The organism is Pseudomonas sp. QS1027 (genome assembly GCF_002814235.1).
Taxonomy (GTDB): Bacteria; Pseudomonadota; Gammaproteobacteria; order Pseudomonadales; family Pseudomonadaceae; genus Aquipseudomonas.
Genome location: NZ_PHSU01000007.1, coordinates 173,015 through 285,971 on the forward strand (window position 1 = coordinate 173,015; position 112,957 = coordinate 285,971).

The 112,957-nt window shown below is 61.9% G+C and carries 104 protein-coding genes and 4 pseudogenes (1 of these 108 only partly in view); 69 read left to right on the forward strand and 39 right to left on the reverse strand.

Translation table 11 applies throughout. The features are described from left to right. The first annotated feature begins 559 nt into the window (after positions 1-559). From dnaA to CWE01_RS07750, 20 genes and pseudogenes are all read left to right on the forward strand, one after another. Positions 560-2,077, forward strand: a complete 1,518-nt coding sequence (dnaA, locus tag CWE01_RS07660) for a chromosomal replication initiator protein DnaA (protein WP_100939922.1) — start codon at positions 560-562, stop codon at positions 2,075-2,077. 38 nt (positions 2,078-2,115) lie between these two features. Beyond that, entirely contained in the window at positions 2,116-3,219 is a 1,104-nt protein-coding gene (dnaN, locus tag CWE01_RS07665; protein ID WP_100939923.1) for a DNA polymerase III subunit beta, read from the forward strand. Positions 3,220-3,254: 35 nt separating this feature from the next. Further along, positions 3,255-4,358, forward strand: a complete 1,104-nt coding sequence (recF, locus tag CWE01_RS07670; protein ID WP_100939924.1) for a DNA replication/repair protein RecF — start codon at positions 3,255-3,257, stop codon at positions 4,356-4,358. 4 nt (positions 4,359-4,362) lie between these two features. After that, positions 4,363-6,780 carry a DNA topoisomerase (ATP-hydrolyzing) subunit B gene (gene gyrB, locus CWE01_RS07675; RefSeq protein WP_100939925.1) on the forward strand — a complete coding sequence of 806 codons (2,418 nt, stop codon included), beginning with the start codon at positions 4,363-4,365 and terminating at the stop codon, positions 6,778-6,780. Positions 6,781-7,229: 449 nt separating this feature from the next. Continuing rightward, a pseudogene (locus CWE01_RS07680) lies at positions 7,230-8,050 on the forward strand (Abi family protein); the annotation flags it as partial. Positions 8,051-8,874: 824 nt separating this feature from the next. Continuing rightward, on the forward strand, positions 8,875-9,546 hold the full coding sequence (locus CWE01_RS34205) for a methyl-accepting chemotaxis protein (protein WP_371917131.1): 672 nt from the start codon (positions 8,875-8,877) through the stop codon (positions 9,544-9,546). A 9-nt stretch (positions 9,547-9,555) separates the two neighbouring features. After that, positions 9,556-9,924 (forward strand): response regulator, encoded by a 369-nt coding sequence (locus CWE01_RS07690; RefSeq protein WP_040071872.1) that lies wholly within the window; start codon positions 9,556-9,558, stop codon positions 9,922-9,924. Between the two features lie 42 nt (positions 9,925-9,966). After that, a complete protein-coding gene (locus CWE01_RS07695; protein WP_100939927.1) occupies positions 9,967-10,266 on the forward strand; it encodes a lipid asymmetry maintenance protein MlaB in 300 nt (99 codons plus the stop codon). 58 nt (positions 10,267-10,324) lie between these two features. Continuing rightward, positions 10,325-11,048: pseudogene (locus tag CWE01_RS34210) on the forward strand (Hpt domain-containing protein); the annotation flags it as partial. A 299-nt stretch (positions 11,049-11,347) separates the two neighbouring features. After that, a pseudogene (locus CWE01_RS34215) lies at positions 11,348-12,577 on the forward strand (chemotaxis protein CheA); the annotation flags it as partial. Beyond that, positions 12,574-14,235: a methyl-accepting chemotaxis protein gene (locus CWE01_RS07705; protein ID WP_100939929.1), complete on the forward strand. Its 1,662-nt coding sequence runs from the start codon at positions 12,574-12,576 to the stop codon at positions 14,233-14,235. The pseudogene CWE01_RS34215 and the gene CWE01_RS07705, both read left to right, overlap by 4 nt. A gap of 41 nt (positions 14,236-14,276) precedes the next feature. Next, complete coding sequence (locus CWE01_RS07710; protein WP_100939930.1) at positions 14,277-14,810, forward strand: chemotaxis protein CheW; 534 nt, start codon at positions 14,277-14,279, stop codon at positions 14,808-14,810. A gap of 22 nt (positions 14,811-14,832) precedes the next feature. After that, the gene (locus tag CWE01_RS07715; RefSeq protein WP_256579329.1) at positions 14,833-15,639 is read left to right on the forward strand and encodes a protein-glutamate O-methyltransferase CheR; all 807 of its coding nucleotides are present in this window, start codon (positions 14,833-14,835) and stop codon (positions 15,637-15,639) included. A gap of 14 nt (positions 15,640-15,653) precedes the next feature. After that, the gene (locus CWE01_RS07720) at positions 15,654-16,172 is read left to right on the forward strand and encodes a chemotaxis protein CheD (protein ID WP_256346985.1); all 519 of its coding nucleotides are present in this window, start codon (positions 15,654-15,656) and stop codon (positions 16,170-16,172) included. After that, on the forward strand, positions 16,141-17,208 hold the full coding sequence (locus CWE01_RS07725; RefSeq protein ID WP_100939933.1) for a chemotaxis response regulator protein-glutamate methylesterase: 1,068 nt from the start codon (positions 16,141-16,143) through the stop codon (positions 17,206-17,208). Before CWE01_RS07720 ends, CWE01_RS07725 begins: the two co-directional genes overlap by 32 nt. Positions 17,209-17,393: 185 nt before the next feature. Beyond that, a complete protein-coding gene (gene hflK / locus CWE01_RS07730; protein ID WP_177145606.1) occupies positions 17,394-18,449 on the forward strand; it encodes an FtsH protease activity modulator HflK in 1,056 nt (351 codons plus the stop codon). Continuing rightward, entirely contained in the window at positions 18,446-19,327 is an 882-nt protein-coding gene (gene hflC, locus CWE01_RS07735; RefSeq protein WP_100939934.1) for a protease modulator HflC, read from the forward strand. Before hflK ends, hflC begins: the two co-directional genes overlap by 4 nt. Before the next feature lie 71 nt (positions 19,328-19,398). Beyond that, positions 19,399-20,637 (forward strand): NRAMP family divalent metal transporter, encoded by a 1,239-nt coding sequence (locus tag CWE01_RS07740; protein WP_218177132.1) that lies wholly within the window; start codon positions 19,399-19,401, stop codon positions 20,635-20,637. A gap of 25 nt (positions 20,638-20,662) precedes the next feature. Further along, positions 20,663-21,955 (forward strand): TerC family protein, encoded by a 1,293-nt coding sequence (locus tag CWE01_RS07745; protein ID WP_100939936.1) that lies wholly within the window; start codon positions 20,663-20,665, stop codon positions 21,953-21,955. 43 nt (positions 21,956-21,998) lie between these two features. Further along, positions 21,999-22,871 (forward strand): annotated as a pseudogene (locus tag CWE01_RS07750) (DUF3800 domain-containing protein). Between the two features lie 109 nt (positions 22,872-22,980). Here CWE01_RS07750 and CWE01_RS07755 read toward each other — a convergent pair. Then, positions 22,981-23,868, reverse strand: a complete 888-nt coding sequence (locus CWE01_RS07755; RefSeq protein WP_100939937.1) for a LysR family transcriptional regulator — start codon at positions 23,866-23,868, stop codon at positions 22,981-22,983. 137 nt (positions 23,869-24,005) lie between these two features. Here CWE01_RS07755 and CWE01_RS07760 point away from each other — a divergent pair, with 137 nt between their 5' ends. Together CWE01_RS07760 and CWE01_RS07765 are read left to right on the forward strand one after the other, a co-directional pair. Further along, on the forward strand, positions 24,006-25,655 hold the full coding sequence (locus tag CWE01_RS07760) for a GMC family oxidoreductase (RefSeq protein ID WP_100939938.1): 1,650 nt from the start codon (positions 24,006-24,008) through the stop codon (positions 25,653-25,655). A gap of 100 nt (positions 25,656-25,755) precedes the next feature. Next, complete coding sequence (locus tag CWE01_RS07765; protein ID WP_100939939.1) at positions 25,756-27,378, forward strand: MFS transporter; 1,623 nt, start codon at positions 25,756-25,758, stop codon at positions 27,376-27,378. Positions 27,379-27,568: 190 nt separating this feature from the next. On the opposite strand, the gene CWE01_RS07770 is transcribed toward CWE01_RS07765, so the two are convergent. Genes CWE01_RS07770 through glyQ form a run of 4 tightly spaced genes read right to left on the reverse strand, consistent with a single transcriptional unit; the run spans position 27,569 to position 31,968 of the window. After that, positions 27,569-28,363 (reverse strand): 1-acyl-sn-glycerol-3-phosphate acyltransferase, encoded by a 795-nt coding sequence (locus CWE01_RS07770; protein ID WP_177103967.1) that lies wholly within the window; start codon positions 28,361-28,363, stop codon positions 27,569-27,571. Positions 28,364-28,420: 57 nt separating this feature from the next. Beyond that, positions 28,421-28,954: a D-glycero-beta-D-manno-heptose 1,7-bisphosphate 7-phosphatase gene (gene gmhB / locus CWE01_RS07775; protein ID WP_100939941.1), complete on the reverse strand. Its 534-nt coding sequence runs from the start codon at positions 28,952-28,954 to the stop codon at positions 28,421-28,423. Between the two features lie 9 nt (positions 28,955-28,963). Next, entirely contained in the window at positions 28,964-31,018 is a 2,055-nt protein-coding gene (glyS, locus tag CWE01_RS07780; protein ID WP_100939942.1) for a glycine--tRNA ligase subunit beta, read from the reverse strand. Continuing rightward, positions 31,015-31,968, reverse strand: a complete 954-nt coding sequence (gene glyQ, locus CWE01_RS07785; RefSeq protein ID WP_053253611.1) for a glycine--tRNA ligase subunit alpha — start codon at positions 31,966-31,968, stop codon at positions 31,015-31,017. Before glyQ ends, glyS begins: the two co-directional genes overlap by 4 nt. Before the next feature lie 81 nt (positions 31,969-32,049). Between glyQ and CWE01_RS07790 the strand changes: the two genes are divergently transcribed. The 3 genes from CWE01_RS07790 (at position 32,050) to CWE01_RS07800 (ending at position 33,862) form a co-directional block, all read left to right on the forward strand. Beyond that, entirely contained in the window at positions 32,050-32,613 is a 564-nt protein-coding gene (locus CWE01_RS07790; protein ID WP_100939943.1) for a DNA-3-methyladenine glycosylase I, read from the forward strand. Between the two features lie 38 nt (positions 32,614-32,651). Next, the gene (locus CWE01_RS07795; protein WP_100939944.1) at positions 32,652-33,539 is read left to right on the forward strand and encodes a lysophospholipid acyltransferase; all 888 of its coding nucleotides are present in this window, start codon (positions 32,652-32,654) and stop codon (positions 33,537-33,539) included. A 77-nt stretch (positions 33,540-33,616) separates the two neighbouring features. Then, entirely contained in the window at positions 33,617-33,862 is a 246-nt protein-coding gene (locus CWE01_RS07800; protein ID WP_100939945.1) for a PilZ domain-containing protein, read from the forward strand. Here CWE01_RS07800 and CWE01_RS07805 read toward each other — a convergent pair. The 5 genes from CWE01_RS07805 to def are packed head-to-tail and all read right to left on the reverse strand — an operon-like array spanning position 33,849 to position 38,403. Further along, positions 33,849-34,172, reverse strand: coding sequence for a tetratricopeptide repeat protein (locus CWE01_RS07805; protein WP_100939946.1), 324 nt, complete (start codon positions 34,170-34,172; stop codon positions 33,849-33,851). The two genes, CWE01_RS07800 and CWE01_RS07805, sit on opposite strands and share 14 nt — an antisense overlap. A 19-nt stretch (positions 34,173-34,191) precedes the next feature. Next, on the reverse strand, positions 34,192-35,565 hold the full coding sequence (gene trkA / locus CWE01_RS07810) for a Trk system potassium transporter TrkA (RefSeq protein ID WP_100939947.1): 1,374 nt from the start codon (positions 35,563-35,565) through the stop codon (positions 34,192-34,194). Positions 35,566-35,587: 22 nt separating this feature from the next. Beyond that, positions 35,588-36,898 carry a 16S rRNA (cytosine(967)-C(5))-methyltransferase RsmB gene (gene rsmB, locus CWE01_RS07815; protein WP_100939948.1) on the reverse strand — a complete coding sequence of 437 codons (1,311 nt, stop codon included), beginning with the start codon at positions 36,896-36,898 and terminating at the stop codon, positions 35,588-35,590. Then, entirely contained in the window at positions 36,895-37,839 is a 945-nt protein-coding gene (gene fmt, locus CWE01_RS07820) for a methionyl-tRNA formyltransferase (protein WP_100939949.1), read from the reverse strand. Before fmt ends, rsmB begins: the two co-directional genes overlap by 4 nt. A 57-nt stretch (positions 37,840-37,896) precedes the next feature. Then, complete coding sequence (gene def / locus CWE01_RS07825; RefSeq protein WP_100939950.1) at positions 37,897-38,403, reverse strand: peptide deformylase; 507 nt, start codon at positions 38,401-38,403, stop codon at positions 37,897-37,899. 152 nt (positions 38,404-38,555) lie between these two features. Here def and CWE01_RS07830 point away from each other — a divergent pair, with 152 nt between their 5' ends. From CWE01_RS07830 to CWE01_RS07840, 3 genes are all read left to right on the forward strand, one after another. Beyond that, positions 38,556-39,578 carry a LysM peptidoglycan-binding domain-containing protein gene (locus CWE01_RS07830; RefSeq protein WP_100939951.1) on the forward strand — a complete coding sequence of 341 codons (1,023 nt, stop codon included), beginning with the start codon at positions 38,556-38,558 and terminating at the stop codon, positions 39,576-39,578. Positions 39,579-39,691: 113 nt separating this feature from the next. Continuing rightward, a complete protein-coding gene (gene dprA / locus CWE01_RS07835) occupies positions 39,692-40,792 on the forward strand; it encodes a DNA-processing protein DprA (RefSeq protein WP_100939952.1) in 1,101 nt (366 codons plus the stop codon). A 47-nt stretch (positions 40,793-40,839) separates the two neighbouring features. Then, positions 40,840-41,397: an L-threonylcarbamoyladenylate synthase gene (locus tag CWE01_RS07840; RefSeq protein WP_100939953.1), complete on the forward strand. Its 558-nt coding sequence runs from the start codon at positions 40,840-40,842 to the stop codon at positions 41,395-41,397. Between the two features lie 198 nt (positions 41,398-41,595). Here CWE01_RS07840 and CWE01_RS07845 read toward each other — a convergent pair whose 3' ends face one another. Then, a complete protein-coding gene (locus tag CWE01_RS07845) occupies positions 41,596-42,573 on the reverse strand; it encodes a quinone oxidoreductase (RefSeq protein ID WP_100939954.1) in 978 nt (325 codons plus the stop codon). A 180-nt stretch (positions 42,574-42,753) separates the two neighbouring features. On the opposite strand from CWE01_RS07845, the gene hemF reads away from it, so the two are divergent. Together hemF and aroE are read left to right on the forward strand one after the other, a co-directional pair. Next, positions 42,754-43,674, forward strand: coding sequence for an oxygen-dependent coproporphyrinogen oxidase (gene hemF, locus CWE01_RS07850; RefSeq protein ID WP_100939955.1), 921 nt, complete (start codon positions 42,754-42,756; stop codon positions 43,672-43,674). Beyond that, complete coding sequence (gene aroE / locus CWE01_RS07855) at positions 43,674-44,495, forward strand: shikimate dehydrogenase (protein WP_100939956.1); 822 nt, start codon at positions 43,674-43,676, stop codon at positions 44,493-44,495. The genes hemF and aroE overlap by 1 nt, the downstream gene beginning before the upstream one ends. 6 nt (positions 44,496-44,501) lie before the next feature. On the opposite strand, the gene CWE01_RS07860 is transcribed toward aroE, so the two are convergent. From CWE01_RS07860 to betC, 3 genes are all read right to left on the reverse strand, one after another. Then, the gene (locus CWE01_RS07860) at positions 44,502-46,070 is read right to left on the reverse strand and encodes a SulP family inorganic anion transporter (protein ID WP_100939957.1); all 1,569 of its coding nucleotides are present in this window, start codon (positions 46,068-46,070) and stop codon (positions 44,502-44,504) included. A gap of 175 nt (positions 46,071-46,245) precedes the next feature. Next, positions 46,246-47,166, reverse strand: a complete 921-nt coding sequence (gene choX, locus CWE01_RS07865; RefSeq protein WP_100939958.1) for a choline ABC transporter substrate-binding protein — start codon at positions 47,164-47,166, stop codon at positions 46,246-46,248. A gap of 19 nt (positions 47,167-47,185) precedes the next feature. Beyond that, positions 47,186-48,700: a choline-sulfatase gene (gene betC / locus CWE01_RS07870; protein WP_100939959.1), complete on the reverse strand. Its 1,515-nt coding sequence runs from the start codon at positions 48,698-48,700 to the stop codon at positions 47,186-47,188. Positions 48,701-48,814: 114 nt separating this feature from the next. Between betC and CWE01_RS07875 the strand changes: the two genes are divergently transcribed. Beyond that, positions 48,815-49,765, forward strand: coding sequence for a LysR family transcriptional regulator (locus CWE01_RS07875; protein WP_100939960.1), 951 nt, complete (start codon positions 48,815-48,817; stop codon positions 49,763-49,765). A 35-nt stretch (positions 49,766-49,800) separates the two neighbouring features. Then, a complete protein-coding gene (locus CWE01_RS07880) occupies positions 49,801-50,130 on the forward strand; it encodes a DOPA 4,5-dioxygenase family protein (protein ID WP_100939961.1) in 330 nt (109 codons plus the stop codon). A 12-nt stretch (positions 50,131-50,142) separates the two neighbouring features. Here the strand turns inward: CWE01_RS07880 and CWE01_RS07885 are convergent, their stop codons facing one another. From CWE01_RS07885 to trpB, 4 genes are all read right to left on the reverse strand, one after another. After that, on the reverse strand, positions 50,143-50,574 hold the full coding sequence (locus tag CWE01_RS07885) for an anti-virulence regulator CigR family protein (RefSeq protein ID WP_100939962.1): 432 nt from the start codon (positions 50,572-50,574) through the stop codon (positions 50,143-50,145). Between the two features lie 142 nt (positions 50,575-50,716). Further along, positions 50,717-51,007, reverse strand: coding sequence for a hypothetical protein (locus CWE01_RS07890; RefSeq protein ID WP_100939963.1), 291 nt, complete (start codon positions 51,005-51,007; stop codon positions 50,717-50,719). A 190-nt stretch (positions 51,008-51,197) separates the two neighbouring features. Next, positions 51,198-52,004 (reverse strand): tryptophan synthase subunit alpha, encoded by an 807-nt coding sequence (trpA, locus tag CWE01_RS07895; RefSeq protein ID WP_100939964.1) that lies wholly within the window; start codon positions 52,002-52,004, stop codon positions 51,198-51,200. Then, positions 52,004-53,224 (reverse strand): tryptophan synthase subunit beta, encoded by a 1,221-nt coding sequence (gene trpB, locus CWE01_RS07900; RefSeq protein ID WP_100939965.1) that lies wholly within the window; start codon positions 53,222-53,224, stop codon positions 52,004-52,006. The genes trpA and trpB overlap by 1 nt, the downstream gene beginning before the upstream one ends. A gap of 112 nt (positions 53,225-53,336) precedes the next feature. On the opposite strand from trpB, the gene CWE01_RS07905 reads away from it, so the two are divergent. After that, positions 53,337-54,230, forward strand: a complete 894-nt coding sequence (locus tag CWE01_RS07905) for a LysR family transcriptional regulator (RefSeq protein ID WP_100939966.1) — start codon at positions 53,337-53,339, stop codon at positions 54,228-54,230. Here the strand turns inward: CWE01_RS07905 and CWE01_RS07910 are convergent. After that, a complete protein-coding gene (locus CWE01_RS07910) occupies positions 54,227-54,553 on the reverse strand; it encodes a YqjD family protein (protein WP_100939967.1) in 327 nt (108 codons plus the stop codon). The two genes, CWE01_RS07905 and CWE01_RS07910, sit on opposite strands and share 4 nt — an antisense overlap. A gap of 161 nt (positions 54,554-54,714) precedes the next feature. On the opposite strand from CWE01_RS07910, the gene CWE01_RS07915 reads away from it, so the two are divergent. Continuing rightward, a complete protein-coding gene (locus CWE01_RS07915; RefSeq protein WP_100939968.1) occupies positions 54,715-54,930 on the forward strand; it encodes a dodecin in 216 nt (71 codons plus the stop codon). A gap of 133 nt (positions 54,931-55,063) precedes the next feature. Next, positions 55,064-55,294, forward strand: a complete 231-nt coding sequence (locus tag CWE01_RS07920) for a DUF1161 domain-containing protein (protein ID WP_100939969.1) — start codon at positions 55,064-55,066, stop codon at positions 55,292-55,294. A gap of 54 nt (positions 55,295-55,348) precedes the next feature. Here the strand turns inward: CWE01_RS07920 and CWE01_RS07925 are convergent, their stop codons facing one another. Then, positions 55,349-56,350: an LLM class flavin-dependent oxidoreductase gene (locus CWE01_RS07925; RefSeq protein ID WP_100939970.1), complete on the reverse strand. Its 1,002-nt coding sequence runs from the start codon at positions 56,348-56,350 to the stop codon at positions 55,349-55,351. 220 nt (positions 56,351-56,570) lie between these two features. On the opposite strand from CWE01_RS07925, the gene CWE01_RS07930 reads away from it, so the two are divergent. Both CWE01_RS07930 and CWE01_RS07935 read left to right on the forward strand, forming a co-directional pair. Next, positions 56,571-57,002, forward strand: coding sequence for an OsmC family protein (locus tag CWE01_RS07930; protein WP_100939971.1), 432 nt, complete (start codon positions 56,571-56,573; stop codon positions 57,000-57,002). Positions 57,003-57,129: 127 nt separating this feature from the next. After that, positions 57,130-57,375, forward strand: coding sequence for a DUF1161 domain-containing protein (locus tag CWE01_RS07935; RefSeq protein WP_100939972.1), 246 nt, complete (start codon positions 57,130-57,132; stop codon positions 57,373-57,375). Between the two features lie 6 nt (positions 57,376-57,381). Here the strand turns inward: CWE01_RS07935 and CWE01_RS07940 are convergent, their stop codons facing one another. Beyond that, the gene (locus CWE01_RS07940; protein ID WP_100939973.1) at positions 57,382-57,798 is read right to left on the reverse strand and encodes a hypothetical protein; all 417 of its coding nucleotides are present in this window, start codon (positions 57,796-57,798) and stop codon (positions 57,382-57,384) included. A gap of 170 nt (positions 57,799-57,968) precedes the next feature. Between CWE01_RS07940 and CWE01_RS07945 the strand changes: the two genes are divergently transcribed. After that, on the forward strand, positions 57,969-59,018 hold the full coding sequence (locus CWE01_RS07945; RefSeq protein ID WP_100939974.1) for an aminopeptidase: 1,050 nt from the start codon (positions 57,969-57,971) through the stop codon (positions 59,016-59,018). A 62-nt stretch (positions 59,019-59,080) separates the two neighbouring features. On the opposite strand, the gene CWE01_RS07950 is transcribed toward CWE01_RS07945, so the two are convergent. Together CWE01_RS07950 and CWE01_RS07955 are read right to left on the reverse strand one after the other, a co-directional pair. Then, a complete protein-coding gene (locus CWE01_RS07950) occupies positions 59,081-59,725 on the reverse strand; it encodes an HAD family hydrolase (protein WP_100939975.1) in 645 nt (214 codons plus the stop codon). A gap of 27 nt (positions 59,726-59,752) precedes the next feature. Then, on the reverse strand, positions 59,753-60,301 hold the full coding sequence (locus tag CWE01_RS07955) for a gamma carbonic anhydrase family protein (protein WP_100939976.1): 549 nt from the start codon (positions 60,299-60,301) through the stop codon (positions 59,753-59,755). A 62-nt stretch (positions 60,302-60,363) separates the two neighbouring features. On the opposite strand from CWE01_RS07955, the gene prlC reads away from it, so the two are divergent. The 3 genes from prlC (at position 60,364) to CWE01_RS07970 (ending at position 64,983) form a co-directional block, all read left to right on the forward strand. Next, positions 60,364-62,442, forward strand: a complete 2,079-nt coding sequence (gene prlC, locus CWE01_RS07960; RefSeq protein WP_177410460.1) for an oligopeptidase A — start codon at positions 60,364-60,366, stop codon at positions 62,440-62,442. Further along, positions 62,439-62,726, forward strand: a complete 288-nt coding sequence (locus CWE01_RS07965; RefSeq protein ID WP_100939977.1) for a YheV family putative zinc ribbon protein — start codon at positions 62,439-62,441, stop codon at positions 62,724-62,726. Before prlC ends, CWE01_RS07965 begins: the two co-directional genes overlap by 4 nt. A gap of 136 nt (positions 62,727-62,862) precedes the next feature. Continuing rightward, a complete protein-coding gene (locus CWE01_RS07970) occupies positions 62,863-64,983 on the forward strand; it encodes a M3 family metallopeptidase (RefSeq protein WP_100939978.1) in 2,121 nt (706 codons plus the stop codon). Here CWE01_RS07970 and CWE01_RS07975 read toward each other — a convergent pair. Then, the gene (locus CWE01_RS07975) at positions 64,961-65,605 is read right to left on the reverse strand and encodes a dual specificity protein phosphatase family protein (protein WP_100939979.1); all 645 of its coding nucleotides are present in this window, start codon (positions 65,603-65,605) and stop codon (positions 64,961-64,963) included. The two genes, CWE01_RS07970 and CWE01_RS07975, sit on opposite strands and share 23 nt — an antisense overlap. Before the next feature lie 300 nt (positions 65,606-65,905). Between CWE01_RS07975 and CWE01_RS07980 the strand changes: the two genes are divergently transcribed. From CWE01_RS07980 to CWE01_RS08005, 6 genes are all read left to right on the forward strand, one after another. Next, complete coding sequence (locus tag CWE01_RS07980) at positions 65,906-66,646, forward strand: gluconate 2-dehydrogenase subunit 3 family protein (protein WP_100939980.1); 741 nt, start codon at positions 65,906-65,908, stop codon at positions 66,644-66,646. A gap of 2 nt (positions 66,647-66,648) precedes the next feature. Then, complete coding sequence (locus CWE01_RS07985; RefSeq protein ID WP_100939981.1) at positions 66,649-68,433, forward strand: GMC family oxidoreductase; 1,785 nt, start codon at positions 66,649-66,651, stop codon at positions 68,431-68,433. 12 nt (positions 68,434-68,445) lie between these two features. After that, a complete protein-coding gene (locus CWE01_RS07990; RefSeq protein WP_100939982.1) occupies positions 68,446-69,720 on the forward strand; it encodes a cytochrome c in 1,275 nt (424 codons plus the stop codon). 79 nt (positions 69,721-69,799) lie between these two features. Continuing rightward, entirely contained in the window at positions 69,800-70,858 is a 1,059-nt protein-coding gene (locus CWE01_RS07995; protein ID WP_100939983.1) for a PA0069 family radical SAM protein, read from the forward strand. A gap of 256 nt (positions 70,859-71,114) precedes the next feature. Further along, the gene (locus CWE01_RS08000) at positions 71,115-71,846 is read left to right on the forward strand and encodes a carbonic anhydrase (RefSeq protein ID WP_100939984.1); all 732 of its coding nucleotides are present in this window, start codon (positions 71,115-71,117) and stop codon (positions 71,844-71,846) included. Positions 71,847-71,941: 95 nt separating this feature from the next. Then, positions 71,942-73,477, forward strand: coding sequence for a SulP family inorganic anion transporter (locus CWE01_RS08005; protein WP_100939985.1), 1,536 nt, complete (start codon positions 71,942-71,944; stop codon positions 73,475-73,477). 197 nt (positions 73,478-73,674) lie between these two features. Here the strand turns inward: CWE01_RS08005 and CWE01_RS08010 are convergent, their stop codons facing one another. Beyond that, positions 73,675-74,325, reverse strand: a complete 651-nt coding sequence (locus tag CWE01_RS08010) for a hypothetical protein (RefSeq protein ID WP_100939986.1) — start codon at positions 74,323-74,325, stop codon at positions 73,675-73,677. A 372-nt stretch (positions 74,326-74,697) separates the two neighbouring features. On the opposite strand from CWE01_RS08010, the gene coxB reads away from it, so the two are divergent. The 4 genes from coxB to CWE01_RS08030 all read left to right on the forward strand — a co-directional run bounded on the left by coxB (position 74,698) and on the right by CWE01_RS08030 (position 78,985). Then, a complete protein-coding gene (gene coxB / locus CWE01_RS08015) occupies positions 74,698-75,828 on the forward strand; it encodes a cytochrome c oxidase subunit II (RefSeq protein ID WP_100939987.1) in 1,131 nt (376 codons plus the stop codon). A gap of 82 nt (positions 75,829-75,910) precedes the next feature. Next, the gene (gene ctaD / locus CWE01_RS08020; RefSeq protein ID WP_100939988.1) at positions 75,911-77,509 is read left to right on the forward strand and encodes a cytochrome c oxidase subunit I; all 1,599 of its coding nucleotides are present in this window, start codon (positions 75,911-75,913) and stop codon (positions 77,507-77,509) included. 3 nt (positions 77,510-77,512) lie between these two features. Next, on the forward strand, positions 77,513-78,061 hold the full coding sequence (locus CWE01_RS08025) for a cytochrome c oxidase assembly protein (RefSeq protein ID WP_100939989.1): 549 nt from the start codon (positions 77,513-77,515) through the stop codon (positions 78,059-78,061). Positions 78,062-78,094: 33 nt separating this feature from the next. After that, positions 78,095-78,985, forward strand: coding sequence for a cytochrome c oxidase subunit 3 (locus tag CWE01_RS08030; protein ID WP_100939990.1), 891 nt, complete (start codon positions 78,095-78,097; stop codon positions 78,983-78,985). 20 nt (positions 78,986-79,005) lie between these two features. Here CWE01_RS08030 and CWE01_RS08035 read toward each other — a convergent pair whose 3' ends face one another. Beyond that, the gene (locus tag CWE01_RS08035; protein WP_100939991.1) at positions 79,006-79,209 is read right to left on the reverse strand and encodes a twin transmembrane helix small protein; all 204 of its coding nucleotides are present in this window, start codon (positions 79,207-79,209) and stop codon (positions 79,006-79,008) included. A 71-nt stretch (positions 79,210-79,280) separates the two neighbouring features. On the opposite strand from CWE01_RS08035, the gene CWE01_RS08040 reads away from it, so the two are divergent. From CWE01_RS08040 to CWE01_RS08060, 5 genes are read left to right on the forward strand one after another with little or no spacing between them, the layout of a single operon-like run. Continuing rightward, positions 79,281-80,033: an SURF1 family protein gene (locus tag CWE01_RS08040; RefSeq protein WP_100939992.1), complete on the forward strand. Its 753-nt coding sequence runs from the start codon at positions 79,281-79,283 to the stop codon at positions 80,031-80,033. Next, complete coding sequence (locus tag CWE01_RS08045; RefSeq protein ID WP_100939993.1) at positions 79,993-80,592, forward strand: hypothetical protein; 600 nt, start codon at positions 79,993-79,995, stop codon at positions 80,590-80,592. Before CWE01_RS08040 ends, CWE01_RS08045 begins: the two co-directional genes overlap by 41 nt. 10 nt (positions 80,593-80,602) lie before the next feature. Then, the gene (locus CWE01_RS08050; RefSeq protein ID WP_100939994.1) at positions 80,603-81,682 is read left to right on the forward strand and encodes a heme A synthase; all 1,080 of its coding nucleotides are present in this window, start codon (positions 80,603-80,605) and stop codon (positions 81,680-81,682) included. Further along, positions 81,670-82,569: a heme o synthase gene (cyoE, locus tag CWE01_RS08055; RefSeq protein WP_100939995.1), complete on the forward strand. Its 900-nt coding sequence runs from the start codon at positions 81,670-81,672 to the stop codon at positions 82,567-82,569. Before CWE01_RS08050 ends, cyoE begins: the two co-directional genes overlap by 13 nt. Then, complete coding sequence (locus CWE01_RS08060) at positions 82,566-83,201, forward strand: SCO family protein (RefSeq protein WP_100939996.1); 636 nt, start codon at positions 82,566-82,568, stop codon at positions 83,199-83,201. The genes cyoE and CWE01_RS08060 overlap by 4 nt, the downstream gene beginning before the upstream one ends. A gap of 3 nt (positions 83,202-83,204) precedes the next feature. Here CWE01_RS08060 and CWE01_RS08065 read toward each other — a convergent pair whose 3' ends face one another. After that, on the reverse strand, positions 83,205-83,630 hold the full coding sequence (locus tag CWE01_RS08065; RefSeq protein ID WP_100939997.1) for a VOC family protein: 426 nt from the start codon (positions 83,628-83,630) through the stop codon (positions 83,205-83,207). Positions 83,631-83,735: 105 nt separating this feature from the next. Between CWE01_RS08065 and CWE01_RS08070 the strand changes: the two genes are divergently transcribed. Then, positions 83,736-84,596 (forward strand): LysR family transcriptional regulator, encoded by an 861-nt coding sequence (locus CWE01_RS08070; RefSeq protein WP_100939998.1) that lies wholly within the window; start codon positions 83,736-83,738, stop codon positions 84,594-84,596. 31 nt (positions 84,597-84,627) lie between these two features. On the opposite strand, the gene CWE01_RS08075 is transcribed toward CWE01_RS08070, so the two are convergent. The 3 genes from CWE01_RS08075 to CWE01_RS08085 all read right to left on the reverse strand — a co-directional run bounded on the left by CWE01_RS08075 (position 84,628) and on the right by CWE01_RS08085 (position 87,160). Further along, entirely contained in the window at positions 84,628-85,401 is a 774-nt protein-coding gene (locus tag CWE01_RS08075) for a MetQ/NlpA family ABC transporter substrate-binding protein (RefSeq protein ID WP_100939999.1), read from the reverse strand. Between the two features lie 77 nt (positions 85,402-85,478). Then, a complete protein-coding gene (locus CWE01_RS08080) occupies positions 85,479-86,153 on the reverse strand; it encodes a methionine ABC transporter permease (protein WP_100940000.1) in 675 nt (224 codons plus the stop codon). Next, a complete protein-coding gene (locus CWE01_RS08085) occupies positions 86,153-87,160 on the reverse strand; it encodes a methionine ABC transporter ATP-binding protein (protein WP_100940001.1) in 1,008 nt (335 codons plus the stop codon). The genes CWE01_RS08080 and CWE01_RS08085 overlap by 1 nt, the downstream gene beginning before the upstream one ends. Before the next feature lie 537 nt (positions 87,161-87,697). On the opposite strand from CWE01_RS08085, the gene CWE01_RS08090 reads away from it, so the two are divergent. Together CWE01_RS08090 and katE are read left to right on the forward strand one after the other, a co-directional pair. Then, positions 87,698-89,677: a ricin-type beta-trefoil lectin domain protein gene (locus CWE01_RS08090; RefSeq protein WP_157815193.1), complete on the forward strand. Its 1,980-nt coding sequence runs from the start codon at positions 87,698-87,700 to the stop codon at positions 89,675-89,677. 153 nt (positions 89,678-89,830) lie between these two features. Continuing rightward, a complete protein-coding gene (gene katE, locus CWE01_RS08095) occupies positions 89,831-92,002 on the forward strand; it encodes a catalase HPII (protein ID WP_256579330.1) in 2,172 nt (723 codons plus the stop codon). A gap of 121 nt (positions 92,003-92,123) precedes the next feature. On the opposite strand, the gene CWE01_RS08100 is transcribed toward katE, so the two are convergent. Genes CWE01_RS08100 through zur form a run of 4 tightly spaced genes read right to left on the reverse strand, consistent with a single transcriptional unit; the run spans position 92,124 to position 94,929 of the window. Continuing rightward, positions 92,124-92,840, reverse strand: coding sequence for a PA5502 family lipoprotein (locus CWE01_RS08100; protein WP_100940004.1), 717 nt, complete (start codon positions 92,838-92,840; stop codon positions 92,124-92,126). A 37-nt stretch (positions 92,841-92,877) separates the two neighbouring features. Then, positions 92,878-93,666, reverse strand: coding sequence for a zinc ABC transporter permease subunit ZnuB (gene znuB / locus CWE01_RS08105; RefSeq protein ID WP_100940005.1), 789 nt, complete (start codon positions 93,664-93,666; stop codon positions 92,878-92,880). Then, on the reverse strand, positions 93,659-94,447 hold the full coding sequence (znuC, locus tag CWE01_RS08110) for a zinc ABC transporter ATP-binding protein ZnuC (protein WP_100940006.1): 789 nt from the start codon (positions 94,445-94,447) through the stop codon (positions 93,659-93,661). Before znuC ends, znuB begins: the two co-directional genes overlap by 8 nt. Next, on the reverse strand, positions 94,447-94,929 hold the full coding sequence (gene zur, locus CWE01_RS08115; RefSeq protein WP_100940007.1) for a zinc uptake transcriptional repressor Zur: 483 nt from the start codon (positions 94,927-94,929) through the stop codon (positions 94,447-94,449). The genes znuC and zur overlap by 1 nt, the downstream gene beginning before the upstream one ends. Before the next feature lie 66 nt (positions 94,930-94,995). Between zur and CWE01_RS08120 the strand changes: the two genes are divergently transcribed. After that, complete coding sequence (locus CWE01_RS08120; protein ID WP_100940008.1) at positions 94,996-95,916, forward strand: zinc ABC transporter substrate-binding protein; 921 nt, start codon at positions 94,996-94,998, stop codon at positions 95,914-95,916. 162 nt (positions 95,917-96,078) lie between these two features. Here CWE01_RS08120 and CWE01_RS08125 read toward each other — a convergent pair whose 3' ends face one another. After that, on the reverse strand, positions 96,079-97,029 hold the full coding sequence (locus tag CWE01_RS08125; protein WP_100940009.1) for a homoserine kinase: 951 nt from the start codon (positions 97,027-97,029) through the stop codon (positions 96,079-96,081). A gap of 56 nt (positions 97,030-97,085) precedes the next feature. Then, positions 97,086-97,376, reverse strand: a complete 291-nt coding sequence (locus tag CWE01_RS08130; protein WP_100940010.1) for a DUF2782 domain-containing protein — start codon at positions 97,374-97,376, stop codon at positions 97,086-97,088. Between the two features lie 74 nt (positions 97,377-97,450). Between CWE01_RS08130 and polA the strand changes: the two genes are divergently transcribed. Continuing rightward, positions 97,451-100,270: a DNA polymerase I gene (polA, locus tag CWE01_RS08135; RefSeq protein WP_100940011.1), complete on the forward strand. Its 2,820-nt coding sequence runs from the start codon at positions 97,451-97,453 to the stop codon at positions 100,268-100,270. Between the two features lie 432 nt (positions 100,271-100,702). Here the strand turns inward: polA and yihA are convergent, their stop codons facing one another. Continuing rightward, positions 100,703-101,347, reverse strand: coding sequence for a ribosome biogenesis GTP-binding protein YihA/YsxC (gene yihA, locus CWE01_RS08140; protein WP_100940012.1), 645 nt, complete (start codon positions 101,345-101,347; stop codon positions 100,703-100,705). A 189-nt stretch (positions 101,348-101,536) separates the two neighbouring features. Between yihA and CWE01_RS08145 the strand changes: the two genes are divergently transcribed. The 7 genes from CWE01_RS08145 to CWE01_RS08175 all read left to right on the forward strand — a co-directional run bounded on the left by CWE01_RS08145 (position 101,537) and on the right by CWE01_RS08175 (position 109,154). Beyond that, positions 101,537-101,827 carry a cytochrome c5 family protein gene (locus CWE01_RS08145; protein ID WP_100940013.1) on the forward strand — a complete coding sequence of 97 codons (291 nt, stop codon included), beginning with the start codon at positions 101,537-101,539 and terminating at the stop codon, positions 101,825-101,827. A gap of 45 nt (positions 101,828-101,872) precedes the next feature. Next, entirely contained in the window at positions 101,873-102,478 is a 606-nt protein-coding gene (locus CWE01_RS08150) for a cytochrome c (protein ID WP_100940014.1), read from the forward strand. A 206-nt stretch (positions 102,479-102,684) separates the two neighbouring features. Next, on the forward strand, positions 102,685-103,332 hold the full coding sequence (locus CWE01_RS08155; protein ID WP_100940015.1) for a thiol:disulfide interchange protein DsbA/DsbL: 648 nt from the start codon (positions 102,685-102,687) through the stop codon (positions 103,330-103,332). A 10-nt stretch (positions 103,333-103,342) separates the two neighbouring features. Next, the gene (locus CWE01_RS08160) at positions 103,343-104,203 is read left to right on the forward strand and encodes an endonuclease/exonuclease/phosphatase family protein (RefSeq protein WP_177145579.1); all 861 of its coding nucleotides are present in this window, start codon (positions 103,343-103,345) and stop codon (positions 104,201-104,203) included. 17 nt (positions 104,204-104,220) lie between these two features. Continuing rightward, complete coding sequence (locus tag CWE01_RS08165) at positions 104,221-106,455, forward strand: GGDEF domain-containing protein (protein ID WP_100940016.1); 2,235 nt, start codon at positions 104,221-104,223, stop codon at positions 106,453-106,455. Positions 106,456-106,684: 229 nt separating this feature from the next. Continuing rightward, a complete protein-coding gene (locus CWE01_RS08170; protein ID WP_100940017.1) occupies positions 106,685-107,464 on the forward strand; it encodes an N-acetylmuramoyl-L-alanine amidase in 780 nt (259 codons plus the stop codon). Positions 107,465-107,540: 76 nt separating this feature from the next. Further along, positions 107,541-109,154, forward strand: coding sequence for an EAL domain-containing protein (locus tag CWE01_RS08175; RefSeq protein ID WP_100940018.1), 1,614 nt, complete (start codon positions 107,541-107,543; stop codon positions 109,152-109,154). 2 nt (positions 109,155-109,156) lie between these two features. Here CWE01_RS08175 and CWE01_RS08180 read toward each other — a convergent pair whose 3' ends face one another. Together CWE01_RS08180 and algB are read right to left on the reverse strand one after the other, a co-directional pair. Then, positions 109,157-110,935 (reverse strand): ATP-binding protein, encoded by a 1,779-nt coding sequence (locus tag CWE01_RS08180; RefSeq protein WP_100940019.1) that lies wholly within the window; start codon positions 110,933-110,935, stop codon positions 109,157-109,159. A 10-nt stretch (positions 110,936-110,945) separates the two neighbouring features. After that, positions 110,946-112,292 (reverse strand): sigma-54-dependent response regulator transcription factor AlgB, encoded by a 1,347-nt coding sequence (gene algB, locus CWE01_RS08185; protein WP_100940020.1) that lies wholly within the window; start codon positions 112,290-112,292, stop codon positions 110,946-110,948. A 449-nt stretch (positions 112,293-112,741) separates the two neighbouring features. On the opposite strand from algB, the gene CWE01_RS08190 reads away from it, so the two are divergent. After that, positions 112,742-112,957, forward strand: partial view of a hypothetical protein gene (locus tag CWE01_RS08190; protein WP_100940021.1) — the 5' portion only. Its footprint extends 66 nt past the window's final position; only the first 216 of its 282 coding nucleotides appear in the window; it begins with the start codon at positions 112,742-112,744; the stop codon falls past the right edge of the window.

The window sequence follows — 112,957 nt, forward strand, 5'->3', positions numbered from 1 at the left end:
CTACCTGGTTCGTCACAACGGGCCGGAATGGCCCCCGTTTTAAGAGACCGGGGATTCTAGAGAAAGCAAGCCCGCAGGTCAATTTCCAACCAGCTTTTACTTCATATAGATATTCGGCCCGATCTGCCTGGCACCCACCCTGACCTAGATATAAGAATAAAGAAGGGAATTATTTAAAGCTTTTCTGTAAAGCTTATAGAAGCTTAGGAAGCCATTATCTGTGGATAAGTACCTTGAGGCCATGAAACACCTACTGTACAGAGGATGACAACTGGGTGGGTAAGCGGTGCTCCGCCTGTGCCGCGCTATCGGATAAGCTGTGTGTGGAATGCCATGTTATCCACAGGCCAGTTACCCACAGACTTTCGCCCCCACTTGTGCAACGCCCTCAAGGGCGGTTATCCACAGAGCTTATGCACATACCATTGGTCGCTTTGTCCACCGATAAGCGGTTGATTCTTCAGGTTGTCCCTGCAACCTACATGTGGATAAGTGCTCGGCCTGCCGGTACAATGGCCGCTTGTTTTTGCCTCACCGGCTTTCAACTTAGGGGATATCCGTGTCAGTGGAACTTTGGCAGCAGTGCGTGGAGCTTCTGCGTGATGAGCTGCCTGCCCAGCAATTCAACACCTGGATCCGTCCACTACAGGTCGAAGCCGAAGGCGACGAGTTGCGTGTCTATGCACCGAACCGTTTTGTGCTCGACTGGGTCAACGAAAAGTACCTGGGACGTTTGCTCGAACTGTTGAACGAGCATGGCAACGGTCTGGCGCCTGCGCTTTCCTTATTAATAGGTAGCAAGCGCAGTTCCGCTCCGCGTGCTGCCCCGAATGCCCCGTTGGCCGCCGCCGCTTCCCAGGCCATGGCCGCCAGTGCTCCGGCGCCGGCAGTGGTGAGCACTCCGTCCGCGCAGCCGGCACCGACCCCGAAGACGGTGGTCGAAGTCAGCCAGGAACCGTCCCGCGACAGCTTCGACCCGATGGCCGGCGCCAGTTCGCAACAGGCCCCGGTGCGTGCGGAACAACGCACCGTCCAGGTAGAAGGCGCGCTCAAGCACACCAGCTACCTGAACCGCACCTTCACCTTCGAGAATTTCGTCGAGGGCAAGTCCAACCAACTGGCCCGGGCCGCGGCCTGGCAGGTGGCGGACAACCCCAAGCACGGCTACAACCCGCTTTTCCTTTATGGCGGCGTCGGCCTGGGTAAGACCCACTTGATGCACGCTGTGGGTAACCACCTATTAAAGAAGAACCCGAATGCCAAGGTGGTCTACCTGCATTCGGAGCGTTTCGTCGCGGACATGGTCAAGGCCTTGCAGCTCAACGCCATCAACGAGTTCAAGCGCTTCTACCGTTCGGTGGACGCCTTGCTGATCGACGACATTCAATTCTTCGCCCGCAAGGAACGGTCCCAGGAAGAGTTTTTCCACACCTTCAACGCCTTGCTTGAAGGCGGTCAGCAAGTAATCCTGACCAGCGACCGTTATCCGAAAGAGATCGAAGGCCTGGAAGAGCGCCTGAAGTCGCGCTTTGGCTGGGGCCTGACCGTGGCGGTCGAGCCGCCGGAGCTGGAGACCCGGGTTGCGATCCTGATGAAGAAGGCCGACCAGGCGAAAGTCGACCTGCCCCACGACGCGGCGTTCTTCATTGCCCAACGTATTCGTTCCAACGTCCGTGAACTCGAAGGCGCGCTGAAGCGGGTGATCGCTCACTCGCACTTCATGGGCCGCGACATCACCATCGAGCTGATCCGCGAATCGCTGAAAGACCTGCTGGCGCTGCAAGACAAGCTGGTGTCTGTGGATAACATTCAGCGCACGGTGGCCGAATACTACAAGATCAAGATTTCCGACCTGCTGTCCAAGCGCCGTTCGCGCTCGGTGGCGCGTCCACGTCAGGTCGCCATGGCCTTGTCCAAGGAACTCACCAACCACAGCTTGCCTGAAATTGGTGATGTCTTCGGCGGGCGCGACCATACTACGGTCTTGCATGCATGCCGCAAGATCAACGAACTTAAGGAATCCGACGCGGACATCCGCGAGGACTACAAGAACCTGCTGCGAACACTGACCACTTGATGACACCAGCGCAGCTTATTAAGGCAAGGGACTAGACCATGCATTTCACTATTCAACGCGAAGCCCTGTTGAAACCCCTGCAACTGGTCGCAGGCGTCGTCGAGCGCCGCCAGACCTTGCCGGTGCTCTCCAATGTGTTGCTGGTCGTCCAGGGCCAGCAACTGTCGCTGACCGGTACCGACCTGGAAGTCGAGCTGGTCGGTCGCGTCCAACTCGAAGAGCCAGCGGAACCGGGTGAAATCACCGTGCCGGCGCGCAAGCTGATGGATATCTGCAAGAGCCTGCCCAACGACGCCCTGATCGACATCAAGGTCGACGAGCAGAAACTGGTGGTGAAAGCCGGCCGCAGCCGCTTCACCCTCTCCACCTTGCCGGCGAACGATTTCCCGACAGTGGAAGAAGGCCCGGGCTCGCTGACTTGCCAGCTCGACCAGAGCAAGCTGCGTCGCTTGATCGAGCGCACCAGTTTCGCCATGGCCCAGCAGGACGTGCGTTACTACCTCAACGGCATGCTGCTGGAAGTGTCGGCCGGTATCATCCGCGCCGTGGCCACCGACGGTCACCGTCTGGCCATGTGTTCGATGCAGGCCGATATCGGTCAGCCGGATCGCCACCAGGTGATCGTGCCACGTAAAGGCATCCTGGAATTGGCCCGCCTGCTGACCGAGCCGGAAGGCAACGTGAGCATCGTCCTCGGCCAGCACCACATCCGTGCGACCACCGGTGAGTTCACCTTCACCTCCAAGCTGGTGGACGGCAAGTTCCCGGACTACGAGCGTGTCCTGCCAAAAGGTGGCGACAAGCTGGTCCTCGGCGATCGCCAGGCGCTGCGTGAAGCTTTCAGCCGTACCGCGATTCTGTCCAACGAGAAGTACCGCGGTATCCGTCTGCAACTGGCCAGCGGTCAGTTGAAGATCCAGGCCAACAACCCTGAGCAGGAAGAGGCGGAAGAAGAAATCAGCGTCGACTACAACGGCGGTTCGTTGGAAATCGGCTTCAACGTCAGCTATCTGCTGGACGTGCTGGGCGTGATGACCACCGAGCAGGTGCGTCTGATCCTGTCCGACTCCAACAGCAGCGCGTTGGTGCAGGAGTCCGACAACGACGACTCCGCCTACGTCGTCATGCCGATGCGCCTGTAACGGTGTCGCGCCTGCCCATGTCCAGCCAACGCTAGATGTCCCTCAGTCGTGTTTCGGTCACCGCGGTGCGTAACCTGCAGCCGGTGACCTTCTCCCCCTCCCCGCGTATCAATATCCTTTACGGCGCCAACGGCAGCGGAAAAACCAGCGTGCTCGAAGCGCTGCATCTGCTCGGGCTCGCGCGCTCGTTTCGCAGTACCCGTCTGTTACCGGTGATCCAGTACGAGCAACTCGCCTGCACGGTCTTCGGCCAGGTGGAGTTGGCCGAGGGCGGACACAGCGCGTTGGGGATATCCCGGGATCGCCAGGGTGAATTCCAGATCCGCATCGATGGCCAGAACGCCAAGAGCGCGGCACAACTGGCGGAAATCCTGCCGCTGCAACTGATCAACCCAGACAGCTTCCGCTTGCTCGAAGGGGCCCCGAAGATCCGCCGCCAGTTCCTCGACTGGGGTGTGTTCCACGTGGAACCTCGTTTCATGTCGACCTGGCAGCGCTTGCAGAAGGCCCTGCGGCAGCGGAACTCATGGCTGCGGCATGGTACACTTGACGCCGCTTCGCAAGCGGCCTGGGACCGGGAACTGTGCCTGGCCAGCGCCGAAATCGATGAATACCGCCGCGCTTACATCAAAGTCTTGAAACCAGTCTTTGAGCAAACCTTGAGCGAGCTAGTCGAACTCGAGGGCTTAACGCTGAGCTATTACCGTGGTTGGGACAAAGAGAAGGAACTGAGCGCCGTGCTCGCCTCTTCCCTGCACCGGGACCAGCAAATGGGTCACACCCAAGCCGGACCACAGCGAGCTGATTTGCGTCTTCGATTGGGCGCACACAATGCCGCGGACATCTTGTCCCGGGGTCAGCAGAAACTGGTGGTCTGTGCCTTGCGCATTGCTCAGGGGCACCTGGTCAGTCAGGCCCGGCGCGGTCAGTGTATTTATCTGGTGGATGACCTGCCGTCCGAGCTGGACGAGCAACACCGTCGTGCACTCTGTCGCTTGCTGGAAGACTTACGCTGCCAGGTGTTTATCACCTGTGTAGACCACGAATTATTGAGGGAAGGCTGGCAGACGGAAACGCCAGTCGCTTTGTTCCACGTGGAACAAGGCTGTATCACCCAGACCCACGACCATCGGGAGTGAAGGCATGAGCGAAGAAAATACGTACGACTCGACCAGCATCAAGGTGCTGAAAGGTTTGGATGCCGTACGCAAACGTCCCGGTATGTACATTGGCGACACCGATGATGGTAGCGGTCTGCACCACATGGTGTTCGAGGTGGTCGACAACTCCATCGACGAAGCCCTCGCCGGCCATTGCGACGAAATCAGCATCATCATCCACCCGGATGAGTCCATCACCGTGCGCGACAACGGTCGCGGTATTCCGGTAGACGTGCACAAGGAAGAAGGCGTTTCCGCGGCCGAGGTCATCATGACCGTGCTGCACGCCGGCGGTAAGTTCGACGACAACTCCTATAAAGTCTCCGGCGGTTTGCACGGTGTGGGTGTGTCGGTGGTGAACGCCCTGTCCGAATTGCTGGTGCTGACCGTGCGTCGCAGCGGCAAGATCTGGGAACAGACCTATGTCCACGGCGTTCCACAGGAACCGATGAGAACTGTCGGCGACAGCGAAACCACCGGTACCGAGATTCACTTCAAGGCCTCCGGCGAAACCTTCAAGAACATCCACTTCAGCTGGGACATCCTGGCCAAGCGGATTCGTGAACTGTCCTTCCTCAACTCCGGTGTCGGCATCGTCCTCAAGGACGAGCGCAGCGGCAAGGAAGAACTGTTCAAGTACGAAGGCGGCCTGCGGGCGTTCGTTGAATACCTGAACACCAACAAGACCCCGGTCAACCAGGTGTTCCACTTCAACGTCCAGCGTGAAGACGGCATCGGCGTGGAAATCGCCTTGCAGTGGAACGACAGCTTCAACGAGAACCTGTTGTGCTTCACCAACAACATTCCGCAGCGCGACGGTGGTACTCACCTGGTGGGTTTCCGTTCCGCCCTGACGCGTAACCTGAACACCTACATCGAAGCGGAAGGCCTGGCGAAGAAGCACAAGGTCGCCACCACCGGTGACGATGCCCGTGAAGGCCTGACCGCGATCATTTCGGTCAAGGTGCCGGATCCGAAGTTCAGTTCCCAGACCAAGGACAAGCTGGTTTCTTCCGAAGTGAAGACTGCGGTCGAACAGGAAATGGGCAAGTACTTCTCGGACTTCCTGCTGGAAAACCCGAACGAAGCCAAGCTGGTGGTCGGCAAGATGATCGACGCCGCCCGTGCCCGTGAAGCGGCGCGTAAAGCCCGTGAGATGACCCGTCGTAAAGGTGCGCTGGATATCGCCGGCCTGCCGGGCAAACTGGCGGACTGCCAGGAAAAAGACCCTGCCCTTTCCGAACTGTACCTGGTGGAAGGTGACTCTGCTGGCGGTTCCGCCAAGCAGGGTCGTAACCGTCGCACCCAGGCGATCCTGCCGTTGAAGGGCAAGATCCTCAACGTGGAAAAAGCCCGTTTCGACAAGATGATCTCGTCCCAGGAAGTGGGCACGCTGATCACCGCGCTGGGCTGCGGTATCGGCCGCGACGAGTACAACATCGAGAAACTGCGTTACCACAACATCATCATCATGACCGATGCTGACGTCGACGGTTCGCACATCCGTACCCTGCTGCTGACCTTCTTCTTCCGTCAGTTGCCGGAGCTGATCGAGCGTGGCTACATCTATATCGCCCAGCCGCCGTTGTACAAGGTCAAGAAAGGCAAGCAAGAGCAATACATCAAAGACGACGACGCCATGGAAGAGTACATGACGCAGTCGGCCCTGGAAGATGCGAGCCTGCACCTGAACGAAGACGCGCCGGGTATTTCCGGTGAAGCGCTGGAACGTCTGGTGAATGACTTCCGCATGGTGATGAAGACCCTCAAGCGTCTGTCGCGCCTGTACCCACAGGAACTGACCGAGCACTTCATCTACCTGCCGGCGGTAAGCCTGGAGCAGTTGGGCGATCACGCGGCGATGCAGGAATGGCTGGCCAAGTACGAAGTTCGCCTGCGTCTGAACGAGAAGTCCGGCCTGGTCTACAAAGCCAGCCTGCGCGAAGACCGTGAACGTAACGTCTGGCTGCCGGAGGTCGAACTGATCTCCCACGGCCTGTCCAACTACGTCACCTTCAACCGCGACTTCTTCGGCAGCAACGACTACAAGACCGTTGTGACCCTGGGCGCGCAGTTGAGCACCTTGCTCGATGATGGCGCCTACATCCAGCGTGGCGAACGCAAGAAAGCCGTGACCGAGTTCAAGGAAGCCCTGGACTGGTTGATGGCCGAAAGCACCAAGCGCCACACCATCCAGCGATACAAAGGGCTGGGTGAGATGAACCCTGACCAATTGTGGGAAACCACCATGGACCCAGCGGTTCGCCGGATGCTGAAAGTGACGATCGAAGACGCCGTTGGTGCGGACCAGATCTTCAACACGCTGATGGGCGATGCGGTAGAGCCACGTCGTGACTTTATCGAGAGCAATGCGTTGGCGGTGTCGAACCTGGATTTTTGATCGGGTACGCGTAGAAGTGGAAAAAGGCCAATGCTAAGCATTGGCCTTTTTTTATCGCCGGTTCGTATAGACATTGCAGGATAGGCGCCGGTATTTCGATGTTCAAATCCAGCGTGAATTTTCGATCGTCACTTTTGCGCCGACTTTGACGCATTTTTCGTCAAGCGATTTCGTTTGACGAAAAATGATGCATTCGGCAGTATTATTCTCAATCGCGCCCGATCCTCTGGTGCTGGCTTAGTCCGGCATTACGTTCGGGCCTTCTTATTTCTGGAGACATGGAAGTTGCTGGCCCCGAAGCCTTTCCGGACCTACCCAGACCTCGTAGCCCTCCTCACTCAGCGCAATATGCACGTAGCCGACCCTGTACGCGCAGAGCGTAAGCTCGCTCAGCTGGGGTCTACCGCCTTAGCGGCTACTGGTACCCAGCCCGCGAGTTTGACAAGGATCCTGCGACCAACCTGGCTAAAATCTGTCCGATTTCGGGGAAACCTCTTCGCCGGGATGCGTTCACAGCGGGTGCCGATTTCGACGACGCTGTTACCCTCTACCAGTTCGACAAGCATCTGCGGCTACTCATGCTGGATGCTATCGAGCGGCTAGAGGTTAACCTGAAGACTGTGATCGCTCACGTCGTAGGCTATCACCACCCGATGCATATACCGACCCCAAGTTCATCCAGCCCAAGCATGTGAAAAACTTCACTTCGCGCGGTAAGGTCCGGAACAAGTGGAACGAATGGGGGACTCGGCAGCAGGAACTGCTGAATAGAAGTACCGAGGACTCCATCGTGTGGCACCGCCGTTCGGGGAGGCCGATTCCTTTCTGGGTAGCGGTGGAGGCGTGGGATTTTGGCGCCCTTTCTCGCTACTTCGAGATGCTTAACGGCACTTACCAGAACCAGATCCTGGCAAGGTTTGGCTTGACCGATGCGCGGATCTTCGCCCGCTGGTTGCAGGAGATCAACCTTCTGCGCAATCGCTGTGCTCATCACACTCGGGTCTGGAATCAGGTATCTCTGAACCCGCTGTCTGCATTGCCTACTGAGCCATATTTCATAGCCCTGAATCTGGATGGCAACGCGTTGACCAGACTCTATGGCCTGGTGTCTGTTGTCTGGTTCCTGTTACAGAAGATTGCGCCGCGCTCGAACTGGATCAACGCCGTCGCGGACTTGGTTGACACCAAGCCGGGGTTGCCTGGGTGCACGTTTGCATCGTTTGGGCTCCCGACTGAGACCGGGTTCCCTCGGGCTGCCTTTGGGATCTAGCTCACGTCCCCTCCCATCGCTCAACACCGGCGCCACCAGAACACCTGCATGACACACAGCGTTTCCTACTCAAGATTTAAAATCAAATCCCCCTTCGATATTCAACAACCCCGTCTACACTCATGGATCTGAACCCAATAGATGGCATTGTGCCGCATACGGCAAATGAACGGTTTTACGACTATCCGACGACTGACCCTGCGCCACGCTCAAGCTGGCCATGGTCTCGGCGGATAGCCTTGTTATGCAGTGGAGCTTTGTTCAACTGATTCAGGGAGGAACCTATGTCGTCATCCGGCAACCTGCAGCTACCGCAGCCTGCTCCTCAGGCGAGCGCTTTTTTCTGGATACCTCTTGTCCCCGCCGCCTTTGGCGTATGCGTGTTGCTGTTGAGCGACTGGCGCCCTGCCAACCTGGCCTGGTCGGCGGGCCTGCTGGTGGTGGGTGGTCTCGCCGGACTCCTGAACCAGCGTCATTACCGGCAATTGTCAGCCCGGATCCTGAGTGACGCCCAAGCTGCCCTGGTCACCACTGACACGGCGCCCACCGGCGGTCTGGAGGCTGTCTGCCTCGAAGCCATCCCCATCTGGTCCCGGCAAATCGAAAGCTCTCGCACCGAGACCGAAACCGCCATCATCGAACTGACCAGCCGTTTCAGCGCCATCGCCGAACATTTGCAACAGACTGTTGATAACTCCCAGGCGACGGCGGGCGATCTGGCCGACCACAACCAGGGCAGTGCATTGGAGGTCTTGGCCCAGAGCGATGCCGAGTTGCTGCATGTGATCGAGTCGCTCAAAACCATTCAGAAAAGTCGCGACGAGATGCTGGTACAGGTCCGCAACCTCACCGGCTACACCGGCGAACTGCGGGCCATGGCCGGTGAAGTGGCGGCCATCGCCCAGCAGACCAACCTGCTGGCGCTCAACGCCGCCATTGAAGCCGCACGCGCCGGGGAAGCCGGGCGTGGTTTTGCCGTGGTGGCCGATGCGGTGCGGACCCTCTCCAGCCAGTCCAGTGAAACCGGGCAGAAAATGTCCGCCAAGGTCGACATCATCAACAACGCCATCACCCAATTGGTGGAGGCCGCCGCCAGCAGCACCGATCACGACAAGGATTCGGTGGCCGAATCGGAAGCCAGCATCCAGGGCGTCCTTGAGCGCTTCAAAAGCATCACCGGACAACTCTCCGAGTCCGCGGCCCTGCTGCAACGCGAAGGCCTGGGGATTCGCGATGAGGTGACCGAAGTGCTGGTGAACCTGCAATTCCAGGATCGGGTCAGCCAGATCCTCGCCCAGGTCCGCAACAACATGGAAGCCCTGCTCCGTCACTTGCGCGAAGCCCAGATGCCGGGCGCCACGGTGGTGGTCGACGCTCCCGCCTGGCTGGCGGAAATGGAGCTGACCTACGCCACTGATGAACAGCGGCGCAATCACCGTACGGGCAAGGTCAACGTCAATAAGCCCACGAGTACCCAGGAAATCACCTTCTTTTAGGAGCCGGTCATGGCAAAAAATGTAATGGTGGTCGACGATTCAAGCAGTGTCCGTCAGGTAGTCAGCATCGCGCTCAAAAGCGCCGGCTACGACGTGATCGAAGCCAGCGACGGCAAGGACGCGCTGGGCAAGCTGACCGGGCAGAAAATTCACCTGATCATCAGCGACGTGAACATGCCGAACATGGATGGCATCACCTTCGTCAAGGAAGTGAAAAAGCTGCCCAGCTACAAATTCACCCCAATCATCATGCTCACCACCGAGTCCCAGGAAAGCAAGAAACAGGAGGGGCAGGCCGCAGGCGCACGGGCCTGGGTGGTCAAGCCATTCCAGCCGGCACAAATGCTCGCCGCCGTATCCAAGCTGATTCTGCCCTGAACCCGGGCACCACCAGGACCGGGCAAACAGGGAGATTCGCGCATGCCGATCATTTGCCAAGCAGACACTTCAACCCCGCATCTGGGGATTGAAGGCGAGATGACCATCTACACCGCCGCGGAACTCCATGCGGAGCTGGCGCCGTTCCTGACGCTGGGCAGCCCCCTGGAGATCGACCTTTCGCAGGTCACTGAAATCGATGGCGCGGGCCTGCAACTGTTGATGCTCGCCAAGCGCGAAACCTTGCGTACGGGCGTTGTGTTGCAACTGAGCGGACATAGTCCGGCAGTGCTTGAGGTATTCGAACTCTGCGACCTGGGCGGGACGCTGGGGCAGCCGTGATCCAGAGCTATAAGCTTCCCGAGGTTCTTTGACCCCGGGGCGATAAAAGGACTCTATCGTGACCATCAATCTCGACCAGGCACAGCAGACCTTCATCGTCGAAGCACGTGAGCTGCTTCAGGACATGGAGTCGTCGTTGCTGCACCTGGAGTCCGAACCCGACGACAGCGACGCGATCGGAGCGATCTTCCGTGCGGCGCACACCATCAAGGGCTCCGCCGGACTGTTCGGCTTGAACCCCATCGTCGGTTTTACCCATATCGTCGAGGACGTGCTCGATCGCCTGCGCGAGGGCGCTATCCAGGTCGATGGCGAATTTATCGCCCTGCTGCTCAGAAGTGCCGACCATATGCTGGAGCTGGTTGAAGTGGTGGCTGGTGCCGGCGAAGCATTGAGCGACATCGCCCTGGAGCGTGAGGCGGCGCTACGCCAGGGATTGCAGAACTACCAGGCGGCAAGGGTGGCATCTGTCGTGCCGGCCCTGCTCGATATCCCGGTGGCCCAGCCGGTGCCCGGCCAGGACTCGGTCAGTTCCGGCTATTGGCACATTTCCCTGCGATTCGGTGCCGATGTGTTCCGCAATGGCATGGATCCCCTGTCCTTTCTTCGTTACCTGAATACCCTGGGCGAGATCGTCCATATCTTCACCCTCGCCGATACCCTGCCCGCCCTGGAGCAGTTCGACGCCGAGAGCTGCCACCTGGGCTTCGAGATCGACCTGGATTCCGATGCCAGCCGCGAAACCATTGCCGAAGCCTTCGATTTCGTCCGTGACGACTGCCAGATCCATATCCTGGCGCCCCACAGTCGAATGGAAGAGTACCTGCAACTCATCAATGCGCTGCCTGAAGAACCGGCGCGACTGGGGGAAATCCTGACCCGATGTGGTGCCCTGACGGCCAAGGAACTGGAAGACGGTTTGCGCGCCCAGCGCGAACAGGCTGAATCGGTCGGGACGCCGGCCATGCCACTGGGAGAAATCCTGATTGAGCAGCGTGTGGTCGAATCGGCCGTGGTGCAGTCCGCGCTGGAAAAGCAGGGCCGTCACCGCGAGCCCCAGGGTGCGGTTGCCGAAGCCCGTTTTGTCCGGGTCAATGCCGACAAGCTGGACGAGTTGATCAACCTGGTGGGGGAACTGGTCATCGCCAGCGCCGGGGCCAACCTGTTGGCGCGCGGTAGCGCCAACGGGCCGTTGCAGGAGTCCACCTCGGTGGTTTCGGGACTGGTGGAGGAAATCCTCGACGGCGCGCTGCACCTGCGGATGATCCCCATCGGTGACACCTTCAACCGTTTCCGCCGGGTGGTCCGGGATGTCAGCCAGGAACTGGGCAAGGACATCGAACTGCTGATCAGCGGTGCCGATACCGAGCTGGACAAGACCGTGGTGGAAAAAATCGGCGACCCGCTGATGCACTTGCTGCGCAACGCGATGGATCACGGCATCGAATCCCCGTCGGTCCGCGAAGCCGCCGGCAAGCCTGCCAAGGGGCGCTTGCAGCTCAACGCCTTTCACGACTCGGGCAGCATCGTCCTGGAAATCGCCGACGACGGCGCCGGGCTGAACCGCGACCGGATTCTGCAAAAGGCCGTCGAGCGCGGCCTGGTCCCTGCCGGGGCGAACCTGACGGACCAGGAAATCTACAACCTGATTTTCGAAGCGGGATTTTCCACCGCCGAAGCAGTGACCAACCTGTCCGGACGTGGCGTGGGCATGGATGTGGTCAAGCGCAACATCACCCTCCTGCGGGGCACGGTGGATCTGGATAGCCAACCCGGCCAAGGCACGATCATCCGTATACGCCTGCCGTTGACCCTGGCGATCATCAACGGATTCCTGGTGGGCATCGGCCAGATCCACTACGTGGTGCCGCTGGAAATGGTCCAGGAATGCATCGAACTGGATGCGCTGCAGCGTCAGGACATGTCGGGAAACAACTACCTGGACCTGCGCGGCGAAGTCCTGCCACTGGTACGTCTACGTGACCACTTCGGTCATGGGGGGCATAACGTGCGCCGCGAGAACGTGGTGGTGGTGCGGTGTGCCGAGCAGAAGGCCGGGCTGGTGGTCGATGACCTGCTGGGGGAATTCCAGACCGTCATCAAACCCCTCGGCCAGTTGTTCAATGCGCTGCGCGGCATCAGTGGTTCAACCATTCTGGGCAGCGGTGAGGTCGCGCTGATTCTTGATGTTCCGGCGCTACTGGGGGAGCTGGTCCAGCGTGAAACCCGGCAGGCCGCTGTTTATTCCTTGACCGATAGCAAACCAGGCAATTCTGCCAACCACACCGCACATGGAGGGGCTCTTCAATGAAATGGTTCTACGACCTGAGAATAGCAACCAAGCTTATCGCTTCGTTTCTGGTGGTGTTGGCGCTGACGGCGGCGATGGGCGTGTTCGCCGTCATTCAGCTGGGCCAGGTCAACCAGACGGCCACCGACATGCGCGATAATTGGCTGCCCTCCGTGCGCCTGGCTTCGGGCATGCGGTTTTTTGTCGCCAACTACCGGATCAAAGAGCTCCGTTACGTGCTCACCGACGATGCGGCGGAACGGACCCAGTATGAACAGGAAGCCGCCGACGCCCGCAAGGAGGTCGACACCCGCATTGTCCGCTATGAAAAGGATGGGTTGATCTCCAGTCCTGCGGAACAAGCGCTGTTCGATACCTTCAAGACTGACTGGGAGAGCTACCTCGCCTCCAGTAAAACGCTATTGAACGAGGCCCGGCAGGGATCAAGGGAACAAGCGATGGCTGTTCTCAGGGGGGACTCGAAGCGCACCTTTGAAGTGATCTCCACCGATCTGCTGAAAATAATCGAACTCAACGACGCCGGGGCGACGGCCGCCAATCAACGGGGGAACGAGCTTTATACCAACGCCCGGATGTCGATCATGGCCGCAGTCATCGTGGCCCTGCTCGTGGGCATTGCCCTGGCCTTGTTCATTTCACGGATCATTGCCAATCCGCTGAAAACAGCCGCCAGCGTTGCCAGCCAGTTGGCCGAGGGCAATCTGGCGGTGACCATCGAGCCGGGTTCCAAGGACGAAACCGGCCGTGTGCTCACGGCGATGCAGACCATGGTCGGCAAGCTCTCGCAGATTATCGGCGAAGTGCGCACGGCCGCCGACAACCTGGCCAGCGCGTCCGAGGAAGTCAGCGCCACCGCGCAGTCCATGAGCCAGGCCACCAGCGAGCAGGCGGCCAGTGTCGAAGAGACCAGTGCCTCGGTCGAGCAGATGAGCGCCAGCATCAACCAGAACACCGAGAACGCCAAGGTCACCGACGGCATGGCGAGCAAGGCGGCCAAGGAAGCCACCGATGGCGGCGACTCCGTGCAGCAGACCGTCCAGGCCATGAAGAAGATCGCCCAGCGCATCAGCATCATCGATGACATTGCCTACCAGACCAACCTGCTGGCCTTGAACGCGGCCATTGAAGCGGCGCGCGCCGGGGAACATGGCAAGGGCTTCGCGGTGGTCGCGGCGGAAGTACGCAAGCTGGCCGAACGCAGCCAGGTGGCCGCGCAGGAGATCGGCGAGCTGTCCACCAGCAGCGTCGAAATGGCCGAGCGGGCCGGGCATTTGCTGAACGAGATGGTGCCGTCGATCAACAAGACTTCCGACCTGGTCCAGGAGATCACCGCGGCTTCCGAAGAACAGGCGGCCGGTGTGGCGCAGATCAATACGGCGATGAACCAGCTCAACCAGGTCACCCAGCAAAACGCTTCGAGCAGCGAAGAGCTGGCCGCGACGGCCGAAGAGATGAGCAGCCAGGCTGAACAGTTGCAGCAGGCGATGAGCTTTTTCACGCTGGAGGCGGCCAACGCGAGCGTGAACGTGGCGCAAGGCAAATCGCGCGCAGCGGGTGGTGGTATGACGCGGTCGGTCGTGCGGGCACCGCAACCGGCCCTGCACAAGAGTTTCGCCTCGGCCGTCGGCCCTGACGAAAGCGAATTCACCCGGTTCTGATCAACGCCTGGGCGCGGGCCCTTTTCATGCAGGAGAGCAACATGGGCGCATTAACGACTACCCGCCAGGCGGTGGCGGTGCCAATGCAGGAAGCGCAGTACCTGACGTTCCTGCTGGCCGGCGAAATGTTCGCCATCGGCATCCTGGGGATCAAGGAAATCATCGAGTTCGGCCATGTCACGCCGGTGCCGATGATGCCCGCCTTCGTGCGGGGCGTGATCAATCTGCGCGGTGCCGTGGTGCCGGTGGTGGATCTGGGCGCGCGTTTCGGGCAGCAGTGCTCGACCGTGACCCGGCGCAGCTGTGTGGTGATCATTGAAACCAACAACGGGGAGCGCCAGGCACAGGACATCGGCCTGCTGGTCGATACGGTGTCCGAGGTGCTGGAAATTCCAGCGGCCGAGATCGAGCCACCACCGAGCTTCGGTGCACGCATTCGCGCCGACTTCATCAGCGGCATGGCCAAGGTCGAGGGCAAGTTCGTCATCGTCCTGGACGTTGACCGGGTGTTGTCGGTGGATGAAATGTCGCAGCTGGCGGAGGTCGGTGGCAGCCACATACACCCGGTGCAGTGAGTGGCGAACAAGGAGCATCAGGTTGAACGGCATCAAGCTCGAGGATCGCGAATTCACTCAGTTCCAGGCCTGGCTCTACGGCGCGGCGGGCATCAGCTTGTCGCCGGCGAAAAAGGCCCTGGTCGCCGGACGGCTGTTCAAGCGCCTCAAGTACCACGAGCTGGAGAGCTACGGTGCCTATTTCAAACTGATCATGGACAAGGAAAGCTCGGGCGAGCTGCAGGTGGCCCTCGATCTGTTGACCACCAATGAGACGTACTTTTTCCGCGAACCCAAGCACTTCGACTTCCTGCGCCTACAGGTATTGCCCCGTGCCGCGCCGGGAAAGACCTTCAGGGTGTGGAGCGCCGCCAGCTCTTCGGGCGAAGAACCCTACAGCCTGGCCATGACCCTGGCCGAGGGCCTGGGCAGCACGCCCTGGGAGGTAGTCGGCTCGGATATCAGCACCCAGGTGCTGGCCAAGGCCCGCAGCGGGCACTATCCGATGGAGCGGGCGAGCAACCTGCCGCCCGCGTTGCTGAGCCGCTATTGCCTCAAGGGTATCGGCCAGCAGACCGGCACTTTCCTGATCGACAAGAGCCTGCGCCAGCGGGTGAGTTTCATCCAGGTCAATCTGAATGACACCCTGCCGCAACTGGGGGAGTTCGAGGTCATCTTCCTGCGTAACGTAATGATCTACTTTGATCAGGAGACCAAGCGCAAAGTGGTCAACCGCCTCTTGCCGTTTCTGCGGCGTGGCGGTTATTTCATCATCAGCCACTCGGAAAGCCTGCACGGCGTCAGCGACGCGTTCAAGCTGGTGGCTCCCTCCATCTATCAAAAGCCATGAAGGCCGCTATTGCCATGGACGTCGAAGAAATCTACCTGGGTCCCGGAAGCCTGTGCTTTCGCAACAGCCCTACCCGTATCCATACCCTGTTGGGATCGTGTGTTTCCATGATTCTCTGGCATCCGGTGCGCAAGCTCGGCGGGATATCCCATTGCCTGTTGCCCGGGCGCCGACAGCGCGGTGAGGCCCTGGACGGCAGCTATGTCGACGAAGCCTTTGAATGGTTGATGCTGCACATTCAGGGCTATCGGAGTGAGGCCCGCGAATATCAGCTGAAGCTGTTCGGTGGCGGTGAGATGTTTCCCCAACAGTCGCGCGATTATGCCGCGGGTGATATCGCCGGCCTGAACTGCGCGGCTGTCACGCAAATCGCCGAGCGTCTGCGCTTGTCACCCAGTGCCGTGGACCTGGGCGGAACCGGGCACCGCAACCTGGTCTTCGACACCTGGAGCGGTGCTGTCTGGGTTCGGCATCTCTCTTTGCAAACGCGGGAAGGCAGTCATGAAAAAAATAAGCGTTTTGCTGGTCGATGATTCCGCCGTGGTCCGGCAGGTGCTGATGGCAATTCTTGGCCAGGCACCGGATATCGAGGTGACGGTCGCCGCGGACCCGATCTTCGCCATGGATAAAATGGCCAGGTCCTGGCCGGACGTGATTGTGCTGGACGTGGAAATGCCAAGGATGGACGGCATCACCTTCCTGAAAAAGATCATGGCCGAGCGTCCCACCCCGGTGGTCATCTGCTCCTCGCTGACCGAACGCGGCGCCGAGACCACCTTGCAGGCGCTTGCGGCCGGGGCTGTGGATATCATCACCAAGCCCCAGGGTGGCGTTAAGAATTTCCTGCTGGAGTCCGCCGCTCATCTGCTCGGTGCCGTTCGTGGCGCGGCCGGTGCCAATGTCAGGAACCTCGCCCCGCGCGCCGCCGCGCCGCGCCTTGAGGTCGCCAGCAAACTGAGCGCCGATGCGATGTTGCCGGCGGCCGGCAGCCAGGCGATGGCCCAGACCACCGAGCGCATCGTCGCCATCGGCACCTCCACGGGCGGGACCCAGGCGCTGGAGGCGCTGCTCACCGTGCTGCCGAGGGTCTGCCCGGGGATCGTCATCGTTCAGCACATGCCGGAGAAATTCACTGCCTCCTTTGCCCAGCGCCTGAATGGGCTGTCGCAGATTGAAGTCCGCGAGGCGCAAAACAATGATCGGGTCCTGCCCGGCCTGGCCCTGATCGCTCCGGGCGGCAAGCACATGATGCTGGTGCGCAATGGCGCCTACTACCATGTGCAGGTGGCGGACGGCCCGCTGGTCAATCGCCATCGGCCGTCGGTGGACGTGCTGTTTCGCTCGGTGGCCAAGTTCGCCGGGAAGAACGCCACCGGCATCATCATGACCGGCATGGGCGACGATGGCGCCCGTGGCCTCAAGGAAATGGCCGATGCCGGTGCCGCGACCGTGGCCCAGGACGAGGCCAGCTGCGTGGTATTCGGCATGCCCAGGGAAGCCATCAAGCTGGGTGCCGCCAAACGTGTCCTATCCTTGCAGGACATGCATCTGGCGGTGCTGGGCAAGTAGTACTCATCCCGGTCCAGCTTGATGCCTGAGAAACTTTCCCAGTCAGTACATTTGCGCCCCTGGCGCTTCAATCATTGCGCCAAGTCAGGAGGTATTCAGCCCTCGGCTGTATGATGCTCCGAAATATGCGGTAATAAAAAAACACCGATCCGTCTCCCCCGGCCAGATGCCTCCAGGATAAGACCATGTCCGACCCGCAGCCCTTGACTCCCCTGGAACCGGAAAAGTCTTCCGCCTCACTGGGCGAACAAGCCCGCTCCATGGGCCTGCGGGCCAATCGTTTCGTTGCCCTCACGGGCCTGCAAGGCAAAGGTCTGGCGCTGGTGGCCGGGTTGCTGGCGTTTGTCTGGATCGTCGGGGGCATCTACAAGGTCCAGCCCGACGAGCAAGGTATCGTCCTGCGCTTTGGCAAATGGGTCGACACCACCGAGGCGGGTTTGCACTATCACCTGCCCTTCCCTATCGAAACGGTGCTGCTGCCCAAGGTCACCACGGTCAACCAGCTGCAACTGGGGCACGGCCCCGCGCTAGGTCTGAACGACAGCAGCCTGTCCCGCGACAAGCAGATGCTCACCGGTGACGAGAATATCGTCGAGGCCGATTGCGCGGTGTTCTGGCGGATCAAGGACGCCGGGCAGTTTCTGTTCAGCATGGACAAGCCCGAATTCGCCATCAAGCTGGCCGCCGAAAGCGCCCTGCGCGAAGTCATCGGGCGTACCCCGATCCAGGCGGCCCTCTCGGACAAACGCCAGGAGATTGCCGAGGAAACCAAGGCGTTGTTGCAACGCCTGCTCGACGATGAAAAAGCCGGCGTACTGATCACCCAGATCCAGTTGCAGCGCGTCGATCCGCCACCGGCGGTGATCGATGCCTTCAACGATGTGCAGCGGGCCCGGGCCGACCAGGAGCGTGAGCGTAACGAGGCGGAATCCTACGCCAACGACATTCTTCCTCGGGCCCGGGGCGAAGCGTCGCATATCAACCAGGAAGCCGAGGCCTACAAGGCCCAGGCGGTCAATCTGGCCGAAGGCGATGCGAAAAGCTTCCTGGCGGTGTACGAAAGTTATGCACAGGCCAAGGACGTGACCAGCTGGCGCCTGTACATGGAAAGCACTGATGAAGTACTGAAAAGAGCCTCCAAGGTGATCATCGATACGTCCGGCAAAGGCGTTTCGGGCGTGGTGCCCTATATGCCGCTGTCGGAACAGGACAAGCGTCCGGCCAAGGAGCAGACCCGATGAAACCGCAGATTCGTGTGGCCCTGGTGATCCTTGCGCTGGTTGTCCTGTGGACCCTCGGCGCCTCGCTGTATACCGTCGACGAAGCCCAGCAGGCCCTGGTGGTCCGGCTCGGGGCGCCGACCGCGCCGGTGCGTACGCCGGGGCTGAAACTCAAGGTGCCGCTGATCGACACCGTGATCTATTACGACACCCGCATCCTGACCCTGGCGCCACCATCCGAGCAGGTGATCCTCGGCGACCAGAAACGCCTGGAGGTGGAAACCTATGCGCGTTATCGCATCGTCGACCCGCTGCGTTTCTATCAGGCCCTGCGCACGGTCGACCAGGCCAATGCGCAACTGGCCCAGTTGGTCAGCTCATCGCTGCGCCGCGAGCTGGGACAGGTGATGCTCAAGTCGCTGTTGTCCGCCGAGCGGCCGAAGATTGTCGAGCATATCCAGAACGAGGTGGTGGAGAAGGCCAGGCCCCTGGGCATCGAGGTCACCGAGGTGCGTTTTCATCGCGCCGACCTGCCGTTCGAAACCAGCCAGGCGATCTATGACCGGATGAAGTCCGAGCGTCAGCGCGAGGCCAAGGAACTGCGCGCCCAGGGCTTCGAGTGGGCACAACAGATCCAGGCCAATGCCGAGCGTGAACGGGCCGTATTGATCTCCGAGGCACAACGGCAAAGCCGCATCACCCATGGTGAAGCCGATGCCCTGGCGAACCAGATCTCGTCCCAGGCGTTCAACAAGGACCCCGAGTTCTACAAGCTCTACCGCAGCTTGCAGACCTATCGACAGTCCTTGTCCGATTCCGCGCCGACGTTGGTCCTGTCACCGGATACGGCGTTCCTCAAGGATTTCAAAAGTGGTCCGCAGGTGAATAGCCGACCCTGACGCCCACCGAGGGTCGATGAACGGGTTTTTCGCCATCCACGGACGCATGCCATGAGCCGGGAACAGACATGATGCCAAGCATTTCAATCCGCTCAAGCCGGCTACGGTTGATGGCTGCGGCCGTCGGTCCGGGGCTGGTGGTGATGCTCGCGGATACCGAGGCCGGCAGCGTGATCACCGCCGCGCAGAGTGGCGCGCAATGGGGCTATCGGCTGCTGTTGCTGCAATTCCTCATCATTCCCCTGCTGTACACCGCGCAGGAGCTCTCGATCCGCCTGGGGCTGGGAACGGGAAAAGGCTTCGGTGAACTGGTGCGCCTGCGGTTTGGTCGCGGCGTTGCGTTGCTGTCCCTGGCGACGCTGGTGCTCAGTTGCTTCGGTGCCCTGGTGACCGAGTTGAGCGGGTTGGCCGGGGTCGGCGAGCTGTTCGGCATACCCCTGTGGGAAACCGTCGGGGTGTTGGTGGTACTGATTTTCGCGATGGTCTGTACCGGCTCCTACCATGGCGTCGAGCGCATCGCGATTTGCCTGGGTATGTTCGGCGTGGCCTTTATCGCCGTGGCCTGGAACGCTCACCCCGACCCTCGGCAGATCGCCGCGCAGTGGTATCAGATGCCGTTTCACGACAGTTCCTATCTTTACCTGGTGGCCGCCAACCTGGGCACCAGCGTCATGCCGTGGACGGTGTTCTACCAACAGTCGGCGCTGATCGACAAGGGCCTCGATGCCCGGCACCTGAAAGCGGCGCGTATCGAAACCTTCCTCGGCGCGACCCTCTGCCAGATTCTCACGGCCGCCGTGGTGATTGCCGCGGCGGCGTGTTTCAACCGCTCCGACGCGTCCTTCACCTTGACCAGCGTGCCGCAACTGGCCGATGCCTTTACCGCTTCCCTGGGCCAGACGGTCGGGCGTGGGGTCTTTGCGATGGGGCTGGCCGGGGGCGCGCTGGTGGCGACCATCGTGGTCTGCCTGACCGTGGCCTGGGGCGTCGGCGAGGCCACTGGCCGACGGCATTCCCTGGAGCAGCGTCCCGCCGACGCGCCCTGGTTCTACGCGGCATTCGGCGCCATGTTACTGGGGGCCGGGGTGCTGGTGGGTTCCGGGGTCAATCTGGTCGAACTGTCGATCTTCACCGGGGTGGTCAATGCGCTGTTGCTGCCGGCGGTGCTCGGCCTGCTCTATTGGCTGGCCCGTACGCAGTTGAGCGGGACGTTCAGGTTGCAGGGCTGGTATGCGCGGGGGGTGGGCCTGGTGTTCGGGTTTGCCTCCCTCACCGGCCTGTTCTGTGGTGTGGGAGGTTTGCTGAATTGATGACGATGGTTGCGGGAGCGGCAAGATGATCGGCTTGGATACCGGGATGCAGGGGATCAACCTGACGTTGCAGGTGTTCCTGCTCGACCTGCTGCTGAGCGGCGACAACGCCGTGGTCATCGCCCTGGCCTGCCGCCACCTGCCGGCCCGGCAGATGCGCCAGGCGCTGTTCGCCGGGATGGGCGTGGCAGTCGGGTTGCGGATCCTGTTCACCTCGGTGATCAGCCTGTTGCTCAAGGTGCCCTGCCTGAAACTGGCGGGCATGGTCGCGCTGGTGGTGATCGCCATCAAGTTGTTGGTGGGGGAGGAAGACGCCGAGCACTTGCCGCAGCGTTCTGGGTCGACGCTCTGGTCGGTGGTCGGGCTTATCGTCTTCGCCGACCTGACCATGAGCCTGGACAATGTGGTGGCGCTGGCCGCCGTGGCCCAGGACAACCTGGGGATCCTGGTGCTGGGGCTGCTGCTGAGCATTCCGATGCTGATGTATGGCAGTTTGTTTGTGAGCGGGTTGTTCAAGCGTTATCCCTGGTTGATCCCGGCGGGCGGTGCCTTGTTGGGTTGGGTGGCCGGAGGTATCGGCATGTCCGACCCGCTGATCGCCGATTGGGTGGCGACCCAGGCACCGGGCCTGGTGCTGGCGATGCCGCTGGCTTGCGCGATTTTTGTGCTGGTGGAAAGCCGGATCATCCAGCGCAACCTGCGTTTGCTGCCCAGGCCCGAGCCGGTTTTGCGCCATGCCCGCATGGATGAACCTGTGCCCGCCGAACCGCTGGTGGCCGGTGTGGTTCGGGTGGTTGAAGCGCAGGAGGATATTTCCGGGGTTCGTGAGCCCCTGTCCGCCGAGTTGCTCCCTCCCGAGACGGTCCTGCCTGTGGATAACTCGCCTGTCGAGCCTGTGCCAGACGAACCGAACCGCAAGCGCCGATGGTACTGGGCCGGGGCGTTGGCGGCGGTTCCGTTGCTGGGGTATATCGGTTATTCGGTGATCTATGTCGGCATCATCAACAGCGGCTACATGCCGACGCCCAGGCTGTTGAGCAGCTACGAGTGTCCTGGTTTGAACGGGCCGTTCGTCTTCTTCTACCAGCATGGCAAGGACACAGTACGTATCCACAGCAGCGCCGGTTCGCTTGATGGCGCCCTGATCAAGGGCCGGCTGGAGTGGATCAATTCAACCCGGGCCTCGTCGATGCTCGGTTTTACGCCGCCCCAGGAAATCACCAATGACGATGCCACCTCCATTCGCATCAATGGGGGGAGCTTTTCGCAAATGGTTTGTTTCAAAAAAGACCAGGTGATCGAGGTGGGAAGGAACTGAGAGTGTGCTCCACTTGAATAAAAACCAAGGGGCCGACGATTCGATGTCAGATATCACCTTGCTCTCCAAACAACTCCCCCTCTTTGAGCGAGAAGGCGAGCCAGAGCCCGGTATTGGAAAAATACCGATGGTGTCTGGAAAATATAGCGATTTTATTGTTTACGTTGACGAAAGTGGCGACCATGGAATGCAGACACTGGATGCAAACTATCCAATGTTTGTGCTGGCTTTTTGCATTTTTCACAAGCGATATTATTGTGAAAAAGTTATTCCTGCGCTACAAAAATTCAAATTCAATCATATGGGGCATGATCTGATAGGGCTCCATGAGTTGGAAATACGAAAAGAGAAAGGTGCTTTTTCCAGCCTATTTGTCTCTCGACAACATAAAAACGAATTCCTGAACGAACTCACGAGCATCATTGACGCGAGTAATTTCATATTGATCAGCTGTGTGATTGATAAGATGAGCTTGCGCGAGCGGTAGGGAGCCGCACAGAACCCCTATCATCTAGCTCTGGGCTTCTGCTTGGAAACTCTTTACGAGGTTCTTGAGGAAAAGCGACAGACAGGTGTTTTGACGCATGTCATTTTTGAGCGCAGGGGAAAAAGGGAGGATAATGAACTGGAGTTGGAATTTCGCCGTATGTGCGATGCTGCTAACAAGTTGAATATACAACTTCCCTTTGAAATAATTTTTGCTACTAAGCAGGTTAACTCCACCGGTTTGCAATTGGCGGATCTTGTCGCCAGACCAATTGGAATGAGCGTATTGCGCGCAGGACAAGAGAACCGTGCATTCGATGTGCTCAAGCGCAAGTTCTACTGCAGTGGTGGGCGTGAGAATGTGGGAACAGGTTTTGAAAACTGGGGCCTGAAGATTTTCCCCGCTCCAGAAAGCGAAAAGCCCCGATGAAACTCACCGAGGCTGCGACGCCGACCGGGATCCCCCAGTCCATTTGGCGCAGAGTCTAGGTTGACGTCTACTGACTGTCAATGATGCACATCTGTTGAACCGCCCCTTCTTATGGTGCCAGCAACACACCCTGCTCACTCGCACACAACGCCAGCAGAAAATCCCACACCACCCGCAAGCGCACTGATTTGTGCAGCTCCCGCCGAGTGCTGATCCAGTAGCTGCGCTGGATGGTTTCTTCCGGCAGGACGCGTACCAGCAGTGGATCATCCTTGGCCATGTAGTTGGGCAGCACCGCAATTCCCAGCCCGGCCCGCGCCGCCTGTTGCTGGGCAATGACGCTGGTGCTGCGAAAAATCACATTCGGTGTGCGGCAGAAGTTGTTGAGGAACAGCAGTTCCTCGCTGAACAGCAGGTCGTCGACGTAGCCGATCCAGTTGTGCTGTGACAGATCATCCCGGTGCAGCAAGGCCGGCGCCCGGGCGAGATAGTCCTGGCTGGCATACAGCGCCAGGCGATAGTCGGTCAGTTTGCGAGTTATCAACAGGTCGGCATTCGGCCGGTCGAGGTGGATACTGATTTCCGCCTCGCGGTTGAGGATGCTGACGAAACGCGGCACTGCCACCAACTCCACTTCCAGCCCTGGATAACGTTCGTACAGGCTGCCCATGCGCGGGGTGAGAAACATGATGCCGATCCCTTCGGTCACCCCCAGGCGAATCTTGCCCAGGGGCGCGATGGCCTGGGTGATTTCCTCCTGGGCCAGCAAGGCAACGTTTTCCATGGCCTCGGCATGCTTGAGCAAGGCCTGCCCGGAGGGGGTCAGCTCGTAGCCCTGGGCGTGCTGGACAAACAGCGCGGTGCCCAGGCTCTGCTCGATGGTCTCGATATGCCGGGCGACGGTGCTGTGGGTGGTGTTCAGGCGCTTGGCCGCGGTCAGCAGGCGTCCGCTGCGCTGCAGCTCGAGAAAAAAACGCAGGTCGTTCCAGTCGAACATGGGGCTTCCTTGTGAATCGCGGGGTTCACGGCCTTGCTTGAAAACGCACAGCACTTGCGCAAAAACGAAGGTTTTCATCTCGAAACTAATCAATAACATGAAGGGAGACAAGAACAATAAAAAAGGCGAGGTTGCCTATGTCATCCGCCCACCTGCCCTATGACTACGTGATAGTCGGCGCCGGGCCCGCTGGCTGTGTGCTGGCCAATCGGCTGTCCGCCGATCCGCAGAATCATGTCCTGCTGCTCGAAGCCGGCGGCCAGGATAACTACCCCTGGATTCATGTGCCGGTGGGGTATCTCTACTGCATCGGCAATCCCCGTACCGACTGGTGCTTCAAGACCGAAGCACAACCCGGCCTGCAAGGTCGCAGTCTTGGCTACCCGCGCGGCAAGGTGCTGGGCGGCAGTTCGTCCATCAACGGCATGATCTATATGCGTGGCCAGGCCGGCGACTATGATCGCTGGGCCGCGCAAGGCAATCCGGGCTGGGCCTGGAACGATGTCCTGCCGTTGTTCAAGCGCAGCGAAAATCACTTTGGCGGTGCCAGCGAATTCCACAGCGACCAGGGCGAATGGCGGGTTGAACAGCAGCGCTATTCCTGGCCTATCCTCGACGCCTTCCGCGATGCCGCCGCAGAAAACGGCATTGCCAGCGTCAGCGATTTCAACGCCGGCGATAACCAGGGCTGTGGATACTTTCAGGTCAACCAGCGTTCCGGTGTGCGCTGGAATTCGTCGAAAGCTTTTCTGCGGCCAATCCTCAAGCGCCCCAACCTGACAATCCTGACCGGTGTCCAGGTTGACCGGGTGAACCTGGAAAACGGCCGCGCCTGCGCGGTCGTCGCGCGCTGGCAGGGTGAGGAACATGTGTTCAACGTTCGGCGTGAGATCGTTTTGTGCGCCGGTTCGGTCGGCTCCCCCGGCATTCTCCAGCGCTCGGGCATTGGCCCGCGACCCTTGCTGGAAAACCTCGGCATCGCGGTGCGTCACGAACTGCCGGGTGTCGGCGGCAATCTGCAGGATCATCTGCAACTGCGCCTGATCTACAAACTCAGCAATGCCCGCACCCTCAACCAGGTCGCCAATAGCCTGTGGGGCAAAGTCGGCATGGGCCTGCGTTATCTCTATGACCGCAGTGGCCCGCTGGCCATGGCCCCGAGCCAGTTGGGGGCGTTCGTGAAGTCCTCGCCGGAACAGGCCTCGGCCAATTTGCAGTACCACGTGCAGCCTCTGTCGCTGGAGCGCTTCGGTGAGCCGCTGCATCGGTTCCCGGCCTTTACCGCTTCGGTGTGCAACCTGCGTCCCCTGAGCCGGGGGCGGATCGATATTCGTTCGGCCGATCCTGACGTGGCGCCGTTGATCGATCCGAATTACCTGAGCGATCCCGAGGATCTGAAAGTTGCAGCCGAGGCGATCCGGCTGACCCGGCGGATTGTCGACTCCCCTGCCCTGCGGCGCTTCAAACCCGAGGAATACCTGCCTGGGGCGGCGCTGCAAACCGAAGAACAGTTGCATGAGGCGGCCGCGCGGATAGGAACGACGATCTTTCACCCGGTGGGCACCTGCCGGATGGGCGGTGGCGCTCTGGATGTGGTGGATGCCCGGTTGCGGGTGCATGGCGTGCCGGGGTTGCGGGTCGCCGATGCGTCGATCATGCCGAATATCGTCTCCGGCAATACCTGTTCGCCGACGGTGATGATTGCCGAGAAGGCGGCGCAGATGATGCTGGAGGATGTGCCGGCGATTCATGACATTCAAGCGGCGCAGATCCCGATGAGCACCTAGCATCCATACAGCAAAAGCGGATTCCGGTGGCGGTCAGCCGGAATCCACAGTGGAACAACAACAATAATCACTGTGGCCCCCAGGGCCGAGGACATGACAGATGTCGGACTACGTCGAGCAACAGCCCGTGCGCGCTACCGCGAACACCGGCAGGGAAGAACGAAAGATCATTTTTGCGTCATCCCTCGGGACGGTTTTCGAGTGGTATGACTTTTTTCTCTATGGCGCCCTGGCGGCGGTGATCAGCAAGCAGTTCTTTGCAGGGGTCAACGACACCACGGCGTTTATCTTCGCCCTCATGGCCTTTGCCGCGGGCTTCCTGGTCCGGCCTTTCGGCGCCCTGGTATTCGGGCGCCTGGGAGACATGATCGGACGTAAATACACCTTCCTCATGACCATCATCCTGATGGGCCTTTCCACCTTTGCCGTCGGCCTGTTGCCGACCTACACCAGCATCGGCATCGCCGCGCCGATCATCCTGGTCCTGCTGCGCATGCTCCAGGGCCTGGCACTGGGCGGTGAATACGGCGGTGCCGCGACTTATGTGGCCGAGCATGCACCGACCGGCAAACGCGGCTCGTATACCGGCTGGATTCAATCCACCGCAACCCTGGGCCTGCTCCTGTCCCTGCTGGTGGTGCTCGCCAGCCGTTACATCAGCGGCGACCAGTTCGAAGTCTGGGGCTGGCGCCTGCCGTTCCTGCTGTCGATCTTCCTGCTGGCGATTTCCACCTGGATCCGCCTGAGCATGCACGAGTCGCCGGCCTTCGTGAAAATGAAGTCCGAGGGCAAGGTCAGCCGCTCGCCGATCCGCGAATCCTTCGGCTCCTGGCAGAACCTGAAGATCGTCCTGATCGCCCTTTTCAGCATCAATGCCGGGCAGGCGGTGACCTTCTATACCGCGCAGTTCTACGTGCTGTTCTTCATGACCCAGATGCTCAAGATGGACCCGACCCAGGCCAATACCCTGCTGATCATCAGCGTGGTGATCGGTGCGCCGTTCTTTGTGCTGTTCGGCTGGCTGTCGGACAAGATCGGCCGCAAGCCGATCCTGATGCTGGGCCTGTTGCTGGCGACGATTTGTTATTTCCCGCTGTTCAAGGCCCTGAGCCATTATGCCAATCCGCAGATCGACGCGGCCAGTCGTCAGGCACCGATCGTGGTGCTGGCCGACCCGGCGAGTTGCACCTTCCAGTTCGATCCGGTGGGCAAGGCGCGTTTCGACAGCCCGTGCGACAAGGTCAAGACCTTCCTGGTCAAGCAGGGCCTGCCTTATAGCGCCCAGGCCGCGGCGCCCGGGACGAATGTGACGGTGTCGGTGGGAGAACAGAAGATCGCTGGGTACGACGAAGCGGCGATGCGCGCGGCGATCACCACGGCGGGTTATCCGGCCAAGGCCGATAGCGCGTCGGTGAACGAACCGATGGTGGTGCTGCTGATCGTCTTGCTGATTCTGATTGCCACCATGACCTATGGCCCGCTGGCGGCGGTGATGGTCGAGCTGTTCCCGACGCGCATCCGCTACACCTCCATGTCGCTGCCCTACCATATCGGCAACGGCTGGTTCGGCGGGTTCCTGCCCACGGTGTCCTTTGCGCTGGTGGTCTACACCGGGGATATCTTCTATGGCCTGTGGTACCCGGTGCTGGTAACGGGGGTCAGCCTGGTGGTGGGGTTGTTCTGCCTGAAGGAGACCAAGGGCGTGGATCTCGACAAGGTCTGAGACCAGCTCCTGCGGGAATCATATTTTGTTTTGAAAAACCGGCATTAAAGCCGGTTTTTTTATCGCGTGAAAAAACTTATGCACGATTTAGGGTGGAAAGTCATACAGAGAAATAAGCAATAAAATCATGTGCTTACATCGTATTTCTGAAAGAAATCAAAATCTTGTGCACAAGTTATCCACAGTCCCATCAAATGGCGACAGGTGTCTCTACCGCAGGCGCTGGCGGCAATGAGCCCATGTCCCGCTGGGTTTGTTCGTTCCAGGCCTGGACCCGGTCATTGAGCTCGGCAATCGCCCGTGGCCCGCTGCCCTCGGCCATCATCGGCTTACCGATGACCACCGTGATGGTGCCGGGTTTTTTCAGCCAGCCGGTCTTCGGCCAGAACTTGCCGGCGTTGTGGGCAATCGGCAGTACCGGCAGATCGGCGTTCACCGCCAGTGCCGTACCGCCCCGGGAGAACTTGCCGACCGTGCCGAACGGCACACGGGTGCCTTCCGGGAAGATCAGCACCCAGACATTGTCCTTGAGCAACTCGTCGCCCTTCTTCGCCACATGCTTGAGCGCCGCCTTCGGGTTGTCCCGGTCGATGGCGATCGGCCGCAGCATGGCCATGGCCCAGCCGAAGAACGGCACATACAGCAACTCACGCTTGAGCACCTGGCTCAACGGCGAGAAGTAGGCCGAGAGGAAGAAGGTTTCCCAGGTGCTCTGGTGATTCGACAGAATCACGCAAGGGCGCTCGGGCACATTCTCCGCGCCCTGGATATCGACCGTGATGCCGAGGAAGACCTTGGTCAGCCACAGGGCACAACGGCACCAGTACACATTGATAAAGCGATAACGTGCCTTGAACGGCAGGAACGGCGCGATAAAAAAGCTCAGGGAGCACCACAACAGCGAACTGGTGCCCAGCAGCAGGTAAAAGAAAAAGGTTCTGATGGCCTGCAGGATCGACATAGCGGCATTTACCGTTGCGGGCATTGCCCGCCTATAAAAAGCGCTTCCCGAGCAGTCCTTGGTCAGGAGGTCAGAAGTGCTTCAGTTGTGGATAAGTTCTGCGGCAACCGCCGCCAGATCGTCAAAAACCAGGGTTCCCACCGGCAGGGTTTTACCCAGTGTCTTTTCGCCTTTACCGGTTTTTACCAAAACAGGCTGACAGTCGACGGCTCGTGCCGCCTCCAAGTCACCGAGGCTGTCGCCGACAAACCATAGCCTAGCCAACGACACCCCGTAATGCTCGGCGATGGCATGCAACATGCCGGGCTTGGGTTTGCGACAGGCGCAGCCCTCATCCGGCCCGTGCGGGCAATACACCACCAGCCCGAGCTCACCCCCCTGTTGCGCCACCAACGAACGCAGGCGCTCGTGCATGGCTTCCAGGGTAGCGATATCGTAGTAGCCGCGAGCAATGCCCGACTGGTTGGTGGCTACTGCCACCGTCCAGCCGGCCCTGCTCAACTGCGCGATGGCTTCGATCGCGCCGGGGAGAGGAATCCATTCCTCCACCGACTTGATGTAGGCGTCGGAGTCCTGGTTGATCACCCCGTCCCGATCGAGAATCAGCAGCTTCAAGACGCGCCCTCAGCCCAGCAGCGAAATATCGGCGACACCCAGGAACAGGCCTCGCAGACGCGCCAGCAGCGCATAACGGTTGGCGCGGACGTTGGCGTCCTCGGCATTGACCATCACCGCTTCGAAGAAGGCGTCTACCGGTTCGCGCAGGGCGGCCAGGCGTGCCAGGGATTCATTGTACTGACGCGCCGCGGCCATTGGCTGCACCGCCTGGTCCGCCTGCTGGATCGCCGAGTACAGCGAGAACTCGTTGGCGTTGTCGAAGTACTTGGCTTCCACGGTGCCCGGGATGCTGCCTTCGGCCTTGCTCAGCAGGTTCGACACACGCTTGTTCACCGCGGCCAGGGCAGCCGCTTCCGGCAACTGGCGGAATTTCTGCACGGCTTGTACGCGTTGGTCGAAGTCCAGCGCCGAACCCGGCTTGAGGGCACGCACCGACAGGTAGGTCGCCACGTCCACGCCTTCGTCTTCATAACGGGCACGCAGGCGGTCGAAGATGAACTCCAGCACCTGGTCGGCCAGGCCGGCGGCCTTGACCCGGGCACCGAAGGCCTTGACCGCGAACTCGACGGTCTCGATCAGGTCGAGGTCCAGCTTCTTGTCGATCAGGATGCGCAGCACGCCGAGGGCGGCACGACGCAGGGCATACGGGTCCTTGCTGCCGGTGGGCAGCATGCCGATGCCGAAGATGCCGACCAGGGTGTCGAGCTTGTCGGCAATCGCCACCGCCGCACCGGTCAGGGTACCCGGCAGTTCGGCGCCGGCACCACGCGGCATGTACTGTTCGTTCAGGGCCAGGGCCACGTCTTCCGGCTCGCCGTCATTGAGGGCGTAGTAGTAACCGGCGACACCTTGCATCTCCGGGAACTCGCCGACCATTTCGGTGGCCAGGTCGCACTTCGACAGCAGGCCGGCACGGGCCGCGCGCTGGGCGTCGCCGCCGATGCGTGGAGCAATGAAGGCGGCCAGCTTGGAAACACGTTCGGCCTTGTCGTAGACGCTGCCCAGTTTTTCCTGGAACACCACGTTCTGCAGGCGCAGGTTGAACTGCTCGAGCTTCTGCTTCTTGTCCTGCTTGAAGAAGAACTCGGCGTCGGTCAGGCGCGGGCGAACGACTTTCTCGTTACCGGCGATGATCTGTTGCGGGTCCTTGCTCTCGATGTTGGCGACGGTGATGAAGCGCGGCAGCAGCTTGCCATCGACGTCCAGCAGGCAGAAGTACTTCTGGTTGTCCTGCATGGTGGTGATCAGGGCTTCCTGGGGCACGTCGAGGAAACGTTCCTCGAAGGAGCACACCAGCGGCACCGGCCATTCGACCAGGGCGGTGACTTCGTCGAGCAGGTCCGCCGGCATGATCGCCGTGCCTTCCTGCTGGGTCGCCAACTCGGTGGTGCGTTGGCTGATCAGCTCGCGACGCTCGCTGGCGTCGGCCAGTACATAGGCGGCACGCAGGTCGCTCAGGTAGTTGGCCGGCGAGGTGATGCGCACGCTTTGCGGGTGATGGAAGCGGTGACCACGGGAGTCGCGACCGGCTTTCTGGGCGAGGATGGTGCAGTCGATGACCTGGTCACCGAGGAGCATTACCAGCCACTGGGTCGGACGCACGAACTCTTCCTTGCGCGCGGCCCAGCGCATGCGCTTGGGAATCGGCAGGTCGTTCAGCGAATCCTCGACGATGGTCGGCAGCAGGCTGCTGGTCGGCTTGCCCTGGATGCTCTGGGTGTAGCGCAGTTTCGGTCCGCTCTGGTCGATCTCGCTCAGTTCCACGCCGCATTTCTTGGCGAAACCCAGGGCGGCCTGGGTCGGATTGCCTTCGGCGTCGAAGGCGGCCTGGCGGGGTGGACCGTCGAGGTTGATGCTGCGATCCGGCTGCTGGGTTTGCAGCTGGGTCAGCAGTACCGCCAGACGGCGTGGTGCGGCGTAGACCTGTTTGCTTTCGAAGCTCAGGCCGGCGCTGTGCAGGCCTTTTTCGATACCGGCGAGAAACGCCTCGGCCAGGGTATTGAGGGCCTTGGGTGGCAGCTCTTCCGTGCCCAGTTCAACCAGAAAATCTTGAGCACTCATTGTGCTGCCTCCAACTTAGCCAACACTTCGTCACGCAAATCCGGGGTCGCCATCGGGAAGCCCAGTTTGGCCCGGGCCATCAGGTAGGCCTGGGCCACGGAACGGGCCAGGGTACGGACCCGCAGGATGTACTGCTGACGTGCGGTGACCGAGATCGCCCGGCGTGCATCCAGCAGGTTGAAGGTGTGCGAGGCCTTGAGGACCATTTCATAGCTCGGCAACGGCAGCGGCTGGTCCAGTTCGATCAGGCGCTTGGCTTCGCTTTCATAGAAGTCGAACAGTTCGAACAGCTTCTCGACATTGGCGTGTTCGAAGTTGTAGGTCGACTGCTCCACTTCGTTCTGGTGGAACACGTCGCCATAGGTCACCTTGCCGAACGGACCGTCGGCCCAGACCAGGTCGTAGACCGAGTCGACGCCCTGCAGGTACATCGCCAGGCGTTCCAGACCGTAGGTGATCTCACCGGTGACCGGGTAGCACTCGATGCCGCCGGCCTGCTGGAAGTAGGTGAACTGGGTGACTTCCATGCCGTTGAGCCAGACTTCCCAGCCCAGGCCCCAGGCGCCGAGGGTCGGCGATTCCCAGTTGTCCTCGACGAAACGGATGTCGTGCACCAGCGGGTCGAGGCCCACGTGCTTGAGCGAGCCCAGGTACAGCTCCTGGAAGTTGTCCGGGTTCGGCTTCAGGACCACCTGGAACTGGTAGTAGTGCTGCAAGCGGTTCGGGTTTTCGCCGTAGCGGCCGTCAGTCGGGCGGCGGCTGGGCTGTACGTAGGCGGCGTTCCAGGTTTCCGGGCCGATGGCGCGCAGGAACGTGGCGGTATGAAAGGTGCCGGCGCCTACTTCCATATCGTAGGGCTGAAGTACCACACAACCTTGCTCGGCCCAGTATTGCTGGAGGGCGAGGATCAAGTCTTGGAAGGTACGCACGGCTGGCGTAGGCTGGCTCACGAAATTCACCTGTTACTTGGGCTGCGATTCAAAAGGCGGGAGTATACCCGATTCGGCCACGCGCACGCCCCCTGGAGCCTTATGCCACGCTGCTTTTGGTGCAACGACGATCCTTTGTACATGGCCTATCACGATCAGGAGTGGGGCGTGCCGCTGCGCGATGGGCAGCGTCTGTTCGAGTTGCTTTTGCTCGAAGGGTTCCAGGCCGGTTTGTCGTGGATCACCATCCTGAAGAAACGCGAGCACTACCGGAAGGTGCTGTTCGGTTTCGATGTGCACAAGGTCGCGGCCATGAGCGATGCCGATATCGAGCACCTGATGCTCGATCCCGGGATTATCCGCAATCGCCTGAAACTCAATGCCGCGCGGCGCAATGCCCAGGTCTGGCTGAGCCTGGAGGACCCGGCGGCACTGCTCTGGTCCTTTGTCGGCGGCGCGCAGAAGATCAATCATTTCAAAGTGCGCGCCGAGGTCCCGGCCGTCACGCCCGAGGCCGAGGCCATGAGCAAGGCACTGAAGAAACTGGGCTTCAAATTCGTCGGCCCGACCATCTGCTACGCCTTGATGCAGGCCTCGGGCATGGTCATGGACCACACCACCGATTGTGATCGCTACGCCACATTGGCCGCACCACGGTTACAATAGCCGGCTGATAACAAGCTCGATCACGACAGGAGTGGCCTGTGGACAAGTTTAAAGGCGCCATGCTGGTGGGGGCGCTGCGGTTGTTTGCGCTGCTGCCCTGGTGCGCGGTGCAACGGGTGGGCGCGGCCATCGGCTGGCTGATGTGGAAATTGCCCAACCGCTCTCGCGAAGTGGTGCGGATCAACCTGGCGAAATGTTTCCCGGAACTCGACCCGGTGGCCCGCGAGCAGCTGGTCGGCCGCAGCCTGATGGGCATCGGCAAGTCCTTTACCGAAAGCGCCTGCGCCTGGATCTGGCCGGCCCATCGGTCGATGGAGCGGGTCCGTGAAGTCGAAGGCCTGGACATCCTCAAGGACGCCCTGGCCTCGGGCAAGGGCGTGGTCGGCATCACCAGCCACCTGGGCAACTGGGAAGTGCTCAATCACTTCTATTGCAGCCAGTGCAAACCGATCATTTTCTACCGTCCGCCCAAGCTCAAGGCGGTGGACGAACTGTTGCGCAAGCAGCGGGTGCAGTTGGGCAACCGGGTGGCCGCTTCCACCAAGGAAGGTATCCTCAGCGTCATCAAGGAAGTGCGCAAAGGTGGTGCAGTGGGCATTCCCGCTGACCCGGAACCGGCCGAATCCGCCGGGATATTCGTCCCCTTTCTCGGCACCACGGCGCTGACCAGCAAGTTCGTGCCCAATATGCTGGCCGGCGGCAAGGCGGTGGGCGTGTTCCTGCATGCGCTGCGGCTGCCGGACGGTTCGGGTTTCAAGGTGATCCTCGAAGCCGCGCCCGAAGCCATGTACAGCACCGATACAGAGACCTCCGTGGCCGCCATGAGCCAGGTGGTGGCGCGTTATGTTCGGGCTTATCCGGACCAGTACATGTGGAGCATGAAGCGCTTCCGCAGACGTCCGGCGGGTGAGAAACGCTGGTACTGAGACGAGATTGGCATGATCTGTGGATAAAATCGGCCTGCTGACTTATCCACAGGTGCACCCTTACAAGGACGCAACAGATGTCCAATAACAAGAATTCGCTACGTATCAAGATCCAGCACCCCAGCATCGGCGAGTGCCTGGGGCACACGCGCAACCTGTCCAGCAAGGGCGTGTATGTGACGCACCCGAGTTTGTCGCGCCTGACCACCGGCGCGGTGGTCTACGGCCAGGTGCAGGGTCTGCCGGCGGTGGCGCCGCGGATTCGGATGGAAGTGGTCCGGGTCGACGCCGATGGCATCGGCCTGCGCTTTATTGATCTTTGAGCGCGGCTTTTTCCAGCTTTTTCAGAAACACCGTCATTTCCTTTTCCGCCTGCTTGTCGCCATGGGCACGGGCGGCCTCCAGTCCCTGTTCCCACGCCTCTTTGGCGGCAGCGTTGTCGCCCGCGGCCTGATGCGCCTTGCCCAGCAGTTTCCAGGCGGCGGAGTATTTCGGGTCGAAGCCGACGCAGCGTTGCAGGTGTTCGGCCGCTTTGGCGTTTTCCCCAAGATCGAGATAACCCTTGCCGAGGCCGAAGCGCAGCAGTGAGTTATCCACACCCTTGGCGAGCATTTTTTCCAGTGATTCGAGCATCGCGATCCCTCGGTATGGGTCAGAAGAAACTCAGACCAACATGAAACAACTTTTCCACATCGCGAATCTGCTTTTTATCCACAAGGAACAGAATCACATGGTCGCCCGCCTGGATCACCGTGGCATCGTGGGCGATCAGCACCTCTTCGTCGCGAATGATCGCGCCGATGGTCGCCCCCGGTGGTAACGCAATATCGGCGATGGCCCGGCCCACCACCTTGCTCGACTTCGAATCGCCATGGGCAATTGCCTCGATGGCTTCCGCCGCCCCGCGCCTGAGTGAATGCACACTGACGATATCGCCCCGCCGTACATGGGCCAGCAAGGTACCGATGGTCGCCAACTGCGGGCTGATGGCGATATCGATCTCGCCGCCCTGGACCAGGTCGACATAGGCCGGGTTGTTGATCAGGGTCATGACCTTCTTCGCCCCGAGGCGCTTGGCCAGCAGCGACGACATGATGTTGGCTTCATCGTCGTTGGTCAGGGCGAGGAACACATCGGTGTCGGCAATGTTCTCTTCCAGCAGCAGGTCACGATCCGAGGCGCTGCCTTGCAGCACCACGGTGCTGTCCAGGGTGTCCGAGAGGTGGCGGCAACGTGCCGGGTTTTTCTCGATGATCTTGACCTGGTAACGGCTTTCGATGGCTTCGGCCAACCGTTCGCCGATCTGTCCGCCGCCGGCAATGACGATGCGTTTGTAGCTCTCGTCGAGGCGGCGCATTTCGCCCATCACTGCGCGGATATGGGCCTTGGCGGCAATGAAAAACACTTCGTCGTCGGCTTCGATCACCGTGTCGCCACGGGGCATGATCGGCCGGTCGCGGCGGAAGATCGCTGCCACCCGGGTGTCGACATTGGGCATGCGTTCGCGTAGCTGGCGCAGTTGCTGCCCCACCAGCGGCCCGCCGTAGTAGGCCTTGACCGCCACCAACTGGGCCTTGCCCTCGGCGAAGTCGATCACCTGCAAGGCCCCCGGGTGTTCGATCAGGCGCTTGATGTAGTGGGTGACCACCTGCTCGGGGCTGATCAGCACATCCACCGGAATCGCGTCGTTGTCGAACAGCCCGGCGCGGGTCAGGTAGGCCGCCTCGCGCACCCGGGCGATCTTGGTCGGGGTGTGGAACAGGGTGTGGGCGACCTGGCAGGCGACCATGTTGGTTTCGTCGCTGTTGGTCACCGCCACCAGCATGTCGGCGTCATCCGCGCCGGCCTGGCGCAGGATCGTCGGAAACGAAGCGCGGCCTTGCACGGTGCGGATGTCCAGGCGGTCGCCGAGGTCGCGCAGGCGCTCGCCGTCGGTGTCGACAACGGTGATGTCGTTGGCTTCGCTGGCCAGGTGCTCGGCCAGGGTGCCACCGACCTGGCCGGCACCGAGGATGATGATTTTCATCGGGTCGCTCCGTTGTCCCGGCTCAGCCGCGCGCGGCGGCGATCTTGATCAGCTTGGCGTAGTAGAAACCGTCGTGTCCGCCTTGCTGGGCCAGTAGTTGGCGGCCGTGGGGCTGCTTGAGGCCGAAGTCCCCGGCGATATCCAGTTCGCGGGCACCGGAGGTGCGGGCGAGGAAGGCCTCGATCACTTCGGTGTTCTCGGTCGGCAGGGTCGAGCAGGTGGCGTAAAGCAGGATGCCGCCGACTTCCAGGGTCGTCCACATCGCGTCCAGCAGCTCGCCTTGCAGGGCGGCCAGGGCGGCGATGTCGTCGGGTTGGCGGGTCAGCTTGATGTCGGGATGGCGGCGAATCACGCCGGTGGCCGAGCAAGGGGCGTCCAGCAGGATGCGCTGGAACGGCTTGCCGTCCCACCAGGTCGCGACATCGCGGCCATCGGCGGCGATCAGTTCGGCGTCCAGGCCGAGGCGCTCGAGGTTTTCGCGCACTCGCACCAGACGTTTGGCTTCGAGGTCGACGGCGACCACCCCGGCCAGTTGCGGCTGGACTTCGAGGATATGGCAGGTCTTGCCGCCAGGGGCGCAGCAGGCGTCGAGCACCCGTTGGCCGGGAGCCAGGTCGAGCAGGTCGGCGGCCAGTTGCGCGGCCTCGTCCTGGACACTGATCCAGCCTTCATTGAAGCCGGGCAGGTTGCGCACATCACAGGCTTCTTCCAGCACGATGCCATCCGGGCTGTAGACGCAGGCCTGTGCCTTGACCCCGGCATCGCCCAGCAGCTTGAGGTAGGCATCGCGAGTGTGATGGCGGCGATTGACCCGCAGGATCATCGGCGGATGGGCATTGTTCGCCGCGCAGATGGCTTCCCACTGTTCCGGCCAGAAGGCCTTGAGGGATTTCTGCAGCCAGCGCGGATGTGCGGTGCGCACCACCGGGTCGTGTTCCAGTTCGGCCAGCAGCGCCTCGCTTTCCCGTTGCGCGCGGCGCAGCACGGCATTGATCAAGGCCTTGGCCCAGGGCTTTTTCAGCTTGTCGGCGCAACCGACGGTCTCGCCGATGGCGGCATGGGCCGGCACGCGGGTGTAGAGCAGTTGATAGAGGCCGACCAGCAGCAAGGCTTCGACGTCGGTATCGGCGGCCTTGAAGGGTTTTTGCAGCAGCTTGGCCGCCAGTGCCGAAAGGCGTGGCTGCCAGCGCGCGGTGCCGAACGCCAGGTCCTGGGTCAGGCCGCGATCACGGGCCTCGACCTTGTCCAGTTGCAGCGGCAGCGAGCTGTTGAGCGAAGCCTTGCCATTGAGAACGGCAGTCAGTGCCTTGGCGGCGGCCAGACGCGGGTTCATTGGCCGAGCACCGTACCGAGGGCGAATTTCTCGCGGCGGCTGTTGAACAGGTCGCTGAAGTTCAGCGCCTTGCCGCCGGGCAGTTGCAGGCGGGTCAGGCACAGGGCGCCGGCGCCGGTGGCGACGATCAGGCCGTCCTTGCTGGCGGCGAGGATTTCACCCGGCGCGCCCTTGCCTTCGGCCGCGCTGGCGGCGAGGACTTTCAGGGCTTCGCCGTCGAGGGTGCTGTGGCTGATCGGCCAGGGGTTGAAGGCGCGAATCTGCCGCTCCAGTTCAATCGCCGGACGGTTCCAGTCGATGCGCGCCTCGTCCTTGTTCAGCTTGTGGGCGTAGGTGGCGAGGCTGTCGTCCTGGATTTCGCCGTCCAGGGTCCCGGCGGCGAGACCGGCGATGGCCTGCAGCACGGCGGGAGGGCCGAGTTCGGCGAGGCGGTCGTGCAAGGTGCCGCCGGTGTCTTCGGCGCTGATCGGGGTGACGCTCTTGAGCAGCATCGGCCCGGTGTCGAGCCCGGCTTCCATGCGCATCACGGTCACGCCGCTTTCGCTATCGCCGGCTTCCACGGCGCGCTGGATCGGCGCGGCGCCGCGCCAGCGCGGTAGCAGCGAGGCGTGGCTGTTGATGCAGCCCAGGCGCGGGATATCCAGCACCACTTGCGGCAGGATCAGGCCATAGGCGACCACCACCAGCAGATCCGGCTTGAGCGCCGCCAGTTCGGCCTGGGCCTCGGCGTTGCGCAGGGTCGGCGGCTGCAGGACGACGATGTCGTGCTCCAGCGCGAGCTGCTTGACCGGGCTTGGCATCAGCTTCTGCCCACGGCCCGCCGGACGATCCGGCTGGGTGTAGACCGCGACGATCTCGTAAGGGCTGTCGAGCAGGGCCTTGAGGTGTTCGGCGGCGAATTCGGGGGTGCCGGCGAAGACGATGCGCAGTGGCTCAGTCATGAAGGGACTCGCTTAAAAAGAAAAGGCTTGCCGCAGCAAGCCTTTGGAATGAAGGGATCAGGCGTTCTGGCGATGCAGCTTTTCCAGTTTCTTCTTGATCCGGTCGCGCTTGAGCGTAGACAGGTAATCGACGAACAGTTTGCCGTTCAGGTGATCGCATTCATGCTGGATGCACACCGCCAGCAGGCCCTCGGCCTCCAGTTCGAACGGTTTTCCGTCGCGGTCCAGGGCCTTGACCCGCAGTTTTGTCGGGCGGTCGACGTTCTCGTAGAAACCCGGCACCGACAGGCAGCCTTCCTGGTACTGGTCCACGTCCGCGGTCAGGGTTTCGAACTCGGGGTTGATGAACACCCGGGGCTCGCTACGATCTTCACTCAGGTCCATGACCACGATGCGCTGGTGCACATTGACCTGGGTCGCCGCCAGGCCGATGCCCGGGGCTTCATACATTGTTTCAAACATGTCGTCGATCAGCTGCCGCACCTGGTCGTCCACCACGGCCACGGGTTTGGCGATGGTGCGCAGGCGCGGGTCTGGAAATTCGAGGATGTTTAAAATGGCCATAGGCGTATTTGCTGCACTTGTGAGGTAAAGTCAGAGACGGTTGCCGAAATGTCCCGGTGGGATCGGCTACCGTTGTAAAACGTTCTCCTTGGGAGCGAGCCGCGGGGGCTCTGGCGTTTCACGCGAAGGCACATAATAAAGGGATTCACTGCATGAGGAAAACACTACTCGCCCTGTTGCTGGCTGTTACCGGCGTCGTGCAGGCGCAAGTGCAACTCAAGGACGGTTATCCACAGCGCTATACGGTGGTGCGCGGTGACACACTTTGGGACATTTCCGGCAAGTTTCTCAGCGAACCGTGGAAGTGGCCGGAGATCTGGCACGCGAACCCCCAGGTGGCCAATCCGGACCTGATCTACCCCGGCGATACCCTGACGCTGCAGTTCGTCGACGGCCAGCCGCGGCTGGTGGTGGATCGCGGCGTGTCGCGGGGCACCGTGAAGTTATCGCCGCAGGTGCGCCGCTCGCCGGTGGCCGAGGCGATTCCGAGCATTCCGCTGGAAAAGATCAATGCGTTCCTGTTGAGCAACCGCATTGTCGACAGCCCCGCCGACTTCCAGAAAGCCCCGTATATCCTGGCCGGCAACAATGAGCGGGTGCTCAGCGGCATGGGCGACCGGATCTACGCCCGTGGCGTGTTCGACCCGGCGCATTCGGTGTATGGCCTGTTCCGCCAGGGCAAGGTCTATACCGACGCGCAGACCAAGGAATTCCTCGGGATCAACGCCGATGACGTCGGTACAGGCGAGTTGGTGGCGACCGAAGGCGATGTCGGCACGTTGAACCTGCGCCGCACCACCCAGGAAGTTCGCCTGGGTGACCGGTTGTTCGTCAGCGAAGAGCGTCCGGTCAATTCGACGTTCATGCCCAGTGCGCCGCAAGCGCAAATCCGCGGCACGATCATAGATGTGCCACGGGGTGTTACACAGATCGGTGTCATGGACGTGGTCACCATCGACAAGGGGCGCCGCGATGGTCTGGTCGAAGGCAACGTTCTCGCGGTGATGAAGACCGGCGAGACCGTGCACGACCTGGTCAGCGGAGAGCGGGTGAAGGTCCCCGACGAACGTTCGGGCCTGTTGATGGTGTTCCGCACCTACGAAAAGCTCAGCTATGGTTTAGTACTCACTGCCACGCGGTCCCTGACAGTCATGGACAAGGTGCGCAACCCGTAGCGCCGAACGATAATGCGGGGCCGATTCCGTTAGCAGGCTAAACAGGTTACCCACAGAGTTATCCACAGCTTGTTCCTGCTGTTCCAGGACCGCCACAGATCAAGGATGATCCGATGTCGCTGTCCAACTGTACCTCCCTGTCCCCGGCGGAGCTGGAAGCCCGCCTGCGTTTGCACCGTCTGCCGGAACTCGGTCCACGGCGCTTTCGAACCCTGATCGACGCCTTCGGTTCGGCCTCGGCGGCTCTCGGTGCACCGGCCGCTGCCTGGCGCGCGCTGGGGTTGCCGACGGCCTGTGCCGAGGCGCGTCGCAGCCCTGAAGTGCGGGATGCAGCCAGCGCTGGATTGCGCTGGCTAGAGCGCCCGGCTTGCCATTTGGTGATGTGGGACCAGACCGATTACCCCGCCCTTCTCGCCGAACTGGATGACGCCCCGCCGCTGCTGTTCGTGGCCGGCGACCCTGCCCTCCTGGAACAACCGCAGCTGGCGCTGGTCGGCAGCCGACGTGCTTCCAAACCGGGCATGGACACGGCGGCGGCGTTTTCCCGGAGCCTGGCCGGAGCCGGTTTTGTCATCACCAGCGGGCTGGCGCTGGGGATCGACGGGGCGGCTCATCAGGCGGCCCTGGACATTGGCGGGCGAACGATCGGCGTACTCGGTACTGGTCTGGAAAATCTTTATCCACAGCGCCATCGTCGTCTGGCGGAGGCGATGATTGCCCAGGGCAGCGCCGTGGTTTCCGAGTTGCCACTGGAGGCGCCGCCGCATCCGAGCAATTTTCCCCGGCGCAATCGGATCATCAGTGGTTTGTCCCTGGGCGTGCTGGTGGTGGAGGCCAGTATTGCCAGCGGCTCGCTGATCACCGCGCGACTGGCGGCGGAACAGGGGCGCGAGGTGTATGCGATTCCCGGCTCCATCCATCACCCCGGCGCCAAGGGCTGTCACCAGCTGATCCGCGACGGTGCGGTACTGGTGGAAACCGTCGAACATATCCTCGAACCCCTGCGCGGTTGGCAGCGGGTGACCGCCAGCGCAATCCCCGCTGCGCCCGAGCATCCGCTGCTAGGCTTGTTGCATGCCGCACCGCAGAGCAGCGAGGCCCTGGCCAACGCCAGTGGCTGGGCATTACCGCGAGTATTGGCGGCGCTGACCGAACTGGAGCTTGAAGGCCGGGTTGCCAATGAAAACGGACGCTGGTTAGCTCGCGCGAGGTAGGTTTACCTGAGTAAACTGCGAGCAGCTTTGAATCCGGAGAACGAGCAATGGTCAAGAGTTGGCGTGTGCAAGAAGCCGCACGAGAAATTCGCGCAGGGGCGGTGATTGCCTACCCAACCGAGGCGGTCTGGGGTTTGGGTTGCGATCCCTGGAACGAAGAGGCGGTGGATCGTTTGCTGGCGATCAAGAATCGCTCGGTGGACAAGGGCCTGATCCTGATTGCCGACAATATCCGCCAGTTCGATTTTCTCTTCGAGGATTTTCCCGAAGACTGGATCGACCGCATGGCCAGTACCTGGCCGGGACCCAATACCTGGTTGGTGCCGCATCAGGACCTGTTGCCGGAGTGGGTCACCGGTGTGCATGACACGGTGGCCTTGCGGGTCAGCGATCATCCGTTGGTGCGGGATCTGTGCTCGTTGGTGGGGCCGCTGATTTCTACCTCGGCCAATCCCCAGGGGCGGCCGGCGGCGCGCACGCGACTTCGCGTGGAGCAGTATTTCCGCGGGCAGATCGATCTGGTGCTGGGCGGTAACCTGGGCGGGCGCAAGAACCCGAGCCTGATTCGCGACCTGGCGACCGGCAAGGTGGTGCGCCCGGCGTAGGCTCGGTGTGAACTTCTTCGCGGCGGTTCGGCGCCCCGACAAGCAGCGCTCCCACAAGGGGGGATGGCGTTATCGTTGATCGCCAGCAAGCCGGCTCCTACAGGACGGTGTCGATCACAAAAAGGTGCCACGACACAAATACTGTAGGAGCCGGCTTGCTGGCGAACCGCTGCGCAGCAGCGGCCAGGTTCGCCAGTCTTAAGGCAACAACACCGTCGACCCGGTAGTCCGCCGCGCCGCCAGTTCGGTCTGGGCCTTGGCCGCTTCCGCCAGGCCATACCGCGCGCCGATCTCGATCTTCAGCTTGCCGCTGCTGATCATCCCGAACAGATCCTTCGCCATGATCTGCAGGTTTTCCGCGTTGTTGGCGTAGGTCGCCAGCGTTGGCCGGGTCACATACAGCGAGCCCTTGGCCGCCAGTATCCCCAGGTTGACCCCATCCACCGCGCCCGAGGCATTGCCGAAGCTGACCATCAGCCCACGGGGCGCCAGGCTGTCCAGCGAGGTCAGCCAGGTGTCCTTGCCGACGCCGTCGTACACCACTGGCACTTTCTTGCCATCGGTCAGCTCCAGCACCCGCTTGGCCACATCTTCATGGCTGTAGTCGATGGTTTCCCAGGCCCCCAGGGACTTGGCCAAAGCGGCCTTTTCCGGCGAACTGACGGTCCCGATCAGCTTCACGCCCAGGGCCTTGGCCCACTGGCACGCAAGCAAGCCGACACCACCCGCCGCCGCATGGAACAGCACGGTTTCGCCGCCCTTCAACTCATAGGTCTGGCGCAACAGGTACTGCACTGTCAGGCCCTTGAGCATCACCGCGGCCGCCTGTTCGAAGCTGATGCCTTCCGGCAGATGCACCAGGTTGGCCGCCGGCAGCACATGCACTTCGCTGTAGGCGCCCAGCGGACCGCTGCCGTAGGCCACGCGATCACCAACCTTGAACTGGCTGACCTCGCTGCCGACTGCCTCGACCACGCCCGCGCCCTCGGCCCCCAGGCCCGACGGCATGGCCGGTGGTGCATACAGCCCGCTGCGCAGATAGGTGTCGATGAAGTTCAGGCCGATGGCGTGGTTGCGTACCCGCACCTGCTGCGGGCCCGGCTCGGCGGGGGTGTAGTCGACATACTCAAGGACTTCCGGGCCGCCATGGGCGCGAAACAGGATACGTTTGGCCATCTTTCTCTCCTTGGACATTTCACAAAGGGGCGCCGTGCAGCGCGATGCAGGGGTCCTATCGGACTCCTTCGTTTGATCTTCGTCAACAGCGACGAGCATAAACGCGGTGCTATGCTACGCGCCTCTTTGCTACCGGCCGTCCGCTGTGCCGAGTAGCTTTGCCCGATTCAAGGTGATGCCATGACTACCCGCACCGAGGCCGTGAAAGCCTATCTGCTCGACCTGCAAGACCGTATCTGTGCCGCCCTGGAGGCCGAAGACGGTGGCGCGCGTTTCGTCGAAGACGCCTGGACCCGTCCCGCCGGTGGCGGCGGTCGGACCCGGGTGATCGGCAACGGCCAGGTCATCGAGAAAGGCGGCGTGAACTTCTCCCATGTCTTCGGCAACGGCCTGCCGCCGTCGGCCAGCGCCCATCGGCCGGAACTGGCCGGGCGTGGCTTCGAGGCCCTGGGCGTGTCCCTGGTGATTCACCCGCACAACCCCCATGTGCCGACGTCCCACGCCAATGTGCGGTTTTTCATCGCCGAGAAGGAAGGCGAGGAGCCGGTCTGGTGGTTCGGCGGCGGGTTCGACCTGACGCCCTACTACGGCAACGAAGAAGACTGCGTGCACTGGCACCGGGTGGCCGAGCGCGCCTGTGCGCCGTTTGGCGCCGAGGTCTACTCGCGCTACAAGGCCTGGTGCGACAGCTATTTCCATATCAAGCACCGCAACGAGCCGCGCGGTATCGGCGGCCTGTTCTTCGATGACCTGAACGAGTGGGACTTCGACACCAGCTTCGCCTTCATGCGGGCGATCGGCGACGCTTATATCGAGGCCTACCTGCCGATCGTGCAGCGGCGCAAGGCCCAGGCCTGGACCGAACAGCAGCGCGAGTTCCAGGAGTTCCGCCGCGGTCGTTACGTGGAGTTCAACCTGGTGTACGACCGCGGCACGTTGTTCGGCCTGCAATCGGGCGGTCGTACCGAATCGATCCTGATGTCGTTGCCGCCGCAAGTACGCTGGGGCTACGACTGGAAGGCCGAGCCGGGCAGTGAAGAGGCGCGCCTGACCGAATACTTCCTGCAGGACCGCGACTGGCTGGCGGAGGGCGCTGTCTGATGGATCGTTATGTCGTCTTCGGCAATCCCATCGGCCACAGCAAGTCGCCGTTGATTCACCGTCTGTTCGCCGAGCAGACCGCCCAGCAGTTGGACTACAGCACCTTGCTGGCGCCCCTTGAGGATTTTTCCGGCTGTGTCCGGGCGTTTTTCCAGGCAGGGCGCGGGGCCAATGTGACGGTGCCGTTCAAGGAAGAGGCCTATCGCCTGGCCAACAGCCTGACGGCACGGGCACAGCGGGCCGGGGCGGTGAATACCTTGAGCAAGCTGGCTGACGGCAGTTTGTTGGGTGATAACACCGACGGCGCCGGGCTGGTGCGCGATCTGACGGTGAATGCCGGGTTTGGCCTGAAGGGCAAGCGCATTCTGCTGCTGGGTGCCGGTGGTGCGGTACGTGGGGCGCTGGAGCCGTTGCTGGCGGAGCAGCCGGCTTCGGTGATCATTGCCAATCGGACCGTCGAGAAGGCCGAGTTGCTGGCCGAACTGTTCGCCGACCTGGGGCCGGTGTCCGCCAGTGGGTTTGACTGGTTGCGCGAGCCGGTGGACCTGATAATCAACGCCACTTCGGCGAGCCTGTCGGGGGATGTGCCGCCGATTGCGCCGAGCCTGATCGAGCCCGGCAAGACCTTCTGCTACGACATGATGTACAGCAAGGAGCCGACGGCGTTCTGTCGCTGGGCGAGTGAGCATGGTGCGGCGGTGTCGATGGATGGCCTGGGCATGCTGGCCGAGCAGGCGGCGGAAGCTTTCCTGCTGTGGCGCGGCGTACGCCCGGATACGGCGCCGGTGCTGGCGGAGTTGCGGCGTTTGTTGGCGCTGTAGGGGCGGTCAATCCTCAAACAGGATCGGGCACTTATCCACACCCTCCAGCTTGACCAACTCCTCCACCACCGGTGCTCGCGCCCGTCTCAGGGTCAGGCTGCGGCCTTCCCTTATCAGGCGCCGGGCCTCCTGGTGCAGCATCTCGACCCCCGAATAATCGATAAAGTTGATCTGCTGCGCCTCGATCACCACCTTCACCCCGTGCAACCGTTGCAACTGCACTTGCAGGTAATGGCTGGCGCCGAAAAAGATCGACCCACCGACCCGCAACACGTCCTCATCGCCATCGCGCCAATGCTGCACCCGTGGCTGCGAGGTGCGCTTGAGGTAGAAAAACAGCGAGGCCAGCACCCCGGCGTAAATCGCCGTCTGCAACTCCAGCAGCAACGTCGCCACGCAGGTCAGGGCCATCACCGCGAACTCGGCGTGACTGACCCGGAACAGCGCCCGGATGCCCCGCCGATCCACCAACCCCCAACTGATCAGCAGGATACTGCCGGCCATCGCCGGAATCGGGATATGCGCGATCAGCGCCGAGCCGGTCACGGCAAACAGCGCCACCCAGAGCGCGGAAAATACCCCGGCCAGCGGTGAGCAGGCCCCGGCCTCGTAACTCAGCGCGGCGCGGGTGAACGAGCCCGCTGACAGGTAGCCGGAAAACAGGCTGCCGACGATATTCGACAGGCCCTGGGCGCGGACTTCCTGGTTGGCATCGAGCAATTGCTGCGAACGGGCGGACAACGAGCGAGCAATCGACAGGCTGGTGACCAGCCCGAGCATGCCCACCGCGACGGCGCTGGGCAGCAGGCGCAGGATGGTTTCCAGGTCCAGCGGCAAGGCGCTGAACGGCGGCAACCGGCCGATGAAACCCTTGACCCGTTGCACATGCCCGAACAGGCCCGGGCACAGCCAGACCAGCGTGCTGGCCAGGACCAGGGTAATCAGCAGGGTCGGCCAGCGCGGCAGCAGGGATTTGAGGGTGAAGCCGAGGATCAGGGTCCCGAGACCCAGCAGCAGCGAGGGTTTGTCCAGCTCGCCGAGGTGCTGGCCCAGTTGCAGCAGGCTGTTCAGGGCCGTCGCCTGGTTGGGGACATCGAGCCCCAGCAGGTTCGGCAGTTGCCCGAGGGCGATGACCACGGCGGCGCCCAGGGTGAAACCCAGCACCACCGAATGCGAGACGAAATTCACCAGGGCACCGAAGCGCAGCATACCGAGCAGCCACTGGAAGATCCCGGCAATGCAGGTCAGCAACAGGATCAGGGTCACGTAGTCCTGGCTGCCGGGCACCGCGAGGGGGCTGACACTGGCGAACAGGACAATCGAGATGGCGGCCGTGGGCCCGCAGATCAGGTGCCAGGATGAGCCCCAGAGACAGGCGATCAGCACCGGGACGATGGCGGCGTAAAGGCCGTATTCGGGCGGCAGGCCGGCGATCAGCGCGTAGGCGACCGATTGCGGCAAGGCCAGGATGGCGCCGCTCAGGCCGACGATCAGGTCACGACTGACGCTGGCGCGGGTTTGCCGGGGCAACCAGCTGAGAAATGGCAGGAGTTTGTGGCGGTTGGTCCAGCCCATGGGTCTCTCGGTCGGATGAGGCGGTGTCAGGGTGAGGGGTATATCTGAGATTTTCGCGGTGAAACACCGACCTGTAGGAGCCGGCTTGCCAGCGAAGAGGCCCGTAAGCCTTGCATCGACTGTCTGGTCCATCGCCAGCAAGCCGGCTCCTATACGTCGGAGTGTGTGTTGGCCTTTAGAGCTTGGCCTTCACCGCCGACAACCCATCCTGGCCATCCACGGTCTTGACCCCATCCAGCCACTTGTCCAGCACCGCCGGATTGGCCTTGATCCAGGCCTTGGCCGCATCGGCATTGCTCAGCTTCTTGTTCGCCACCTCGGCCATGATGCTGTTTTCCATGTCCTGGGTGAAGCTCAGGTTGCTCAGCAATTTGCCAACGTTCGGGCAAGCCTGTGCATAACCCTTGCGGGTCACGGTATAGACGCTGCCGGTATCACCGAAGTACTGCTCGCCGCCCTTCAGATAGTGCATCTTCATCTGCACGTTCATCGGGTGCGGGGTCCAGCCGAGGAAGACCACGAACTTCTGCTTCTTCACCGAACGCGCCACTTCGGCCAGCATCGCCTGTTCGCTGGACTCCACCAGTTTCCACTGGCCGAGGTCGAACTGGTTCTTCTTGATGATCTCCGCCAGCGAGGCATTGGCCGGGGCCCCGGAGCCGATACCATAGAGCTTCTTGTCGAACTTGTCGGCGAACTTGTTCAGGTCGGCAAAGTTATGCACACCCGCGTCCCAGACATAATCCGGGACCGCCAGGGTGAATTCGGTGCCGTCGAGGTTCTTCGCCAGTTGCGTGACATCGCCGTTGACCACGAACTTGTCATAGAAACCCTGTTGCGCCGGCATCCAGTTGCCGAGGAACACGTCCACCTGGCCGTCCTTGAGACCGCCATAGGTGATCGGCACCGCCAGGGTGTCGACCTTGGCCTTGTAGCCCAGGCCGTCCAGCAGCAAGCTGGTGATGGCGTTGGTCGCGGCAATATCGCTCCAGCCCGGATCGGCCATTTTCACCGTGTCGCAGCTCTGCTCGGCATAGGCACTCAGGCTGCTCATGGCCAGGAGGCCTACCGTCAGTGCTGTGGATAACTTCTTCATCGCCTTCCCCTTACGTTCGTTATTGGTTTTGGCAGGGTTGTGGATAACGCGCTTTGCGTTCCAGATCGTCGAGGTCGATATGGTTGCGCATGTATTGCTGACTGGCGTCCACCAGTGGCTGGTGATCCCAGCTCTTCAGCTTGCCTTGGCTCAAGGCGGCGGCGACGAAACGCCGGCGCCGTTGACTGGCGAGCACCTGTTGGTGGATCGCCGGGATGTTCCATTTCGCCCGGGCTTCGGCCAGGAAGTCGTTGAAGAGTGCTTGGTGCTGCGCTGATTGGCTGAGTTCTTCTGCCTCGCGTGGGTCGTTGTGGATATCGAAGAGCAGACAAGGGTCGTCTTCGCTGTAGATGAATTTGTAGGCGCCGCGACGAATCATCATCAGCGGGCTGATGGTGCCTTCGGCCATGTATTCGCCGAACACTTCGTCGTGGCCGCCCTCGCCCTTCAGGTGCGGGACCAGCGAGCGGCCGTCCAGCGGCAGCTCGCCGTGCAGCGTGCCGCCGGCCAGTTCCACCAGGGTCGGCAACAGGTCGGCGGTGGAGACGGCGGCACTGACGCGTCCGGCGGCGAACTGCCCCGGGGCGCTGATCAGCAGCGGCACCCGCGCGGACATTTCGAACCAGTGCATTTTGTACCAGAGGCCGCGCTCGCCGAGCATGTCGCCATGGTCGCCGGAGAACACGATCAGCGTGTCATCGGCCAGCCCGGTTTCCTCCAGGGTTTGCAGGAGTTTGCCGACGTTGCTGTCGATATAGCTGCACGCACCGAAGTAGGCGCGGCGGGCGTCGCGGATCTTGTCCACAGGCAGCGGCTTGTCCCACAGGTCGTAGACCTTGAGTAAACGCTGGGAGTGCGGATCGAGGCTGTCCTGGGCCGGGGTCTGCGGCAACGGAATATCTTCGTCGCGATACAGGTCCCAGAACGCCTTGGGAATGGTGTAGGGATCGTGGGGGTGGGTCATGGACACGGTCAGGCAGAACGGCTGGTTGCCGTCTTCGCGCACATGGTCGAACAGGTATTGCTGCGCCTTGAAGACCACCTCTTCATCGAAATCCAGCTGGTTGGTGCGCACGCAGGGACCGGCCTGCAGCACCGAAGACATGTTGTGGTACCAGCTGGGCCGCACATCGGGCTCGTCCCAGTTCACCGCCCAGCCGTAGTCCGCCGGGTAGATATCGCTGGTCAGGCGTTCTTCGTAACCATGCAGTTGGTCCGGCCCGCAGAAGTGCATCTTGCCCGACAGCGCGGTGCGATAACCGAGGCGCCGTAGATAGTGGGCATAGGTCGGTACGTCGGCGGGGAAATCGGCGGCGTTGTCGTAGGCGCCGATCTTGCTCGGCAGTTGGCCGCTGACCAGGGTAAAACGTGAAGGCGCGCAGAGCGGGCTGTTGCAGTAGGCGGCATCGAAGACCACGCCTTCGGCAGCCAGGCGGCTCAGGTTCGGAAGCTTGATGGGCGATGCGCCGTAGAGCGGCAACAGGGGCGCGGCCATTTGATCGGCCATGATGAAGAGAATGTTCTTGCGCTTCATGTAATCGCGGCATTCCATAGTGAATTGTTATGCGATAGTGCTTCGATCCAGCATGTGGCCCACGGAATCTGTGGTAAAGCCCTTGCCCAACAATGACTAGGATAAGTACAGCTTATGTATGAAGCGCTGGGTGACCTGTCCCTCGATCTGCTCCGGGCCTTCGAAGCGGCGGCCCGTCACCACAGCTTTACCGCCGCGGCAGTGGAACTGGGCACTACCCAGCCGGCCATCAGCCAGCAGATCAAGCGCCTGGAAGACCAACTGACCACCCGCCTGTTCGACCGTATCTACCGGGGCATCGAGTTGACCGAAGCCGGCTCGATCCTGTTCGAGCAGGTGCAGGCCGGCTTGCAGAGCATCGACAGTGGCTTGAGCGCGGTCACCGCCCAGCGTCAGCATGAGGTGCTGCAGGTCGCCACCGACTTTGCCTTTGCCGCCTATTGGCTGATGCCGCGCCTGCATCGCTTCCATGCGGCCAATCCGCAGGTCGATGTCAGCCTGGTGACCAGTGAGCGTAGCCACAACATGTTGCGCACCGATATCGATGTGGCGGTGTTGTTCGGCAAGGGCCGTTTCAAGCAGGGCGAGAGCCATTGGCTGTTCAGCGAGGAAGTGTTTCCGGTGTGCAGCCCGCAATTGCTCAAGGGCCGCGAGTTGCCGTTGCCCACCGAAGCCTTGCTGGAGTTTCCCCTGCTGCACCTCAAGGGCGAAAACAGCAGCCACTGGTTCGACTGGAGCGGGGTTTTTCGCGAACTGGGGTTGACCGCTGCACCGGCGCCGGGGCAATTGCGCTTCGACAACTACACCTTGCTGATCCAGGCGGCGATCGGCGGCCAGGGCGTGGCCATCGGCTGGCGGCACCTGGTGGATAATCTGTTGGAGCAGGGTTTGCTGTGCCGGCCGATCAGCCAGACGGCGATTTCCACCTTTGGCTATTACGTGGTCTTGCCTCAGCGTAAACGGCGTGGCGCGCTGATCCAGCGTTTCTTCGACTGGTTGATGGCCGAGCAGGCCGACAGTGCGCAATCACTGGTAGGGCTGGGCTTGCCCTCGATTGCGGTGTAGCGTTAGCCCATTAACCGATGCTGAACGAGAGCGGCATGCAACGTATCAAGGGTTATCACGCCCACATCTATTTCGATGCTTCGACCCTGGAGCAGGCCCGTGAGCTGTGTGAACTGGCGGCGACGACCTTTCCCCTGAAGATGGGACGGGTGCACCAGCGCCCGGTGGGACCGCATCCGGACTGGAGCTGCCAACTGGCGTTCGAAGCGCAATATATCGGCGTGGTCTTGCCGTGGCTGGCGCTGAACCGCAAGGGCCTGGTGGTGTTCATTCATCCCCTGACCGACGATGACCTGGCCGACCATCGCGATCATGCGATCTGGATGGGTGCGGTCAGGCCATTGGATCTGTCGATCTTTTCCTAGCGCCTCAAACGGTCAGTTCAGCACACCGTCGAGAATCTCGTAGACGACCCCGGTGCCGATGGCGATCAGGACCACGTCACTGCCCATGCGGCGCCATTCGTAACCCTCATACACCGGCAGGCGGGACAGTGCCCGCTCGTCCAGGCGTTCGCCTTCGTAGCCGCGTGGCAGCGGTTGGCCGCGCACCAGATGGTAGCCCGGTGGTGGTGGCGCGCCGCGGCTGAAATGTTCGTGGTCATCATGAATGATCTGCCGGATCGGACCGAAGTCCTGGGGCGGACGGTGCATATTGCGCGGATCCGGCCCTTTCTCCGGACCGCCCCGCTGGTCGTAGCCACCGCGATCATGGTCTTCGCCGCGTATCTGGTCCTCGGCATGCAGCAGGGGGCTGGCACTGAGTACCAGCAGGCCAAGACCGGCCATCAGGCGTTTGGGCATTTTCATCGGGGGCATTCCTCACCACACAGGCAATACAGCGAAAGGGGCGAAGCGTTGGCTTCAAACCCCCGGGTCATACTTTGTTAGTCCGCATGGTGGCGTTTAGATTCCTTTGTATCAGGAACTTTACCTTGGGTCGGCGTCGGCGTTATCGCCAGCGATCATGTTGTTCGTTCAGGCCGTGCCGCAGGGTTTCGAGGTGCTCGCGCAAGAAGGCGTCGTTCGCCGGTTCGCCCGTTATTCTTGCCTGGGCACGGGGATCGGGGGCCAGGTTCGTGGCGCTGGGCACGAGGGCCTCGAACGCGAACAGGCTGGACAGGTTTTGTCGCGGTGGTGGAGTTTGGCGTGGAAGCGAAGTGATCGACCTGAGTCGTGCCGGGCGAGGGGTTTCGGTGACGCAGAGGTGATCGAGGAAGGTGCAGGCGATAGCGAGTGTCATAGGGGCATCCATTTTTTAGGTAACGATCCGGCGCTCCTGCGCGGCCGTCTCTTGCCGGACTGTCCCGGAAAGAGCATGTAATGATTACTCCTTTGACAGCGCAGTTCTGTCAATAAACGCTCAGGCTCGCGCCCATGAAAAAGGGACCCAAGGCGTTGGCCGTGGATCCCTCTGTGTCGTGCCGCCTGGCTCAGCGTGCGGTACGTACGCCTTCGGCGAGGGCCGCGCACAGGCTCAGTACGCCATCGATGGCCTGCTCATCGCTGCTGGCGTTGGCGATGTGATCGATCAGCGCCGAGCCGACCACCACGCCGTCCGCCAGCCGGGCGATGGCCGCGGCCTGCTCCGGTGTGCGGATACCGAAACCGATGCTGATCGGCAGGTCGGTGTGGCGACGCAGGCGGGCCACCGCCTCTTCGACGTGTTCCAGGGTCGCCGAGCCGGCACCGGTCACGCCGGCCACCGACACGTAGTAGACGAAGCCGGAGCTGCCGTTGAGCACGGTGGGCAGACGGACGTCGTCGGTGGTCGGTGTGGTCAGGCGGATAAAGTCCAGGCCGGCGGCCTGGGCCGGGTCGCACAGCTCGCCGTTATGTTCCGGCGGCAGGTCGACCACGATCAGGCCGTCGACACCGGCGGCCTTGGCATCGGCGATAAAACGCGGCACGCCGTAGTGGTGGATCGGGTTGAAGTAACCCATCAGCACCAGCGGGGTGTGGTTGTTTTCGGCGCGGAACTCGCGAACCATCTGCAGGGTTTTCGCCAGGTTCTGCTTGGCGGCCAGGGCGCGGATGTTCGCCAGCTGGATCGCCGGGCCGTCGGCCATCGGATCGGTGAAGGGCATGCCCAGCTCGATCACATCGGCCCCGGCCTTGGGCAGGCCCTTGAGGATCGCCAGGGAAGTGTCATAACCCGGGTCGCCAGCGGTGACAAAGGTCACCAGGGCGGCGCGGTTCTGTTCTTTCAGCTCGGCAAAGCGGGTTTGCAGGCGGCTCATCAGTGTTTCTCCTGCTGGGACTGTTGCATGTGGTGCATGACGGTTTGCATGTCCTTGTCGCCGCGACCGGACAGGTTGACCACCATCAGGTGATCCTTGGGCAGGGTCGGTGCACGCTTGAACACTTCGGCCAGGGCATGGGCACTTTCCAGGGCCGGGATAATGCCTTCGAGACGGCAGCACTGGTGGAACGCGGCCAGGGCTTCGTGATCGGTGATCGAGGTGTACTGGACTCGACCGATATCGTGCAACCAGGCGTGTTCCGGGCCGATGCCGGGGTAGTCGAGGCCGGCGGAAATCGAGTGGGCGTCGATGATCTGGCCATCGTCGTCCTGCAGCAGGAAGGTCCGGTTGCCGTGCAGTACGCCCGGGACGCCGCCGTTCAGGCTGGCGGCGTGCTTGCCGGTCTCGATACCGTGGCCGGCGGCTTCGACGCCGATGATTTCGACGCTGGTGTCATCAAGGAACGGGTGGAACAGGCCCATGGCGTTGGAGCCGCCACCGATGCACGCCACCAGGCTGTCGGGCAGGCGCCCTTCCTGGGCTTGCAACTGGTCGCGGGTTTCCTTGCCGATCACCGCCTGGAAGTCGCGGACCATGGCCGGGTACGGGTGCGGGCCGGCGACGGTGCCGATCAGGTAGAAGGTGCTGTCGACGTTGGTCACCCAGTCGCGCAAGGCTTCGTTCATCGCGTCCTTCAGGGTGCCGGTGCCGGCGACCACCGGGATCACTTCGGCGCCCAGCAGTTTCATGCGGAACACGTTGGCCTGCTGGCGCTCGATATCGGTGGTGCCCATGTAGATCACGCAGTCGAGGCCAAAGCGCGCGGCGACGGTGGCGGTGGCCACGCCGTGCATGCCGGCGCCGGTCTCGGCGATGATGCGTTTCTTGCCCATGCGCCGCGCCAGCAGGATCTGGCCGATGCAGTTGTTGATCTTGTGGGCGCCGGTGTGGTTCAGCTCTTCGCGCTTGAGGTAGATCTTCGCGCCGCCACAGTGTTCGGTCAGGCGCTCGGCGAAATACAGCGGGCTCGGACGACCGACGTAGTCGCGCTGGAAGTAGGCCAGTTCCTCGATGAACGCAGGATCGATCTTGGCGGCTTCGTATTCGCGGTTCAGGTCGAGGATCAGCGGCATCAGGGTTTCGGCCACGTAGCGGCCGCCGAATGCGCCGAACAGGCCGTTGGCGTCGGGGCCGTTGCGCAGGTTGGACTGGGTCATGGGAGGCTCCAGGTGGGTGATTGAATGTTCGATGGGGTTCACTCTAACCATGACAGGCGCGGATGAAAACCGATAAGATCGCCGTAACCTGTCAGGAAAACTCACAGATACCATGAGCCGTGACCTTCCCCCGCTCAATGCCTTGCGCGCCTTCGAGGCTACCGCCCGCTTGAACAGCGTCAGTCAGGCGGCCGAACAGCTGCATGTGACCCATGGAGCGGTCAGCCGGCAGTTGAAAGTGCTTGAAGAGCACTTGGGCCTGAGCCTGTTCGTCAAGGACGGGCGCGGCCTTAAACTCACAGATGCGGGCGTTCGCCTGCGCGACGCCAGTTTCGAGGCGTTCGAGCGGCTGCGGGCGGTCTGTGCCGAGTTGACTCAAAGTACGGCGGACGCGCCGTTTGTGCTGGGTTGTTCCGGGAGCCTGCTGGCGCGCTGGTTTATTCCGCGACTGGGGCGGCTGAATGCCGACTTGCCCGACTTGCGCCTGCATCTGTCGGCGGGCGAAGGTGACCTCGATCCGCGCAAGCCGGGGCTCGATGCCCTGCTGCTGTTCGCCGAGCCGCCATGGCCGGCGGATATGCAGGTGGTTGAGCTGGCGAGCGAGCGCATCGGGCCGGTCATGAGTCCGCATTTCGCCGGTTATGAGTCATTGCTGCGGGCACCGGCCCGTGGCCTGGTGGGCGAGGCGCTGTTGCACACCACTTCCCGACCGCAGGCCTGGCCCAGCTGGGCGCGGCAGAACGGTATAGAGGTGGCGGAATTGAAGTACGGGCAGGGTTTCGAGCACCTGTACTACCTGCTCGAAGCGGCGGTGGCCGGGTTGGGGGTGGCGATCGCGCCACAGCCATTGGTGGCGGACGATTTGCGTGCCGGTCGGCTGGTGGCGCCCTGGGGTTTCAATGAAACCCCGGGACGGCTGGCCTTGTGGCTACCTCGGCGCGCCGCGGACGGGCGCGCCCAGCAGTTGGCGCAATGGCTCAAGACCGAGTTGGAACGCGGCGTTTAGTCCCCGCGTTTGCACAGCAGGTAAGCGGCCAACAGCCCCAGCGCACCCACCGCGACACCGGCGGTTGTCCACGGATGTTCCTGGGCATAATCCCGGGTCGCGATCCCGGTTTCGCGGGTTCTGACCTTGACCTCTTCATAAGCATCGCTGAGCAGGTGACGTGAATGCTTGAGGGCATTCTCGGCATTGCTCCTGAGGGCCTTGAGGGTTTTGCGCGACTCGTCCGAGGCGTCGTCCTTGAGGCTTTCGAGGGACTTGAGCAGACTCTCGATTTCGGCTTCCATGCTTTGCAATGAGGCTTTGCGTAGTGAGTTGCTGGCCATATCGGCGTTCTCCCGCAGTTGAGTGGCGTGTGCAGATTGGGACTTCAGCACGCTGTGAAAGTGCAGAAAATCTGCATCGCATTTCAGGATCTCTCGATCCGAGCTGTGGGAAAAATCACTGCTAGGCTCTCTGGACAGCCCCCGGGACTTAGGAGAACAGCATGAGCGACCACCACACCTACAAGAAAATCGAACTGGTAGGTTCTTCCCCCACCAGCATCGAAGACGCCATCAACAATGCCCTGGCCGAAGCCGGTAAAAGCATCAAGCATCTGGAATGGTTCGAGGTGCTCGATACCCGGGGGCATATCAAGGACAACAAGGCCGCGCACTTCCAGGTCACCCTGAAAGTCGGCTTCAGAATCGCCAATAGCTGAACAAATACTGGCCTTTTGAACTTATAGACTGGCCGACTGCCATATTGATTGCTATACAGAGGGCGCTAAATGGCCCCTAGTGCGTCGCCCAAAAGCCGACGCACTTTTTTGATCTGACCAGGGAATATGATCGATGAAGAAGCTTGTGCTGGCGGTAGCGTTGTTGAGTCTGGCGGGAACCGCCCTTGCGGCGGGCAAGCCATGCGACGTGGTGGAGAAGGAAATCAAGGACAAGATTGAAGCCAAGGGTATCCATGGTTATTCGCTGCAGATCGTCGATGCTGGCAGCAATACGGGTTCCGATGGCAAGACCGTTGGCCGCTGTGAGGCGGGCAAGAAGGAAATCGTCTACAAGCGCAAATAAGCGTGAGTGGGTATCAAGGCCGGCGCCAGGCGCCGGCTTTTTTGTCTCTGGCGGTCAGCCTTTCATGACCTGTGCCAGCAACTCGTAGGAATGCAGCCGATCGGCATGTTCATACAGGTCACAGGTGAAGATCAGCTCATCGGCCTGGGTCTGCTCGATCAGGACTTCCAGCTTGGCGCGGATCTTCTCGGGGCTGCCGACCATCGCCAGGCCGAGGAAACTCGCCACCGCTTCTCTCTCGTGGGGCAGCCACAGGCCATCCATGGTTTCCACCGGCGGCCGTTGCACCAGGCTCTGGCCACGCATCAGCGCGAGGATGCGCTGGTACACCGAAGTCGCCAGGTAGTCGGCTTTTTCATCGGTATCCGCGGCCACCAGTGGCACGCCGAGCATCACGTAGGGCTTGTCGAGCACCGCCGAAGGCTTGAAGTGATTGCGGTAGACGCGAATCGCTTCATGCATGTAGCGCGGTGCGAAATGTGAGGCGAAGGCGTAGGGCAAACCCCTTTCCCCGGCCAGCTGTGCACTGAACAGGCTTGAACCCAGCAACCAGACCGGCACCTGGGTGCCGGTGCCCGGCATGGCGATCACCCGTTGTTCCGGCGTGCGCGGGCCGAGGTAGCCCATCAGCTCAGTGACATCCTCGGGGAAGTCGTCGGCGCTGCCCGAGCGCTCGCGGCGCAAGGCCCGGGCGGTCATCTGGTCGGAACCCGGGGCTCGGCCCAGGCCCAGGTCGATACGGCCGGGGTAGAGACTTTCCAGGGTGCCGAACTGTTCAGCGATCACCAGCGGCGCATGGTTGGGCAGCATCACGCCGCCGGAACCGACGCGAATGGTCGAGGTGCCGCCCGCCAGGTAACCCAGCAGCACGGACGTGGCCGAACTGGCGATACCGTCCATGTTGTGGTGCTCGGCGACCCAGAAGCGGTGATAGCCGAACTTTTCCACATGACGGGCCAGATCCAGCGAATTACGCAGGGATTGGCCCGGGCTGCCGTCCTGGCGCACGGGCACCAGGTCGAGGGTGGAAAACTTGATGTCGGACAGTCGCTTCATGAGCCTGCTACTCCTGTGAGGGTACGCAGGCTTCGTCTGCTGTCGAAAAACCTGCCGGTCTCCAGGGAATGTGGGCATATACCCGAGTTTCAAGGGCAGAGCTGTTTTTAACCTGCATTTTTTTCAGATGAGTCTTACAAAGTGAACTTTGAACCAGCGTCTATCCTCAGAACCTTGACCCCGGCGTGAACCCTTCGCGTCGGCTTTTGAGGAGGCAGCTATGAGTATCACGAAGAAAGCATCGGCTCATTGGGCAGGCGACCTGAAAACCGGTATCGGTTCCATTTCCACGGAAACCGGGGTGTTGCGCGAAGCGCCGTACGGTTTCAAGGCGCGTTTCGAAGGCGGCAAGGGCACCAACCCGGAAGAACTGATCGGCGCCGCGCACGCGGGGTGTTTCTCCATGGCCTTTTCGATGATCCTCGGCGATGCCGGGCTCAAGGCCGACAGTATCGACACCCAGGCCGAAGTGACCCTGGATCAGGTCGACGGCGGCTTTGCGATCACCGCGGTGCACTTGATTCTCAAGGCGAAAATTCCCGGTGCCAGCCAGCAGCAGTTCGATGAACTGAGCAAAAAGGCCAAGGAAGGTTGCCCGGTGTCCAAGGTGCTGAACGCGAAGATCAGCCTGGACGCGACCCTGGTGCACTGATCGGGCTGCGGCAAGCGCCGGGTGTGAGGTGGATCAGAACTTGGCGGGTGCAATTGTGGTCGAATGATGTGGTGGCAGCTTCTGCGTACGCCCTTGCGGCGCGCTGCCGTAGTCAAGGAGTTCGACCATGAAACGTATTGCCCTGGGGATTTTCTGTTGCGCACTGGCCACTTCGGCCTCGGCCTCGGCCTTGGCCGCGACCAAGCCGTGTGAAGAGCTCAAGGCCGAGATCGAAACCAAGATCCAGGCGTCCGGCGTCAGTTCCTACACTCTGGAAATCGTCGCCACCCATGACGTCCACGACCAGAATATGGTCGTGGGCAGTTGCGAAGGTGGCAGCAAGAAAATCATCTACCAGAAGAACGATCGCTGAAGCTGGCTACGGAATGCAGAACACATTGTTTTGCTCGGCCACCACTTCACCCTTGTCGTTGTACAGCCGCGCGCTGGCGTTGAAGCCCAGGGCGATGCCCTCCAGGCGGTAACGCTGGCCGGCTTCGAAGTGGTCGTAGTGCACGCTCAGATAGCACAGACGATTCGGCGGATCGGTGTTCATCGCCATGCCGCCGACATAGACCTCGAAATCGAAACGCGCCAGGAGGTCATGGCTGCCCGGTGTCACCTGGAAAAAGCGTCCGTCGCGCAGACGCTGCTTGTCCAGGCTTTCGGCCATGATCACCGTGCCAGTGTGGGTGTCCAGGTCGACCCAGGCCATTTGCGGGTTCACCGCCGGTAACGGACTGATACAGCCGCCCAGGCTGGCGAGGGCGAAAAGTACGGGGAGATGTTTACGCATGATGTTTCCACTCTGTTCAGGAGATCAGCATACCCGCGTTCAGGGGCTCCGGGCGTGAAGCTTGTGGTGGCGGGGCCTGCCTGCGGTGAACAGCTCAACCTCGATAATCTTCATGGAAAAGTCTTCAGCCCGCGCGCTAGTCTTGTGTCTGCTCCTTGCTGGTGACTCCCATGATGTTCAGGCCCGTGGTACGCAGTTCGATAGGCGCCTTGCTGCTGTTGCTCGGTGGTTGCAGCAGTCTCGATTATTATAGCCAACTGGCCGGTGGCCAGCTGAGCCTGTTGCAGGCTCGGGAGCCGGTGGCCGAGGTGATTGCCGACCCGACCCGTGACCCGAAGCTGCGCGAACACCTGGCCCAGTCCCAGCGGGCGCGGGCCTTTGCCAGCGAGCATCTGCACCTGCCGGATAACCGCAGTTACCGTTTGTATGCGGATATCAAACGCCCTTATGTGGTCTGGAATGTCTTCGCCACGCCGGAATTTTCCCTGACCCCGCAGCAGCACTGTTTCCCGATTGCCGGCTGCGTGGCCTATCGCGGCTATTACAACCAGGGCGCGGCGCGGGGTGAGGCGGCGCTGCAGAAACAGCAGGGCATGGACGTGTATATCGGTGGGGTCGAGGCCTACTCGACCCTGGGCTGGTTCGACGACCCGATTATCAGTTCGATGCTGACCTGGGGCGACGAGCGCCTGGCAACGCTGATCTTTCATGAGCTGGCGCACCAGCGCTTTTATGTGAAGGATGACACCGAGTTCAACGAGTCCTATGCCAACTTCGTCGAGCAGGAAGGCACGCGGCAATGGCGGACGGCGCGAGGCTTGCCACCGGCCAAGGTCAATGAGGTGGCGCAGAAGGATCAGTTTATCGAGCTGGTGCTGAATACCCGGGCGCGCTTGCAGCAGCTGTATGCGCAGGCGTTGCCGGTTGAGCAGATGCGGGAGCGCAAGGCGCAGGAGTTCCAGCGCTTGCGTGACGAATACCATCAGATGCAGGCGAGTCAGTGGGCCGGCGACAAGCGTTATGACGCCTGGATCAATGGGCCGCTGAATAACGCCAAGCTGCTGCCCTTCGGGCTGTATGACCAGTGGGTGCCGGCGTTTGCGGCGTTGTTCAAACAGGTGAATGGCGATTGGCCGTCGTTCTTCAAGGCCGTGGAAAGGCTTGGGGGCTTACCGGTCGACGAGCGTACGGCGGCGTTGCGCAAGTTGATGCCCGGCTGACTGACGCTTTCGCGGGCAAGCCCTGCTCCTACAGGTCCCGTTTCATCCTGCGGTCCAGCACCTTACACAAACGCCCGATGCAACTGCGCCAACGTCTCGAAATGATAAGTCGGCTGCTGCGCACTCAATTCCTCGAAACTGCCAAACCCATACCCCACCGCCGCCGCATCCAGACCATTGCGCTGCGCACCGATCAGGTCGTGCTTGCGGTCGCCGATCATCAGCGTGTCCTTCGGTTCCAGCCCTTCTTCGGCCATCAGGTGGGCAATCAGCTCGACCTTGTCGGTCCGCGTGCCATCCAGCTCGCTGCCGTAGATCACCTTGAAGTGCCGGGCAAAATCGAAATGCCGGGCAATCTCCCGGGCAAACACCCAGGGCTTGGACGTGGCGATATACAGCGTGCGCCCCTGCCCGCTCAACAGCTCCAGCAACGGCGTGACCCCTTCGAACACCCGGTTCTCATACAGCCCGGTGACCTTGAAGCGCTCCCGGTAGAAGTTCACCGCCTCCCAGGCCTTGGCCTCGTCAAACCCGTAGAACTGCATGAACGCCTGCAACAACGGCGGGCCGATAAAGTGTTCGAGCTTGCCGAGGTCCGGCTCGTCGATACCCAGTTTGCCCAGCGCGTACTGGATCGAACGGGTGATGCCCTCGCGCGGGTCGGTCAGGGTGCCGTCGAGGTCGAAGAGAATCGTCTGGTAATGCATGGGATGTCCTGGTTGTACAAAAAATAATCAATCGACCTGATGATAACCTTCGGCCATGTGCAGGTCCTTGAGCTTCACGTAGTTCGCCGCGCTGTAGGTGAAAAACGCCCGCTCCTTGTCCGTCAACGCCCGCGCCTGCTTGACCGGGCTGCCGACATAGAGAAAACCGCTTTCCAGGACCTTGCCCGGCGGCACCAGGCTGCCGGCGCCGACGATCACCTCGTCCTCGATCACCGCGCCGTCCATGACGATGCTGCCCATGCCGATCAGAATCCGGCTGCCCACCGTGCAGCCATGCAGCATGACCTTGTGGGCAATGGTCACGTCGTCGCCGATCAGTAGCGGGAAGCCGTCGGGGTTGAAAGGCCCGGCGTGGGTGATATGCAACACGCAGCCGTCCTGCACGCTGGTGCGCTGGCCGATACGGATGCGGTGCATGTCGCCACGGATCACGGTCAACGGCCAGATGGAGCTGTCGGCGCCGATTTCGACGTCGCCGATCACCACCGCCGAACGGTCGACAAAGGCCCGTTCACCGAGTGCCGGCGTGAGGTTCTGATAGGTACGAAGGGTCACGATAGGCGCTCTCTCTTTGGGTGATAGCTGCGGTCGACGTCGATTGTAATTAAGATGGGCCCATGTTTCTTCCAGCCAAGGTGCCAACCGTGAGCGTGAACAACCCTCTTCTGCAGTCCTACGACCTGCCGCCGTTCTCGGCGATCCGCGCGGAACACGTGCTGCCGGCCATCGAACAGATCCTGGCGGACAACCGTGCGGCCATCGCCGACATCCTCGCCGCCCAGGGCCAACAGCCTACCTGGGCCGGGCTGATCCTGGCGATGGATGAACTCAACGATCGCCTGGGCGCCGCCTGGAGTCCGGTCAGCCACCTCAATGCGGTGTGCAACAGCGCCGAATTGCGTGAAGCCTACGAGGCCTGCCTGCCGGCCTTGAGCGCCTACTCCACGGAGCTGGGCCAGAACCGTGAACTGTTCCAGGCGTTCGAAGCCCTGGCGAACAGCCCGCAGGCCGCCAGCTTCGACGTGGGCCAGAAAACCATCCTCGAACACTCCCTGCGCGACTTCCGCCTGTCGGGTATCGACCTGCCGCCCGAGCAGCAGCAGCGCTATGCCGAAGTGCAGAGCAAGCTGTCCGAACTGGGCAGCCGCTTCTCCAACCAGTTGCTCGACGCGACCCAGGCCTGGACCCGGCACGTCACCGATGAGGCCGGTCTTGCCGGGCTGAGCGATTCCTCCAAGGCGCAAATGGCCGCCGCAGCCCAGGCCAAGGGCCTGGACGGCTGGTTGATCACCCTGGAATTCCCGAGCTACTACGCGGTGATGACCTACGCCCAGGACCGCGCCCTGCGCGAAGAGGTGTACGCCGCCTACTGCACCCGGGCCTCGGACCAGGGCCCGAATGCGGGCAAGTACGACAATGGTCCGGTGATGGAAGAGATCCTCGACCTGCGCCAGGAACTGGCCCAATTGTTGGGTTTCGCCAGCTTCTCGGAATTGAGCCTGGCAACCAAGATGGCCGATTCCAGCGACCAGGTGCTGACCTTCCTGCGTGACCTGGCCAAGCGCAGCAAGCCGTTTGCCGCCCAGGACCTGCAGCAGCTCAAGGCCTACGCCGCCGAGCAAGGCTGCGCCGAGCTGCAAAGCTGGGACAGCGGTTACTACGGCGAGAAGCTGCGTGAACAACGCTACAGCGTTTCCCAGGAAGCCCTGCGCGCGTACTTCCCGATCGACAAGGTGCTGGGCGGCCTGTTCGCCATTGTCCAGCGCCTGTACGGCATCGAGATTGCCGAGCAGAGCGGTTTCGACACCTGGCACCCGGATGTCCGCCTGTTCGAAATCAAGGAAAACGGCCAGCACGTCGGGCGTTTCTTCTTTGACCTCTATGCCCGCGCCAACAAGCGCGGCGGGGCCTGGATGGACGGCGCCCGCGACCGTCGGCGTACCGTCGATGGTGTACTGCAAAGTCCGGTGGCCAACCTGGTGTGCAACTTTGCCCCGGCCGACAGCGGCAAGCCGGCCCTGCTGACCCATGACGAAGTCACCACCCTGTTCCACGAATTCGGCCATGGCCTGCACCACCTGCTGACCCGCGTCGAGCATGCCGGCGTATCCGGTATCAATGGCGTGGCCTGGGATGCCGTGGAGCTGCCGAGCCAGTTCATGGAGAACTGGTGCTGGGAGCCCGAAGGCCTGGCGCTGATCTCCGGCCACTACGAAAGCGGCGAGTCGCTGCCCCAGGACCTGCTGGAAAAAATGCTCGCGGCGAAGAACTTCCAGTCCGGGCTGATGATGGTGCGCCAGCTGGAATTCTCGCTGTTCGACTTCGAACTGCATGCCACCCACGGTGATGGCCGCAGCGTGGCGCAGGTTCTCGAAGGCGTGCGCGACGAGGTCTCGGTGATGCGTCCGCCGGCCTACAACCGCTTCCCCAACAGCTTTGCGCACATTTTCGCCGGCGGTTACGCGGCGGGCTACTACAGCTACAAGTGGGCCGAAGTGCTGTCGGCCGACGCCTTCTCCAAGTTCGAGGAAGACGGTGTGCTGAACGCGCAGACCGGGCGTGCCTTCCGTGAAGCGATCCTGGCGCGCGGTGGCTCCCAGGCGCCGATGGTGCTGTTCGTCGACTTCCGTGGCCGCGAGCCGTCGATTGACGCACTCTTGCGTCACAGCGGCCTGAGCGAGGATGCCGCGGCATGAGTGAGGCACCTGTGATCAAGACCAAGAAGCGCTTTATCGCCGGGGCGGTCTGCCCGGCGTGCAGCGAGCAGGACAAGCTGATGATGTGGAGCGAGGACGACGTTCCGCACCGTGAGTGCGTGGCTTGCGGTTATGCCGACACCCTGAATGAACAGGGCTTGTCGGTGCCCAAGGAGCTGGGTACGCGGGTCAATACCGCACCGGTCAAGGCGCCGCAGGACAACAAGGTCCAGACCGTACAGTTCTTTCCCAATCCCAAGCTGAAAAAGCCCGACGGCCAGTAATCAAGTCGTTCCCCTGTCCCGGGTCGCTCAAGGCCCGGGATGTCTTATCCCTGCATCACTCCTGAAGAGGCCGGCCTCCCTAAGCTGGGTCTTTACGCAAACCGGCTTTTGGTCTGCGTTTTTCAAGGAGTGAACTGTGGATACTGTTAATCCTCTGTTGCAAGAAAGTCTGGAGCTGCCGAACTACTCGTCGGTGCGTGTCGAGCACCTGATCCCGGCGTTCAACATCATCATTCAAGGCAATTTGTGTGAGCTCGGAAAGATTGCCGACGATCCGGACATGTACCCGGACTGGGACGAATTTTTCAAGAGGACCGCTCTTTCGCACGCCTGCCTGTCGCGACTCCATGGCATGGTGATGGTCCTGAGCAACGCCCGCCCAGGCCCGGAATGGGGATGTGCGCTCAAGTATTGTCGTGAGCTTTATGCCAATTACCTGCGGGTACTCAGGCAAAGTCAGGGGCTCTTTGCAGGCTATCAATGGTTGGCGAGCAAAGAGACTGCAACCTCGAGCAAAGCGATGCTTGAGTCGATCCTGGGTGATTTCCGCCTGGCGGGAACGCATTTGGAGCAACGGACCAAGGTTCAAGAGCTGGATAGGCATATCCATGAATTGGAATCGCGTTTCCTGGAGAATGTTTCGGGGGCCAACCTCTGGGCCAACCGCAATCTCGGAAGCTTGAATCCTGATGTGCTCGAGGGGCTATCTGACGAGGACCGGGCGGCGATTAAATCCTGCTACTTATCGAAACTGACGGACTGGACTATCAGTTGTGATAGTTCGCCAGAGGTCCGTGCGGTGGTGGATGGGGTGTTTGCGCCTCTAGAGGCTTGTCGAATCAACTGGGACGATCCGCAGGTGGTCAATGCGCTATTGGCGGATGCGAAGTCTGCGGTTGTTCGGCGTTCGGTGTACGAGGCCAGTGTTACGCGTGCTGCCAGTGGCCTCTATGGCAATGCATCTGTGCTGAGCAGGCTTCTGGTTGCTCGAACTGAAAAGGCCAGGTTGCTGGGTTTCGCCAATAGTGCCGAGTTGCAGTTGCAGAAACTCTCGTTGACCTCTCCCCATCAGGTCAGGTGCTTCCTCGCATCTTGGACGGCGAGGCAAAAGCCTGGTTGGATTCAAGAGGCAAAAGAGCTTCGGCAATTCGCCATGCACGAAGGCCAGGCCGACCTCCAGCCCCTGGACTATGCATTCTATGCCAAGAGGTTGCGTGGGCAACTGGCGGGGATCGGTGAGAAGGAACTGAGTGCATACTTCGAACTTGAACAGGTTCTCCAGGGACTTCTGGGGTTGGCCAGCCATCTGTTTGGTATTGAATTTATTGCACGTAAAGAGCTGGATACCTGGGACAAGAGCGTTCGCCCGTTCGAGGTACACGAGAATGGGATGACGATCGGTTATCTGTTTTTCGATCTGTTCGCGCGTGACGAAAAGACCACTGACATCGGTGTGGCATTCCCGGCGAACCGCCAGTTGCCAGTTGCCGGGCTGAGAGCGCTGGAGTTACCCATTGCTGTCTTGTCCTGCTCGCTATTGCCGACCTTGTCCGGTCAGCCGCTATTGTTGAAACCTGAGCGGAGCAGAACCTTGTTCAGGGAGTTTGGACGGTGTCTGCAGCAACTGCTCAATCGTGACGAGCACTCTGGCCTGCTGGGCATCAATTACGCCTGGGAGTCCGGGGAGTTTTTTGCGGCGCTGATGGAACAGTGGTGTTGTTCGCGCGACTTCCTCGTTCAGATCGGTCGGCACCACCAGACGGGGGAGCCGCTTTCTCACCGGCAGGCCGATAGCTTGATGATTTTGCTGACCCGTCAGAAAGGGCTGCAGGAGGCCCGCACGTTGATGCTCGCGTCGCTCGCTGTTGAATTGCATCAGGAGCTTTCCGGGCCCAAGCGAACATCCGAGCAAGCCTACCTGGATATTGTTGATCCCGGGCACACCATCCGCGAGTGCGTGGCACGCGTGAGTGAACAGGTGTTGGTGCTCCCGGAACCGGAGACTGACAACCTTGCCTTCAGCTTCAACGAGCTGGTGACCGGTGCGGGGGCGGCCTACTTTGTCTACCCCTGGAGCCAGGCACTCGCCCAGACGGTCTTCGCCCGTTTTGAAGACAGGGGGCTTTTCAACCATGAAGAAGGCAAGCGCCTGCGTGAGCGGGTGTTTGCACCGAGCGCTTCGCGACCCATCCTGGCATCCGTCGAGGCGTTTCTGGGCAGAACCCTCGATGAACTCACCGCTCCTCTGCCGACTTGAGCCAGCTCTGCACCGCGCAGGTGGCGTAGGGGCTGGTGCTGCACGCGCCGCTGGCCAGGGCCTCGCGTAGCTTGTCGACCGGCGCTTGCATCATGTAGCGGATGCTGTCCTTGAAGTACGTGCTATCGCCGAACCCGCCCATCATCATTTCGCTCAGGGCTTCCTCCTTGCTCCAGCCCTGCACCACCACGCGGTACATTGCCGCCATCAGGCCGGTGCGCTCCGTGCCCGGGCGGTCGTGGATCAACACCGAGCCCTGGCCCTCGGCGTCCTTGATCGCGCGCAAGACGGTCAATACGTCGGCGTCATCGACATGGCCGATCCGGTAGGGCAGTTGCACCTGCTTGATGCCCGGGGCCGACAGCCAGCTGGAGTCGGCCTCCGGCTGGAAGTTGATCACCGTGGTGATGTTCAGCCTGGCCAGGATCGGCAGGGCATTGCTGTCGGGCAAGGTGCTGCGATAGAGCGTCGGGGTCATCTGGCTGAGGTTGTACAGGTTGCCCACCGGCGTGGCCCATTGTGGCGGGCGTTGGCTGTTGTTGTCGCCGGCCTGGGCGACGAGCAGCACCAGGCCACTGATCAGCATCAGGCCAAGGAGGGAACACCAGCGAACGATCGACATATGGACGGCGCCCGGAAAAAGAGAACTCGACATTGCCCTATAGCATTGATTTTTACGGATCAAAAGCCCGTGAGTCGAGTGTCAAAGATTTGTGAGACGGGTGGAATGGGTGCGGGAAAGGCCGAGATTTTTAGCTGAATCGATTCATCTTGATGCTTAGGCTGCTATCATTTGTAACTAACGGTTGCCAGTGTGTTCTCTATCCGAAGTGCCCCGATAGAAACCGTGGCCCGAAAAAGACAGGTTGCTCAATTGAAGCGGCCGATCAACCCGTGCGTGCAAGATGAGTGAGGTAGCGCCATGTCCGAGCAGGATCGAGATAACCCGCGGCGTGAGTTTCTGCGCAAAACCCTGACCTTGATCCCGGTGGTCACCGTGGCGAGCAGTGCCCTGGGCAGCAGTGTGCTGCAGGCCGCATCGCAGGCAACGCCGGCGGTCACCGACAAGGCGCCTGTCAGCAGCGGGCATTATGAACCGAGCTTTTTCACCGCCGAGGAATGGGCTTTTCTCAACGCCGCCGTGGCTCGCCTGATTCCGGCCGACGCCCAGGGGCCGGGTGCCCTGGAAGCCGGTGTACCGGAATTTATCGACCGGCAAATGAACACGCCTTACGCCAGTGGCGCCTTGTGGTTTATGCAGGGCCCCTTCGTCGCCGATGCGCCGCCGGAGATGGGTTGGCAAAGCAAGCTGGTGCCCCGCGAGATCTATCGCCTGGGCATCGCCGCCACGGAGGCCTGGTGCAAGAAACTCCATGGTTCAACCTTTGCCGCGCAAGACAGCGCTACCCAGGATGCCTTGCTCAAGCGACTGGAGGCCGGCGACGCCGATTTCGACAGCGTCCCGCCGAAGATGTTCTTCAGCTTCCTGCTGCAAAACACCAAGGAAGGCTTCTTCAGCGATCCGATCCATGGCGGCAACAAGGGCCTGGTGGGCTGGACCATGGTCGGTTTTCCCGGCGCCCGCGCCGACTTCATGGATTGGGTTGAACGCAACGAGCAATACCCCTTCCCGGCTGTATCCATTCGCGGCGAGAGGGCGTAAGCATGGCGATTCAAATGAAGAAGGTCGACGCAGTGATCGTCGGTTTCGGCTGGACCGGCGCGATCATGGCCAAGGAGCTGACCGAAGCCGGGCTCAATGTCGTGGCCCTGGAACGCGGTCCGATGCAGGACACCTACCCCGACGGCAATTACCCACAGGTGATCGACGAACTCACCTACAGCGTGCGCAAGAAACTCTTCCAGGATATCTCCAAGGAAACCGTCACCATTCGCCATAGCGTCAACGACGTCGCCTTGCCGAACCGCCAACTCGGCGCGTTCCTGCCGGGCAATGGCGTCGGCGGGGCCGGACTGCACTGGTCGGGCGTGCACTTTCGGGTCGACCCCATCGAGCTGCGCATCCGCAGTCACTACGAAGAGCGCTACGGCAAACATTTCATTCCCAAGGACATGACCATCCAGGACTTCGGCGTCAGCTACGAAGAGCTGGAACCGTTCTTCGACTACGCCGAAAAGGTCTTCGGCACCTCGGGCCAGGCCTGGACCGTCAAGGGCCAGCTGGTCGGCCAGGGCAAGGGCGGCAACCCCTACGCACCGGATCGCTCCAATCCCTTTCCGCTGGAGGCGCAGAAGAACACCTACTCCGCGCAGCTGTTCCAGAAAGCCGCCAGCGAAGTCGGCTACAAGCCCTACAACCTGCCGTCGGCAAATACTTCAGGGCCCTACACCAACCCTTACGGCGCGCAGATGGGACCGTGCAATTTCTGCGGTTTCTGCAGCGGTTATGTCTGCTACATGTATTCCAAGGCCTCGCCGAACGTGAACATCCTGCCGGCGTTGCGACAGGTGCCGAACTTCGAACTGCGGCCCAATTCCCACGTGCTGCGGGTCAATCTCGACAGCACCAAGAGCAAGGCCACCGGCGTGACCTACATCGACGCCCAGGGCCGCGAGGTGGAACAAGAGGCCGACCTGGTGATTCTTGGCGCCTTCCAGTTCCATAACGTGCGGCTGATGCTGCTGTCCGGCATCGGCAAGCCCTACGATCCGGTCACCGGCGAAGGCGTGGTGGGCAAGAACTTCGCCTACCAGAACATGGCCACCGTGAAGGCCTTCTTCGACAAGGACGTGTACACCAACAACTTCATCGGTGCCGGCGGCAACGGTGTGGCGATCGACGATTTCAACGCCGACAACTTCGACCACGGCCCCCACGGCTTTGTCGGCGGCTCGCCGATGTGGGTCAACCAGGCCGGCAGCCGGCCGATTGCCGGGACCTCGAACCCGCCCGGCACGCCGGCCTGGGGCAGTGCCTGGAAACGCGCCACGGCGGATTACTACACCCACCAGGTGTCGATGGACGCCCACGGTGCGCACCAGTCCTACCGGGGCAACTACCTGGATCTCGACCCGGTTTACCGCGATGCCTACGGCTTGCCGCTGCTGCGGATGACTTTCGACTGGCAGGAAAACGACATCAAGATGAACCGCTTCATGGTCGGAAAATTGAGCAAGGTCGCCGAAGCGATGAATCCCAAGTCCATTGCCTTGCTGGGCAAGCAGGTCGGCGAGCACTTCAACACTGCGTCCTACCAGACCACCCACCTCAACGGTGGCGCGATCATGGGCACCGACCCGAAGACCAGCGCCCTGAACCGCTACCTGCAATGCTGGGATGTGCACAACGTCTTTGTCCCCGGTGCTTCGGCCTTTCCCCAGGGCCTGGGCTACAACCCCACCGGCCTGGTGGCGGCGCTGACCTACTGGTCGGCCCGGGCGATCCGCGAGCAGTACCTGAAGAACCCCGGCCCACTGGTTCAGGCATAAGGAGCGATAAACATGAAAGCATTGGTTATCGCCACCCTGGCGCTGTTGGGCAATGGCGCGGTCAGCGCCGCCGAGGCCGATCCGTCGGCCCTGATCAAGCAGGGCGAATACCTGGCGCGGGCCGGGGATTGCGTGGCCTGTCACACGGCCAAGGGCGGCCAGCCGTTCGCCGGCGGGCTGCCGATGCAGACGCCCATCGGCACGATCTATTCGACCAATATCACCCCGGATAAAAGTGGGATCGGCGCCTACAGCTTCGAGGATTTCGACCAGGCGGTCCGGCATGGTGTCGCGAAGAACGGCAGTACCCTTTACCCGGCGATGCCGTATCCGTCCTACGCTCGCGTCAGTGACAGTGATATGCAGGCGCTGTACGCCTACTTCATGAAGGGCGTGGCGCCGGTGGCCCAGGACAACAAGGCGGTCGATATCCCCTGGCCGCTGAGCATGCGCTGGCCGTTGGCGGGTTGGCGCTGGGTGTTCGCGCCCAAGGTCGCCGAGTACCAGGCTGGCAGTGGCGCGGACCCGGTGGTGAGCCGTGGGGCTTATCTGGTCGAAGGCCTCGGCCATTGCGGTGCCTGCCATACGCCACGGGCCCTGACCATGCAGGAAAAGGCTTTGAGCGCCACTGAAGGCAGTGCCTTCCTGGCAGGCAGCGCGCCGCTGGAAGGCTGGATCGCGAAAAGCCTGCGCGGCGATCACAAGGATGGCCTCGGTAGCTGGAGCGAAGCGCAGCTGGTGCAGTTCCTCAAGACCGGCCGCAGCGATCGCAGCGCGGTATTCGGCGGCATGAGCGATGTGGTGGTGCACAGCATGCAGTACATGAGCGATGGTGACCTGACGGCGATTGCCCGCTACCTCAAGAGCTTGCCGCCGGTGGACCCGCAGGATGCGCCTCACGCCTATGAGCCACAGGTCGCACAGGCCCTGTGGAAAGGCGATGACAGCAAGCCGGGGGCGTCGGTGTATATCGACAACTGCGCGGCCTGCCACCGTACCGACGGTCACGGTTATACCCGGGTGTTCCCGGCGTTGGCCGGTAACCCTGTGGTGCAATCGGCGGACCCGACGTCGTTGATCCATATCGTGCTCAAGGGCGGCACCTTGCCGGCGACACACACTGCACCTTCGAACTTCACCATGCCGGCGTTTGCCTGGCGGTTGTCGGACCAGGAAGTGGCGGATGTAGTCGGTTTCATTCGCGGCAGCTGGGGTAACCAGGGCGGTGCGGTGAAGGCCAGCGATGTGGCGGCGTTGCGCAAGGAGGATATGCCGGCCAAGCCGTAGGCCGACGCCTGCCAGACGGTGCTAGGCAGATCGGCCCTGCTCCATTACTGTATGTAAATACAGTAATGGAGCCTTTCCCATGTTCACCCCGCTCCCACCCCGTGGCCGTGGCACCGCGACCAACCCGCACAACCGCTTCGCGCCCCATCGTTCGGTGGCCGAGGACGACGGCTGGTACCAGGAGGTCCCGCTGACCCAGGGCACCGAGGTGCGCATCGAGACGGCGAAATCCATCATCACCCGCAACACCTCGCCGGACCTGCCCTTCGACCGCTCCATCAATCCCTATCGCGGCTGCGAGCACGGTTGCATCTACTGCTACGCACGCCCCAGCCATGCCTACTGGGATATGTCCCCGGGCCTGGATTTCGAAACCAAACTGATCGCCAAGACCAACGCCGCCGCCGTGCTCGAGCAACAATTGTCCAAGCCGGGTTATCGGGTGGCCCCGATCAACCTGGGCTCCAACACCGATCCCTACCAGCCGATCGAACGCGAGCACCAGCTCACCCGGCGGATTCTCGAGGTGTTGCTGCGTTATCGGCATCCGGTGACCATCGTCACCAAGGGCTCGCTGATCCTGCGCGACCTTGACCTGCTGACGGAACTGGCACAGCAGCGCCTGGTGGCGGTGATGATCAGCCTGACCAGCCTCGATGACGAACTCAAGCGCATCCTCGAACCCCGGGCGGCGGCGCCCAAGGCGCGCTTGCGGGCGATCCGGGTCATGCGTGAAGCGGGTATCCCGGTGGGCGTGCTGTGTTCGCCGATGATTCCGATGATCAACGACAGCGAGCTGGAAAGCCTGCTCACCGAAGCCCGCGACGCCGGTGCCCAGAGCGCCGCCTACATGATGCTGCGCCTGCCCCTGGAGGTAGCGCCGCTGTTCGAGGAGTGGCTCGCCGCCCACTACCCGCAACGGGCGAGCCATGTGTTGAGCCTGATTCGCCAGACCCGCGGCGGTGAGCTCTACGACAGCCGGTTCGGTGCGCGGATGCGCGGCGAAGGGCCGTTTGCCGATCTGCTGGCGCAACGCTTTGCCAAGGCCATCAAGCGCCTGGGCCTCAATCGCCGTGAAGGCTACAACCTCGATTGCACGGCATTCTGTCCCCCCGGAGGGCAGATGTCGCTACTCTGAGCCATGAGTCGGATGAAGGTCGCTTGGTGGCGTTTAGCCTGCGCCTATACTCTTGGGTAAGCACTGTAGAAGCCTTCTGGAACGTCCGTCCTAGAGCCTCTGATTCAGCTTGAGTTAAGTTTTCGCGACTAGGGTAAAGCTGCCTGTTTCGTACAGGTGTGTTCAAGGAACCGGGCGTATTGATCCGATGAGGGCTGGCCGCGAGCGAGCTAAATCAGGAAAATCCCCCTAAATCCGTCAGAAAAGAGGATGAATCATGAGTGACAAGGATAAACAGCTGTCAGCTGCGTCGGCATCTGGGCTCCCCGGGGCCGAAAGTGCCGATGCGGCGCTGCAGCATATCGTCGACGGCTTCCTGCATTTTCATCATGAAGTCTTTCCGCAACAGGAAGAGCTGTTCAAGAAGCTCGCCACGGCCCAGAGCCCACGGGCGATGTTCATTGCCTGCGCCGACTCGCGCATCGTGCCCGAGTTGATTACCCAAAGCTCCCCGGGCGACCTGTTCGTGACCCGCAATGTCGGCAACGTGGTGCCGCCCTACGGGCAAATGAACGGCGGTGTCTCGACCGCCATCGAGTACGCGGTGCTGGCCCTGGGCGTGCAGCACATCATCATCTGCGGGCATTCGGACTGCGGCGCCATGCGCGCGGTGCTCAACCCCGACAGCCTGGAAAAGATGCCCACGGTCAAAGCCTGGCTGCGCCATGCGGAAGTGGCGAAGACCATGGTTCATGAGAACTGCGATTGCGCCAACGAAAGTGAAAGCATGCACGTGCTGACCGAAGAAAACGTTATCGCCCAGTTGCAGCACTTGCGCACGCACCCCTCGGTGGCCTCGCGCATGGCCAACGGTCATCTGTTTATCCATGGCTGGGTCTACAACATCGAAACCAGCGAAATCAAAGCGTATGACGCCGATCGGGCCTGCTTCCTACCCCTCGATGGCACTCATCCGATTCCAAGCGCGACGCCCAAAGCCCGCTTCTAGCGCCTGAAGCCTCCTCTATCCATTGGGTTCAGCCACGACCGACGTTCGAGCGGTCGGGCTTCGCCATGCCTGAAGAAATCCTCAGGAGATTCATCATGCGTGCTGCACAACTGAAAGCGGTTTTGCCACGGGAGCTGTTGGCTTCCGTGGTGGTATTCCTGGTGGCCCTGCCGCTGTGCATGGGGATCGCCATCGCCTCCGGCATGCCGCCGGCCAAAGGGCTGATCACCGGCATCATCGGTGGACTGGTGGTGGGCTGGCTGGCAGGCTCGCCGTTGCAGGTCAGCGGCCCGGCCGCGGGCCTGGCGGTGCTGGTGTTCGAACTGGTACGCGAGCACGGCATGGCCATGCTCGGGCCGATCCTGTTGCTGGCCGGCCTGCTGCAATTGCTGGCCGGGCGCTTGCGCCTGGGCTGCTGGTTCCGGGTGACCGCCCCGGCGGTGGTCTACGGGATGCTCGCCGGGATCGGCGTATTGATCGTGCTGTCCCAGGTCCATGTGATGTTCGATGGTTCGCCCCTGCCCTCGGGGCTGGACAACCTGCTGGGTTTCCCCGCCGCCGCGGGGCAGGCGTTTTCCGGCGAAGGCAGCGGCTGGCAGGCCGGCGCGTTGGGCCTGGGGACTATCCTGGTGATGTGGGTTTGGGACAAGCGCAAACCCCATGCCCTGCGCTTTGTCCCGGGTGCTCTGCTCGGTGTGGGGCTGGCGACCCTGGCGAGTTTGCTGCTGGCGCTGTCGGTCAAGCGCGTGGAAGTCCCGGCCAACCTGGCCGAGGCCATCGACTGGCTGCGGCCCGCCGACCTGCTCAACCTGGCCAACCCTAATCTGCTGATCGCGGCCTTTGCCGTGGCCTTTATCGCCAGCGCCGAAACCCTGCTGTCGGCCGCCGCCGTGGACCGCATGCACGACGGCCAGCGCTCGGATTTCGACCGCGAACTGTCGGCGCAGGGGGTGGGCAATATGCTCTGCGGCCTGCTCGGGGCGTTGCCCATGACCGGGGTGATCGTGCGCAGCTCGGCGAATGTCCAGGCCGGTGCCCGGACCCGTCTGTCGGCGATGTTCCATGGATTGTGGTTGTTGGCCTTTGTGCTGCTGCTGTCCAGTGTGCTGCAAAGCATTCCGGTGGCGAGCCTGGCGGGTGTGCTGGTGTATACGGGCATCAAGCTGGTGGATCTCAAGGCCTTTCGCGGCCTGGGGCGCTACGGGCGCATGCCGATGCTGACCTATGCGGCCACGGCCTTGGCGATTGTCTGCACTGACTTGCTGACGGGGGTGTTGATCGGTTTCGGCCTGACCCTGGCGAAGCTGGCCTGGAAAGCTTCGCGCCTGAAGATCAGCCTGGTGGACTTGCCCGCCGAGGGTGAGATGGAACTGCGCTTGCTGGGGGCGGCGACGTTTCTCAAGGTGCCGGCGCTGACCCGGGTGCTGTCGACGATTCCGGCAGGCACGGTGGTGCATGTGCCGCTGGGCAACCTGAGCTACATCGACCACTCTTGCCTGGAGTTGCTGGAAGAGTGGGACCGGGCCAACAGGGCCAAGGGCTCGCGATTGGTGATCGAGTCCCATGGCTTGAAACGGCGTCTGGAAGGACGGTTGCGGACCACCAGCGGTATCGGTTCCGCCGCAGCCTGACGATGGTCTGGAAAACGCCACAAAACCTGTAGGAGCCGAGCTTGCTCGCGATCGGGCGCGCAGCGGCCGCAATCCGGCTGACTCGGTGTGCCAGATGCACCGCATGCGCAGGTTTTACGACTGCTGCGCAGCCGATCGCGAGCAAGCTCGGCTCCTACAGGGGAGCGCGTCAGGTCACGATCAACTGAGTCACCGGTTCAAGCCCCCGGCTGTTCCAGCTCCAGCCCCACACCCAACTGGCGCGACAAACACGGCCAGCGCTTCCACGCCGCCTCGGTGTCCGGGCTGTGCAGGCGCTCGCGATAGGCTTCCACCGACTCCAGGGCAAAGCTTTCTTCGTCGAGCATTTCATCGACCGCGTGATGCACCGCTTCATCCAGCTGGTTGGCGAATGTCTCGCCGATCAACTGGTGGGCGATCAGGTTGGCCACGGTAATGTCCGACGGAATCAGCGGCTGGCCGAAATGCTTGATGTACAGGTCGTTGACCTCCTCCACCAGGCGATGCGCCAGATAGGCTTCATCCAGCAGGCCGTCGAGCCCGACATGGCCTTCCAGGATCGCCGGAGGTTTCAGGAAAAACTGCTCGGCGATTTTCAGCACCGGCTTGATCTGTGATTCGATGCCGGCTTCGCGCGCCACCTCATTGGCCGCATCCAGCAAATCGGGAACCAGGTCGATATAAGCTTTTACAAACCGGGTCAGCACGCCTTTGGCGTCAACATCCGGCAGTTGAATAGCGGGGTGAAGATGCGGCAATTGAACTTCAAGTTGACGAGTCAACTGGCCGCTACCGGCCTCGTGTTGATGGGCACGTTGAATCTGCTCGCGCAATGCGGCGGTGTTCATGAAAGCTCCAGGGGGGACGGCAAAGGGAAAATAGGGAGAGTACAAAGTAGCTGGGTTATAAAAGATGTTCAGACGCATTTGTAATAATTATTTCATGCTTATATGCATGAGTTATATCGATTTGCCATTACTTATGCTCTACCCCAGGTAATCCGCGGCCTCCAGCCTGATTCAAAGTCTCCTCCCAGTTCATTTCCCAGATCGCATGGCACTGTCCCGGTCGCTGTCTATACTCGATTTCGTAGGGAGTTAGCTGATGACGCCCGGCTGCTGTTGCTGGCCAGGCCGAATGGTCTGCTTGCGTAGTACGACCATTCCCTTGGCCGCAGGTGAAAGCCGGCGGGATAACAAGAACGATAAGGGGAACCCGCAATGATGCGACATCCACGGGTCTGGATGGGCCTCCTGTTGTGGTCGATATTCAGTCAGGCGCATGCCGCCTGGACCGTGAATATGACGCCTGGAGCGACGGAAGTCAGTCACGAGATCTTTGATCTGCACATGACCATTTTCTGGATCTGTGTGGTGATCGGCATCATCGTGTTCGGCGCGATGTTCTGGTCGATGATCATGCACCGCCGCTCCACCGGCCAGGTGGCGGCCAAGTTCCATGAAAGCACCACGGTGGAAATCCTCTGGACCATCGTGCCCTTGCTGATCCTGGTGGTGATGGCGATTCCCGCGACCGCCACGCTGATCAAGATGTACGACACCAGTGAGTCGGACGTCGATATCCAGATCACCGGCTATCAGTGGAAGTGGCACTACAAATACCTGGGCCAGGATGTCGAGTTCTTCAGCAACCTGTCCACTCCCCCCGAACAGATGCATAACCTGGTGCCCAAGGGCGAAAACTACCTGCTGGAAGTCGACCAGCCGCTGGTCCTGCCGGTGGGCGCCAAGGTGCGTTTCCTGGTGACTTCCGCCGACGTGATCCACTCCTGGTGGGTGCCGGCCCTGGCGGTCAAGCGTGATGCGATTCCTGGGTTCTTCAACGAAGCCTGGACCCGGGTCGACAAGCCCGGCATCTACCGCGGCCAATGTTCCGAATTGTGCGGCAAGGACCACGGCTTCATGCCGGTGGTGGTCGATGTCCGCACCAAGGCCGACTACGACAGCTGGCTGGCCGATCGCAAGGCCGAGTCGGCCAAGCTCAAGGAACTGACCAGCAAGGAATGGACTCTCGACGAACTCAAGGAGCGTGGCGACAAGGTCTACCACACCACCTGCGTGGCCTGTCACCAGGCCGAGGGCCAGGGCCTGCCGCCGATGTTCCCGGCACTCAAGGGCTCGAAAATCGCCACCGGTCCCAAGGAAGACCACCTGCACCGGGTGTTCTTCGGCAAGCCGGGCACGGCCATGGCGGCCTTCGGCAAACAGTTGTCGGAAGTCGATATCGCCGCCGTCGTGACCTACGAGCGTAATGCCTGGGGCAACAACAAGGGCGACATGGTCACGCCCAAGGAAGTACTGGCGCTGAAACAGGCGGAGGGCGGCAAATGAACAGCTCCGTTGCGTGTTCGCTGAACCGGTCGGAGCCGAGGCTCCCGGGCCAAGCCGTTCCCCCGTTTGCAGGAGACAGGACATGAGTGCAGTGATCGATGACCATGGCCATGGCGGCCACGATGAGCACGCCGCCCACGGTCCCGCCAAGGGCCTGATGCGCTGGGTGCTGACCACCAACCACAAGGATATCGGCACGCTGTACCTGTGGTTCAGCTTCGCCATGTTCCTGCTCGGTGGCTCCTTCGCCATGGTGATCCGCGCCGAACTGTTCCAGCCGGGGCTGCACATTGTCGAACCGGCGTTCTTCAACCAGATGACCACCATGCATGGCCTGGTGATGGTTTTCGGCGCGGTGATGCCGGCCTTCGTCGGCCTGGCCAACTGGATGATCCCGCTGATGATCGGCGCGCCGGACATGGCCTTGCCGCGGATGAACAACTTCAGCTTCTGGCTGTTGCCGGCGGCCTTCTCGTTGATGGTCTCGACCCTGTTCATGCCCGGCGGCGGGCCGAACTTCGGCTGGACCTTCTATGCGCCGCTGTCGACCACCTACGCGCCCGAAAGCGTGACCTTCTTTATCTTCGCCATCCACATGATGGGCATCAGTTCGATCATGGGCGCGATCAATGTGATCTCGACCATTCTCAACCTGCGTGCGCCGGGCATGACCCTGATGAAGATGCCGCTGTTCGTCTGGACCTGGCTGATCACCGCGTTCCTGCTGATCGCCGTGATGCCGGTGCTGGCAGGCGTTGTGACCATGATGCTGATGGACATCCATTTCGGCACCAGCTTCTTCAGCGCCGCCGGAGGCGGTGACCCGGTGCTGTTCCAGCACGTGTTCTGGTTCTTCGGCCACCCCGAGGTGTACATCATGATCCTGCCGGCGTTCGGCGCGGTCAGTGCGATCATCCCGGCGTTTTCCCGCAAGCCGTTGTTCGGCTACACCTCGATGGTCTATGCCACGGCGAGCATCGCCTTCCTCTCGTTCATCGTCTGGGGCCACCACATGTTCGTGGTCGGCATTCCCCTGGTCGGCGAGCTGTTCTACATGTACGCGACCATGCTGATCGCGGTGCCGACCGGGGTGAAGGTGTTCAACTGGGTCAGCACCATGTGGCAAGGCTCGCTGACCTTCGAGACGCCCATGCTGTTTGCGGTGGCCTTTGTCATCCTGTTCAGTATCGGCGGTTTTTCCGGGCTGATGCTGGCGATGGCGCCGGCGGACTTCCAGTACCACGGCACCTATTTCGTGGTGGCGCATTTCCACTACGTGCTGGTGCCGGGGGCGATCTTCGGGATCTTCGCTTCCACCTACTACTGGCTGCCGAAGTGGACCGGCCACATGTACGACGAAACCCTTGGCAAGCTGCACTTCTGGCTGTCGTTCATCGGCATGAACCTGACCTTCTTCCCGATGCACTTCGTGGGCCTGGCGGGTATGCCACGGCGGGTACCGGACTACAACCTGCAGTTCGCCAACTTCAACATGGTCTCGTCGATTGGCGGTTTCATGTTCGGGGTCACCCAGTTGCTGTTCCTGTTCATCGTCATCAAGTGCATCCGCAGCGGTCCGCCGGCCCCGGCCAAACCCTGGGATGGTGCCGAAGGCCTGGAGTGGAGCATTCCGTCACCCGCGCCGTATCACACCTTCACCACGCCTCCGGAAGTGAAATAGATCATGGCCGACTCGATCTCGCTCAAGCGCCTGGTCACACGCCTGTTGTTGGTGGTGGTAGCGATGTTCGCCTTCGGTTTTGCCCTGGTGCCGCTCTACGACGTGATGTGCAAGGCCTTCGGGATCAACGGCAAGACCGCCGGGCAATATGAGGGCGAGCAGGTGGTCGATCTGTCGCGCAATATCGGTGTGCAGTTCCTCTCGACCAATGCCGTCGACATGGTCTGGGAGTTCTACCCCAAGGCCGACCAGTTGAGCGTGCACCCCGGTGCCGTCAACGAGATGCTCTTCGTGGCCTACAACCCCACCGACCATGTGATGAAGGCCCAGGCCATCCCGAGCATCGCCCCGGCGAATGCGGCGGTGTACTTCCACAAGACCGAATGCTTCTGCTTCACCCAGCAGACCTTGCAGCCCGGGCAGCGCATCGAGATGCCGGTACGTTTCATCGTTGATCGCGACATGCCCAAGGATGTGAAGCAACTGACGCTGGGCTACACGCTGTTCGACATCACCGCCCGCAACCCGCCTGTAGCGGGTACGGGCGGCTAGGACATTTGGCGTGCCCGATAAGGAGAACAATAAATGGCGATTCATGAGCACTATTACGTACCGGCCCAGAGCAAGTGGCCGATCATTGCCACGGCGGGCATGCTGACCACGATGTTCGGCCTGGGCACCTGGTTCAATGACCTGAAGGCGGCGCGCCCGGATTCCCACGGCCCGCTGATCTTCTTCATCGGCGGACTGCTGCTGGCCTACATGCTCTTCGGCTGGTTCGGCACGGTGATCAAGGAAAGCCGCGCCGGACTCTACAGCCCGCAGATGGACCGTTCGTTCCGCTGGGGCATGAGCTGGTTCATCTTTTCCGAGGTGATGTTCTTCATCGCCTTCTTCGGCGCGCTGTTCTATGTGCGCAATCTGTCGGTGCCCTGGCTGGCCGGTGACGGCGGTGCGAAAGGCATCGCCCACCTGCTCTGGCCGAACTTCCAGAACGCCTGGCCATTGCTGCACAACCCCGATCCGAAGCTCTTTCCCGGCCCCAGGGAAACCATCAGTCCCTGGGGGTTGCCGCTGCTCAATACCGTGTTGCTGGTCAGTTCCAGCGTCACCGTGACCATCGCCCACCATGCCCTGAAAAACGGCCATCGCGGTGCGCTGAAGATCTGGCTGGCGATCACCGTGCTGCTGGGGATCGCGTTCCTGAGCTTCCAGGCCAAGGAATACATGCATGCCTATCACGAACTGGGGCTGACCCTGGGTTCGGGCATCTACGGCGCGACCTTCTTCATGCTCACCGGCTTCCACGGCGCCCACGTGACCATCGGCACCCTGATCCTGTTCGTGATGCTGATGCGGGTCATGCGCGGGCACTTCAATGCCGAGCATCAATTCGGTTTTGAAGCGGCCAGTTGGTATTGGCACTTCGTCGACGTGGTCTGGATCGGCCTGTTCGTCTTCGTCTACGTGCTCTGAGCCTTGCCGGCCCCGGGTTTTTACCAGGGCGCCGAGGACACCAGTTGGCCGCTGAAAAAGCCCCAGGTGATCAAGGCCAGGGTGATCACGGCAAGCCCGACCCGCACAGTCAGGGCATGGACCAGGCGCTTGGAGTGCGCGTCGTCCTTCACCAGGAAGAACAGGCCGCTGAACAGGCTGGCCACCGTGGCCAACAGCATCAGGACAATCGCCGCTTTCAACATGGTGAGACTCCGGGGGGGATGCGCATGCAATTGAGTATAGCGAGTCGAATACGCGCCACCGGGGTGCGGTCATGAGGCGCTTCCAGCCCGGCATCGCGCCGACCCTGGTGGTGCTCGTGCTGCTGCCGTTGCTGGTCTGCCTGGGTTTCTGGCAGCTGAGTCGCAGCGAGCAGAAACGCGTGCTGCTGGAGAACCATGCCCAGCGCCGCACCGCCGCACCGGTGGCCGGCGACCAGTTGAAAGCCATGACCGATCCGGCGTTCCGGCGGGTGCGATTGAGCGGCCAGTTCGACGCCGAACACAGCTACCTGCTGGATAACCGCATGCGTGACGACCGGGTCGGCGTCGAGCTGTTGCAGCCGTTCCACGACGAGGTCAGCGGCCTGTGGTTGCTGGTCAACCGCGGCTGGTTGCCCTGGCCGGACCGGCGCACGCCGCCGGTGTTCAGCACCCCCGCGCAACGGCTGGAGATCGGTGCCTGGGTGTATGTCTCGCCTGGCGCGACTTTCCAGTTGGGCAGCGACCCGGCCAATGCGAGCTGGCCACGGCTGGTGACCGCGATCGACCCGGACAAGCTCTGGGCGGAATTGGGACGCACCGGTTTCAACTACGAACTGCGCCAGGAGTCCGGTCCGGCGGCCTACGAGGCCGGCTGGCCGGTGGTCTCCGAAGGCATGGGGCCGGAAAAACATGTGGCCTATGCCGTGCAGTGGTTCGCCATGGCGCTGGCGCTGTTCGGCCTTTATCTCTACCTCGGATGGCATAACGCAAGGGAGAAACACCATGGGAGCGGCCATGAATCCGAATCCACTGAACACAGCTGAAGCACCGACCCCGCCGCGGCGTGCCCGCGGTCGCTGGCAATTGATCATGATCCTGCTGGTGGTGATCGGCCCGATGGTCCTCGCCACCGGGATGTACAAGTTGCAGTTCTGGGTGCCGGAGAGCCGCAGCTATCACGGTGAGTTGATCGGCAATGGCGAGAGCCGCGCCGACCTCGGCGTGCAGACCGACGAGCAGCGTTGGCAGATGCTGGTGACGTCACCCCAGGACTGCACAGCGGACTGCCAGCAACTGGTCTACCTGGCGCGGCAGATCCAGATCGCCCTCGGTCGCGATGCTTCCCGGGCCAGCCATGCCCTGGCGGCGGCGCAACCCCTGGAGGCGACCTACGACGCCAAGCTCAAGCGCGAATACCCGCAGTTGCAACGCTACCCGCTGGATCTTGCGGCCTACAACCGGGAAGCCAAGGGTAACGGCGCGGCGCAACTGTGGATCGTCGATCCCCACGGCAATCTGGTGCTGCGTTATGACGCCACGGTCAAGGGCAAGGACCTGCTCAACGACCTGGTGCAACTGCTGAAACTGTCGAATATCGGATGAGGGCATCGTCATGGCCAAACCTGGATTTCGCCTCGCGCTGTTCGCCACGCTGCTGGCGCTGATCGTCGTCCTGCTGGGCGCCTATACCCGGCTGACCCACGCCGGCCTGGGCTGCCCCGACTGGCCGGGCTGCTACGGCTTTATCAGCGTGCCCCAGAGCGAAGCCCAGCTGGCCCATGCCGAACTGCATTTTCCCGATACCCCGGTGCAAGCCCACAAGGGCTGGAACGAGATGGTCCACCGCTACTTCGCCGGAACCCTGGGGCTGCTGATCGTCCTGTTGGCCGCACGCTCCTGGCATGAACGCCGGCGTGACGGGCAACCATTGAAATTGCCGCTGTTCCTCTTGGGAGTGGTCTTCGCCCAGGCGGCCTTCGGCATGTGGACGGTCACCCTCAAGCTCTGGCCCCAGGTGGTCACGGCCCATCTGCTCGGCGGCTTTGCCACCTTGAGCCTGCTGTTCCTGCTGACCTTGCGCCTGTCCGGCGTGCTGCCGGCGCTGGCGGTGCCGCGACGCCTGCAGCGCTGGGCCACGGCCGGGCTGTTGTTGGTGATTTTGCAGATCGCCCTCGGCGGCTGGGTCAGTTCCAATTATGCGGCGGTGGCCTGTATCGACCTGCCGACCTGTCACGGGCAATGGTGGCCGAACGCGGATTTTGCCAACGGTTTTCACCTGACCCAGCATATCGGCCCCAACTATCTGGGCGGCCAGCTCGACAGCGATGCGCGCACGGCGATTCACCTGACCCACCGCATCGGCGCCCTGCTGGTGACCCTGGTGCTGTGCGGCCTGGCCTGGCAATTGCGGGCGGTGGGCATGACCCGGCTCGCCGGTTTGCTGCTGCTGGCGCTGGCGGCGCAGATCAGCCTGGGCCTGAGCAATGTCTACTTTCATCTGCCGCTGCCGGTGGCCGTGGCGCACAATGCCGGCGGTGCGGCGTTGTTGCTGACGCTGGTGCTGGTCAATTACCACGCGCGTACCGCGCTGGTCCGGGTGCGCGCGCAAGCGCCGGCACGCTGGCGTCTGAGCCCGATCAAAGCGGTCCATGCGCCCATCACGATCAAGGGAGAAATGCCGTGGCGACTGTAATCGGTGAGCGTCAGGGCCAGGCCCTGTGGCGCGACTACCTGGAGCTGACCAAACCCAAGGTGGTGGTGCTGATGCTGATCACCTCGCTGGTGGGCATGTTTCTCGCGACCCGCGCCGGCGTGCCCTGGACCGTGCTGGTGTTCGGCAACCTGGGCATCGCCCTGTGTGCCGGCGGCGCGGCGGTGGTCAACCATGTGGTGGATCGGCGCATCGATGCGCTGATGGCCCGCACCCACAAGCGGCCGCTGGCCCAGGGCCGGGTGTCGCCGACGGCGGCGCTGAGTTTCGCCCTGGTTCTCGCGGTGCTCGGGCAAGCCTTGTTGCTGAGCTTCACCAATCCGCTGACGGCCTGGCTGACCCTGGCCTCCCTGCTCGGTTACGCGGTGATCTACACCGGCTTTCTCAAGCGTGCCACGCCGCAGAATATCGTGATCGGCGGCCTGGCCGGGGCGGCGCCGCCGTTGCTCGGCTGGGTCGCGGCCACCGGCCATGTCAGCGCCGAACCGCTGCTGCTGGTGCTGATCATCTTCGCCTGGACCCCGCCGCACTTCTGGGCCCTGGCCATCCACCGCAAGGAGGAGTACGCCAAGGCGGATATCCCGATGCTGCCGGTGACCCATGGCGAGCATTACACCAAGGTGCATATCCTGCTCTACACCTGTGTCCTGCTGGCGGTCAGCCTGCTGCCGTTCGTGATCCACATGAGCGGCCTGCTCTACCTGGTCTGCGCCACGCTCCTGGGCGCGCGCTTCCTGCATTGGGCGTGGGTGTTGTACCGTGGCAGTCAGCCGCATGCGGCGATCAACACCTTCAAGTACTCTATCTACTACTTGTTCCTGCTGTTTATCGCGCTGCTTGTCGATCACTACCTATTGTTGAATCTATGACTCGAGTTCAGAAAACCGTTTTTATTCTCGTCGCCGTGGTGGCCCTGGTCCTGGGCCTGACGGTCAACAAAGTGATCCATAACCAGCGCCAGGGCGAGCCCACGGCGATGATCGATGCGGGGATCATCCTGCTGCCCCAGAGCCGTTCGCTGCCCGGGGTGAAGATGACCGACCAGAACGGCCAGCCGGTGCAGGTCGACGAGCTCAAGGGCAAGTGGAGCCTGCTGTTCTTCGGCTACACCTTCTGCCCGGACATCTGCCCGACCACCCTCGCCCAGCTGCGTCAGATCAAGAGTGAATTGCCCAAGGATGTGGTGGGTCAGTTGCAGGTGATCCTGGTGAGTGTCGACCCCAACCGCGATACGCCGCAGCAGCTCAAGCAGTACCTGGGTTACTTCGATCCGGATTTCCGCGGGCTGACGGCCGGTTCGATCGACGACCTGCAGAAAGTCGCCAATGCGCTGAGCATTCCGTTTATTCCCGCGGACACCAGCAAGCCCAACTACACGGTTGACCATAGCGGCAACCTGGCGTTGGTCGGGCCGGACGGCACCCAGCGTGGTTTTATCCGGGCACCGTTGAACAACCAGAAGCTGGTGGCGCAGTTGCCGGAGTTGCTCACGCGCAAGTAGCGGTTACTTGGCAAACATCTGCCCGATGTCCTTGAAGGCCTTGAACTCCAGGGCATTGCCGCAGGGGTCGAACAGGAACATGGTTGCCTGTTCGCCCACCTGCCCCTTGAAGCGCACGTAGGGTTCGATGACGAACCGGGTGCCCTTCTCTTTCAGGCGTTCCGCCAGGGCTTCCCAGGTTTCCCATTCCAGCACCACACCGAAATGCGGTACCGGCACGTCGTGGCCGTCCACCGGGTTGCTCAATGCCTGTTCCTGGGCCGCGGTCTTGGCCTGGTGGTGAATCACCAACTGGTGACCGAAGAAGTCGAAGTCCACCCAGTGATCGCTGCTGCGTCCTTCCGGGCAGGCAAAAACATCGCCGTAGAAATGTCGGGCCGCGGCCAGGTCATGAACCGGGATTGCCAGGTGAAAGGGTGAAAGCGCCATGTCGGATACCAGGCTGGGGGAAGGAGCTTTCAGTGTAGCGATGATTATTTTGCTGGAAAGCGCATATTCTTGCTTCCGAGCCCGACTATTTTTACTAGGTGCCCCATGCTCCGTGAACTCAAGACCTTTATCCGCGTTGCCCGCGAAGGCACCTTTGTCGCCGCCGGCCAGCAGGTGGGGCTGACCCAGTCGGCGGTCAGTGCGCAAATGCGCGTGCTGGAGCAGAACCTCGGGGTGCGTCTGTTCGACCGCAGCGGGCGGGCCGCCGTGCTGAATGCGGCGGGTCGCCATGCGTTGCCCCTGGCCGAGCAGATCCTCGCCTTGTATGGGCAGATGGCCCTGTCGACGAGCGCCGCCGAGTGGCAAGGGGAGTTGCGTATCGGCGCCATTGCCACGGTGCAGACCGGTTTGTTACCCCAGGCCTTGCCGCGTTTTCGCCAGGCGGCGCCACGGGTGGAGTTGAAGCTGGTGCCGGGGGTTTCCCTCAATCTGCTGGGCCAGGTGGATGCCGGTGAGCTGGACCTGGCGCTGTTGATCAAGCCGCCGTTCGAGCTGCCCAAGGAGTTGCTGGAGATTCCCCTGGCCAGCGAGCCCTTTGTGCTGATCGCGCCGCTGCACCTGCCGGGTGATGACCCGCTGCAATTGCTCGCCGAGCAGCCGTTCGTGCGTTATGACCGGGCCTCCTTTGGCGGGCGCCTGGTCAGTCAGTTTCTGCGGGAACAGCGGATACAGGTACGCGATGCGCTGGAGCTGGATGAGCTGGAAGCGATTGCGCGGATGGTGGAGTGCGGGCTGGGGGTGTCGCTGGTGCCCCGGGCGGGACTGTGGTTGCAGCGGGCGGACCAGTTGCGGGTGATCGAGTTGGGCGAGCTGACTTTCGAGCGGCAGTTGATCGCGGTGTTGCGTCGCGCCCAGCGGCAGCCGGCACTGGATTGCCTGCTGGAGTGTCTGCGCCAGCCGTTGTAGGAGCCGTCATCCGGCTCCTACACGGTGTACTTTAGAACGCCGGCAGGACCGCGCCCTTGTACTTCTCGAGGATGAAGGCTTTCACTTCAGGGCTGTGCAGCGCGGCGACCAGCTTCTGGATCGCGTCGGAATCCTTGTTGTCCGGACGGGCCACCAGGATGTTCACGTACGGCGAGTCGCTACCTTCGATGATCAGCGCGTCCTTGGACGGATCCAGCTTGGCTTCCAGGGCGTAATTGGTGTTGATCAGGGCCAGGTCGACCTGGGTCAGCACGCGCGGCAGGGTGGCGGCTTCCAGTTCGCGGATCTTCAGGTCCTTGGTGTTCTCGACGATGTCTTTCGGCGTCGACAGGATGTTGGTGGCGTCCTTCAACTTGATCAGACCGGCTTTCTGCAGCAGCAACAGCGCGCGGCCGCCGTTGGTGGCGTCGTTCGGGATCACCACATTGGCGCCGCCCGGCAGGTCGGCGAGTTTCTTGTACTTGCTGGAGTAGGCGCCCAGCGGCTCCAGGTGCACGCCGGCCACGCTGACCAGATTGGTGCCCTTGGCCTTGTTGAACTCATCCAGGTACGGCTGGTGCTGGAAGAAGTTGGCGTCCAGGCGCTTTTCGGCGACTTGCACGTTCGGCTGCACGTAGTCGGTGAAGACCTTGACCTTCAGGTCCACGCCTTCTTTGGCCAGGACCGGTTTGACGAACTCGAGGATTTCCGCGTGGGGAACCGGCGAGGCGGCCACGGTCAGGGTTTCCGCGGCGTGGGCCGAGAAGGCGGCAACGGCGGCAAAGGCAGCAATCAGTTTTTTCATCGAACGACTCCATGTGAGGGGCGCGGGTTCAGGCGCATGCCGGCCTCGGCCGGCTTATTCAGTTGTAAAAGCGAGACTTACTTGCGGGAAAAGTGCACCACCAGCCGGTCGCCGATGGTCTGCAGCACCTGCACCAGGACGATCAGCATGATCACCGTGACCACCATGACATCGGTCTGGAAGCGCTGGTAACCATAGCGGATTGCCAGGTCGCCGAGGCCGCCGGCACCGACCACGCCGGCCATGGCGGTATAGCTCACCAGGGTAATCGCGGTCACGGTAATCGCCGCGAGAATACCCGGACGGGCTTCCGGCAACAGCGCATTCAGAATGATCTGGCGCGTGGTCGCGCCCATCGCCTGGGTGGCTTCGATAATGCCCCGGTCGACTTCGCGCAGCGCGGTTTCCACCAGCCGTGCGAAGAACGGCGCGGCGCCGATCACCAGCGGCGGAATAGCGCCGGCTACACCGAGGGAGGTGCCGGTGAGGAGCACGGTGAACGGAATCATCACGATCAGCAGGATGATGAATGGCAGGGAACGCACCACGTTCACCACGAAGGCCAGGATCGCGTAGGTAGCCTTCTGCTCCAGCAACTGGCGCGGGCTGCAGAGGAACAGCAGGATCCCCAGCGGCAGGCCCAGCAGGATGGTGAACACCAGCGAGGTGCCGAGCATCAGCATGGTGTCGCCGGTGGCTTCCCAGATATCCGCCCAGTCGACGTTGGCGAAGAAATTCAGAAACAGGTCCATCAGCGCAGTACCTCCATATGGACATCGGCGGCGGTGAAGCGCGCGAAGGCGGCTTCCATGTCGCCGCCGGTGACGGCGAGCGTCAGTTGCCCATAGGGGGTGTCCTTGATGCGGTCGATGCGCCCGGCGAGGATGCTGTAGTCCACGCCGGTTTCACGGGCGACCGTACCCAGCAGCGGCGCGTAGGTGGCGTCGCCCTGGAAGGTCAGACGCACGATACGACCCGGCACATGGGCGAAGTCGTCGCGCTGCTCGCTTTCGTCGATCTGCTCGTCCTCCTGGACGAAGCGGCGGGTGGTCGGATGCTTGGGGTGCAGGAACACCTCGGCCACCGGACCCTGCTCGACGATCACGCCGGCATCCATCACGCCGACCACATCGCAGACCCTGCGGATCACGTCCATTTCATGGGTGATCAGGACGATGGTCAGTTTCAGCTCGCGGTTGATCTCGGCCAGCAGTTGCAGGACCGACGCGGTGGTTTGCGGGTCGAGGGCGCTGGTGGCTTCGTCGCACAGCAGGATCTTCGGCTTGGTCGCCAGGGCACGGGCGATACCGACCCGCTGCTTCTGGCCGCCGGACAGCTGGGCCGGGTACTTCTTCGCGTGGTCGGACAGGCCGACGCGTTGCAGGAGTTCGGCGACGCGCTGGTCGATCTCGCGACGGGACAGCTCGCCGGCCAGGGTCAGCGGCAGCGCGACGTTGTCGGCCACGGTCTTGGAGGCCAGCAGGTTGAAGTGCTGGAAGATCATCCCGACCTGTTGGCGGAAACGCCGCAGGCCATTGGCGTCGAGCGCCGTGACTTCGTCGTCGTCGACAATGATCTGGCCGCCGCTGGGGGCTTCCAGGCGATTGATCAGACGCAGCAGGGTACTTTTTCCCGCACCGGAATGACCGATCAGGCCGAACACCTGGCCGTTTTCAACCCGCAGGTTGGTGGGGTGCAGGGCGGGAATATCCTTACCGGCGACCCGGTAGGTTTTATGGACGTTATGAAACTCGATCACGTAGCGAACCTTGTGGGGCGCAATGGAAAAAGGTCAGCGGTTAGCCGGGCGGGCATTTTAGCCTGTCCGTATAGGTCGTCTTAGCATTTATTTCGCATTCTACCTTTAATTTGGGCATATCTCGATCAGCGGCAGTCGTCGCGCCGAGCGCCGTCGAGTGGTGGTATAGCGCTCTGGCGGTACTGGCTGGCAGCCTCCTCATTAACGGGTTTACATCGATCGTAATGTGTTGTGTAGGAAGCTTCTTTGATATGAAGTCCAGCGGCTTTTTGATAGGAGATGGATCCAACTCGGACGCTGGGAATTAATATTTTGAATCGGCTTTTTCCGAGACTTGTTATTTTTGTTCCAGTAGGCTTTTAACTAATCCGGCTCCCGAAGGATGTTGTTATCTTCGGGTGTTACAAGTTTCTTGATTGAGATTTGTGAATTGAGTGTTTAGCCGGAAAGCAATGGATGGCCTTAGTCGTTTTATTTGTTTGACACGGAATTTCCGTGTTTCCGATAAGTTTGGAAACAATAAATAAGGTGATCGCATTGAAACCACTCAAGACCATGGTAATGGGTTTGCTCGCCCTGTCGATTCATAATGTCGCAGCCGCCAGTCATAGTTCGACGGACTCGTCGGGCGCCCAGAATATTATTGCCTCTCAAAAATTGCTGATGTTCGGCCCTCCGTCTGCACAAGTGCTTCCACAGACTTTTGCCGCCTGGTCACGCCTGATGGCAGATGCCCTGGGGCCCGAGGAGATAGAGCGGCAACGAACCAATATTGCGTTGGCTTATCTGGATATCGCGGCCGTTGCACAGGATGAGAATGCCCAGGCCAAGGTCGGCCAGCTGTTTGCCGAGCAGATACCCGTTTTGCTGAAAATGGACAGTGAGAATACCGAGTTGAAGAGCCAGGTCGCTTCTTTGTTTGGTATTGCCGGTTCCTCGCGGTATACGTTGTTTTACCGAAAAAACAACGCCCAGATAGAAGTCCAGGATTTCGATGATTTGAGTTCGCCGGAACAGGTTGCCGCACTCGAAGAGCAGCTGCTGAAGTGGCAGTCCGGACAAGATGGACATGCAGCCACTGAGGCGGAAGAAGGCGTCGCAATATTACAAGGGCCGGCTGAACACCCACCTGCCGGTGCTCCGGCGCAAGTAAGTTCTTCGGATTTTACGGCGGTGCCGAGCCTGACATTCAACTTGTCTAAAACGGGCCCGAGGGGTGAAGTCTCGACATTAGCCAATATCGAGATCATCAGAAGTGCCCTGCGTGCTCAGGACAAGAAATTCATTATTATCAAGGGGCATCCGACGACGATTAAATCGGCGAGAAATGGCATTGTCACCCCGATACCCGGCGTCAGGAATCTCTGGGCCTCCTATCTGCCCCAGACGTACCGGGTGAGTCATGTGGTCGAGGCTGCCGGTGCCGGTCCGGGCCTGGTGAAATTTGCTCCCCCGAGTGATGGCCGAACGGAGTTCAGTTACAGCGAGACACAGACCCGTGGATTCACCATCGGTGGTTCGGTAGGTGCCGAGTTCGGGCCAGGAGCATCGGATAAGGCCACCTACGTGGCCAAATCCCCTTTCAGCCTGGGTGCCAGTTATGAGCACACCAATAGCAAAACCCTGGCGACCAGCTTCAAGGACTACTCGTTGTTGGCCTCGTCAAATAACCGGGGCGCGCTTTGGGAGGCCCCCATTGCCCCGCGTCTCAGAAGTGCGCTGATTGACAGGGTCACCGCGAACGGGCCGATTCTGACCGAGAGCCGCATGACGCCGATGATGCGCCAGGCCAGTCTGGAAACCTACAGTGTCTGGGAGTTGCCGGGCAGCTACAGCGGCAATGCAAACGTGATAGTCGGGGCTGGCTATGACCTTCAGTTGGACGAATGGTGGCGGGATCGGACCCAGATCAGGAAGCGCAGCGAGTTGATCAACTATGGGCATAACAGTGAATTTGTCCTGGATTTATCGAGCCCTTACCTGACGCGGGAGATGTCGGTGCTCATCCGCTCCCAGGACGGTGCCGGAAGATGCCTGGTCGAGTCGGGGAGCACGGTGACGCTTGCCGCGTGTAATGCCCAGCAAAAAAGCCATCTATGGGGACTCGATTCGGAAAGTCGTTATGTAAACCGGGAGTCCGGAAAATGCCTCTCGTTGCAGGAGCGCTCCGGTGCGCTGTCGACTGAAACCTGCCGTATCGACAATCGCCAACAATGGGAGTGGCGTGCCGACAGGATTCATTCGCTCTATAACCTGGACTGGCGACTGTTTGTCCAGGGGGCGCGGCCCTCGGCAAAGCCGGACGGCTCGATGGCTTTCGACGATGTGCCGGTCAATGCCTTCAACCGCTTCAATATCCCTTGGGCCAGTTATCCCGGGGCGCCTTCGGCGGGCGATGTCATGCCCAACGAAAATGGTGTTTCACCGCAGATCAGCCCGGACTGGGTCGCGACCTACAGAAACCCTGTCGATGCCCGTCAGCGGTGGCGTATTGAAATACTTCGGGATGGGCTGTAATCGCTTGGCCTGATGGAGCAGGGGTACCGAGCAGGATGAAGCTTGCGCGGTACCCGCCTCGGCCAGAAAAAAGGAACGGTGAGCCTCCTCCGTCAGTCACTAATCAGGCAACTCGAATCCCGTCCCCCGGGAATTTTGCCCCCCAGCCCAGGATTGCCGGGCACTGCAAACGAGGAGTCTTACCTGATGAGTACCCGCAAACCCAAGGCCAGCCAGAGCCAGATGGCTGGAACCGATACCCCGGATCGCCACAACAGCAACGCCAAGCTGGAGAGCCTGGAACCCTTTCGCTCGGACGCCACCGAACAGGCGCTGCGGACCAATCAGGGGGTGAAGGTTGCCGATAACCAGAACACCCTCAAGGCCGGCGCCCGTGGCCCGTCGCTGCTGGAAGACTTCATCATGCGCGAGAAGATCACGCATTTTGACCATGAGCGGATTCCCGAGCGTATCGTCCATGCCCGGGGCACGGGCGCCCATGGCTACTTCCAGGCCTACCAGAATCACGCCGAGCTGACCAAGGCCGGCTTCCTCCAGGACCCGGACCAGAAGACCCCGGTGTTCGTGCGCTTCTCCACTGTCCAAGGCCCGCGCGGCTCCGCCGACACGGTGCGCGACGTGCGTGGCTTCGCGGTGAAGTTCTTTACCGAGGAAGGCAATTTCGACCTGGTCGGCAACAACATGCCGGTGTTCTTCATCCAGGACGCCATCAAGTTTCCCGACTTCGTCCACGCCGTCAAACCCGAGCCCCACAACGAGATCCCCACCGGCGGTTCGGCCCACGACACTTTCTGGGACTTTGTCTCGCTGGTGCCGGAATCGGCCCACATGGTGCTCTGGACCATGTCCGACCGGGCGATTCCCAAGAGCCTGCGCAGCATGCAGGGCTTTGGCGTGCATACCTTCCGCTTGATCAATGCCGAGGGCCGTTCCAGCTTCGTCAAGTTCCACTGGCGGCCAACGGTCGGCACCTGCTCATTGGCCTGGGATGAAGCCCAGAAGTTGGCCGGCAAGGACGCTGACTTCCATCGTCGCGATCTCTGGGAATCGATTGAAAGTGGCGACTACCCCGAGTGGGAGTTCGGTGTGCAGATCATTGCCGAGGAAGACGAGCACGGGTTCGACTTCGATATCCTCGACCCCACCAAGCTGGTCCCCGAGGAGCTGGTGCCGATCACTCCGCTGGGCAAGATGGTGCTCAACCGCAACCCGGACAACTTCTTCGCCGAGACCGAGCAGGTGGCCTTCTGTCCGGGGCATATTGTCCCGGGGATCGACTTCTCCAACGATCCGCTGCTGCAAGGTCGGTTGTTTTCCTACACCGATACGCAGATCAGCCGACTGGGCGGCCCGAACTTTCACGAGATTCCGATCAATCGTCCCCTGGCACCGTTTCACAGCAGCCAGCGCGACGCCCAGCATCGGAGCGTGATCGACAAGGGGCGTGCCTCCTATGAGCCCAATTCCATCGATGGCGGCTGGCCGAAGGAAACCCCGCCGGCGGCTCGGGACGGTGGGTTCGAGAGTTACCCGGAGCGTATCGACGCGAACAAGATCCGCCAGCGCAGCGAGTCGTTCGGCGATCATTTTTCCCAGGCCCGTTTGTTCTTCAACAGCATGAGCAAGTACGAGAAAGAACACATCATCGCGGCCTACAGTTTCGAGCTGGGCAAGGTCGAGCGTGAGCACATCCGCATTCGCCAGGTGAACGAGATCCTGGCCAATATCGACCTGGAGCTGGCCGCGCGGGTGGCCGGGAACCTTGGCCTGCCCAAGCCGAAGGCCGCCACCGTGGCGCCGCGCAAGACCGATCAGGTGCGGTCGCCGGCGTTGAGCCAGGCGAATCTGCTGTCGGGGGATATCAAGACGCGCAAAGTGGCGATTCTGGCGGCCAATGGTGTCGATGGCGAGGCGATTGCCGCGCTGAAGAAGCTGCTGGCGCGGGAAGGGGCGCATGCCAAGGTGCTGGGGCCGACTTCGGCGCCGGTCAGCACGGTGCAGGGGCAGAGCCTGGCGGTGGATGCTTCGATGGAGGGCTCGCCGTCGGTGGCGTTCGACGCGGTGTTCGTGCCTGGCGGCGCGGCGTCGGTGCAGGCGCTGAGTGGCGATGGCGTGGCCTTGCACTACCTGTTGGAGGCCTACAAGCATTTGAAGGCGATTGCCTTGCATGGCGAAGCGAAGCAGTTGCTGGAGGTGCTGCATCTGCAGGCGGATGAGGGCTTGATCGCGGGCGATGACGCCAAGGTGCTCAAGGCGTTTGTCGCGGCGATGGCCAAACATCGGGTCTGGGATCGGGAGGAAAGGGCCAAGGCGGTGCCGGCCTGAGGGCGTCGGCGTCAGTCAGATCGCTATCGTCAGCAAGCTGGTTCCTACAGTTTGGGGTTCGACCACGGATCGGTGGAACCGCACAGAACCTGTAGGGGCCGGCTTGCCGGCGATGGCGGCGTTACGGCTTGCGCGGGGTCAGGACTACCTGGGCCTGTACCTGCCGGTCGATCTGCTTGTCGATCTTCAGCTCGAAGCCTGAATCAAGCTTCTTCACGCGTTTTTCCAGCAGGGTCGCCAGCCACGGGTAATCCTGGGTGCGCGGCACCTGGAAGGTCACCGTGCACTGGTAATTCACCACGTCCGCCGCCAGTGCATCCATCTGCTTGCGCAGTTGCGCGACGTCCTGGATGTTCAGGGCAATGGTGCTGCTTTCGGCACTCGGGTCGATCACGCGTGCTGCCGGCTTGGCTTCGGCAGCCTTGAGCGCGGCCTCGGCCTTTTCCAGCTCGGCCTTGCGCGCCTGGGCAATCGCGCCGTTGACCCCACCGGTCAGCGCGGGGGCCTTGGGCATCAGCGCCCGGGCACGGCTCAGGGCCGTGGCGGCGGCGTTGACGTCGCCTTTTTGCAGCACGATCTGGCTGCGTTGCAGATAGGCTTCGGCCAGCTGCCGCTGGTAGGTCACCCACTGGGGATCGTCCGGCGACTGCGTCTGCAAGGCACCCAATTGATCCTCGGCAGTGGCCAGTTCATTGCTGTTGATGCTCTGCTCCAGCGCGGCAATGGCCGCGACCCTGGCGTCGGGCACCGAGGTGTCCACCGGCGGGGTGCTCTGGCAGGCCCCCAGCAGCAGGGAAAATGCGACAAGGAGCAGATAACGGGAGGCGAACGGCTTCATTCCTGCGACTCTCTAATTGCGCAAAAAACGAGCAAGTCTACACCCCTCTGCGTGGCAGGACAAAACTCAGCAGAAACAGGCCGGCAGCCGTGACCACGATGGACGGCCCCGCGGGGGTGTCCTTGAACCAGGACAACGCCAGGCCACCGCACACCGCGAGCATGCCGAGCAGGCTGGCACCCAGGGCCATCTGCTCCGGCGAACGGGCGTGGCGCTGGGCGGCGGCGGCCGGGATGATCAGCAACGAGGTGATCAGCAGCACGCCGACGATCTTCATCGCCACCGCGATCACCACGGCGATCAGCAGCATCAACGCCATGCGCAGCGACGCCACCGGCAAGCCTTCGACAGTGGCCAGCTCTTCATGCACGGTGATCGCCAGCAGCGGCCGCCAGAGGCTGATCAACAACACCAGCACCGCCGCGCTGCCACCGAGGATCCAGTACAGGTCGGTGGTGCTGATGGCCAGCAGGTCACCGAACAGGTAACCCATCAGGTCGATCCGCACTTCATGCATGAAGCTTAGTACCACCAGGCCGAGGGACAAGGTGCTCGGCGCGAGAATTCCCAGCAGGGTGTCGGAGGCCAGGGGCTGGCGTTGTTGCAGGGTCACCAGCAGCACCGCCAGCAGCAGGCAGCCGACGGTCACCGCCAGGGTCGGGCTGACGTCCAGCAGAAAACCCAGGGCCACGCCGAGCAGGGCCGCGTGGGACAGGGTATCGCCGAAATAGGCCATGCGTCGCCAGACCACGAACGAACCCAGCGGGCCCGCCACCAGGGCCAGGGCCAGGCCTGCGAGCAGGGCGTAGAGCAGAAAATCAGCCATGCTTGCAGCTTTCTCCATGAACGTGGGTATGGGCCGCGCCGGCCTCTTCGCTGACCACGGCGCCATGCAGGTCGTGGGCGTGGTCATGGTGGTGGTGATAGATCGCCAGGCTCTGGGCGTTCTGCCCGAACAGCTCGACGAAGGCCGGGTCGCCACTGACCTGCTCGGGATGGCCGGAGCAGCAGACATGGTGGTTGAGGCAGACCACCTGGTCGGTGGTGCTCATCACCAGGTGCAGGTCGTGGGAGACCATCAGCACGCCGCAGCCGTGGCGGTCGCGCAGACGGGTGATCAGGCTGTAGAGCTCGGCCTGGCCGGCGACATCGACCCCTTGCACGGGCTCATCGAGCACCAGCAGTTGCGGTTCGCGCAGCAGTGCCCGGGCCAGCAGCACCCGCTGCATTTCGCCGCCGGAGATGCTTTGTACCGGGCTGTCGATCACCTGTTCGGCACCGACTTCGCCCAGGGCCGCCATGGCCCGAGCGCGGTCGACGCCGGGTACCAGGCGCAGGAAGCGCAGCACCGAGAGCGGCAGGGTCGGGTCGACGTGGAGTTTCTGCGGCATGTAGCCGACCCGCAGCTTCGGCTTGCGCCAGACCGTCCCGCGATCCGGCTTGAGCAGGCCGAGCACAGCGCGCACCAGGGTGGTCTTGCCGGCGCCGTTGGGGCCGATCAGGGTGACGATCTGCCCGGGCTCGACGCTCAGGTGGATATTGTCGAGCACGTTCTGCCCGGCAAAGGTCACGCCCACCTGCTCGAGGCGAATCAGCGCAGTGCTCATCAGGCCCCCTGGCAACCCGAGCAGAGCCCGATCACTTCGACGGTCTGGGCCTCGACGGCAAAGCCGACATCCCGGGCACTGCCGATAATGGCGTCGCTGATGGACTTCTGTTCCAGCTCGATGGCGGCGTGGCACTGGCGGCAGATCAGGAACTGGCCCTGGTGCGCATGTTCCGGATGGTTGCAGCCGACAAAGGCGTTGAGCGAGGCGATGCGATGGACCAGGCCGTTGTCCAGCAGGAAGTCCAGGGCGCGGTAGACGGTCGGCGGCGCGGCGCGGCGGCCGTCCTGCTCGCTCAGTACGGCGAGGATGTCATAGGCGCCCAGCGGCTTGTGGCTCTGCCAGACCAGTTCGAGCACCCGCCGCCGCAGGGCGGTCAGGCGCAGGCCCTGGCGTGCGCACAGGGCATCGGCGTCGGACAGCGCGCTGTGCACGCAATGAGAGTGATCATGGGGACGACTGGCGAGAGGGGTTTTGGGCATGAGCGGCGACGGCGTTTGTGAGAGACGTTATTATGTTACCTGTTCCTGCCACCTTGAGTGTTCATCGTGCCCCGTCTTTTTGCCTTTTTTGTCGCTATCAGTGCCAGTTTGTTGGTGATTTCCCCGGTTCAGGCGCAAGTCAGCGTCCTGACCAGCATCAAGCCCCTGCAGTTGATTGCCGCCGCCGTGCAGGAAGGTGTCGATACCCCTGAAGTGCTGCTGCCACCGGGCGCTTCGCCGCACAACTACGCGTTGCGGCCATCCGATGTGCGCAAGGTGCAGTCGGTGGACCTGCTCTACTGGATCGGCCCGGACATGGAAAGCTTCCTGCCGCGCGTGCTCAAGGGCCGCAGCCTGCCGACCGTGGCGGTGGAGGGCTTGCCGGGGATGAAGCTGCGTCGGTTTGCCGAAGATAGCCACTCTCATGCCGAAGATGCCGACGAACATGACCATGATCATCGTCCGGGCACGCTGGATGCGCACCTGTGGCTATCGACGGTGAATGCCCGGGTGATTGCCGCGCGCATGGCTGCGGACCTGAGTGCGGCCGATCCGGCCAATGCTGAGCGCTATCAGAGCAATGTGCAGGCTTTCGATGCGCGGCTCGATGCCCTGGATGCGCGGTTGAAGGCGCGTCTGGCGGGCGTGGTGGGCAAGCCGTACTTTGTCTTCCATGAGGCCTTCGATTACTTCGAGGATGCCTATGGGCTCAAGCACACCGGCGTGTTCAGCGTGGCCGCCGAAGTGCAGCCGGGCGCCCAGCACGTGGCGGCGATGCGCACGCGTTTGCAGGAAGTGGGCAAGACCTGTGTGTTCAGCGAACCGCCGTTGCGGCCACGGCTGGCGGAAACCCTGGTGAGTGGCTTGCCGGTGAAGCTGGCCGAGCTGGATGGCCTGGGTGGCTACACGCCGGCGACGGCCCATGGCTATGAGCAGGTGCTGGAGAAGCTGGGTAATGATCTGGCGGAGTGCCTGGAGCATCTGTAAGGCTTAAGGGCCTCTTCGCGGGCAAGCCCTGCTCCTACAATGTGGCGGCGTACACAAAATCGGTGAACGACGCCGTACTGTAGGAGCAGGGCTTGCCCGCGAAGCTTTTGGCGGCCTTGAAGGCGCCATCGCCAGCAAGCCCTACAAAGGCTTGGGTTCGCTTTAGAGCGCGAACGGCAACGAGCAGCTGACCTGCTGGCGCTGCGCCAGGCGAAGCTGGAATTCCATCGGATCGTGGATCAGCACGTCCTGCCCGGCAAAGGACTCGGCGGCAATCAGGCGCGACAGCCAGAAGCGCACGCAGCCCACCCGCAACATCGTCGGCCACAGTTCGGCTTCACCCGCGGTGAACGGCCGCAGACCGGCATAAGCCCCCAGCAGCGCCCGGGCCCGTTGCCCATCGAGCACCCCGGCCTCATCCGAACACCAGTCGTTCAAGGCAATCGCCACGTCGTAGAGCATCGGCCCGGAACAGGCGTTGTAGAAGTCGATCAACCCGGTCAGGTGGGTGCCTTCGAACATCGCGTTGTCGCGGAACAGGTCGGCGTGCAGGTTGGCCCTTGGCAGCGCGAGGATCTGCGCCTTGTACCGCCCAATCTCTTCCAGCGCCGCTTGCAGCAAGCCGCGCGCCTCGTCGCCCAGATGCGACTTGAGCTTTTCGCCCTCTTCGAGCATCCAGTCCAGGCCGCGATCGGTCTTGCGCTCGATAATATGGTTGCGGGTCGCCAGGTGCAGGTGGCCGAGCAACTCGCCGACTTGCGCACAGTGCTGGGCGTTGGCGACCTTGATGTGCTTGCCGGCCAGCCGCGGTTGCAGCAATGCCGGCTTGCCGGCCAGTTCGCGCAGGGCCTGGCCGTCGGTGGTGCGCAAGGCATAGGGCACTGGCAGGTCGGCGTCGTGCAGCACGTCGAGCAGTTCGATGAAGAACGGCATTTCCTGCACCGGTCCGCGTTCAACCAGGGTCAGGACGTACTCGCCCTTCTCCAGGCTGATGAAGAAGTTGGTGTTTTCACTGCCGGCGGCAATTCCCTGGAAGTCGAGCAGACGACCGAGCCCGTAAGGGGCGAGAAAGGTTTCCAGCTCAGGCCGAGCCAGGGGGGTGAACACAGACATGGTTAAAACTGCCAGTACGGGCGCCGCCCAGGGCGGCGCCGATTAAAGTTAAGGGCTCACTTCCACTCAAGGATCTTCCATGCCGGAATCAGCATATCCGGTTGGTCCGAGCGGATGAAGTTTGCATCAGTACCGTCGGCACGCACCAGGAAGTAAGGCTTGCCACCTTTGGGGGTGACCTTTATGGCATACAGAAAGCCATTTTGCCGGTATTCCTGGATCGTTTTGTCCCCTTCCGTGTGGATCGTCACTTCTGGATCGGCTACCGGTGCATCCGACGCGGCCATGACGGCCAACGGCGAGAGTGCAAGCAGGCCGCCCAATAACAGGCGATTGAGTTTACGCATGATAACCTTGTCCCTTTGTCGTCAACGGTCCGGCTATTCTACCGCCGCACCCGCCGAAAAGGTTGATCGTACTCATGAGCCAAGCTCCTCTCGTCCTGGTGGACGGTTCTTCTTACCTGTATCGCGCCTTCCACGCGATGCCGCCGCTCACCACGTCCAAGGGGTTGCCCACCGGGGCGGTCAAGGGCGTGCTGAACATGCTCAGAAGCCTGCGCAAACAGTATCCGCAAAGCCCGTTCGCGGTGGTCTTCGACGCCAAGGGCGGGACCTTTCGCGATGAAATGTACGCCGACTACAAAGCCAACCGCCCGAGCATGCCCGATGACATGCGCGTGCAGATCGAGCCGCTGCATGCCAGCGTGCGGGCCATGGGCTTTCCGTTGCTGTGCGTGGAAGGCGTGGAAGCCGACGATGTGATCGGTACCCTGGCCCGCAGCAGCGCGGCCGCCGACCGCCCGGTGGTGATTTCCACCGGTGACAAGGACATGGCGCAACTGGTCGACGGGCACATTACCCTGGTCAATACCATGAACGAAACGTCCATGGACGTGGAGGGCGTGAAGGCGAAGTTTGGCGTCGCTCCCGAGCAGATCATCGATCTGCTGGCGCTGATGGGCGACTCTTCCGACAACATTCCCGGGGTCAAGGGTGTCGGCGAGAAAACCGCCGTGGCGCTGCTGGTGGGGGTCAACGGTGGTTTGAAAGAACTCTACGAGCAGCTCGACCAGGTGCCGAACCTGCCGATTCGCGGGGCCAAGACCTTGCCGGCCAAGTTGCTCGAGCACAAGGACATGGCCTTCCTGTCCTACCGGCTGGCCACCATCAAGGTCGATGTGCCGCTGGAGATCGGCCTCGACGACCTGCACCTGGGCGAGCCGGATCGGGAAAAGCTCGCCGAGCTGTATGCCGAGCTGGAGTTCAAGAGCTGGATCGACGAGTTGCAGCGTGAAGCCAAGCGCGCCGAGCTGGCCGCCGCGGCGGCGCCTGTGGCCGACAGCACCGGGCTCTTCGACGGCGAACCGGCGGATGCCGGCCCGCCAGTGGCCGAGGCCCCCAGCGAGCCACAGTACGAAACCATCCTCGACCAGGCCCGCTTCGATGCCTGGCTGGAGAAGCTCAAGGGCGCCAAGCTCTTCGCCTTCGACACCGAAACCACCGGGATCGACGCGCAACAGGCGCAACTGGTCGGGGTTTCCTTTGCCGTGCAAGCCAATGAAGCCGCCTATGTACCGCTGACCCATGCCTATCTCGATGTGCCGCAGCAACTGGACCGTGACAGCGTGCTGCGAGCCTTGAAGCCGCTGCTGGAAGACCCGGAAAAGCTCAAGGTCGGCCAGCACGCCAAGTTCGACATGAATATCCTCGCCAACTGCGCCATCGGCGGTGACCCGGCGTGCGGCATCACGGTGCGTGGCATCGCCTTCGATACCATGCTCGAGTCCTACGTGCTCAATGCCACGGCAACTCGGCACGATATGGACAGCCTGGCGAAGAAGTACCTCGACTACGACACCGTCAGCTTCCAGGACATCGCCGGCAAGGGCGCCAAGCAGCTGACCTTCGACCAGATCGCCCTGGAGCAGGCCGGGCCGTATGCCGCCGAAGACGCCGACGTGACCTTGCGCCTGCACCTGGCCCTGCATGAGCAACTGGCCGCCGTGCCGAGCCTGCTCAGCGTGCTGACCGATATCGAAATGCCGCTGGTGCCGGTGCTGGCGCGGATCGAGCGCCAGGGCGCGCTGGTGGATGCGGCGTTGCTCGGGGTGCAGAGCATCGAGTTGGGCAAGAAGATGGTGGAGCTGGAGCGCGAGGCGTTCGTGATCGCCGGCGAAGAGTTCAATCTCGGTTCGCCCAAGCAGTTGGGGGCGATTCTCTACGAGAAACTCGGCCTGCCGGTGCTGAAGAAGACCGGCAAGGGGCAGGCGTCCACGGCCGAAGAAGTGCTGGCCAAGCTGGCCGAGGACGACTATCCGTTGCCCAAGGTGCTGATGCAGTACCGCTCCATGAGCAAGCTGAAAAGCACCTACACCGATCGCCTGCCGGAGCAGATCAATCCGCGCACCGGGCGTATCCACACCTCCTATCACCAGGCAGTGGCGGCCACCGGGCGGTTGTCCTCCAGCGATCCGAACCTGCAGAACATCCCGGTGCGCACCGCCGAAGGCCGGCGGATTCGCCAGGCGTTCGTCGCGCCCAAAGGCTACAAGCTGCTGGCGGCGGACTATTCGCAGATCGAACTGCGGATCATGGCCCACTTGTCCAAGGACGAAGGCTTGCTCAATGCCTTCCGCCACAACCTCGACGTGCACACGGCGACGGCGGCGGAAGTGTTCAAGGTCGAGTTGGGCGAGGTCACGTCCAACCAGCGCCGCAGTGCCAAGGCCATCAACTTCGGCCTGATCTATGGCATGGGCGCACAGAAGCTGGGCAAGGATATCGGCGTCGACACCAAGACCGCCAAGGCCTACATCGACGTGTATTTCGCCCGCTACCCGGGGGTTCGCGAATACATGGAGCGCACCCGCGGCCAGGCTTCGGAGCAGGGTTATGTGGAAACCCTGTTCGGGCGTCGGCTGTACCTGCCGGAGATCCACTCCAACCGGCCCCAGGAGCGCGCCGGTGCCGAGCGCACGGCGATCAACGCGCCGATGCAGGGCACGGCCGCGGACATCATCAAGAAGGCCATGGTGGCGGTGGATAACTGGCTTTGCGAATCCGGCCTGGATGCCCGGGTCATCCTCCAGGTGCACGATGAACTGGTGCTGGAGGTGCGCGAAGATCTGGTGGAAGAGGTCAGCGAGAAGATCCGCGTCCATATGAGCGGCGCGGTGCAACTGGATGTGCCGTTGCTGGTGGACGTGGGTGTGGGCGATAACTGGGATGAGGCGCACTGAGCCCGCCATTTGCCGCGACATGACGTCGCGGCAAAACAACATCGAAAGGCCATTAGTTCAAAGATGCCAGCCACTTATGCCAAATAGTTTTTGAAAATTTTTGGAACTAAATCGGCAAAACGGCACTCAGAGTTACTGAATGGCTGGTGAAGCCCTTCGATGCTCCTATGTTGTGTTAAGTGTTGGCAGATATTCCGGACGCCGCCCTAGCGGTTCGGAACTTGGACCCCGAACTTCCCCTCCCCATACGAAGTCCGGGGTTTTTTTTGCCCCCAAACTGGCTGTGGCACGCTCATGCTGCGTTAAAAGCGCGGCGCGAAAGACTCATTTACAGCCAGTAAACTTCGCCTTTCACGCCGCGCTTTTGCCTTGCCTGAGCGCACCACAGACAGTTTGGTGTCCGTCTGTCGGGCCTCAAAAGCAAAAAGAGCCTTATTCCGCCGCCGCTTCTGCGCCCTTGTCCGCCAATTCCATCCAGTTCGCCAATACAGTGTAGGCCTCTTCCAGGCCCTGGCGCTTGGGCGCCGAGAACAGCTGGATGCTGATGGCATCACCCCAGCCCTTGCGGATTTCCGCCTGGACCTTGAGCAAGGTGTTCTTCGCCGCGCCGTAGGTCAGCTTGTCGGCCTTGGTCAGCAGGATGTGCATCGGCATGCCGCTGGCCACCGCCCAATCGAGCATCAACAGGTCGAAGTCGGTCATCGGATGGCGGATGTCCATCATCAGGATCAGACCCTTCAAACTCTCCCGGCCACCCAGGTACGCTTCCAGGTGACGCTGCCAGTGCAGCTTCAGCGGAATCGGAACTTTTGCATATCCGTAGCCCGGCAGGTCGACCAGACGCCGATCATCGTCTAGCTTGAAGAAGTTCAATAGCTGTGTGCGACCCGGGGTTTTCGAGGTGCGCGCCAGGCTCGCATGGGTCAGGGTGTTGAGGGCGCTGGATTTGCCGGCATTGGAACGGCCGGCAAAGGCCACTTCAAAACCTTCGTCGTCCGGGCACTGGTCGACTTTGGCGGCGCTGAGCATGAAGGTGGACTGTTGGCACAGGCCGAGAATGGGGTTCTTGAGTTGCATGGGATTTCCGATATGGGCGGTGCCGGGGATGGACGCGGCAGCAGTGTCATTTCCGTTTCAGTAGCGCCAGTATATAATGCCGCAGATTTTGTGTGTGCTTTGTCCCTGCATAGGATAAGGCCCACGGGGGCGATAGACCTAGACCGCGCACCAGAACGCGGTACGTCCCCAACCCTGAGAAGGTCATTTATGACCCAATGGCTGCTGGCCGCCGGACTCTTGATGCCGCTTTACAGCGCGCAGGCTACACAGGATCCGGAGGCCGTGTACAACCGTGTTTGTGGTGCCTGCCATGCCGGACAGCTGCCGATGGCCCCTCAAAAGGGTGACCAGACGGCCTGGAAGCCAAGATTGGCGCAAGGTATGGAGACGCTGGTGCAGCACGTGACCCAGGGTTTCAAGGCGATGCCGCCGCGTGGTTTGTGCATGGACTGCAGTACCGAGGATTACCGAAGCATCATCCAGTGGATGAGCGAGTAAGCCCGGTCCATAACTCTTAACCCTTAGCCGTAGTTGGATTAGCTGATGAACAAACTGATCGTGAGTCTGCTGTTGACCCTGGGGATCACAGGCCTGGCCCAGGCCGCCGGCGATGCCAAGGCCGGTCAGGCCAAGGCCGCTGTCTGCGGAGCCTGCCATGGGCCCGACGGCAACAGCATGGCCCCCAACTTTCCGAAACTCGCCGGCCAGGGCGAACGCTATTTGACCAAGCAGATGCAGGATATCAAGTCGGGCAAGCGCACGGTGCTGGAAATGACCGGCCTGCTGACCAACCTGAGCGATCAGGACCTGTCCGATATCGCCGCCTACTTTTCCAGCCAGCAAGGCAGCGTCGGCGCCGCCGATCCCAAGGTCGTGGCCCACGGCGAAGAGCTGTTCCGCGGCGGCAAGCTGGACCAGGGCATGCCGTCCTGCATCGGTTGCCATTCACCCAATGGCGCGGGCAACGCCGCAGCCGGCTTCCCGCACCTGGGCGGCCAGCATGCGCAATACATCGCCAAGCAGCTGACCGACTTCCGCGAAGGCAATCGCACCAACGACGGCGATACCAAGATCATGCAGAGCATCGCCGCGAAGATGAGCAACAAGGATATCGACGCCGTTTCCAGCTACGTACAGGGCCTGCACTGAGGGTCTGACGGCCTGGCGCGCGGGGGACTGTCATCTTTGGCAACGTTAATGATCGATTAATCCGCTGCTGCAACGATAAAAGGGTGGCCTTGGCCGCCCTTTTTTGTGGCCGCTGCCGTTACACTAATTATCGAACTAGAGCCCGCCCCGGTCTGTCTGAGTTACAGGTCGCGTCTGAGGCCACTTTCCATGTCCAGGAGCAAAGCATGCGTAATCTGATTCTCAGCGCCGCACTCGTCACCGCCAGCCTGTTCGGCATGACGGCCCAGGCCGCCGATGTGCCACTTGAGGCCGGCAAGACCTACGTCGAACTGAGTAGCCACGTGCCGGTTGCCGAGCCGGGCAAAATCGAGGTGGTCGAGCTGTTCTGGTACGGTTGCCCGCATTGCTACGCGTTTGAGCCGACCATCAACCCTTGGGTCGAGAAGCTGCCCAGCGATGTGAATTTCGTGCGTATTCCCGCCTTGTTCGGTGGCCCGTGGGATGCTCACGGCCAACTCTTCGTGACCCTGGAAACCATGGGTGTCGAGCATAAGGTCCACGCTGCGGTGTTTGAGGCTATCCAGAAGCAGCACAAGCCGCTGACCAAGCCTGAGGACATGGCTGATTTTGTCGCCACCCAAGGCGTAGACAAGACCAAGTTCCTGGAAACCTTCAACTCCTTCGCCGTGAAGGGCAAGATGGCCCAGTATCGTGATCTGGCCAAGCGGTATGAAGTCAGTGGCGTACCGACCATGATCGTCAACGGCAAATACCGCTTCGACCTCGGCACCGCCGGTGGTCCTGAGGCCGCGCTGAATGTCGCCGACCAGTTGATCGCCAAGGAGCGGGCTGCCATGACGGCGGCCAAGTAAGGCCGCCGCCGTGATCGGGCGCTGGGGGACGGAACGTCTTGTTGGCCTGCATGAGCCCAAGGTCAACGAGCATCACCTGGAGAGCACCGGCCTGCCGGCGGACAACCGCCTGCGCCTGCTCAGTTTCAATATCCAGGTGGGCATCAGCACCCAGCGTTATCGACATTACCTGACCCGTGGCTGGCAACACCTGTTGCCGCACACCGGGCGGGCGGACAACCTGCAGAAGATCGGCGGCCTGCTCGCCGATTTCGACCTGGTGGCGCTCCAGGAGGCCGATGGCGGCAGCCTGCGTTCAGGCTACGTCAATCAGGTCGAGCACCTGGCCCAGCTCGGGGCCTTTCCCTACTGGTACCAGCAACTCAATCGCAACCTCGGGCGCCTGGGCCAGCACAGCAATGGCGTGCTCAGCCGTTTGCGGCCCTCGGCGATCGAGGATCATCCCTTGCCGGGACCGGCCGGGCGCGGAGCCATTCTCGTGCGCTTTGGCGAGGGCTCGGAAGCCTTGGTGGTGGTGATGATGCACCTGGCCCTGGGAGCGCGGGCGCGTACCCTGCAGCTGGCCTATATCCGTGAGCTGATCGGCGGTTTTCGGCACCTGGTGCTCATGGGCGACATGAACACCCAGGCCAGCGACCTGCTGCTACACTCGCCTTTACGCGACCTCGGTTTGCTCGCACCGCAGGTGGAAGCCACGTTTCCCAGTTGGCGTCCACAACGTTGCCTGGACCACATTCTGCTTAGCCCCAGCCTGACGCTGGAGCGAGTCGAGGTGCTGGCCCAACCTATTTCCGATCATTTGCCGGTGGCCGTCGAAATTCGCCTGCCAGGCTCCATCGGTTCTGATACGTTGCCGGCCTTGAGTAGCTAAATCTCGCGGACGCCGGCATGAGCAGCGAAGAAGTCGAACGCTGGAAAGAGAAATACCTTAAAAGCATCGAACAACAGGAAAAGCTCGAGCGTCGCTGGGACGCCCGTCTGGACCTGCTTCGCCGTGGGCTGGTACGCAGCACCCTGGCGGCGGAAGGGACCGACCGCGCGGTTGACCTGTGCATGAAGGAAATGCGCGATATCGTCCGCAGCGACGATATGGACGCGGCCCTGGCGGCCCTGTTGCCGCGTCTGGAAAAGGCCGTGCTCGACTCCGAACAGCGTCGCGAGACCCGTGCCGAACAGGTGAGCACCGCGCTGACCTCCTTGGTGACCCAACTGCAATCCCTGCCGCTGCCCCGTGAAGTCAGACGACCGCTGAAGAACTTCGCCAAGCAGCTTGAAGGGCGTGTCGGCCAGGCGCGAGAAATCCCGTTGCTGCTCAGCGAGCTCAGTGGCCTGCAAGGCCAGGCACTGACGCAGCTTGAGCATCCGGCCGAGCCGGGTCGCCCCGGTCTGTTGCAACGGTTGTTCGGTGGCAAGGAGAGTCCGCCAGAAACCACCCCGGGTCAGTCGCCGGTTCCGCTTGCCGGGGCTGAACAGGTTCCGGCCCACGTGGCCGAACCCATGGCGCGTGACTCCGAGGCTCAGGTGCCGGAGGCTGTTCATGCACCCGCACCCGCACCCGCACCCGCACCCGCAGCACCCGTAGCGCCAGCAGTCGCAGCACCTGCACCGGTAGCGGCCCCTGCCGTCGAGCCAGCGGCGGCGCCCGCCCCTGTTGCTCCGGTTGAGGCCACAGCACCCGTCGAGCCCGAAGTGCCTTTGTCGGCGCCGCCATCCGCTACCGAGCCCGAGCCGGTCCCTGCGGCCAAGCCTGTCGAGGCGGTGGCCTATGTGCCACAGGTTGTGCAGCCGGAGCCGTCGGCCGCTGTCGCCGTGCCGGTGCCCGAAGTGTCATCGGTGGCCATGGCGAGCGTGGCTGAGCAACCCCCGGTACTGGCTGTCGATCCCAGCGTAGTGCCCGCGCCTGTCGTCAAGGCGGCCGCTCCGACTGAAGCGCCGGCCCCTGCGCCCCATCCCGCGCCCACGGTGTTTATCGACAGCCTGCCGTTACCGCCGGTGATGGCTGAAGCGCTGGCGGCCGTCGACCCGGAGTACCCCGAGCCGGATGTGCTGTTTGCCTTGCCCGAATCCCCGGAGCCGTCCTACAGCTCGGTGGCCGAACATATCGAGTCGACGTTGCTGGGCCTGCTCAATGACCTGACCCTGCCCGAGCGCCACCAGGCCCACGCCGAGGCCATGCGCCATCGCCTCGAACATGGGCTGAACTGGTACGAATTGCTGCCGATCCTCGATGACCTGGCGGTGTTGATGCTGGCGATCAACGACAGCGGCCAGCATGACTTCCAGATATACCTCAAACAACTCAACGAACGCCTCGAGTCGTTCCAGAGCAACCTGCAGGCGGCCAGTGCCGGCCATGCCGAAGGCCGTACGGCGGCGAACGAGCTGCACAGCCAACTGCGCGAGCATGTCGATGGGCTGCAAAGCAGCGTGCAGGACGCCGCGGACCTGGAGAGCCTCAAGCACGTCCTGGAAAACCGCCTCGAAGGTTTGCTGGGCACCATGGATCAGGCTCAGCAGCAACGTGATATCCGCGAGCAGGAAGTCGCCGTGCGCCTGCAAAGCCTGGCCGAGCGTGTGGCCCATATGGAGCAGGAGGCCCAGGGTTATCGTGATCACCTCGAGGAGCAGCGCCAGAAAGCCCTGGTCGACCCGCTGACCGGCCTGCCCAATCGTGCGGCCTGGAGCGAGCGGCTGGAGCATGAGGTCGAGCAGTGGCAGCAGCACGGCAACACCCTGCTGATCGCCATGCTCGATCTCGATCACTTCAAGCGGATCAACGACAACTACGGCCACCTGGCCGGCGACAAGGTGTTGAAGATCATTGCCGGCGAGTTGCGCAAGCGCCTGCGCCCCGGCGACTTCATTGCCCGTTTCGGTGGCGAGGAGTTCGTCCTGCTGGTGCCCAATACTCCGATCACGGCGGGGCTCAAATTGGCCGAAAGCTTGCGCGCGGCCATCGAGGCCTGCCCGTTCCACTTCAAGGGCGAGCGCGTGACGATCACGGTGTCGGTCGGTTTGTCGGCGTTCAGGGCCGGCGAGCGCAGCGATCATGCATTGAAAAGAGCCGATGAAGCGCTTTACCGGGCCAAGAATGCCGGGCGCAATCGTGTCGAGCAGGGCTGAGCGCGCGCCCATCCTGTAGGAGCCGGCTTGCTGGCGATGAGGCCCGCAAGCCTTGCATTGACCCTGCGGACGCCATCGCCAGCAAGCCGGTTCCTACCGTGACCGTGCTGACCGAAATTGCCGGGCCAGGATCAACGACTGGTTGCATCGGGTAACAGTGTATTGGGCGCTGCTGTGCCCGCCAGTACGTTATGCTGTCACGATACTGTCTTCGTTTGTTGCCGCTGCCATGAAACTGCTTCCTCTCCTTCTTTCGATCCTGCTGCTGGCGGGCTGCACCAGCGGTCCGCGAATGGACACCAGCCACCCTTCGGTCAACTACGACAACCGCGTGCAATTCGTGATCCTGCACTACACCTCGGCGAACATGGAAAACTCGCTGCGGTTGCTGACCCATGGCCAGGTCAGCAGTCATTACCTGATCGGCGACGACCCCCACGCCACCGTCTTCAAGCTGGTGGACGAGAGCCAGCGCGCCTGGCACGCCGGGGAAAGCGAGTGGCTGGGGCGCACCTGGCTGAACTCCAGCTCCATTGGCATTGAAATCGTCAATCCTGGCTTCCGCGATACGCCCACCGGACGCGTCTGGTACCCCTACAGCGAAGCCCAGATCCAGGCGTTGGTCGTGCTGCTCAAGGACATCGTCAAACGCAATCGCATCGAACCGCGCAACGTGATCGGCCATAGCGATATCGCGCCGCTGCGTAAACAGGACCCGGGACCGCTGATGCCCTGGAAGCGCCTGGCCGCGGAAGGCCTTGGTGTATGGCCTGACGAACAGGCGGTGGCCCGGCAGCAAGCCGCCTACGCCGCACAACTGCCGAGCGCCACCTGGTTCCAGCAGCAGCTCAAGCGCCTGGGCTATGCCACGCCGCAGACGGGTGAGTGGGATGTTGCCACGCGCCATGTCCTGGCGGCCTTCCAGATGCACTTCCGCCCGGCCCGTTTCGACGGCATGCCGGACGCGCAAAGTGCGGCGATCCTCCAGGTCCTCAACGAGTCAAAATAACGTCAGCGCCGGACGGTCAGCGCCGGGTTGCCAATTTGTTGCTATAACTCATTGGTAAGTCTTCGGATATTCGCTGATGCCGGCTCGCCAGACGTTGCGCTCCTGGTTCCATCGTCCCTGGTTGCTGGCATTGCTGGCGGCCCTGCTCAGTGCCGCCCTGTTATTGGCCGGTAGCCTGGGTGTGGTGATGCATCAGGTCAGGCAGCAGGAAAGCGAACAGATGAATGCCCAGGGGCAACGTTTCCTGGAGCGGCTGGAGCAGCTTTTCGGGCAACTGCGCGAGGGGCTCGATTACTTGGAGGTCCAGCCCTTGCGGGACTGCAGTCCGGCGATGATCGGCACCTTGCAGCAACTGAGCTTCAACTACCGTTTTATCTACGAAGCCTTCTATGTCGACGGCACCCAGTCCTGTTCCAACTGGCCGAACCAGGAGGCCCACGTGACCTCCCGGGTCCCGGATATCCGCGGACCGACCTACAGCTATTGGCTCAATACCTCGGCCCAGCCCAATGATAACCTGGCCGCCCTGATGCTGGGGCGCGGTCACTTCCGGGTGTCCACCTCCCGTGGGCATTTGAGCGATGTGGTGGAACTGCCGCCGGGGGCCAGCCTGCTGGTGGTGGTCGACCGTGGCCGACGGGCGATTCCGGTGCTCGGGCCGGCGCAGGACTGGCCGCCCCCCGGCTGGCCCGCCAAGGGCAAGGACCCGCTGCTGATCACGCCAAATGAACTGATCTATCGCATGCCCACCCGCACCCCGGAATACCAGTTGGTGATGGTCGCCCCACGCGCGACCATGCCGCTGCCGATCGACCCGTTGTGGTGGTGGCTGCTCTCGGTGAGCCTGCTGATTGCCTTCTGCATCGGCGGCCTGACCTTGCAACTGGCCCGCCAGCGCCAGTCGCTCAACGGCGAACTGCAAGGTGCACTGCGGCGCGGCGAGTTCCAGGTCTTGTATCAACCGATCTTCGACCTCGGCAGCCGCCGTTGCGTGGGGGCCGAAGCCTTGATCCGCTGGCGTCGGCCGGATGGCACGCTGACCAGCCCCGACCTGTTCATTCCCCTGGCGGAAAATACCGGGCAGATCCGCCAGATCACCGATTTTGTCCTGCAACGACTGCTCGATCAGTTGGGTCAACTGCTGCGGGCCAATCCACAGCTGTACATCTCGGTGAACCTGGCGGCCTGCGATGTGATGGTGCCGCGTATCGGCGAGGTGATTGCCGACCTGTTGCGGGTGCACCGGGTCAGTGCCCGGCAGATCGCCTTCGAAGTCACCGAGCGCGGTCTGATCGATGTGGTGGTGGCCCGGGACAATTTGCAGGCCCTGCGCGATGTCGGTCACCAGGTGCTGATTGACGACTTCGGCACCGGCTATTGCAGCCTGGCCTATCTGCAAACCCTGCCAGTGGATTGCCTGAAGATCGACAAGGCCTTTATCGACGCCCTGGGCCATGACGCCGCCAGCAGTGGCGTGGCGCCGCATATCATCCGCATGGCCCATGCGCTGCACTTGCGGGTGATCGCCGAAGGTATCGAGTACGAGCACCAGGCCCTGCTGCTCAGCAGTGAAGGCGTCAGTTACGGCCAGGGTTGGCTGTTCGCCCAGGCGCTGACGGCGGTGCAGTTCGTCGAGTTGATCACCCGTGGCCGACGCCTGGCCTCACGTCGCCTGGATGATGAAGCCTAGCGCTAGAGCGGTAGCGCCATATAGAACTGCGTGCCCTGCCCCGGCCGCGAATACACGCCCATGCGCCCGCTGTGCAGTTGCACGATCTCCTTGCACAGGGCCAGGCCCAGGCCGGCACCGCCTTTCTTGCGGCCGACCTGGACGAAGGGTTCGAAGATCCGCCCCTGTTGGCCGTAGGCAATGCCCTCGCCGTTGTCTTCGACGCTGATGATGACCCGCTCGCCATGGCGCCGGGCCTGCAAGCGAATCTGCCCGCCCCGGGCGGTATGGCGCAGGGCGTTGTCCAGCAGGTTGTCGAGCACGCGTTCCAGCTGTGGTTGATCGGCCGGCAGGCGCGGCAAGGGCGGCTGCAGCTCCACTTGCAGGTCGATGCCCTGGTTCAGGGCCTGTTCGGCATAGCGCAGGCGGCTGGTTTCGAGCAGCGACTCGATATCGCAGGGCACCAGGGTCAGCTTCTGCAGGCCGTTCTGGTAACGGGAGAAATTCAGCAGGTCGTTGATCAATTGCATCAGCCGCTGCATTTCTTCATTGACCGTGTTCAACAGGTCCGCTTCCCGCGATTCGCTGTCGAAATGCACGCGCTCCTGCAAAAGGCCGAAGGCCATGTGCATGCCGGTGACCGGTGTGCGCAGTTCGTGGGAGGCGCGCAGGACGAATTCGCTGCGCACCCGCTCGAAGGCCCGCTGCTCGGTGACGTCGTGGAGCACCATCACCGCGCCGAGAATATGGCCTTCGGTGTGACTGACCGGAGTCAGGCTGTAGGTCAGCAAGCGGGACTCGCCTTCGACCTCGACCTCGAGGTCTTCCGGTGCCCGCTCCAGGCTCGCCCCGCGCAGGATCAATTGCAGTTGTTCGTCCAGTTCGGGCCGCTGCAGCGCCTCGCCAAGGCCTTGGCCGAGGCGATCGCCGTCCCAGCCCAGTTGCCGTTGCGCCACTGGATTGAGGTGCTCCAGGCGGCCTTCGCGGTCAATCATCAGCAGCCCGTCGTCGATGCTGTCGAGCACCGCCTGCAAGCGCTGCTGGCCGGCGAGCAATTCGTCGATATTGGTTGCCTGATGCTGGCGCAGGGCTTCGGCCATGATGCCGAAACGTCGGGTCAGCAGGTTCATCTCGACGGCCGAGGAAATCGGCAGGGTCACTTCGAAGTTGCCCTGGCCGATGTGGTCCGCCGCCTCGGCCAGGGCCTCGATCGGCGCGCCGAAGCGCCGGGCGATGCCGTGGGCGGTGATGAAGCCGATGATCAGCACCGCCAGCCCGACAAATCCCAGCAGCCCGGCCACCAGCAGCGCCCGCTCGCGGGCGTCGCTTTCCGTGGCGCTGATGTTGTCCAGCGCCTGCTTGTGCTCGGCGATCAGGCCGTTGCGCAGGATATTGAAGCTGCTGGTGAGTTCCTCGATGCTGCCGCTACCGTCCCGTGAACGGGCGAAGGCCTGGAAGAACTTTTCGTAGTCGATCCGCGCCTGGGCGAAACCGCTGCGCACGTCGTTGCTCTGCTCATGTTCGATGCCTTCGTGGAGCAACTGCAGGTAGTGCTCGCGCGAGGTTTCGAGCGCGGCCTGGTCCGGCTTGTCACTGAGCATCAGGAGCAACTGGTCGCCCAGGCTCTGGCGCAGCTTGAGGCCCAGGTCCAGGGTGATGAAGTTGTCGCTGATCAGCGACTCCTGGGTCTTGGCCATCTGCATCACGCTGACCAGGCCCAGCATCAGGCCCAGCAAGGCAACGGTGATCAGTGCCGAAATACTCAGGAAGAGCCGGGTGCGCAGCTTCATCGTGAGCTTCATGGTGGATTACTCACAGGTTGTACTGTTTGCGTTTGCGGTACAGCGTCGAGGCGTCGATGCCCAGTGTCTTGGCGGCCTGGTCAAGGGTGTCGCTGGTGGCCAGTACGGCGCCGATATGGGCTTTTTCCAGCTCGTCCAGGCTCAGCGCGGCGCCGATACGCGGCGCGCTGTTGGTCGGTTGTTCGGCCATGCCCAGGTGGCTGATCTCCACGCGTTCCTGGGGGCAGATGATGCTGGCGCGTTCGACCACGTTGCGCAGCTCGCGGATATTGCCGGGCCAACGGTAATTGAGCAGGGCTTCGCGGGCTTCATCGCCGAAGCCGCGGGCCGGTCGTGCATATTCCTTGACGAAACGGGCGAGGAAACGATCGGCCAGCATCAGGATGTCTTCACTGCGCTCGCGCAGGGGCGGCAGGTGCAGGGTGATGACGTTCAGGCGATAGAGCAGGTCCTCGCGAAAACGCCCGTCGCGGACCATGTCTTCGAGGTTGAGGTTGGTGGCGGCGAGAATCCGCACATCGGCCCGTCGGGTCACCGGATCGCCGACCCGTTCGTATTCCTTGTCCTGGATAAAGCGCAACAGCTTGGGTTGCAGGGTCAGGGGGAAATCGCCGATCTCGTCGAGGAACAGGGTCCCGCCATCGGCCTGGTTGACCCGGCCCAGGGTGCTTTCGCTGGCGCCGGTAAAGGCCCCGCGGCTGTGGCCGAACAGCTCGCTTTCCATCAGTTCGGCGGTCAGCGACGGGCAGTTGATGGTCACGCAGGACTTCTTCGCCCGTTTGCTCCAGCCATGGATGGCCCGGGCCAGTTCGCCCTTGCCGGTCCCGGACTCGCCGAGGATCAGGATGTTCGCGTCGGTGCCGGCCACCTGCCGCGCGGTTTCCAGCACCGCCATCATCGATGGGCTGTGGGAGTCGAGGCCGTCCTTGGGCTTGCGCACTTCGCCTTCCAGGGCCTCGAGGCGCGCCGACAGTTGCCGCACTTCCAGCTGTTTGGCCGTGGCCAGGCGCAGTTGGTCCGGGCTGCACGGCTTGACCAGGTAATCGGCGGCACCGGCCTGGATGGCGTCGACCGCGGTGTCCACGGCGGAGTGGGCGGTGACGATCACCACACGCATCCAGGGCGCCTGGATGCGCATCTGGGCCAGCACATCGAGACCGTTGTCCTCGCCCAGGCGCAGGTCGAGAAAGCACAGGTCGAAGACCTGGCGCTGCAACAAGGTCTCGGCCTGGGCCGCGCTGTTCGCCGTGGCGACGGTGTAGCCCTCGTCTTCCAGGCAGTAACGAAAGGTGCGAAGGATGGCGGACTCATCATCCACCAGCAGAATGCGGCCTTGATGTTCCGTGGCTGATTCCATCTCCCATGCTCCTTTAGTAAAAGTTTCCAGTCTCTACCGGAAATGTCCGGCACGTTAGAGAGCTGCTTCTGATTGAACCCTATGACCAGCAGGGTAACGGTCTCCGTCCCTGATTGCTAACCCGCTGATTTGGGGAATTTTTTAAGCTCTTTGCTTCCGACAGTTGGGCTCTCAGCTAATTCCTACTGATTTACTGACTATTTATTCTTGAGACTAGGTCGTTTCCTACGGATTCATCGTGCAATACGCACGACCTTATAGCGAGCATCGTGCAGGATGCTCGCCGATCAATCTTGTATATTTTTCAACTAATTGATTTTATTGATATTTTTTCAATAAAAAAGCTGGCATGCAGGCTGCAATGTCTCTCTCAAGAACATTCGTAGAGGTCGGGAGGCTCATCTCCCCCGACCCTGCAACACGCATCATTGAGTCGGAGGAGTTTCAGGATGAATCGTCCACGTGCCGCCCATCTCCATCTCTCGCCACTGCACCTGCAACAAGGATTGTTCGCAGTGCTGGCGTTGCTGGTCACGCTGATTGCCGGCCAGCAGTTTCAACGCTGGAACCAGGCCAGCGTGCAGGTCCAGCGCCTGCCCGTGCATGTCCTGCAACAGACCCATTTCAGTGCGGCCGCTGCCAGCATCAGCGACCCCACCACCTAC

Coding starts and splice junctions, on each gene's coding strand:
- dnaN (WP_100939923.1), top strand. CDS start 2,116: ATGCATTTCACTATTCAACGCGAAGCCCTGTTGAAACCCCTGCAACTG.
- CWE01_RS07985 (WP_100939981.1), top strand. CDS start 66,649: ATGGCGATTCAAATGAAGAAGGTCGACGCAGTGATCGTCGGTTTCGGC.
- CWE01_RS07690 (WP_040071872.1), top strand. CDS start 9,556: ATGGCAAAAAATGTAATGGTGGTCGACGATTCAAGCAGTGTCCGTCAG.
- CWE01_RS34205 (WP_371917131.1), top strand. CDS start 8,875: ATGCTGGTACAGGTCCGCAACCTCACCGGCTACACCGGCGAACTGCGG.
- CWE01_RS07910 (WP_100939967.1), bottom strand. CDS start 54,553: ATGGCCAGCAACTCACTACGCAAAGCCTCATTGCAAAGCATGGAAGCC.
- CWE01_RS07725 (WP_100939933.1), top strand. CDS start 16,141: ATGAAAAAAATAAGCGTTTTGCTGGTCGATGATTCCGCCGTGGTCCGG.
- CWE01_RS08075 (WP_100939999.1), bottom strand. CDS start 85,401: ATGAAAAAACTGATTGCTGCCTTTGCCGCCGTTGCCGCCTTCTCGGCC.
- CWE01_RS08155 (WP_100940015.1), top strand. CDS start 102,685: ATGCGTAATCTGATTCTCAGCGCCGCACTCGTCACCGCCAGCCTGTTC.
- trkA (WP_100939947.1), bottom strand. CDS start 35,565: ATGAAAATCATCATCCTCGGTGCCGGCCAGGTCGGTGGCACCCTGGCC.
- CWE01_RS07995 (WP_100939983.1), top strand. CDS start 69,800: ATGTTCACCCCGCTCCCACCCCGTGGCCGTGGCACCGCGACCAACCCG.
- znuC (WP_100940006.1), bottom strand. CDS start 94,447: ATGAGCACTGCGCTGATTCGCCTCGAGCAGGTGGGCGTGACCTTTGCC.
- aroE (WP_100939956.1), top strand. CDS start 43,674: ATGGATCGTTATGTCGTCTTCGGCAATCCCATCGGCCACAGCAAGTCG.
- CWE01_RS08035 (WP_100939991.1), bottom strand. CDS start 79,209: ATGTTGAAAGCGGCGATTGTCCTGATGCTGTTGGCCACGGTGGCCAGC.
- algB (WP_100940020.1), bottom strand. CDS start 112,292: ATGGAATCAGCCACGGAACATCAAGGCCGCATTCTGCTGGTGGATGAT.
- CWE01_RS08000 (WP_100939984.1), top strand. CDS start 71,115: ATGAGTGACAAGGATAAACAGCTGTCAGCTGCGTCGGCATCTGGGCTC.
- betC (WP_100939959.1), bottom strand. CDS start 48,700: ATGAAGCGCAAGAACATTCTCTTCATCATGGCCGATCAAATGGCCGCG.
- choX (WP_100939958.1), bottom strand. CDS start 47,166: ATGAAGAAGTTATCCACAGCACTGACGGTAGGCCTCCTGGCCATGAGC.
- CWE01_RS08150 (WP_100940014.1), top strand. CDS start 101,873: ATGAACAAACTGATCGTGAGTCTGCTGTTGACCCTGGGGATCACAGGC.
- coxB (WP_100939987.1), top strand. CDS start 74,698: ATGATGCGACATCCACGGGTCTGGATGGGCCTCCTGTTGTGGTCGATA.
- CWE01_RS07790 (WP_100939943.1), top strand. CDS start 32,050: ATGCCACGCTGCTTTTGGTGCAACGACGATCCTTTGTACATGGCCTAT.
- hflC (WP_100939934.1), top strand. CDS start 18,446: ATGAAACCGCAGATTCGTGTGGCCCTGGTGATCCTTGCGCTGGTTGTC.
- CWE01_RS08045 (WP_100939993.1), top strand. CDS start 79,993: ATGGGAGCGGCCATGAATCCGAATCCACTGAACACAGCTGAAGCACCG.
- CWE01_RS07745 (WP_100939936.1), top strand. CDS start 20,663: ATGATCGGCTTGGATACCGGGATGCAGGGGATCAACCTGACGTTGCAG.
- CWE01_RS07940 (WP_100939973.1), bottom strand. CDS start 57,798: ATGCGTAAACATCTCCCCGTACTTTTCGCCCTCGCCAGCCTGGGCGGC.
- CWE01_RS07925 (WP_100939970.1), bottom strand. CDS start 56,350: ATGAAGCGACTGTCCGACATCAAGTTTTCCACCCTCGACCTGGTGCCC.
- CWE01_RS07695 (WP_100939927.1), top strand. CDS start 9,967: ATGCCGATCATTTGCCAAGCAGACACTTCAACCCCGCATCTGGGGATT.
- ctaD (WP_100939988.1), top strand. CDS start 75,911: ATGAGTGCAGTGATCGATGACCATGGCCATGGCGGCCACGATGAGCAC.
- CWE01_RS08145 (WP_100940013.1), top strand. CDS start 101,537: ATGACCCAATGGCTGCTGGCCGCCGGACTCTTGATGCCGCTTTACAGC.
- CWE01_RS07935 (WP_100939972.1), top strand. CDS start 57,130: ATGAAACGTATTGCCCTGGGGATTTTCTGTTGCGCACTGGCCACTTCG.
- CWE01_RS08165 (WP_100940016.1), top strand. CDS start 104,221: ATGAGCAGCGAAGAAGTCGAACGCTGGAAAGAGAAATACCTTAAAAGC.
- CWE01_RS07905 (WP_100939966.1), top strand. CDS start 53,337: ATGAGCCGTGACCTTCCCCCGCTCAATGCCTTGCGCGCCTTCGAGGCT.
- CWE01_RS07805 (WP_100939946.1), bottom strand. CDS start 34,172: ATGCTCGAATCACTGGAAAAAATGCTCGCCAAGGGTGTGGATAACTCA.
- zur (WP_100940007.1), bottom strand. CDS start 94,929: ATGCCCAAAACCCCTCTCGCCAGTCGTCCCCATGATCACTCTCATTGC.
- CWE01_RS08065 (WP_100939997.1), bottom strand. CDS start 83,630: ATGGCGCTTTCACCCTTTCACCTGGCAATCCCGGTTCATGACCTGGCC.
- CWE01_RS08005 (WP_100939985.1), top strand. CDS start 71,942: ATGCGTGCTGCACAACTGAAAGCGGTTTTGCCACGGGAGCTGTTGGCT.
- CWE01_RS07980 (WP_100939980.1), top strand. CDS start 65,906: ATGTCCGAGCAGGATCGAGATAACCCGCGGCGTGAGTTTCTGCGCAAA.
- CWE01_RS08100 (WP_100940004.1), bottom strand. CDS start 92,840: ATGAAGCCGTTCGCCTCCCGTTATCTGCTCCTTGTCGCATTTTCCCTG.
- CWE01_RS08080 (WP_100940000.1), bottom strand. CDS start 86,153: ATGGACCTGTTTCTGAATTTCTTCGCCAACGTCGACTGGGCGGATATC.
- trpA (WP_100939964.1), bottom strand. CDS start 52,004: ATGAGCCGCCTGCAAACCCGCTTTGCCGAGCTGAAAGAACAGAACCGC.
- hflK (WP_177145606.1), top strand. CDS start 17,394: ATGTCCGACCCGCAGCCCTTGACTCCCCTGGAACCGGAAAAGTCTTCC.
- CWE01_RS08060 (WP_100939996.1), top strand. CDS start 82,566: ATGACTCGAGTTCAGAAAACCGTTTTTATTCTCGTCGCCGTGGTGGCC.
- CWE01_RS08050 (WP_100939994.1), top strand. CDS start 80,603: ATGGCCAAACCTGGATTTCGCCTCGCGCTGTTCGCCACGCTGCTGGCG.
- def (WP_100939950.1), bottom strand. CDS start 38,403: ATGGCCATTTTAAACATCCTCGAATTTCCAGACCCGCGCCTGCGCACC.
- CWE01_RS07740 (WP_218177132.1), top strand. CDS start 19,399: ATGCCAAGCATTTCAATCCGCTCAAGCCGGCTACGGTTGATGGCTGCG.
- gyrB (WP_100939925.1), top strand. CDS start 4,363: ATGAGCGAAGAAAATACGTACGACTCGACCAGCATCAAGGTGCTGAAA.
- trpB (WP_100939965.1), bottom strand. CDS start 53,224: ATGACCCAGTCCAACCTGCGCAACGGCCCCGACGCCAACGGCCTGTTC.
- CWE01_RS07965 (WP_100939977.1), top strand. CDS start 62,439: ATGAGTGAGGCACCTGTGATCAAGACCAAGAAGCGCTTTATCGCCGGG.
- CWE01_RS07830 (WP_100939951.1), top strand. CDS start 38,556: ATGAGGAAAACACTACTCGCCCTGTTGCTGGCTGTTACCGGCGTCGTG.
- CWE01_RS08180 (WP_100940019.1), bottom strand. CDS start 110,935: ATGAAGCTCACGATGAAGCTGCGCACCCGGCTCTTCCTGAGTATTTCG.
- fmt (WP_100939949.1), bottom strand. CDS start 37,839: ATGACTGAGCCACTGCGCATCGTCTTCGCCGGCACCCCCGAATTCGCC.
- CWE01_RS08030 (WP_100939990.1), top strand. CDS start 78,095: ATGGCGATTCATGAGCACTATTACGTACCGGCCCAGAGCAAGTGGCCG.
- CWE01_RS07710 (WP_100939930.1), top strand. CDS start 14,277: ATGGGCGCATTAACGACTACCCGCCAGGCGGTGGCGGTGCCAATGCAG.
- polA (WP_100940011.1), top strand. CDS start 97,451: ATGAGCCAAGCTCCTCTCGTCCTGGTGGACGGTTCTTCTTACCTGTAT.
- CWE01_RS07950 (WP_100939975.1), bottom strand. CDS start 59,725: ATGCATTACCAGACGATTCTCTTCGACCTCGACGGCACCCTGACCGAC.
- CWE01_RS07920 (WP_100939969.1), top strand. CDS start 55,064: ATGAAGAAGCTTGTGCTGGCGGTAGCGTTGTTGAGTCTGGCGGGAACC.
- CWE01_RS07945 (WP_100939974.1), top strand. CDS start 57,969: ATGATGTTCAGGCCCGTGGTACGCAGTTCGATAGGCGCCTTGCTGCTG.
- CWE01_RS07800 (WP_100939945.1), top strand. CDS start 33,617: ATGTCCAATAACAAGAATTCGCTACGTATCAAGATCCAGCACCCCAGC.
- rsmB (WP_100939948.1), bottom strand. CDS start 36,898: ATGAACCCGCGTCTGGCCGCCGCCAAGGCACTGACTGCCGTTCTCAAT.
- znuB (WP_100940005.1), bottom strand. CDS start 93,666: ATGGCTGATTTTCTGCTCTACGCCCTGCTCGCAGGCCTGGCCCTGGCC.
- CWE01_RS07840 (WP_100939953.1), top strand. CDS start 40,840: ATGGTCAAGAGTTGGCGTGTGCAAGAAGCCGCACGAGAAATTCGCGCA.
- CWE01_RS07915 (WP_100939968.1), top strand. CDS start 54,715: ATGAGCGACCACCACACCTACAAGAAAATCGAACTGGTAGGTTCTTCC.
- CWE01_RS08175 (WP_100940018.1), top strand. CDS start 107,541: ATGCCGGCTCGCCAGACGTTGCGCTCCTGGTTCCATCGTCCCTGGTTG.
- CWE01_RS08125 (WP_100940009.1), bottom strand. CDS start 97,029: ATGTCTGTGTTCACCCCCCTGGCTCGGCCTGAGCTGGAAACCTTTCTC.
- CWE01_RS07705 (WP_100939929.1), top strand. CDS start 12,574: ATGAAATGGTTCTACGACCTGAGAATAGCAACCAAGCTTATCGCTTCG.
- dprA (WP_100939952.1), top strand. CDS start 39,692: ATGTCGCTGTCCAACTGTACCTCCCTGTCCCCGGCGGAGCTGGAAGCC.
- yihA (WP_100940012.1), bottom strand. CDS start 101,347: ATGCAACTCAAGAACCCCATTCTCGGCCTGTGCCAACAGTCCACCTTC.
- CWE01_RS08170 (WP_100940017.1), top strand. CDS start 106,685: ATGAAACTGCTTCCTCTCCTTCTTTCGATCCTGCTGCTGGCGGGCTGC.
- CWE01_RS07755 (WP_100939937.1), bottom strand. CDS start 23,868: ATGTTCGACTGGAACGACCTGCGTTTTTTTCTCGAGCTGCAGCGCAGC.
- CWE01_RS07890 (WP_100939963.1), bottom strand. CDS start 51,007: ATGACACTCGCTATCGCCTGCACCTTCCTCGATCACCTCTGCGTCACC.
- CWE01_RS08010 (WP_100939986.1), bottom strand. CDS start 74,325: ATGAACACCGCCGCATTGCGCGAGCAGATTCAACGTGCCCATCAACAC.
- CWE01_RS07875 (WP_100939960.1), top strand. CDS start 48,815: ATGTATGAAGCGCTGGGTGACCTGTCCCTCGATCTGCTCCGGGCCTTC.
- CWE01_RS07975 (WP_100939979.1), bottom strand. CDS start 65,605: ATGTCGATCGTTCGCTGGTGTTCCCTCCTTGGCCTGATGCTGATCAGT.
- CWE01_RS07770 (WP_177103967.1), bottom strand. CDS start 28,363: ATGCCCGCAACGGTAAATGCCGCTATGTCGATCCTGCAGGCCATCAGA.
- CWE01_RS07885 (WP_100939962.1), bottom strand. CDS start 50,574: ATGAAAATGCCCAAACGCCTGATGGCCGGTCTTGGCCTGCTGGTACTC.
- CWE01_RS08070 (WP_100939998.1), top strand. CDS start 83,736: ATGCTCCGTGAACTCAAGACCTTTATCCGCGTTGCCCGCGAAGGCACC.
- glyS (WP_100939942.1), bottom strand. CDS start 31,018: ATGAGTGCTCAAGATTTTCTGGTTGAACTGGGCACGGAAGAGCTGCCA.
- CWE01_RS07720 (WP_256346985.1), top strand. CDS start 15,654: ATGGACGTCGAAGAAATCTACCTGGGTCCCGGAAGCCTGTGCTTTCGC.
- CWE01_RS08130 (WP_100940010.1), bottom strand. CDS start 97,376: ATGCGTAAACTCAATCGCCTGTTATTGGGCGGCCTGCTTGCACTCTCG.
- CWE01_RS07845 (WP_100939954.1), bottom strand. CDS start 42,573: ATGGCCAAACGTATCCTGTTTCGCGCCCATGGCGGCCCGGAAGTCCTT.
- CWE01_RS07990 (WP_100939982.1), top strand. CDS start 68,446: ATGAAAGCATTGGTTATCGCCACCCTGGCGCTGTTGGGCAATGGCGCG.
- CWE01_RS07880 (WP_100939961.1), top strand. CDS start 49,801: ATGCAACGTATCAAGGGTTATCACGCCCACATCTATTTCGATGCTTCG.
- CWE01_RS08040 (WP_100939992.1), top strand. CDS start 79,281: ATGAGGCGCTTCCAGCCCGGCATCGCGCCGACCCTGGTGGTGCTCGTG.
- hemF (WP_100939955.1), top strand. CDS start 42,754: ATGACTACCCGCACCGAGGCCGTGAAAGCCTATCTGCTCGACCTGCAA.
- prlC (WP_177410460.1), top strand. CDS start 60,364: ATGTTTCTTCCAGCCAAGGTGCCAACCGTGAGCGTGAACAACCCTCTT.
- CWE01_RS07765 (WP_100939939.1), top strand. CDS start 25,756: ATGTCGGACTACGTCGAGCAACAGCCCGTGCGCGCTACCGCGAACACC.
- CWE01_RS08025 (WP_100939989.1), top strand. CDS start 77,513: ATGGCCGACTCGATCTCGCTCAAGCGCCTGGTCACACGCCTGTTGTTG.
- recF (WP_100939924.1), top strand. CDS start 3,255: ATGTCCCTCAGTCGTGTTTCGGTCACCGCGGTGCGTAACCTGCAGCCG.
- CWE01_RS07930 (WP_100939971.1), top strand. CDS start 56,571: ATGAGTATCACGAAGAAAGCATCGGCTCATTGGGCAGGCGACCTGAAA.
- CWE01_RS07760 (WP_100939938.1), top strand. CDS start 24,006: ATGTCATCCGCCCACCTGCCCTATGACTACGTGATAGTCGGCGCCGGG.
- CWE01_RS07860 (WP_100939957.1), bottom strand. CDS start 46,070: ATGGGCTGGACCAACCGCCACAAACTCCTGCCATTTCTCAGCTGGTTG.